This window comes from Alteromonas sp. K632G, assembly GCF_017653625.1.
GTDB classification, from domain to species: domain Bacteria; phylum Pseudomonadota; class Gammaproteobacteria; order Enterobacterales; family Alteromonadaceae; genus Alteromonas; species Alteromonas naphthalenivorans.
Genome location: NZ_JAGGDM010000019.1, coordinates 1 through 115,343, shown reverse-complemented (window position 1 = coordinate 115,343; position 115,343 = coordinate 1). Strand labels below are relative to the sequence as shown.

At 43.9% G+C, this 115,343-nt stretch carries 94 protein-coding genes and 1 pseudogene; 42 read left to right on the top strand and 53 right to left on the bottom strand.

Annotation, left to right across the window (positions count from 1 at the left end; genetic code table 11):
* Positions 1–59: 59 nt before the first annotated feature.
* From J5X92_RS17310 to J5X92_RS17295, 4 genes are read left to right on the top strand one after another with little or no spacing between them, the layout of a single operon-like run.
* A complete protein-coding gene (locus tag J5X92_RS17310; RefSeq protein ID WP_013782641.1) occupies positions 60–596 on the top strand; it encodes a hypothetical protein in 537 nt (178 codons plus the stop codon).
* 6 nt (positions 597–602) lie between these two features.
* The gene (locus J5X92_RS17305) at positions 603–2,375 is read left to right on the top strand and encodes an OmpA family protein (protein ID WP_126872814.1); all 1,773 of its coding nucleotides are present in this window, start codon (positions 603–605) and stop codon (positions 2,373–2,375) included.
* Positions 2,372–2,857, top strand: a complete 486-nt coding sequence (locus tag J5X92_RS17300) for a Rab family GTPase (protein ID WP_126872815.1) — start codon at positions 2,372–2,374, stop codon at positions 2,855–2,857. Before J5X92_RS17305 ends, J5X92_RS17300 begins: the two co-directional genes overlap by 4 nt.
* 9 nt (positions 2,858–2,866) lie before the next feature.
* Complete coding sequence (locus J5X92_RS17295) at positions 2,867–4,972, top strand: bifunctional diguanylate cyclase/phosphodiesterase (RefSeq protein WP_208806186.1); 2,106 nt, start codon at positions 2,867–2,869, stop codon at positions 4,970–4,972.
* 62 nt (positions 4,973–5,034) lie between these two features.
* On the opposite strand, the gene fghA is transcribed toward J5X92_RS17295, so the two are convergent.
* Positions 5,035–5,877, bottom strand: coding sequence for an S-formylglutathione hydrolase (gene fghA / locus J5X92_RS17290; RefSeq protein ID WP_208806185.1), 843 nt, complete (start codon positions 5,875–5,877; stop codon positions 5,035–5,037).
* A gap of 124 nt (positions 5,878–6,001) precedes the next feature.
* Here fghA and J5X92_RS17285 point away from each other — a divergent pair, with 124 nt between their 5' ends.
* Genes J5X92_RS17285 through J5X92_RS17275 form a run of 3 tightly spaced genes read left to right on the top strand, consistent with a single transcriptional unit; the run spans position 6,002 to position 9,095 of the window.
* Positions 6,002–6,916, top strand: a complete 915-nt coding sequence (locus J5X92_RS17285) for an acyltransferase (protein ID WP_208806184.1) — start codon at positions 6,002–6,004, stop codon at positions 6,914–6,916.
* Positions 6,913–7,806, top strand: coding sequence for an acyltransferase (locus tag J5X92_RS17280; RefSeq protein ID WP_208806183.1), 894 nt, complete (start codon positions 6,913–6,915; stop codon positions 7,804–7,806). Before J5X92_RS17285 ends, J5X92_RS17280 begins: the two co-directional genes overlap by 4 nt.
* Positions 7,807–7,808: 2 nt before the next feature.
* Positions 7,809–9,095: a mechanosensitive ion channel domain-containing protein gene (locus J5X92_RS17275; RefSeq protein ID WP_208806182.1), complete on the top strand. Its 1,287-nt coding sequence runs from the start codon at positions 7,809–7,811 to the stop codon at positions 9,093–9,095.
* A 78-nt stretch (positions 9,096–9,173) separates the two neighbouring features.
* Here the strand turns inward: J5X92_RS17275 and J5X92_RS17270 are convergent, their stop codons facing one another.
* Positions 9,174–9,365, bottom strand: coding sequence for a hypothetical protein (locus J5X92_RS17270; RefSeq protein WP_013782633.1), 192 nt, complete (start codon positions 9,363–9,365; stop codon positions 9,174–9,176).
* 360 nt (positions 9,366–9,725) lie between these two features.
* Between J5X92_RS17270 and J5X92_RS17265 the strand changes: the two genes are divergently transcribed.
* Together J5X92_RS17265 and J5X92_RS17260 are read left to right on the top strand one after the other, a co-directional pair.
* A complete protein-coding gene (locus J5X92_RS17265; protein ID WP_208806181.1) occupies positions 9,726–10,526 on the top strand; it encodes a DUF2884 family protein in 801 nt (266 codons plus the stop codon).
* A 302-nt stretch (positions 10,527–10,828) separates the two neighbouring features.
* Positions 10,829–11,674, top strand: a complete 846-nt coding sequence (locus J5X92_RS17260) for an NAD-dependent epimerase/dehydratase family protein (RefSeq protein ID WP_208806180.1) — start codon at positions 10,829–10,831, stop codon at positions 11,672–11,674.
* 154 nt (positions 11,675–11,828) lie between these two features.
* Here J5X92_RS17260 and J5X92_RS17255 read toward each other — a convergent pair whose 3' ends face one another.
* The 3 genes and pseudogenes from J5X92_RS17255 to J5X92_RS17245 form a co-directional block, all read right to left on the bottom strand.
* The gene (locus J5X92_RS17255; RefSeq protein ID WP_013782630.1) at positions 11,829–13,250 is read right to left on the bottom strand and encodes a sodium-dependent transporter; all 1,422 of its coding nucleotides are present in this window, start codon (positions 13,248–13,250) and stop codon (positions 11,829–11,831) included.
* A 207-nt stretch (positions 13,251–13,457) separates the two neighbouring features.
* Positions 13,458–14,267, bottom strand: coding sequence for an SDR family NAD(P)-dependent oxidoreductase (locus J5X92_RS17250; protein ID WP_208806179.1), 810 nt, complete (start codon positions 14,265–14,267; stop codon positions 13,458–13,460).
* 94 nt (positions 14,268–14,361) lie between these two features.
* Positions 14,362–14,754, bottom strand: a pseudogene (locus J5X92_RS17245) (DUF393 domain-containing protein); the annotation flags it as partial.
* A gap of 199 nt (positions 14,755–14,953) precedes the next feature.
* Here J5X92_RS17245 and msrA point away from each other — a divergent pair.
* The gene (gene msrA / locus J5X92_RS17240) at positions 14,954–15,499 is read left to right on the top strand and encodes a peptide-methionine (S)-S-oxide reductase MsrA (RefSeq protein ID WP_126872826.1); all 546 of its coding nucleotides are present in this window, start codon (positions 14,954–14,956) and stop codon (positions 15,497–15,499) included.
* Between the two features lie 188 nt (positions 15,500–15,687).
* On the opposite strand, the gene J5X92_RS17235 is transcribed toward msrA, so the two are convergent.
* Positions 15,688–16,836, bottom strand: a complete 1,149-nt coding sequence (locus tag J5X92_RS17235; RefSeq protein ID WP_126872827.1) for a hypothetical protein — start codon at positions 16,834–16,836, stop codon at positions 15,688–15,690.
* Between the two features lie 367 nt (positions 16,837–17,203).
* On the opposite strand from J5X92_RS17235, the gene J5X92_RS17230 reads away from it, so the two are divergent.
* From J5X92_RS17230 to J5X92_RS17210, 5 genes are all read left to right on the top strand, one after another.
* Complete coding sequence (locus J5X92_RS17230) at positions 17,204–19,060, top strand: peptide methionine sulfoxide reductase (protein ID WP_013782624.1); 1,857 nt, start codon at positions 17,204–17,206, stop codon at positions 19,058–19,060.
* A 21-nt stretch (positions 19,061–19,081) separates the two neighbouring features.
* Positions 19,082–19,621, top strand: a complete 540-nt coding sequence (fldB, locus tag J5X92_RS17225) for a flavodoxin FldB (protein ID WP_013782623.1) — start codon at positions 19,082–19,084, stop codon at positions 19,619–19,621.
* A gap of 2 nt (positions 19,622–19,623) precedes the next feature.
* Positions 19,624–20,409 carry a CLCA_X family protein gene (locus J5X92_RS17220; protein WP_126872828.1) on the top strand — a complete coding sequence of 262 codons (786 nt, stop codon included), beginning with the start codon at positions 19,624–19,626 and terminating at the stop codon, positions 20,407–20,409.
* A gap of 140 nt (positions 20,410–20,549) precedes the next feature.
* Complete coding sequence (locus J5X92_RS17215) at positions 20,550–20,957, top strand: biopolymer transporter ExbD (protein WP_057789357.1); 408 nt, start codon at positions 20,550–20,552, stop codon at positions 20,955–20,957.
* A 171-nt stretch (positions 20,958–21,128) separates the two neighbouring features.
* Positions 21,129–22,481 (top strand): choice-of-anchor A family protein, encoded by a 1,353-nt coding sequence (locus J5X92_RS17210; protein WP_244360974.1) that lies wholly within the window; start codon positions 21,129–21,131, stop codon positions 22,479–22,481.
* Here J5X92_RS17210 and J5X92_RS17205 read toward each other — a convergent pair.
* The 8 genes from J5X92_RS17205 to J5X92_RS17170 form a co-directional block, all read right to left on the bottom strand.
* Positions 22,464–25,031 carry a cellulose synthase subunit BcsC-related outer membrane protein gene (locus J5X92_RS17205; RefSeq protein WP_126872829.1) on the bottom strand — a complete coding sequence of 856 codons (2,568 nt, stop codon included), beginning with the start codon at positions 25,029–25,031 and terminating at the stop codon, positions 22,464–22,466. The genes J5X92_RS17210 and J5X92_RS17205 overlap by 18 nt on opposite strands.
* Complete coding sequence (locus J5X92_RS17200; protein ID WP_126872830.1) at positions 25,031–26,089, bottom strand: glycosyl hydrolase family 8; 1,059 nt, start codon at positions 26,087–26,089, stop codon at positions 25,031–25,033. Before J5X92_RS17200 ends, J5X92_RS17205 begins: the two co-directional genes overlap by 1 nt.
* Positions 26,083–28,356, bottom strand: a complete 2,274-nt coding sequence (locus J5X92_RS17195) for a cellulose biosynthesis cyclic di-GMP-binding regulatory protein BcsB (RefSeq protein WP_126872831.1) — start codon at positions 28,354–28,356, stop codon at positions 26,083–26,085. Before J5X92_RS17195 ends, J5X92_RS17200 begins: the two co-directional genes overlap by 7 nt.
* Positions 28,357–28,358: 2 nt before the next feature.
* Positions 28,359–30,575 carry a UDP-forming cellulose synthase catalytic subunit gene (gene bcsA / locus J5X92_RS17190; protein WP_126872832.1) on the bottom strand — a complete coding sequence of 739 codons (2,217 nt, stop codon included), beginning with the start codon at positions 30,573–30,575 and terminating at the stop codon, positions 28,359–28,361.
* Positions 30,556–31,059, bottom strand: a complete 504-nt coding sequence (locus J5X92_RS17185) for a hypothetical protein (protein WP_126872833.1) — start codon at positions 31,057–31,059, stop codon at positions 30,556–30,558. Before J5X92_RS17185 ends, bcsA begins: the two co-directional genes overlap by 20 nt.
* 201 nt (positions 31,060–31,260) lie before the next feature.
* On the bottom strand, positions 31,261–31,767 hold the full coding sequence (locus J5X92_RS17180; protein WP_126872834.1) for a YgjV family protein: 507 nt from the start codon (positions 31,765–31,767) through the stop codon (positions 31,261–31,263).
* A 15-nt stretch (positions 31,768–31,782) separates the two neighbouring features.
* Entirely contained in the window at positions 31,783–32,499 is a 717-nt protein-coding gene (locus J5X92_RS17175) for a methyltransferase (protein ID WP_126872835.1), read from the bottom strand.
* 53 nt (positions 32,500–32,552) lie between these two features.
* Complete coding sequence (locus J5X92_RS17170; protein WP_126872836.1) at positions 32,553–33,173, bottom strand: NAD(P)H-binding protein; 621 nt, start codon at positions 33,171–33,173, stop codon at positions 32,553–32,555.
* Between the two features lie 72 nt (positions 33,174–33,245).
* Between J5X92_RS17170 and J5X92_RS17165 the strand changes: the two genes are divergently transcribed.
* Entirely contained in the window at positions 33,246–35,453 is a 2,208-nt protein-coding gene (locus J5X92_RS17165; RefSeq protein ID WP_208806178.1) for a S9 family peptidase, read from the top strand.
* 137 nt (positions 35,454–35,590) lie between these two features.
* Here J5X92_RS17165 and J5X92_RS17160 read toward each other — a convergent pair whose 3' ends face one another.
* Both J5X92_RS17160 and J5X92_RS17155 read right to left on the bottom strand, forming a co-directional pair.
* Positions 35,591–35,965, bottom strand: coding sequence for a PH domain-containing protein (locus tag J5X92_RS17160; RefSeq protein ID WP_013782610.1), 375 nt, complete (start codon positions 35,963–35,965; stop codon positions 35,591–35,593).
* Between the two features lie 9 nt (positions 35,966–35,974).
* A complete protein-coding gene (locus tag J5X92_RS17155; RefSeq protein ID WP_126872838.1) occupies positions 35,975–38,947 on the bottom strand; it encodes a bifunctional diguanylate cyclase/phosphodiesterase in 2,973 nt (990 codons plus the stop codon).
* Between the two features lie 157 nt (positions 38,948–39,104).
* Between J5X92_RS17155 and J5X92_RS17150 the strand changes: the two genes are divergently transcribed.
* The 3 genes from J5X92_RS17150 to J5X92_RS17140 are packed head-to-tail and all read left to right on the top strand — an operon-like array spanning position 39,105 to position 42,520.
* A complete protein-coding gene (locus tag J5X92_RS17150) occupies positions 39,105–40,118 on the top strand; it encodes a serine/threonine dehydratase (protein ID WP_126872839.1) in 1,014 nt (337 codons plus the stop codon).
* Between the two features lie 2 nt (positions 40,119–40,120).
* Complete coding sequence (locus tag J5X92_RS17145; protein ID WP_126872840.1) at positions 40,121–41,857, top strand: amidohydrolase; 1,737 nt, start codon at positions 40,121–40,123, stop codon at positions 41,855–41,857.
* Between the two features lie 21 nt (positions 41,858–41,878).
* Positions 41,879–42,520, top strand: coding sequence for an MBL fold metallo-hydrolase (locus tag J5X92_RS17140; protein WP_126872841.1), 642 nt, complete (start codon positions 41,879–41,881; stop codon positions 42,518–42,520).
* A 145-nt stretch (positions 42,521–42,665) separates the two neighbouring features.
* On the opposite strand, the gene J5X92_RS17135 is transcribed toward J5X92_RS17140, so the two are convergent.
* Entirely contained in the window at positions 42,666–43,181 is a 516-nt protein-coding gene (locus tag J5X92_RS17135; RefSeq protein WP_013782605.1) for a lactoylglutathione lyase family protein, read from the bottom strand.
* Between the two features lie 99 nt (positions 43,182–43,280).
* On the opposite strand from J5X92_RS17135, the gene J5X92_RS17130 reads away from it, so the two are divergent.
* Complete coding sequence (locus J5X92_RS17130) at positions 43,281–44,219, top strand: LysR family transcriptional regulator (RefSeq protein WP_126872842.1); 939 nt, start codon at positions 43,281–43,283, stop codon at positions 44,217–44,219.
* A 34-nt stretch (positions 44,220–44,253) separates the two neighbouring features.
* Here J5X92_RS17130 and J5X92_RS17125 read toward each other — a convergent pair whose 3' ends face one another.
* From J5X92_RS17125 to J5X92_RS17115, 3 genes are all read right to left on the bottom strand, one after another.
* Complete coding sequence (locus J5X92_RS17125) at positions 44,254–45,087, bottom strand: class II glutamine amidotransferase (RefSeq protein ID WP_126872843.1); 834 nt, start codon at positions 45,085–45,087, stop codon at positions 44,254–44,256.
* 91 nt (positions 45,088–45,178) lie between these two features.
* Complete coding sequence (locus J5X92_RS17120) at positions 45,179–46,306, bottom strand: DUF917 domain-containing protein (protein ID WP_126872844.1); 1,128 nt, start codon at positions 46,304–46,306, stop codon at positions 45,179–45,181.
* Positions 46,303–47,658 carry a cytosine permease gene (locus J5X92_RS17115; protein ID WP_208806177.1) on the bottom strand — a complete coding sequence of 452 codons (1,356 nt, stop codon included), beginning with the start codon at positions 47,656–47,658 and terminating at the stop codon, positions 46,303–46,305. Before J5X92_RS17115 ends, J5X92_RS17120 begins: the two co-directional genes overlap by 4 nt.
* A 387-nt stretch (positions 47,659–48,045) precedes the next feature.
* Between J5X92_RS17115 and J5X92_RS17110 the strand changes: the two genes are divergently transcribed.
* The gene (locus J5X92_RS17110) at positions 48,046–48,579 is read left to right on the top strand and encodes an Lrp/AsnC family transcriptional regulator (protein ID WP_208806176.1); all 534 of its coding nucleotides are present in this window, start codon (positions 48,046–48,048) and stop codon (positions 48,577–48,579) included.
* On the opposite strand, the gene J5X92_RS17105 is transcribed toward J5X92_RS17110, so the two are convergent.
* Positions 48,568–49,239: a Crp/Fnr family transcriptional regulator gene (locus J5X92_RS17105; RefSeq protein ID WP_208806175.1), complete on the bottom strand. Its 672-nt coding sequence runs from the start codon at positions 49,237–49,239 to the stop codon at positions 48,568–48,570. The genes J5X92_RS17110 and J5X92_RS17105 overlap by 12 nt on opposite strands.
* Before the next feature lie 78 nt (positions 49,240–49,317).
* Between J5X92_RS17105 and J5X92_RS17100 the strand changes: the two genes are divergently transcribed.
* The gene (locus J5X92_RS17100) at positions 49,318–50,244 is read left to right on the top strand and encodes a sterol desaturase family protein (protein WP_208806174.1); all 927 of its coding nucleotides are present in this window, start codon (positions 49,318–49,320) and stop codon (positions 50,242–50,244) included.
* A 97-nt stretch (positions 50,245–50,341) separates the two neighbouring features.
* On the opposite strand, the gene J5X92_RS17095 is transcribed toward J5X92_RS17100, so the two are convergent.
* The 13 genes from J5X92_RS17095 to J5X92_RS17035 form a co-directional block, all read right to left on the bottom strand.
* Positions 50,342–51,217: an MBL fold metallo-hydrolase gene (locus J5X92_RS17095; protein WP_208806173.1), complete on the bottom strand. Its 876-nt coding sequence runs from the start codon at positions 51,215–51,217 to the stop codon at positions 50,342–50,344.
* 65 nt (positions 51,218–51,282) lie between these two features.
* Positions 51,283–51,546, bottom strand: a complete 264-nt coding sequence (locus J5X92_RS17090) for a DUF1653 domain-containing protein (protein WP_208806172.1) — start codon at positions 51,544–51,546, stop codon at positions 51,283–51,285.
* A 225-nt stretch (positions 51,547–51,771) separates the two neighbouring features.
* Entirely contained in the window at positions 51,772–52,845 is a 1,074-nt protein-coding gene (gene dinB / locus J5X92_RS17085) for a DNA polymerase IV (RefSeq protein WP_208806171.1), read from the bottom strand.
* 346 nt (positions 52,846–53,191) lie between these two features.
* Positions 53,192–53,425, bottom strand: coding sequence for a (Na+)-NQR maturation NqrM (nqrM, locus tag J5X92_RS17080; RefSeq protein WP_126872852.1), 234 nt, complete (start codon positions 53,423–53,425; stop codon positions 53,192–53,194).
* 10 nt (positions 53,426–53,435) lie between these two features.
* Positions 53,436–54,467 carry an FAD:protein FMN transferase gene (locus J5X92_RS17075; protein WP_126872853.1) on the bottom strand — a complete coding sequence of 344 codons (1,032 nt, stop codon included), beginning with the start codon at positions 54,465–54,467 and terminating at the stop codon, positions 53,436–53,438.
* Positions 54,468–54,533: 66 nt separating this feature from the next.
* A complete protein-coding gene (gene nqrF / locus J5X92_RS17070; RefSeq protein WP_126872854.1) occupies positions 54,534–55,766 on the bottom strand; it encodes an NADH:ubiquinone reductase (Na(+)-transporting) subunit F in 1,233 nt (410 codons plus the stop codon).
* A gap of 20 nt (positions 55,767–55,786) precedes the next feature.
* Positions 55,787–56,395 carry an NADH:ubiquinone reductase (Na(+)-transporting) subunit E gene (nqrE, locus tag J5X92_RS17065; protein ID WP_013782594.1) on the bottom strand — a complete coding sequence of 203 codons (609 nt, stop codon included), beginning with the start codon at positions 56,393–56,395 and terminating at the stop codon, positions 55,787–55,789.
* Between the two features lie 3 nt (positions 56,396–56,398).
* The gene (locus tag J5X92_RS17060) at positions 56,399–57,031 is read right to left on the bottom strand and encodes an NADH:ubiquinone reductase (Na(+)-transporting) subunit D (protein WP_126872855.1); all 633 of its coding nucleotides are present in this window, start codon (positions 57,029–57,031) and stop codon (positions 56,399–56,401) included.
* Between the two features lie 10 nt (positions 57,032–57,041).
* Positions 57,042–57,806: a Na(+)-translocating NADH-quinone reductase subunit C gene (locus J5X92_RS17055; RefSeq protein ID WP_126872856.1), complete on the bottom strand. Its 765-nt coding sequence runs from the start codon at positions 57,804–57,806 to the stop codon at positions 57,042–57,044.
* The gene (locus J5X92_RS17050) at positions 57,796–58,998 is read right to left on the bottom strand and encodes an NADH:ubiquinone reductase (Na(+)-transporting) subunit B (RefSeq protein WP_126872857.1); all 1,203 of its coding nucleotides are present in this window, start codon (positions 58,996–58,998) and stop codon (positions 57,796–57,798) included. Before J5X92_RS17050 ends, J5X92_RS17055 begins: the two co-directional genes overlap by 11 nt.
* A gap of 2 nt (positions 58,999–59,000) precedes the next feature.
* Complete coding sequence (locus J5X92_RS17045) at positions 59,001–60,341, bottom strand: Na(+)-translocating NADH-quinone reductase subunit A (protein ID WP_013782590.1); 1,341 nt, start codon at positions 60,339–60,341, stop codon at positions 59,001–59,003.
* Positions 60,342–60,816: 475 nt separating this feature from the next.
* On the bottom strand, positions 60,817–61,995 hold the full coding sequence (gene fabV, locus J5X92_RS17040; protein ID WP_013782589.1) for an enoyl-ACP reductase FabV: 1,179 nt from the start codon (positions 61,993–61,995) through the stop codon (positions 60,817–60,819).
* Between the two features lie 414 nt (positions 61,996–62,409).
* Positions 62,410–63,030, bottom strand: coding sequence for an FKBP-type peptidyl-prolyl cis-trans isomerase (locus tag J5X92_RS17035; RefSeq protein ID WP_013782588.1), 621 nt, complete (start codon positions 63,028–63,030; stop codon positions 62,410–62,412).
* 233 nt (positions 63,031–63,263) lie between these two features.
* Between J5X92_RS17035 and ppc the strand changes: the two genes are divergently transcribed.
* The gene (gene ppc, locus J5X92_RS17030; RefSeq protein WP_208806170.1) at positions 63,264–65,885 is read left to right on the top strand and encodes a phosphoenolpyruvate carboxylase; all 2,622 of its coding nucleotides are present in this window, start codon (positions 63,264–63,266) and stop codon (positions 65,883–65,885) included.
* 105 nt (positions 65,886–65,990) lie between these two features.
* Here the strand turns inward: ppc and katG are convergent, their stop codons facing one another.
* Positions 65,991–68,180, bottom strand: a complete 2,190-nt coding sequence (gene katG / locus J5X92_RS17025; protein ID WP_208806169.1) for a catalase/peroxidase HPI — start codon at positions 68,178–68,180, stop codon at positions 65,991–65,993.
* Between the two features lie 336 nt (positions 68,181–68,516).
* On the opposite strand from katG, the gene J5X92_RS17020 reads away from it, so the two are divergent.
* Positions 68,517–69,317, top strand: coding sequence for a hypothetical protein (locus J5X92_RS17020; RefSeq protein ID WP_013782585.1), 801 nt, complete (start codon positions 68,517–68,519; stop codon positions 69,315–69,317).
* A 434-nt stretch (positions 69,318–69,751) separates the two neighbouring features.
* Here the strand turns inward: J5X92_RS17020 and mdh are convergent, their stop codons facing one another.
* A complete protein-coding gene (mdh, locus tag J5X92_RS17015) occupies positions 69,752–70,690 on the bottom strand; it encodes a malate dehydrogenase (protein WP_013782584.1) in 939 nt (312 codons plus the stop codon).
* A gap of 239 nt (positions 70,691–70,929) precedes the next feature.
* On the opposite strand from mdh, the gene argR reads away from it, so the two are divergent.
* The 3 genes from argR (at position 70,930) to J5X92_RS17000 (ending at position 74,758) form a co-directional block, all read left to right on the top strand.
* On the top strand, positions 70,930–71,394 hold the full coding sequence (argR, locus tag J5X92_RS17010) for a transcriptional regulator ArgR (protein WP_013782583.1): 465 nt from the start codon (positions 70,930–70,932) through the stop codon (positions 71,392–71,394).
* Between the two features lie 764 nt (positions 71,395–72,158).
* Positions 72,159–73,592 (top strand): TonB-dependent receptor plug domain-containing protein, encoded by a 1,434-nt coding sequence (locus tag J5X92_RS17005; protein WP_126872861.1) that lies wholly within the window; start codon positions 72,159–72,161, stop codon positions 73,590–73,592.
* Positions 73,589–74,758: a TonB-dependent receptor gene (locus tag J5X92_RS17000; protein ID WP_126872862.1), complete on the top strand. Its 1,170-nt coding sequence runs from the start codon at positions 73,589–73,591 to the stop codon at positions 74,756–74,758. Before J5X92_RS17005 ends, J5X92_RS17000 begins: the two co-directional genes overlap by 4 nt.
* A 176-nt stretch (positions 74,759–74,934) precedes the next feature.
* Here J5X92_RS17000 and J5X92_RS16995 read toward each other — a convergent pair whose 3' ends face one another.
* Both J5X92_RS16995 and J5X92_RS16990 read right to left on the bottom strand, forming a co-directional pair.
* The gene (locus tag J5X92_RS16995) at positions 74,935–75,618 is read right to left on the bottom strand and encodes a type 1 glutamine amidotransferase domain-containing protein (RefSeq protein ID WP_013782581.1); all 684 of its coding nucleotides are present in this window, start codon (positions 75,616–75,618) and stop codon (positions 74,935–74,937) included.
* A gap of 181 nt (positions 75,619–75,799) precedes the next feature.
* Entirely contained in the window at positions 75,800–78,820 is a 3,021-nt protein-coding gene (locus J5X92_RS16990) for a TonB-dependent receptor (protein ID WP_208806168.1), read from the bottom strand.
* 444 nt (positions 78,821–79,264) lie between these two features.
* Here J5X92_RS16990 and J5X92_RS16985 point away from each other — a divergent pair, with 444 nt between their 5' ends.
* From J5X92_RS16985 to J5X92_RS16965, 5 genes are all read left to right on the top strand, one after another.
* A complete protein-coding gene (locus J5X92_RS16985) occupies positions 79,265–80,125 on the top strand; it encodes a PhnD/SsuA/transferrin family substrate-binding protein (RefSeq protein ID WP_232370691.1) in 861 nt (286 codons plus the stop codon).
* Positions 80,118–81,065 carry a hypothetical protein gene (locus J5X92_RS16980; RefSeq protein WP_208806166.1) on the top strand — a complete coding sequence of 316 codons (948 nt, stop codon included), beginning with the start codon at positions 80,118–80,120 and terminating at the stop codon, positions 81,063–81,065. Before J5X92_RS16985 ends, J5X92_RS16980 begins: the two co-directional genes overlap by 8 nt.
* Positions 81,066–81,253: 188 nt before the next feature.
* Positions 81,254–81,877 carry a uridine kinase gene (gene udk, locus J5X92_RS16975; RefSeq protein ID WP_126872864.1) on the top strand — a complete coding sequence of 208 codons (624 nt, stop codon included), beginning with the start codon at positions 81,254–81,256 and terminating at the stop codon, positions 81,875–81,877.
* A gap of 12 nt (positions 81,878–81,889) precedes the next feature.
* On the top strand, positions 81,890–83,101 hold the full coding sequence (locus J5X92_RS16970) for a NupC/NupG family nucleoside CNT transporter (protein WP_013782576.1): 1,212 nt from the start codon (positions 81,890–81,892) through the stop codon (positions 83,099–83,101).
* Positions 83,102–83,285: 184 nt separating this feature from the next.
* Complete coding sequence (locus J5X92_RS16965; RefSeq protein WP_013782575.1) at positions 83,286–84,125, top strand: 2OG-Fe(II) oxygenase family protein; 840 nt, start codon at positions 83,286–83,288, stop codon at positions 84,123–84,125.
* 124 nt (positions 84,126–84,249) lie between these two features.
* Here J5X92_RS16965 and J5X92_RS16960 read toward each other — a convergent pair whose 3' ends face one another.
* The gene (locus J5X92_RS16960; RefSeq protein ID WP_013782574.1) at positions 84,250–85,419 is read right to left on the bottom strand and encodes a tetratricopeptide repeat protein; all 1,170 of its coding nucleotides are present in this window, start codon (positions 85,417–85,419) and stop codon (positions 84,250–84,252) included.
* Between the two features lie 188 nt (positions 85,420–85,607).
* On the opposite strand from J5X92_RS16960, the gene J5X92_RS16955 reads away from it, so the two are divergent.
* The 3 genes from J5X92_RS16955 to J5X92_RS16945 all read left to right on the top strand — a co-directional run bounded on the left by J5X92_RS16955 (position 85,608) and on the right by J5X92_RS16945 (position 87,757).
* Positions 85,608–86,114 carry a fasciclin domain-containing protein gene (locus tag J5X92_RS16955; RefSeq protein WP_013782573.1) on the top strand — a complete coding sequence of 169 codons (507 nt, stop codon included), beginning with the start codon at positions 85,608–85,610 and terminating at the stop codon, positions 86,112–86,114.
* A gap of 146 nt (positions 86,115–86,260) precedes the next feature.
* A complete protein-coding gene (locus J5X92_RS16950) occupies positions 86,261–86,677 on the top strand; it encodes an MAPEG family protein (RefSeq protein WP_208806165.1) in 417 nt (138 codons plus the stop codon).
* A gap of 120 nt (positions 86,678–86,797) precedes the next feature.
* A complete protein-coding gene (locus tag J5X92_RS16945; RefSeq protein ID WP_126872867.1) occupies positions 86,798–87,757 on the top strand; it encodes a diguanylate cyclase in 960 nt (319 codons plus the stop codon).
* Between the two features lie 33 nt (positions 87,758–87,790).
* On the opposite strand, the gene J5X92_RS16940 is transcribed toward J5X92_RS16945, so the two are convergent.
* The 4 genes from J5X92_RS16940 to J5X92_RS16925 all read right to left on the bottom strand — a co-directional run bounded on the left by J5X92_RS16940 (position 87,791) and on the right by J5X92_RS16925 (position 92,412).
* Positions 87,791–88,474: a 3'-5' exonuclease gene (locus tag J5X92_RS16940; RefSeq protein ID WP_013782570.1), complete on the bottom strand. Its 684-nt coding sequence runs from the start codon at positions 88,472–88,474 to the stop codon at positions 87,791–87,793.
* 2 nt (positions 88,475–88,476) lie between these two features.
* Positions 88,477–90,306 carry a DUF294 nucleotidyltransferase-like domain-containing protein gene (locus J5X92_RS16935; protein WP_208806164.1) on the bottom strand — a complete coding sequence of 610 codons (1,830 nt, stop codon included), beginning with the start codon at positions 90,304–90,306 and terminating at the stop codon, positions 88,477–88,479.
* A 128-nt stretch (positions 90,307–90,434) separates the two neighbouring features.
* Positions 90,435–92,141, bottom strand: coding sequence for a sodium:solute symporter family protein (locus J5X92_RS16930; protein ID WP_126872869.1), 1,707 nt, complete (start codon positions 92,139–92,141; stop codon positions 90,435–90,437).
* A gap of 4 nt (positions 92,142–92,145) precedes the next feature.
* On the bottom strand, positions 92,146–92,412 hold the full coding sequence (locus tag J5X92_RS16925) for a DUF4212 domain-containing protein (protein ID WP_013782567.1): 267 nt from the start codon (positions 92,410–92,412) through the stop codon (positions 92,146–92,148).
* A gap of 257 nt (positions 92,413–92,669) precedes the next feature.
* Between J5X92_RS16925 and J5X92_RS16920 the strand changes: the two genes are divergently transcribed.
* Positions 92,670–96,122: a PAS domain-containing hybrid sensor histidine kinase/response regulator gene (locus tag J5X92_RS16920; protein WP_208806163.1), complete on the top strand. Its 3,453-nt coding sequence runs from the start codon at positions 92,670–92,672 to the stop codon at positions 96,120–96,122.
* Here the strand turns inward: J5X92_RS16920 and J5X92_RS16915 are convergent.
* Positions 96,119–96,757, bottom strand: a complete 639-nt coding sequence (locus tag J5X92_RS16915) for a mechanosensitive ion channel family protein (protein ID WP_126872871.1) — start codon at positions 96,755–96,757, stop codon at positions 96,119–96,121. The genes J5X92_RS16920 and J5X92_RS16915 overlap by 4 nt on opposite strands.
* Before the next feature lie 231 nt (positions 96,758–96,988).
* On the opposite strand from J5X92_RS16915, the gene rimK reads away from it, so the two are divergent.
* From rimK to J5X92_RS16895, 4 genes are read left to right on the top strand one after another with little or no spacing between them, the layout of a single operon-like run.
* Positions 96,989–97,894 (top strand): 30S ribosomal protein S6--L-glutamate ligase, encoded by a 906-nt coding sequence (gene rimK / locus J5X92_RS16910; RefSeq protein ID WP_013782564.1) that lies wholly within the window; start codon positions 96,989–96,991, stop codon positions 97,892–97,894.
* A complete protein-coding gene (locus J5X92_RS16905) occupies positions 97,895–98,923 on the top strand; it encodes a succinylglutamate desuccinylase/aspartoacylase family protein (protein ID WP_185864167.1) in 1,029 nt (342 codons plus the stop codon).
* A 14-nt stretch (positions 98,924–98,937) separates the two neighbouring features.
* Complete coding sequence (locus J5X92_RS16900; RefSeq protein ID WP_057795882.1) at positions 98,938–99,372, top strand: RimK/LysX family protein; 435 nt, start codon at positions 98,938–98,940, stop codon at positions 99,370–99,372.
* 23 nt (positions 99,373–99,395) lie between these two features.
* A complete protein-coding gene (locus J5X92_RS16895) occupies positions 99,396–100,367 on the top strand; it encodes an amino acid ABC transporter substrate-binding protein (RefSeq protein ID WP_244360971.1) in 972 nt (323 codons plus the stop codon).
* On the opposite strand, the gene J5X92_RS16890 is transcribed toward J5X92_RS16895, so the two are convergent.
* Together J5X92_RS16890 and acs are read right to left on the bottom strand one after the other, a co-directional pair.
* A complete protein-coding gene (locus J5X92_RS16890) occupies positions 100,351–101,004 on the bottom strand; it encodes a response regulator transcription factor (RefSeq protein ID WP_013782560.1) in 654 nt (217 codons plus the stop codon). The two genes, J5X92_RS16895 and J5X92_RS16890, sit on opposite strands and share 17 nt — an antisense overlap.
* Before the next feature lie 11 nt (positions 101,005–101,015).
* Positions 101,016–102,965 (bottom strand): acetate--CoA ligase, encoded by a 1,950-nt coding sequence (gene acs, locus J5X92_RS16885; RefSeq protein ID WP_208806161.1) that lies wholly within the window; start codon positions 102,963–102,965, stop codon positions 101,016–101,018.
* Positions 102,966–103,218: 253 nt separating this feature from the next.
* Here acs and J5X92_RS16880 point away from each other — a divergent pair, with 253 nt between their 5' ends.
* Positions 103,219–104,385, top strand: coding sequence for a DcaP family trimeric outer membrane transporter (locus J5X92_RS16880; protein ID WP_126872874.1), 1,167 nt, complete (start codon positions 103,219–103,221; stop codon positions 104,383–104,385).
* Positions 104,386–104,541: 156 nt separating this feature from the next.
* Positions 104,542–106,542: an alpha-amylase family protein gene (locus J5X92_RS16875; RefSeq protein WP_126872875.1), complete on the top strand. Its 2,001-nt coding sequence runs from the start codon at positions 104,542–104,544 to the stop codon at positions 106,540–106,542.
* Between the two features lie 97 nt (positions 106,543–106,639).
* Here the strand turns inward: J5X92_RS16875 and J5X92_RS16870 are convergent, their stop codons facing one another.
* From J5X92_RS16870 to J5X92_RS16840, 7 genes are all read right to left on the bottom strand, one after another.
* Complete coding sequence (locus J5X92_RS16870; protein ID WP_126872876.1) at positions 106,640–107,791, bottom strand: Na/Pi symporter; 1,152 nt, start codon at positions 107,789–107,791, stop codon at positions 106,640–106,642.
* Between the two features lie 218 nt (positions 107,792–108,009).
* The gene (locus J5X92_RS16865) at positions 108,010–109,062 is read right to left on the bottom strand and encodes an aldo/keto reductase (RefSeq protein ID WP_063456778.1); all 1,053 of its coding nucleotides are present in this window, start codon (positions 109,060–109,062) and stop codon (positions 108,010–108,012) included.
* An 18-nt stretch (positions 109,063–109,080) separates the two neighbouring features.
* On the bottom strand, positions 109,081–110,124 hold the full coding sequence (locus J5X92_RS16860; RefSeq protein WP_244360968.1) for a chemotaxis protein: 1,044 nt from the start codon (positions 110,122–110,124) through the stop codon (positions 109,081–109,083).
* Between the two features lie 290 nt (positions 110,125–110,414).
* Entirely contained in the window at positions 110,415–110,981 is a 567-nt protein-coding gene (locus tag J5X92_RS16855) for an ankyrin repeat domain-containing protein (RefSeq protein ID WP_208806159.1), read from the bottom strand.
* Positions 110,982–111,130: 149 nt separating this feature from the next.
* Positions 111,131–112,693: a catalase gene (locus tag J5X92_RS16850; RefSeq protein ID WP_126872883.1), complete on the bottom strand. Its 1,563-nt coding sequence runs from the start codon at positions 112,691–112,693 to the stop codon at positions 111,131–111,133.
* A 49-nt stretch (positions 112,694–112,742) separates the two neighbouring features.
* Complete coding sequence (locus J5X92_RS16845; RefSeq protein WP_159533405.1) at positions 112,743–112,895, bottom strand: hypothetical protein; 153 nt, start codon at positions 112,893–112,895, stop codon at positions 112,743–112,745.
* A 381-nt stretch (positions 112,896–113,276) separates the two neighbouring features.
* Positions 113,277–114,644: an alkaline phosphatase PhoX gene (locus tag J5X92_RS16840; RefSeq protein ID WP_208806158.1), complete on the bottom strand. Its 1,368-nt coding sequence runs from the start codon at positions 114,642–114,644 to the stop codon at positions 113,277–113,279.
* Positions 114,645–115,343 lie beyond the last annotated feature (699 nt).

The window sequence follows — 115,343 nt, the reverse complement described above, 5'->3', positions numbered from 1 at the left end:
CCCAGTTCAGAGGTTTGATGTGAACGCAGTTATGTTTATGCCCAAGGGAGATTTTTTGCATGGCAAATAAACCATCTAAAAATGTGGAAGCCGAACCCGACGATTCGCAAGCGGGTAACGAGCTTACTCAGTTAAGAGAGATACTTTTTGGTCAAACTAATCGAGCATTCAAGGCAGATTTGGCCAGCTTAGAATCTCGCATAAATGACAACTTTGCTACGTTGAATAATCAGCTAGAAGTTCAGTTTAACGACATTAGAAAGCTCATCGATAACCAAGTTCAAGATTTGTCACATCGACTTGAAGGGGCGAATAGCTCGAACAGTAATGTTCAAAATCAGCTTCAAGCCACCACTGATAAACTGCAATCAGAACTTGAAATAGCCGAAACCTCTGCCAAGAATGATAACGATGCCCTAGAAGCACATGTGGTCAAAGAACTAGATTCCTTAGAGAATGTATTTAGTAAACGTCATCAAGAGCTACTCGAGCGTCTGCAGCAGGTTACAAGTGAACTATCAGAAACGAAAACTGATAGAAAGACGCTGGCGAACTTGCTTTCCACCATGGCTTCGAACTTAGCAACTGACCAGTAGCTGTAAATGGAAGACAACGAGCTTTCTCCTGAATCGAAGGATAATTCTCTTGATCAAATCAGAGCATTAATACTTGGCCAGGATGACAAATATGTTCAAGAAATAGTAAAACGCAATGCCAAAGAAGTGGTAGGCGGTATTGTTTCTGAAGCATTACACGAAAGGGAAAGCAAAGACGGCTCGGTGAATAAAGTGCTGGTGCCGCTGGTTGAAAAGTCACTGCATCGTTCAATTGAAGCAAACAGCGATAAAATCGTAGGCACGTTATACCCCCTTGTCGGCACCTTGGTTCGTAAAGCAGTATCGTCATTCTTAGTCGATTTCGTAGAAAGAACCAACGCACTTATCGAAAACAGCCTTAGCCCTAAAAGTGTTTCGTGGCGTTTTAAAGCGTGGCAATCTGGTATTAGATATTCTGATTACGTCGCATCTCAAGTCTATCAATACCAAGTTCAGCAGCTTTTTGTCATTCATCGAGAAACCGGTACGCTGCTGCATACTATTTCCTCTGATCCTGAGCGTAGTAAAGACGCTGATCTTATTTCATCAATGCTGGTTGCCATTAATGATTTTGTTGCTGATGCATTTCAGTCGCAAGAGAATGAAGCCGAAAACGAATTAGGTGAAATCAAAACCGGTGATTTCACACTGCTTATAAAAATAGGGCCGCAGGCCATTTTAGTTGCCGCAGTTGTTGGCAGTGTTCCGCCAGATATTAGAAGTCGATTGCAGCAAGCACTAGAAGAATTCCATCAGTTTTATCAGGTTCCATTGCAAGAGTATCAAGGCGACAGCGCGCCTTTTGCGGGTTGTGAAACCTTACTGAACGACTGTTTAATTAGCGCGAAGAAAGGTGAAGCGAAAGGTAAGAAAAAAAGACTTATTGGTGGTGTTGTTATCGGCATCGTACTGCTGCTTTTAGCTTATCTTGCATTTTTACGAATAGATTTATCGATACTACAAAGCATGATAAGAGATTTACCTCCTCCAGCTGGTATAGTGCTTACTGACACAGCCGTAAAAGATGGCAAGGTGCAAGTGCGCGTACTACGCGATCCTCATATGCAATCATCCCTTGCGTGGTTAGAAAGCCAAGAAATCAACACCAGCAAAGTGACTATTTACGAAGAGCCCTTTGTGTCGCTGCAAAAAAATGTCGTTATCGACAAAGTATCATCCTTGATGGCAACAACGAATAACGCTCTCACCGCCATTTATAGTGAAAATGATGTATTGTTTCTGAGCGGTGAGATGACGATTGATGCATTACGTTCATTCACACGTGATCTTCGAGCAATACCTGGTATTTCTCAGTTAAAACCTGATCTTTCTGGTATTGATATTGTCGATGGGGTACGTGCAAATACAGAAGAACTTAATACTGCGGTTATAAATGACCTTGTGGCAAGAATTTCTTCAACACATTTACCGTTTGCAATTGCACAAGAGAACCTAGATTCTGAGCAATTAGAAGTAATAGAACAATTAGGTCAAGAGTTGTTCCAGTTGCAGCTACTCGCGAAGCAGCTTAATCTGTCAGTTGCGGTCTTTATTTTGGGTGCAAGTGATAATTCAGGTAGCTCTGCACGCAATCTTGCCTTAAGCAAATTAAGAGCTAACAACGTGAAAGAAGCGCTGCTACCCATGAAGGTTGACCCTAGCATTCTTTTTCCAATAGGGCTTGGCCAGTTATCTTTAAGTGAGGGTTCAATGGGACGAACTGTATTTATGAATGTTTTGCTATCTGACTCGCAGACTTCAGAGGTCGACGCACAGTGATTCAAAAAAAGGTATGCATCTTAGGCCCTACCGGTGTTGGTAAAACGAGCCTTGTTAAACAGTTCGTCGAAAGTATTTTCTCTGAAAAATATAAAACGACAATCGGTGTTAAAATCGATAAAAAACAAGTTAACAAAGATGGCCGAGGTGTGCAGTTGCTACTGTGGGATCTTGAAGGTATTGATAGATATTGCGGGTTCAACCCACGCTATTTGCGAGGCGCAAGTGCCTATATCATCGTGGTCGATCAAACTCGCTCTCAGTCATTATTAGAAGGTATAGAAATCCTCGAGATGGCTAGGGAACACTACCCTGATATTCCGGCTTTCTTCGTGGTCAATAAAACCGACCTCCCTTCAAGCTGGCACTGGAGCGAAGAAGAGCTTGATTCCTATGCGAAGAAGTTTACATCACTGACTAAAACCAGTGCGAAGACAGGCGAAAATGTTGAAGAACTCTTCAGTACAATTGCGTTTTGGTAGGAGTTACATATGGATATACATCTTCTTAATGCGCTAGGGATTACAGACTGCGCTATATTTAAGAGTACAACGAGCCTTCTGTGTCTTACACCTGATGTTTCGTGGCTTCATAAAATCGTCTCTCTGGACGATGACGATAAGATTAGGCCAGATGCATTCTCTTCCATTTTTCTAAACGATTTTATGACTGACGCCAATGAGATTTGGCGAAGTGACAACATTAATACCCTATCTTCAGGTTTTTGGACTGAAGAAAACAAGAATCAAGTACTCCGTTTAGAAGCCCTCGCGATTAATAGCGGCAAAGGCGAACACTTCTTAGTGATAAAGAATGTAGAAAGCCAATACGAAGAAAAGCAAAAAACACTTCAAGCCGCCAGAGAGCTACTTTTAAGCCATCACGAAATTGTAGGTCAGCACGAATACATACGTCAGCGTCTAGATAAAACACTCCTTAAAAACAAAAATTACGAAAAGTTAGTTCCCCCCATAAAACAAGCTATCTACCACTTAGAAACTGGCGTTGTTATTTTAGATAAAAACCGTGAAACTGTACTAGATAATAAGTCCGCTCGACTGCTCCTTTCCTGTAGCCGAGCAAGTAACAGTTCTGACAGGCTTGAACACCTGCTTGAAGATGTCAGCGTGCCAGACACCTTCCTTCCAACGCTCATTGAAAAGCGTGCAGCATGGCAAGGGGAGCTCTATTGGCAGCCCTCGGAAAATTATGAAGTATGGTTACAGGTAACCATTCACCCCGTTATTCAAGATAGTGAACTCACCCACTGGGTATATCTTCTCACCGATATCAGTCACATTCGAAATAAAGAAGAAAGCGTACTCTCTGCTACGGGCATGGACTCATTGACCAAAATTGCAAACCGTAATTTTTTCAATAGCTATGTTCAGAAGTTGGTTCAAGAGGACGTTAAATTTGCTCTGTTTATTATAGATATACGAGAGTTTAAGAAGATTAACGAAAAGCTTGGTTATCATTCAGGGGATGAAATACTCAAGTCTTTTGCATCAAGATTGCAAGGTTTTGTTGGCAATAGTGGGTTTATCGCCAGAATGGGAAGCAACGAATTTTCCATAGTAAAACGCACCGATACCTTCAGTGGCGTCAACACTTTAGATTATGCGCAGGATATGAAGAAGAAGTTGGTGAACACCTATACTTCGCTGCATGGCGCTGAATCAAACCTTGGGATTAATATTGGCATCGCCGGTTATCCTCAACACGGAGAGCAAGGGAATATACTTTTGCGTCATGCAGATATCGCCCTCCAAATTGCGAAGTTTCAAGGTAAAAACGTTATTCTTGAATATAGTGAAATGCTGCAACGCCAACATAAGAGTATGTCTGAGTTGGAAAGCAAACTTCGCACTGCCATTCAAAACAATCAATTAGCGCTTTTCTTACAACCTATCGTTGATTTACAAACCGGTAAAATTGTTAAATGTGAAGCATTAGCGCGCTGGAAGACAGAAGACGGAAGCTACATCCCACCGGATGTTTTTATTCCACTTGCAGAACGTACAGAGCTAATATTCCCATTAGGTGAATGGTTGGTAGAAGAAGCTTGTAATGCTATTGATAAGCTTACAGAGGCTAATTTAGACATTCGCTTAGCGATTAATATCTCAGGCCGACAAGTCACCGATCTTGTGCTGCTTCATCAAATACAATCGTCTTTAAAGCGCCGAGCCATCGACCCAAGACATTTATCGATAGAACTCACCGAGAGTGTGTTCATAGACAGTTTAGATACGGTGTCTGTGTTGCTGAACGAACTTAGAGCCATGGGTATTACTATATCAATTGATGACTTTGGAACGGGGTTTAGCTCTTTGGTTTACCTTAAAAAACTGCCTATTGATGAACTCAAAATAGACCGTTCGTTTGTGAGCGATTTAGAAGAAAATACTGACGATCAGGCTATTATTCAAGCTATCTTGGGCTTGGCCAAAAATTTAAATATTAGCATTATCGCTGAGGGTGTTGAGACGCAAGAGCAGCAGACGTTTTTGGTAGACAACGCCTGTACTTATGCCCAAGGTTATTACTTTGACAGACCTATGTCGATTAGTGACTTCGTAGAAAAACTGCGTTAGAAAACTGCGTATAAGATTTGGTCAGGCAGCTAACTAACGCATTTTATAAGGTACGCTGGCACTTAAATTAGGCCTAAATGCCCAGCGTGAAACTCTAAGTGGTCTTCAATAAACGACGCGATAAAGAAGTAACTATGATCGTATCCTTCATGCATATTCAGCGTTAATTGCGTATCTGATTGCTGAGCGGCTTGCACCAGTGCCAGTGGTTTTAATTGCTCAGACAGAAACTCATCGCTATTACCCTGCTCAACCAATAATGGAATGGCGTGGTTCTTACTAGCAATAATCTTTGCAGCATCATATTCATCCCATGCTGATTGCTCATCTCCTAAATACTGACTCAATGCTTTTTGGCCCCATGGGCAATCAGAAGGGTTCGACACTGGACTAAAAGCAGAAACAGATACATAGCGATTTGGATTACGTAAACCAGCAACAAGTGCGCCATGTCCACCCATTGAGTGACCGCTAATTGCGCGCTCCTTTGTCACGGGGAAATGTTGTTCAACAACGCTAGGCAACTCTTCGGTGACATAGCTATACATCTGATAATGCGCTTTCCATGGCGTTTGTGTGGCATCAACATAAAAGCCAGCTCCCAGCCCAAAATCATATGCGCCGTTTTCGTCATCAGGAACACCTTCACCTCGCGGGCTGGTATCTGGCGCAACAATTGCCATTCCAAGTTCTGCGGCTAACTTCATCGCCCCCGCTTTTTGCATAAAGTTTTGGTCGTTACAGGTAAGCCCTGAAAGCCAGTATAAAACTGGTACTGGTTTCTCAGCGGAGGCAAACGGTGGTAGGTAGATTGCAAATGTCATACTGCAATTGGTGCTCTTTGCATCGTGACTGTAGCGTAAATGCCTACCGCCAAACGCACGATTTTCACTAATAAGCTCCATAATGACTCCTGTACACTAATAAATTTAGAAAAATAACCACTTTGCTGTAGCAAACAGTAAAGGGTCTATCGGATTTTAAATCAAGTTCGTTTACACTAAGTGCCTAATTTTTGAGGTAAGTACGATGATAAGAGGCCTAATGCATCACCTGATTGGCACCATTTCAGTGATTTTTTATTTTTTAAATACGGTTTTATGGGCAACGCCCATCATTATTTTGTCTTTTTTCAAACTTATACCGCTTGCGCCTTGGAGACGATTTATATCGTATATCTTGGACGCGTGCGCAACCGCATGGATTACGATTAACAATCTTAATCAGCGAGTGAGTAGTAGAACAAAGTGGGATGTTACCGGCCTTGATCAACTTACCCGCAATGACTGGTACTTAGTCATTGCCAACCATCAATCTTGGGTCGATATCTTAGTTTTACAACGCGTATTCAACCGTAAAATCCCATTTTTAAAGTTCTTTCTTAAAAAAGAACTGATTTACGTCCCTATCTTAGGCCTAACCTGGTGGGCCCTTGATTTTCCTTTTATGCGTCGATACTCAAAATCTTTCTTGGCCAAGCACCCGCATTTAAAAGGTAAAGACATGGAAACTACCCGCAAAGCATGCGAAAAGTTTCAAACCAAGCCGGTAAGTATCATGAATTTTGTGGAAGGCACCCGCTTTACCCAAGAAAAACATGACCGACAGAACTCACCATTTAGCCACCTGCTTAAGCCTAAAGCGGGCGGCGTAGCGTTTGTTCTTTCTGCCATGGGGTCTCAGTTACACAAGCTCATTGACGTAACGATTGATTACCCTAGCGGCGTTCCCTCATTTTGGGATTTCGTCAGCGGCAAAGTACGTGATATTCGCGTGAGTATTAAAGTAACCCCCATCACGGATATTACCGAAAATGGCTACTTTAATGATAATTACTTTGACGACCCGCAGGTAAGAAGCCAATTTCAGCGTTGGTTAAATAGCCGCTGGCAAGATAAAAACGACCAATTAGAATCGATTAACGCAACTCAGAAGCCACTATGATCCGTACCTTGTTTTCCCCTGTAACTTTCGTTGTTCACACTGCGCTTCAAATAGCTAACCTTGCGCTGTGGGGAGGGCTGATCATCTTGTTCGGCGTGGTTAAACTAATACTCCCTTCAGGTAAAGTTACCGAGGCGTGGAATAGCGTCATGCACGCTTGCTTGTTTAGTTTTGGCCGCGTTAGCGTATTGCTTATTCGCCTCTTCAATAACGTAAACATTGAGTGTTCGGTTCATGGCGAATTGTCGAAAGATAGATGGTATTTAATTATCGCCAATCATCTTAGTTACCTTGATATTGTGTTACTAATTGAATTTGCCACTCATCGCATACCGGCTCCAAAATTCTTTCTTAAAAAAGAGTTAATTTGGCTTCCATTTGTAGGGCTAGGAGCTTGGGCCTTAGATATGCCGTTTATGCACAGATACACCAAGGCCTACTTAGAAAAGTACCCTGAGAAAAAGGGTAAAGATCTAGAGACAACACGAGCATCATGTGAAAAATTTCGTACGGTGCCCACCACTGTTATTAATTTTGTTGAAGGCACCCGCTTTACCACACAAAAACACCATCAGAAACGAAGCCCTTATAAAACCTTACTTCCACCTAAAGCGGGGGGCGTATCTTTTACATTGGCTGCAATGGGTGAATTATTTACTAATGTGCTCGATATTTCATTGTTGTATCCAGACAATAAGCGCCATCCAATGATGGCCATGCTAAGTGGTACTATGACCAAAATCATAATCGATGTTAATGTGATGCCTGTGCCCGCGCTTCAGCAACACTCTACGTTGAGTGAACCTGAGTTTCGCACCACTTTTCAAGATTGGCTAAATGCCATGTGGAAAAATAAAGATAGCCGTATCAAACGTCTTTTGGAGTCGTAATTGTGGAAGTAAGCTCAACTGTACGTGATAACTTCATGCATCTAGTGAAGGATTTTTTTCCATCACTGACCATGCACGACCCGCTATATAATGCGCTAGCGTTAGGCACCATATTGACGATAGCGATTGTTATTTACGTCTTTGCAAGATTGATTGTTCGCCCTGAAATAGCAAGATGGGTATCAAAAACCACCAACATTTGGGATAACGCATTGCAAGAGCATGGCTTCTTCCGCCGCCTGATGCACTTATTCCCAGCCCTTTTTATATTTCTTGCCACTCCTGTACTTATTGAAGAAGCTTCAGTGCTGTATGGCTTATTAATAAAAAGTGCGTTGTTGTACATGCTCTACAGTGGGCTTTTGGGTATTTACGCCATTTTGAGTACGGTGGAAGATGTTTACAACGCCTCTGCGCTGTCTAAACGTGCACCTATTACTGGCTTTATTCAAGTCACCAAACTCGGTTTTGCCATTCTTACCATTTTGTTCAGCATCTCGTTAATTGTTGATAAAAGCCCCTTACTCTTGGTGTCTGGCTTAACCGCTATTGCCGCAGTTCTGTTACTCATTTTTCGCGATACCATATTAGGTTTTGTGGCAGGTATTCAAATTGCTGCTAACCGCATGTTTAACACTGGTGATTGGATCACCATGCAGAAATACGAAGTAGATGGTGAAATTAAAGAAATAGGTTTAACCAACGTAAAAGTGCAGAACTGGGATAAAACCATTTCAACGCTGCCTACCTACAATTTGACCACCGAAGCGGTTAAAAACTGGCGAGGCATGCAAGAATCTGGTGGACGCAGGATAAAGCGCTCTGTGTATATCGATGTTCATTCTATTAAATTATGTGACAACGAGATGTTAGAGCGCTTCTCTAAAATTCGTTATATCAGCGAGTATATCGAGAAGAAAACTAATGAACTGCGCGCTTACCACAGAGACTATTCTATAGATGAGTCTGATTTATTAAATAGCCGCAAGCTAACCAACATCGGTACCTTCAGAGCTTATCTAGAATCCTATCTGCGCAAACACCCAAGTGTGAACCAAGAAATGACCTTGATGGTGCGCCAACTGCCCCCTAACGAAATTGGCCTGCCGCTAGAGCTATATTGTTTTAGCATTGAAAAAGATTGGGTGAAATATGAAAAGGTTCAAGCGGATATTTTTGACCATGTAATGGCCATGCTATCTTTGTTTGACCTAGTTGCATACCAGCGTGATGGCCACTTGGGGTATTTATCCAGTGCCATGGAAATAAGCCAAAGCGAACAAGACTAGCGCTTGCTGTGACGACAAATTATAGATGCTAGACATAAAAAAACCGGCCTAAGCCGGTTTTTTTATGAAAATCATTACTTAAGCCAACGCATAACCCATTAGCAAGCAAACCACTAACCCAGACACACCGAAGAAACCATACTCGATTTTTTCCTGCATGCCTTTTGCGCCAGTTTCAGCTGTCATGAAACCCATTACGATGCTGCTAAGCCCCAGAGTGAAGGCAATTAGCGCAACACCAAATACAATTGCGTTAATCCAATCAGTCATTCTCTAAACCCTTTAATTTTTCTGACGTTATTATGCATGAAATCAATCTAGATGAACATGCCTCAAAAAGCATTAAATACGAGTAATGTGCTCTTTTTCTTACCACTTTGATCTTAGTCAAAAATGCCAAATAGTTAAGCTAATTGCTAAATTATGGTGAATAGTTAGTGCCACCGCCTATCTGAATAATCATAAGACACTGAAATTAAAAGAATTATTGAAATGGCACTGAGGTTGCAACACTTAGGTTACAACACCTAGGTTACAACTGAGCTTGTAATAGCAGGTTATAAAAACAGCGTGAGCGCATTGCGCTAAACGGTCTTCGCGACAGCATCATGGTTAATAGGATTTCAGAAAATGAAAATTAAACAATTATTTCCACTTGCCTTAGTAACTTCATCTTTACTTAGCGTGCCAGCGTTTGCTTTTGAGACTAGCTGCGATATCGAATTGGATGGCCATCTTCAATATTACCAAGGCCTAATTACTGTCGACATGCAAAATGGTTCTACCATGTCGATAGATGACACCTACCATTTAGTGATTAACGGTGAGAGTGTGTCGTTGAACAACGAACAGCAACAATGGGTCAATACCTATTACGACCGTATCGATACTGCTATCCCCATGACCCTTAATATCGCAAGTGAAGGGTTAGAGATTGCGAGTGTTGCCGTTTCTGAAGTATTTGGTGAACTGCTTGGCGGCGACAATGAACTTACTGAAGACTTTGATACGATGTTTACATCGCTTAACGAAAAGTTGGCAACGTCTTTTTATGATGACAATGGCAATATCAAAGTGGATACAGCTAAGTTTGACGAGCCAGGCTTTTTCGACGAAAGCTGGGAAGACGAATTTGAAGCGCAATTCGAGTCGCTCATAACTGAATCAATGGGCCGTATTTTGATTGCTGTGGGCACCCAAATGCTATGGAACGGCGGCGATATGGAAGCCTTCGAGGAAAAAATGGAACGCTTTGGTGAGACTATTGAACACCGTGTTGAATCACAGGCCGCAGCACTTGAAGAAAAAGGCGATGCCCTGTGTGAAGTGTTGCAAGAAGCTAATTATGCCGAAAACAAAATGCAAGCCAGCATTCCTGGGTTAGGTGGCTTAGACTTAATCGATATGCGCAGTGGCGAAATGAAAATGTAATTGTGGTTCTATTGGTGTAATGACTTCCCAAACTGCATTCAAACCACATTTAATTTACGTTTAATAACCTTACAACGCTAGCTTTCCCGCTAGCGTTTTTTGTTTTTGACTAATGCCATTCTAATCGATTTTCTCCCTTATCAATTAGCACATCGCGCTTTGCATCTTATTCCCAGATAAGGTGTACCTAACAACCAGCATTTGTGTGCTCGCATTTACCCCATAGACCAATCCGTTTTGCGCCTTACCGCGTATTTTTGATACTTTTACTCTCACGCCCCATCATCATCTAAGAAGACGTTATGAATAATAAGCTAGTTATCTGCGGTTACGGTTGGCTTGGTCGCTACTTGGGCAAAGCCATGTCAGCTACCCATACTATTATTGCCACCACACGAAGCAAAGAAAAAGCGTTGAAGATAAGCGACAAGCACATTAAAGGCTTGGTTTTTAATTTGGGTGACGACACTATCACGCTATGTGATGAACTTAGCGATGCAACACTGGTACTAAACATTCCACCTGGCCGTCGTAATACCCAGTTAGATGATTTCACCGATAACATGCTTACCCTTATTGATAATGCAGTGGCGGCTAGAGTAGCCCGTATTATTTTCATTAGTACCACCTCGGTATACGGCGATAATAGAACTGATGTGTTAAATGAACACGCCAGCACTCAACCTGAAACCGCATCGGCAAAAGCGCATGTAGCCATAGAGCAGCACTTGTTAGATTTAAAAACGAATGACAAGGTAGACGTTAAGATAGTTCGCCTTGCTGGGTTAACCGGCCCAGATCGTCATCCGGTAAATTCGTTAAGTGGCAGAAGCCTGAATGCGGGCAATAAACGAATTAACTTAGTGCATGTTAATGATGTTGTTGCCGCGTTAAAGACACTGATTTTCGCAGATAGTAGTAAGAACAACTCTAGCAAAACCGATAGCACAGATTTATATCATCTGTGTAGTTTGCAGCATCCCAAAAGAGGCGATTACTATACCCAGGCGGCACAGAAAAAAGGGATTGCTGCTCCCACATTTAGTGACTCAGATTTAGCCCCCACGGGCAAGGTGATTGATGCAAAAGCGAGTTGGGCTTTACTGGGAATACTTCCCGACTATGCCAACCCTGATGACATGATTTAGTGAGATAGAATGTTGTAACACGATGACGTTACACGCATAGGATAATAAACAGATAAGGCGCTCATATTTGAGCGCCTTATTATTAATATACGTTTTACTTCAACTTGCCTAGTGCAACTACCAATCGAGAACAACGACTAGCTGAGAACAACCACTAGCCAAACAGGCTGAAGCCGAAGTATTTAACCGCCACGGTATTGATGAAAATAACTAACAAGATGGCAGGGATAAACGTTTTAAGCGATACATCGACATACTTTTCAAACCATCCACCACGATAGCCCGAACTCCCCTCTTCAAGGGATGCATTGAAGTTTGCACTTTTCCAACGATAGATAACGAAGATACAAATCAAGAAGCCGTTTAATGGCAAAATGGTCTCGTAAAATACGTCAATAATAACGTCGAACAGCGACTTATCTACACCTGCATAGCTGGCGAACTGCGTAAGTGCATCAACTTTACCAAATGACAAAGTACACAGTACCGCTAGCACAAGCATCACGCTACCAAGTGATGCTAATGCCCACTTTCTGCTTACCCCTTTCTCGTCCATTAGCGCCGCTACTGGCACTTCAAAAATAGACACTAAAGACGTGATGGCAGCAAAGAACACTAATAAGAAGAACAGGCTTGCCACGATAGACGCCCCCACATACCCAATAGAGCTTTGCAGCGCTAAAAATATATTAGGTAGATAGGTGAAAATCATACTCACCGATGACTCACTAAGTTCATCAGGATTAATATCAGGGTTGAATGAGAATATCGCAGGCAGAATCATTAAGCCTGCCGTGAAGGCCACTGCGGTATCTGTTATTGCCACTAGTTTTGCCGACGTAGGTACATCCGCTCTCTTGTCGATATAACTGCCGTAGGTAATCAAAATCCCCATACCTAGCGAGAGGGAGAAAAACGCTTGTGCGAGCGCACCATTCACCACACTTGCTGTCAGCTTTGAGAAGTCAGGAATGATATAAAACTTCACCCCTGCCATAGCATTCTCGCGGGTGAGTACGAACACCACTAAGCCAATTAGCATAACAAAAAGGGCTGGCATCAGCAGCTTAGCTGCTTTTTCAATCCCCTCTTTAACACCGCCTTGCAGAATGAGATAAACCACACCAACAACCACGGCCATATAAGCGAAAATAGACGACGAATTAATAAATAACCCAAAGGTATCTGGGTTAGCTAAGGTGTCTAAATTACCGCTAACGGTTTCAAAAAGATAACCGAAAATCCACACCGTAATCACCATGTAGAACACGGCAATCATAAATGGCGTAGCAATGGCTAACCAACCGGCGATTTTCCACTTTGCTGAATTGCCACTGATTGCGCTGTACGCGCCAAGTGGATCCTTTTTGGCATGACGCCCCACTGACATTTCCGCTAACATCACAGGTAAGCAAATAGCGAATACAAAAATGGCATACATTAATAAGAATGCACCACCGCCATTTTTTGCCGCGCCAACAGGAAAGCCCACTAGGTTACCAATACCTACTGCCGACCCTGCCGCTGCTAGAATAAAACCTATGCGCGATCCGAACTGTTCTCTGGCCCCGCTCATATCCCTTCCTCTTGTTGAGTTTATTTTTATGTTTTCTGGGATGGCGATAACTTATGATTATTTCATCGTGCTAATGGCGTCGACTACGTCGTATTGCTCGCCTTTTTTAAGCGAGTCAAAACACTGCACCATTCCCTAAAATGCATGGTAACAGCAGTGTAATAAAAAGTCTTGATATTGGGCTTACAGAAAGCGGCAATTGGCGTATCACCAAGTTACCACTTTACCGTCCCAGTCAATGAAGTGACAGCTTTCGTCATAGTTTGAATTGCGATAAGCGCTTAGTGTCGACAAGTGAGTAAGCAGTTGATTAGCGGTAAATTCCGGTGTGAACAGTTTTTTTGCTTTTACGTTTTTCTGAAACGGCGCTGATAAACCAGTATCGACAGTACCTGGGTGATAACACACTAAAAGTGGTTCTTTAAGCCGCCGTGTGTATTCTACCGCGGCTGTTTTTACCAACATATTAAGCGCGGCTTTTGAAGCTCGGTATCCATACCAGCCCCCCAGTTTGTTATCAGAAATGCTGCCCACCCGCGCACTAATACAGACAATTAACGGGTTTTCTTTCACCATCACAGTCACTAAGTACTTCATCCATAAAGCAGGCAGCGTACTGTTGACGGCAAAGTAAGTTGCTAACGCTTTTTCACTTATGTCTTCAAGCCGTTTTTCTGGGCGAAGCCCCAGCGTTTCATTGTGAAGTACGCCGGTCGCGACAATCGCTAACTTCACTCGTGTACCTTGCGCTTGAAGGTCTTTAACAAACGCCTCTATACTGCGTTCATTGTGTTCCGGCAAGCTAATCGCCGTCACATTATCAGTCCAAGTGGCGTCTTTATAACCACTGCGGCTAAGCGCGATTACCTTATTGGGATTCTCACCTTCATCCGGCTCAGCGCTTGCCAATAGATGAACCAGTGCCTTCCCTATTCCGCCCGACGCCCCTATCACGAGAGACACCGTATTAGCGCTTTGCTCAGCCGTATTTTGCTCAGTTTTGGGGTTATCTGCCACTGTCGCCACCTTTGCCTTTTGTGCTTTCGATATTCTTAATATGTTCCGCCCCAGCGGTGCTTTTAGTAAGCGCAGCATTCGCATCACTGGGTGATTCTTGCTGAATGTCACCAGGTACACATCGGTCACAAGTACGCTTTTTACCGGTCAATAAATACGAAATGGTATAACGGTGTTTAGCGAATTTGAGGTAACACCAATCGGCAATAATACGAATACCAGGCCAGCGCAGGGGGGCGTATAGCCAACCTACACCTACAGCTTTCCACGCCTGATGGGTTACATCTAGTCCGGTAATAAGTGTGCCATCGGGTAATAACCCGTGAATTCTAGCATTGAGTGCATGCCAATCTAATTCAGGGTACTGCGCAGCAAACTCTTGTGTTTGAATATCAACAAGGGTTAATGCACCTTGCTTATCCCGTTTTTGTAAATGGCGCATTTCTGTTTTGCACAACGGGCAGTAGCCATCGTAAAAAATTATCAATGTAGTCACCTCTGACTTGGCGGTAGCTTTCTGTGTGTTCTGTCTTTCTGTGTTCTGCACTCTCTATGTTCTGGTCTTTCTATGTTCTGGTCTTTTTATTTATTATGCTTTTATACGCTAAAAAAATGCACTTGGATGACTTGAGTTTAACCGCGCTCACACCCACACTGATGTCATACGTTTTTTCTGAGGTAACACAATGGCAAATTTACAAGTAGCCACCCTAGCTGGCGGGTGTTTTTGGTGTATAGAGTCAGCATTTAATACTGTTGAAGGTGTTGAAAAGGCAGTATCTGGGTATGCAGGCGGCGAAGATGCCTCACCAACCTATGAATCGGTTTGTGGTGGCGGTACTGGTCACGCTGAAGTGGTTCAGGTGACTTATGATGCAGATAACATCAGTTATCGAGAGGTATTAGAGATTTTCTTTGCACTGCACGATCCTACGCAATTGAACCGTCAAGGTAATGATGTGGGCACACAATACCGTAGTGCGGTTTTCTATCATGACGATGCGCAAAAAGACGCTGCAGAAGCCATAATAAAAGAAATCACTACGGAAGAGATTTGGCCTGATCCGGTTGTCACCGAAGTTGTGCCAATTGATAACTACCATCAGGCTGAAGACTACCATCAGGATTACTTTAAAAATAATCCGCAGAACCAATACTGTTCTATGGTAGTCGCACCCAAACTAGCGAAGTTTAAAAAGACATTTGCTTCACGTCTACGTAAGCAAGCATAAAAAGCCTTAATTAAGGCTTGAAGACCCTAACAAAAAAATGCGGTTGCAGCGTAATATCTGCAACCGCATTTTTTATCTCTGTAAATAGCCAGTGCTTTGAATCTCTGGGTTTTTGCCGTTTATTGCTTCTGAAACATAGCGATTTAGAAACCCGGGTTTCTGAAACAGAATATTGTTAAAGCCTAGAGCTACTGAAACCATGCGTCATTTAAAGGCACTGAGAACAACAAAGGTGCCATGGCTTCGTAACGTGGTGTCTCTGCTTCACATTTGATGTTCTTCAAGTAGTTTACTTTCCACGGATCGTTTATTAGCCACAAAGTATCTTCTACCACAACCAGTCCTTCAATTGAGGCGTTATCCATTACATATTCGCCACACTCATTATCTGCACTCACATTAAACTGCATGGAGATACGCTTCGTTTCTACCTTACCAGCAACATCAATAACCCAAACCTCGTTATCATTTCGGGCTGCGGCCAATAAAAAACGATTACCGCTATCAGCAGCATTATAAAGTGCTAAGCCATTTATGGGGTGGCTACCCGTTTCAAACATAGGTAACGACAAATCAGGTTCATCTACCACAGCGAAATCCGCACTTTGCCAAAAGTCATCCGCTATGTTTAACGAGAAAATTCGCGGCTGCCCCGCTTTATCTTTTTCTAGGCCTAAGTATAAGGTGCCATCTTTTGCCATGGCCATGCCCTCAATACCGTCGTTAGGGAAGTTACCCACTTCAAATTCAGTAGGAAACTGCAAAGGACGAACATAGGTCATTGTCACAGTGTTGTCTTCATCACGCTCTAAACGAACCAATAAGGTGGGATAATCGGTAGAGCCCGTATTTTGATATTTCTTTTCACAGCGGGTAGAGAGTGTGCCTGTGCGGGTAGCATCTTCGGTTACAGTGTAAATCACATTCGGATTACGAGGATCGCTAGCAAGCGCTTCTAAATCTGGCGCATTGGTTAAATAGTCACTAAAACAACTTCGGCGCACGCGTGTAGCTAGCTTAAATGCATTGCTTGATGTGGTCAGTGTCGCCGTGTCTTTATCAATAAAGTGCAGTTTTCTTTGCTGCTCGAACGCGGCACTACCATCTGCAATGGTGACTAATTGACCATTAATTTCAATTAGCCCCGAGGTTTGAGGGTCTTGTATTACGTCGCTGGTGTCGGTTGATATCCAGCGCCCAACAGAGGTTAAAACTGAACTGGTTGTGGCACTAGGCGCTTCTTCGTCAAATGCGGCATCTTTGTTATCGCTGCAGCCTGCCACAACACCACTTAACGCTACGACAATAAACGCGGCAACCGGCCAATTATTCAACATGTTTTTCATTTCCTTCAACGTTAAGATGCCCCTATCACTCACGCCTAGCAAAACCTGCAAGCACCAGCACGCTTATAAAAAACCGCTAGCAACAAATCAGCCCGACAACGTGTTCACAGCCTATAATTCTATTGGCTACCCCATCTACGATACCGCCTGCACTTTGACCTACATTTTGACCTACATCGTAAATAGTCAGACAAAGGCAAATTTATGGGCGAAAACCGTCACGAGTAAAGCCCATTAGGGTAAAAAATGTAAGCGAGTATATCTACCATACCGTTTAAAGCCAAAAAAGAGTAAGGTACATTTTTCTTCTTGTTGCTTTTGGTAGGAGCATATTATTTCTGAGCAGTATATTCCTGCGGTGATTGCGGGCCCAATCGTTAGGCGAGTCACACAAAGTGCGTGTCATGTTTGGTTGGTAACACCTGAAGCTAATGCGCCAGCATTTGCACTAACACAGCATGGTGCAACGCTTAAAGCAGAGGTGACAGGCACCTGCGTACAAGTCGGTAAGCACGCCTTCATTCATTTATTATCTGCCACTGTTGATGAAAGCTTTACCGCCAATGTACCCATTTACTACCAACTCACCTTTACAGCGACTGAATGCCAAGAAAAGTGGCAACAAGAGCAAGCAGACTTACTTTATGCTAATCAAACTGCATTAAGCTTTTGCTGGACAAATAAACCAGAAACCCTATTGCATGGCTCATGTCGAAAGCCTCATTTTGATGGTGATGATGCCCTTGCTCAAGTTGATAATCTACTCGATAGCGCTATTACATCAAACAGCCCTCGCCCTGATGTGCTTATGATGACAGGCGATCAGGTATACACCGATGATGTAGCCGGCCCTACTTTGCAAGCCATTCACCAAGTCATTGCATTACTTGGGCTTTTTGAAGAGCCCCTTGATGGCGCGGTATTAGACAACTCGTCAGAGCTCCCTACTCACCCTCATGGTTTTTATGAACGTGAGCAGTTACTACCACAAACACAAACGAATACCGCTCTTTCATCACTCTTCTTTGGTGCCAAAAGAAAACCTATTTTCACCTCGGTGAATGCGCAAAATCACTTAATAAGCTGCGCCGAAGTAATGGCCATGTATTTCTTAGTGTGGTCGCCTGCCCTGTGGCGCAATGTGACTTTTCAAGTAAATGACATAGCCACGCAACACAAAGACACCTTTGAAAAAGAACAAAATGCCATTGAAGGATTTGTGAAAACGTTGCCCAAAGTCCGCCGTGCACTGGCGCATATTCCCGTTTACATGATTTTTGACGATCACGATGTTACCGACGACTGGAACTTAACCCGCGGTTGGGAACAAGAAGTTTATGGACACCCTTTTTCTAAACGTATGATTGGTAACGCCCTAACCGGTTACCTACTTTGCCAAGGATGGGGCAATGCGCCGCAAAAATGCACGCCGTTAATGGCTAAAGCCAGTGAAACCTTTACCGAAAATGGCATGGTCAAGCAAGATGAACTCATTGACCAATTGTTAGACTTTGAACATTGGAATTACCGCTTAGACACCACGCCCCCTATTGAGGTACTCGATACCCGAACGCGACGTTGGCGCTCTGAATCGAGTATGAAAAAGCCGTCAGGCTTGATGGACTGGGAAGCCTTATGCGACTTTCAGCATAACATTATTGGAAAGGAAGCGGTGATAGTGGTGTCGGCCGCCCCTATTTACGGGGTGAAGTTTATTGAAGCCATCCAAAAGACTTTCACCTTCTTTGGCAAAGCACTTACTGTGGATGCCGAGAACTGGATGGCGCACAAAGGCACGGCGAATGTTATGTTGAATATTTTTCGACATTACAAAACGCCCCCTGAATTTATTATTCTGTCAGGTGATGTTCACTACTCGTTTGTATACGATGTACGATTACGTTTTCAGCGTAATAGCCCTCACATTACCCAATTTACCTGTAGCGGATTAAAGAATGCGTTTCCCGAAGGCTTAATTCGCTGGTTAGATAGGCTTAACCGTGTTTTCTACGGGCCAAAATCTGTGCTTAACGTGTTCACAAGGCGCAGAAATATGTCGGTTACCGCCAGAGAACCATCATCAGGATACGGTGAGCTCTATAACGGCTGCGCCATCGGTATATTACAAATTTCACAAAATAGTACAGTTGTTGGCTGCAAAGCTTTGTTGAGCAACGGTAAAGAGGTAGAATTCCCGCCCATAAAAGATGATTAGTGTGTACGGAAAGAGGTTTTCATGAGTGATAATGCCCTGTCGATTGGCTTATTCTACGGTTCAACAACCTGTTATACGGAAATGGCAGCGGAAAAAATTCAGGCACAATTAAATAGCTTGTTCGATGAAAACATTGTAGATGTTCACAACATTAAAGATGTGAGCTTAGGCAGGACCGCCGACTACGACGTCATTATCTTTGGCATTTCTACCTGGGACTTTGGTGAACTGCAAGAAGACTGGGAATCTCATTGGGAAGAAGCTCACCAGCTTAATTTGGAAGGTAAAACCGTAGCCTTGTATGGCATGGGCGACCAACTTGGTTACGCTGATTGGTTTCAAGATGCCTTGGGTATGCTGCACGATGCTATCGCCCCTTCCAACTGCACTATCATTGGTTATTGGCCCAATGAGGGTTATGAGTTCACAGCGTCTAAAGCGTTAACTGAAGACAAGTCACACTTTTTAGGGCTCTCACTAGACGACGAAAACCAGTACGACAAATCAGAAGAACGTATTGCTGCATGGTGTGAACAACTGCTTATATCGTTAGCGGGTTAGCTGTGACCCAAGGGCGCATACATCAAGACTTCTATCGCAATGGACCTAGCCATAGGGATGGTGCCGATGTCACTTTTCAAGATATTCGCAAACTGTTTAATTTTTCGAGTATCACCATTGGAAAATGGGTAACGGCTGATGAACAACAAATAGCGGCTAACCTTTTCTTCGACGCCTTGTATGATCTGGCCACCATTTTAAACGTTAACGAACAAGTGCTGTCCTTAAACGGCACATTGTCGTTAGCCTTTGGTAGTGGCGGTCAAAAAGGCGCTAGCGCCCATTATAATAGTGCACGAAGACAGCTCGCACTGGCTAAGAATGCCGGTGCAGGCGCATTAGCTCATGAGTGGTTTCATGCGTTTGATCATTATATTGCGCCCAAAATGTTTGCCGACGTGGGCCCTGGTAGCTTCGCTTCGCAAGCTTGGCTAGATAATGTTCCACTAAATCCCCATCCGCTCAATGAAAAACTGAGTAATTGCTTCTCTTCGTTGTTTTTAGACAACAATAATCGGCCTAACGATTATTTTGTACGATCTGTAGAGGCGGATCGCGCATTAAAAATCTATTACTATGCGATGCCCCAAGAAATGGCCGCCAGAGCCTTTGAGGCCTGCGTTCAAGACCATACGATCAAAAACGCATTCTTAGTTCAAGGAACAAAAAGATCAACAGAGGCTAGACTTGGCATTTATCCTCATGGTAATTTGCGTATAGCGCTCAATGAGTCGTTGATGTTGTATTTTTACCAATTAGGCGTCGCCATTTCCCACAAACAATCATAAGTTTGTTGTTTTACGATGGAAACTGAGCAATTTTTCAGCAACAAGTGTTAACGAGCACGCTGTTTTGTACAAAACCCTGTTTATTTTTGTTACAGGCAGTATACTAATGTGCTCGAACGTAACAGAAAAAAGAAGACGAGATGAAAAGAAAAAAGCATACCTCGGCCGAAGACGAGGCTCAGATTGATATGACCCCCATGTTGGACATCGTGTTCATCATGTTGATTTTCTTCATCGTAACGACCTCGTTCGTGAAAGAAAAAGGGTTAGATACAAACCGCCCAGAAGACAATCAGTCTAAAAATGATCAGCCTTCTAAAGCCCTATCTATTCGTATAGCTGCTGATGGCACTATCATGATGGGTGGCCGTGAAGTTGATATCCGCCGTGTTGTTGCAAACACGCAAACTTATTTAGCGGAAAACAACACTGATTCAGCAGCTATCCAAGCTGATGAAGATACTGAACACGGTACAGTGGTAGAAGTAATGAACCAGGTTAAAGTAGCTGGTATCGCTAAAGTGTCGGTACTGGTTAAGAAAGGCTAGTTCTTTCGAAAGTTTTAAAAAGCCGCCTCTAGGGCGGCTTTTTCGTATCTATCCCTATACGAAAGTATCTCTTGTGGTAATGCGCACATTTTGTTCTGATCGTACCATTCGGTGTGCCTGGAAATCCATGTTGAAAATTGATTCCAGTTGCTGATTTCACTGGAGCAAAATATGTCAACTATGCGTAAACACACAATTTCAACGAAACTCGCCAGTTCCCTAGGCGCGCTAACCCTGGCGGTTAGTGCACAAGGTATTGTTCATGCCACTCAAATTACCTTAAGAGAAGCCTTCGACTACAATGCATTCATCTTCGAAGACTATACCGGTTACTACTCCGATGTAGAGGGTAGCCTTGCTGTTGGCGGTAACCTAGTTGTAAACGATTTTGATGTAGGCCTGCAACTTTCCCCAGATTTAACCACAAGCTCATTGTTTGTGGGTGGCGATATCGCCTATACGAACGGAAAAATTCGTAACGGCCAAACCACCGTTAGCGGCAATATTGTGGCTAACAGTGTTGAGTTTGAAGGCGCCGTTAATGCAGCTGACAACGCCACTATTACCGAAAGTACGGTATTAAGCGGCGATGTTAATGCGGGGGGTGTTTTTACCTCAGCTAATGCACAAGTCAATGACGGCGATATCAATGCAGGCAGTGTACAGCTAACCAATACTAGCGTAGAAAACGGCAATATTAGTTCGGTTGGTAGTGTTGCTCTAGTTAGCTCTGAAGTGACCGATGGCAGCATTACTGCCGGTGGCACGGTTGTCCTTGATCTGAACTCTACAGCCAGTGACGGCATCATTGCAGACGCTGTAACACCTGCATCGATAGATAATATCGACTTTGACGCTATAGAATCTGAAATCAAAGCGCAGTCGTTAGCATTCGCTGACATGACAGCAAACGGCAGTACAACTTTTTATTGCCAAGGCGATACAAGCTGTGCAGATAGCACTAACGTAGACGGTATCGTGTTCTCTGGTGATGACAGCATCAATATTTATGACATCGATGCCGACTGGTTATCTGTGGCGAACAAGAGTATTACGTACGACTTCTCAACCATTAGCTATAACATCATTAACGTAACAGGTGATGCGGTTGACTTGTTTAATACCGGTTTTTTCAATACTGCGTTTGCTGGACAGTATCAAGATAACGACCAAAATGCGAATTACCGTCACGACGGTACTTATACCAATAACATTCTATTTAACTTTGTTGACGCCACCAGCGTGACTATTCAGTCCATAGGGGTTAAAGGAAGCATATTAGCGCCTTATGCCGATATTGCTTTTTACAACGGCCATGTTGACGGGAACCTTATTGCGAGTAGCGTATTTACCCCAGAGGTTTATCTAACCAATGATAATGGCGTTGAATATTTAGCTCCCACAGGGCAAGTAAACAACTATAGTTTCGGCGTAACGCAAGTATCTGCACCGGGCTCAATACTGCTTATGCTTCCCGCTTTCGCGGTAGTGTTCATTCGCAATAAGCTAAAGCGCAAAACCTGATAACCGTGGTGACGAGCGCATTAGCTCGTCACTGGTTACGCCCTCGCCTTTTCCTGGTCGCCAACGTATTTGCATCCCCGCCTCAAAAGCCTGATATTCCACCGCAAAGGCTTTACCTACGTAGCCCGCTACTATCCAATGGTTAGACAATCTATATTGGCCTTCAAACATCATATTACCACTTAAGCCAGTACTACGATTATAAGGCAGATGTAAGCTTGATAGCGGGTTGCTGCTATCACTCGCTGTTAATAGGGGAAACCGAGGATCGCTAGGCTCTGCTAATCTAGACAGTCCTAATGAGGTGCTTAACTTAAATTGCCAACGGTGCGCTTCCATCGTCAGCAGTTCAGAATAACCGCCAATACTTACCATATAATTTGGGCTGAAATACCCACCATGCCCGTAAGTAAAACCGCTTAGATTTTCATCGTACCCTAAATAACTGAAAAAAGGTCCTACGCGCCAGTAATCCAACCTAGGCGATATTTGTGGCGCAAGGTTATAGTTTACATCCGTACGAAGAGATAAATAGTTATTATCGGCAACCCCATCGCCGCTTAAACTAGCCCACGTCAATGTACCCGCTATCGACCACTGCGGTTTGAAGCTGTGTGCAGCTAACACCGAAACGCCGTCGGCTATAACATAGCCCCAACGTTCGGTCTGTTCGCTATTAAAAGTACCGGACTGGCTCAATAGACTATCGGTTTTAGGTAAATGAAATAGCGTTGTCGCCAACGTGACTTCAGGTAAAAACCACGTTGCTGAAAGTTGCCCTGTTAGTTCTGCGTCAACAGGCTGGTCGAATAATTCATACTCTAGGTTAGCGTAAAAATTAAAAGCGCTTTGTTGATACATGACTTCAGCGCGCAGCCCTTTATCTTCAAAACCAGAAATGCCTGCAAAATCATCTGAAGCTTGCCCATCAGCAAACCAACTGTTTGTTGCAGGCTTACCGCTATACAATTGTTGATAATCTAGCGCAACTTGCCATTGCCAACTGTCTACCATGCCGCCAACGCCGATATAGCTAGTGAATACATCAAAATTGCCCAGCCCTTCATCACCGCTTCGAGATCGCGTCGTCAAACCCGCCACCACGGTATAAGCATCTTTAGTTTGCGCTGTTGTCGCTCTAGCATCATCAAGATTATAAGATAAGATAAATTGCTTTCTTGGCCATGCACTGGCGGCGTCTTGTTGCTTTAGAATGAGTGCAACCGAAGGGTATTTTTCAGCTAATGCAGCACGCCCCTCGTCATTTTCTAACCCTATAAGCGCATTGGCGATATCGATGTTACTCGCCTCACCTGCAGTTCGTTGTGATGCAAGCGTTGCGGAAAAAGCATCTCTGGCAATTTGCGCATTTTCATCGTTAAGACGATTGCTTGCTTGTAACGCACTCCACCCCAACAGTGCTTGTTCATCACCGCTTAAACGCCGAATATTTCGTAATGCTAATCCAGCATCCACACTTCGCTGAAATTGCTCGTTGTTGTAATGTTCGGCCTGTTCGGAAGCTAAAAAGTCAGCACAGCGAGTGAGGAATTTTTGCGAGCTTGCTTGTTCACATGCGTAAGAGCCCGCCTGGGCATTTTTCCCCTGCCCTCGCAGACTCAGCCACACCCCTTCATGATTTTCTAACAGTTCAAATAAATCATAAGCAGCGTGATAGCGCTCGGCGTCATAGCGTTTCCAAGCCTCTCCCAATAGCGTTTCACTCACCTGCTCAGCATCTCCCCCTAACAACATCGACTTGAGCTGCGCTGCGCTCTCTCTGGTAATACTGGCTTTGGTAATGCTGTCATCTTTATTGTTAGTATTAGCGCTGTTGCTCAAGAGTTGCTGAATTCGCGCATTCACAATGGCACGCTTACCATCAACTACGCCTTTTTTCTGCACTACGGTTTCATGTAAGGCTTCTGCGCGCTCGAAATGATGCTGAGCATCGCTGAGCATGCCTTTGTCTAGAGCAGCCCACCCCAATAACATGTGATAATCGTAACGTGCTAGGCTGTCAGCTAACATTGATAACTGGTTAAGCTCACGTGCGCTAATAAGCACACGTTGCGCTGATGTTTTTTGCGCAAATTTTTGAAGTGGGGCGTCTTTCGCCACCGTGTTTTGCGAAGGCGCATTTGATGTTGCCGGATGCGCCGCAGCCTGATTTGAAACAGACTGTTCTAAAGCTTTCTGATTTGTAACAACATCAGAGGACTTGGAAGGATTGTTTAATTGATACAATGCTGTTTCAACGTCGCTAGGTACTACCCATTGCGGAAACGCACTTTTAAGCCTTCCTAATTCTCGGTTTGCCAGTTGTGTTTGCTTTTGGTTGATGTGATACCACAACCCCGTAACATCAGGTTTGCCATATTCGGCTACTTGTAGCGGTTTATCTTGCTGCTCTTTATACGTAGTAGAGACTTCTGCGCTAACTTGGGCGCTGACTTGGGCGCCGCCTAACAACGAGCCCACAATACCGGCCGATAGCACCGCTAAAAAAAATGTTGTGGGGCGCTTTTTGCAATAAAATTGTGATGACATTAAGACTTGGCATCCATAACAGCAACCATAGAGAGCAAGGTTAAACTCGCCGAATAATAATCCATATTTCTGTCAATCGCTGGAAGTGACAGTGGACTACCATCAATAATATGTTTTACCGCAGACTCGACGGCTTTCATCCCTGGTGTCATCGCATATTCAGCTATTTCATTTGTGAGTAAATTGACGGTAGCCGGTGTATTTTCTATGTCCCACCAGCGTTCAAAATCAGAATAAAATGCGGCATCATCTATACCTGCCCACGCAAGGTGAAGGGGTATACGACAGGCATTAAAACCATATTCCTGAGACACAGTATTGGTTAAAGACAAGGCTCCTTCGTTCACTCTTAACCAGTCTGGGGGCAGTTTGTGTTTAGAAAAACGTGCTTTGTAAATAAGCGCAGTGCCACTGCGGTGTAATGCTTTCCAGCGTAGTGCCCGAGACGAAACCTCAGTAATCGCATCAATGGCGGGAAACACCCAATAAGACAAATTAAGTTGTATGTCCTCATCATTACTCTCATCACTCTTAAAACCGAACTCTCCTGGCAATAGCACTAGGAACGCTTCGGTTTCAATAAACAACTTTTCTTCGATAGCCGTTATGATGACTTGGGCATCATGCCGATAGCTTTTGTCTCCCCACTTATCAGCAGCACGCAGAAGTGCCCAAGCAATAAGTAGGTCGCCATCTGAGGCGTTATTTGGGTCGTCTATACATTGCTTATTTTTACTTTCACAGGGGCGGTAGCGCCAATGAAATAGCTTATCGTCCCGCTGAAGTACAGTGTGAGTCCACATCCATATACTATCAAAAGCGGTTCTGTCGTTAGCAGCAACCGCGAACAATAGACCGTACCCTTGCCCCTCACTATGAGATACATCGCCATTACCCGTATCGATGATACGACCATTGTCGATAAACAAGGCTTTATAGGCTTGAAACGCTTCTTGTATTTCACGCTCTTCAGGGTTGCTACATGACGCCAATATACCTAGCAGCCCAAACAGGCCTACGAGTCGAATGAACCGCCAGCCCCTACCGCCGTCTACCATGAATCTTGTGCTCTTTTGTTTCGGCGTCGCAGCAACAAGTAAATCAATAAGCTTACGAAGAATACTAATACCATGAAGGTGACTAACCAATACCAAGGGTTGTTAGACAACCACAAGCGAAGAGTGAGTAAAACATCATCCGGTTCACCCATTTCATATTTATCGTTAACCTGCATAACCAACAAGGGTGATTCGTTGTCATTCCAAACAAAGAAGTCGCCTGCCATTTGTCCCCATAGAGATAAACTAATCAGGTCATCCACTCTCGCGGCCAATTTTTCAGGTGTTTGTGCAACCAATAAAAATAGGGTGTCGGAATTCGTGCCGTTGGGGTGGCGCTGCGCGACAAACACCGCATTATCGCCCAAATCACTTTCCTGTACTGTAGTGCCTTCGGTAAGCATTTGGCGGTAAGATTTATCGTTGCTGAAATCTCTCACACGGTTGTACAACATATTTTGTGCGCGGTAGGGCCAACGCTTGGTATTCCCAATGGCAGTGACAAAACTATCTTGTTCAAGATTATTTAGTGTTTCAGGGCTTCCTAATACAATTAATGATCCCTTATTTTCATATGCGTCTTTAGTGATTGATAGATTCAGCAGAGGAATTTTTGCAACTTGAGCAAGCTTGCCAGCAAGGGTCAATGCACTGTTTAAATAGTCGTTAGACGGTATAAATATTTGGCTTTTAGGCGCTGAATTAAAACGTGCTAACGGATAGCCAGTATCACCAAATAAACCTAGATCAGGCTGAACGGCTACATGGCCTGCTTGAGGAAGGTGTATGCTAGAGCTGTTGTTAAATTGGAACAATAAATGAGAGCTTTGCACATCGTTACACGCAAGCCCTGCAACAGGCGGGCGCATAGTAATGATAAAGCTAACACTGTTCGTTCCACCTTTAAAAAATCGTGCTGGGATCTTCAGCTGATAATCCCTAAAAGATTCACCATTCACATCGCCAAGATACAAGCCGTGAACGAGTTCACCGTTCACATTTACGTTCATTGAAGAGCCCGGCCCAATGCCCGCCCCATAGCCAAAATCGAGAAGGAATTCTACGCTGGCATTTTCAGGTACAAAGAAATCAGCGGGTAGCGTTAATGATACATTTTTCTCAAAGCGCCCTTCATCCACAAATTGATCGCTAGATACCCCAATATCGCTAAAGGTGTAACTTTCACCGGGTTGCAATGCAGCAGTTTGTTGCAACGCTACTGCATCCATTTGCGTTTGAGAGCGCACGATAGTACGAGCACCAGGGTTGAGCGCATCGTCCATTACCGACAAGGCTTTTGCTGCATCAAAAACCTCATCGTTATTATTTCCGCTAACAATAAGTCGGTATGATGCTGGCACCCAAGTTTTATCGACAGCGACAAATGCTTCGGTGCGTTGCACTTTTAAGAAGGGGCCGTTAATTTCATTGACAACCGCATCAGATAATACCGGAGACAATGCCTGCTTATTCCCAACCAGAATATGGACCTCCCGCGTTTTGCCTTCAGCTAAATACCATGCCGTTTTTTCATACGCGCCTATTCTATTTTCACTCCAAAACTCCTCATCTTGTTGAGTAACTTTAGGTAAAACATACCCCTGTGGAATGGGCGTATGCATGATGCTAAGAGGTTGATATTGGTTTCTAAGGGCTAACGCTTGAGCCACTAACGGCAACGTTTTTTCGATAATCTCGCTATCGGCATCCTCAGCAGTAAGTAATTGAACACTGCGTTGCCCGCCTATACCTGCACTAAAAAATCCCGATAAATCTTTAATACCAAAATTATCCACGTCAATATCAGCATCTACTGTAAGCGAAGAAGTATAAAGGTTCACCTCGCTCCATAATTCCGGAGCGCTACCGTTTACGCATTGCATGGCGTAGTGCTGGCTAACTGCCAAGGTTAAATTATTAAACCCCTCGCGCCAAAGCTGGGAAGGAATATCAATGGTTGAGATAATAGTGGGTTGGTTTGGGGAGTAAGCTATTTGCCCAATGGTGGCATTGTTAAATCGCACATACATTTGTGAACGTTTCTCAACGAGCGCCTGTGAACTCACAATTTCTATTCTAAGAGAGGCTTTCGATATATCACTAATAGCACTTAGCGGTATTGCGATATCCACGCTACTAGATTTCCCTTCTAATCGGGCAATACTGTCACCAGCATAAAAATCACTAAGTCGAAAAGTGTGTGTTTCAGCCATGATGCTTACAGAGAAAAACAAGCTAAACATCAGTAAGAAGTAAGGTTTTATCATTATTATTCCTTCAATACCCCAGAACGCATTTTAATTCGTAGAAGCAGCTTTTTTAGTAAGAAAAACAAATGAGCAAATATAGGGCCTAGTCCTACATTTAGAACATGTCGCATACCAAACCAATATGAAATCGGGCGAGTTCGGCGTCGTTGAAACGATTGCCAACGTCTACTGTCACATAAACAATAGGCCACAACGTTATTTCGTTCCACATCACTTTGTGGATTGAAGGTTGCACGTAACGTCTTCTTATCGCTATCAAATTCGACGACTTTCATATTTAAATCTACATTAGATTTTAGCGCTTCTGCCCAAGAAGTTAATACCACATTAGATGGAATTATCGATAAATCCCCCCTAATTTGTACCTTTACCCCGCTAGAAGACAAGTCGTTTAGCTCTCCTACCCAAGCTTGCCCTTCGTGCGTTCTAATCACCACGTTATCGGTGGCGGGTAGTCGTGATTGGCTTCTCAGTTGTTTACGCTCAAGCAATACACTCATAGCGCTGAACAAAAGCAATAAATTGAAACCATTCCATAGCAGCACAACGAGCGTGAGCTCTCGGGTAAGCGGTTCATTAATGAATTTATAAATGCCGATGATCATGGCAAACGAAAGCAATGCGGTTATCCAGTAGAACACGTTAGAAAGTGGCGAAACAAAGTTCTTATCTAAACTCTCCCCTTTCGGGGTAACCACAAATGAGGGCGCGCGAGGTTTTAAAAATACCTTGATGAGCGCCATCAGTGTGAATGCGCACTGTAAAATTTCGTATAACTCAGAAACCAGCGGCCATCGGGTTCGCCCAAATAGCATGGTAGAAATCATGTAGGTTGCAATAACATGGGGCATGGTAAAAGCCAGAATTTCCATCATTGAGGCATGGTAAACCTGTAGTCCAAACACCAAATAAGCAAGCGGCATAAGCAGAAAGACAACCCGTGCGAAGGGAAACAGCCAAAACATTATAGAACTCATGTAGCCAACGCGTTGATACCAAGACAATCCCTTCGCGTTATAGGGTTTTTTCAGCAATAATATTTGGGTCATTCCCTGTGCCCAGCGCATCCGTTGCTGTATGAAAGCATCAAAGGTTTCTGGCGCTAATCCACTTACCATCGGGCGGTCAACATACACTGACTCATAGCCCATTTTATGTAAGTCTAAGGCAGTCTCTGCATCCTCTGTAATAGACTCTCCCGAGATCCCCCCAACTAACTCTAAATGTGCCCTGCGCATTAACGCAGCCGACCCACAAAAAAACGAACTAGACCAGTAATCTAAGCCTTTTTGAATAGTGCCGTAAAACATGTCGTTTTCAGAAGGCATACGGGTAAACGCCGAGAAATAGTTTCGCTCAACGGGGTCTGGGTTCGCCATAAAGTGAGGGGTTTGTACCAAAAACACTTTTTCTTTCTTAACCATCCAAGGCACAGTTCGGCTTAAAAAGTCGCTAGTGGGCACGTGGTCTGCATCTAAAATAACAATGAGCTCACCCGAAGTATTATTAATGGCGCTGTTAACATTACCTGCTTTTGCGTAAAGGTTCTGCGCTCGTGTATGGTAGGTTACACCCAGCCTTTCACAAAGCGCCTTCAGCTCTGCGCGGCGCTCCACGGCTAGTTGCGCTTTCTTTGCATCTGTTTGATTTATTTTTTCGTCGGTACCGCCGTCATCCAAAAGATGAATACTGACTTTGTCAGCAGGATAATCCATCACTTTGGCTGCTCGAATAGTGATTTCTAAAATATCTTGTGATTCGTTGTACGTGGGGATCATGACATCGACAGTGGGCAACTGCGTTCTATCTATATCATCAAGAGAAAGCTGGGGGCGACTAAGTGGGAACACATTGACAATACACCCCAGAATTGAAGTAATTCCAGCATAAATTTCAGCTAAAAAAAGAAGCCATATGGCAATAAATGAAAATACATCAGTGGCAGAAAGAGTATATAAGCCCCGCCAGAATAAATAGCGCAAGGTTATAGCGACGCCGAGTACCAGTGCGAGTGTTCTAAAGAAATATTGAAACCGTTGTGCGAAATTGGCTTCACGGCTACATATTGAGATGATAACCAAAACAATGGAAGAAGAGACCAGTTGACCTGCTGCGTCCATAGGGGCTAGAAGCAATAATCCTAGGAGCGTGGATGCAATAAGCAGGGCAATTAAAAGATAACGAGTGTGGTGCTTGTTAGTTAACGAATTGCCCAAGGTTACTATCCATAATATTAACGTGAGTCACGTTAGCATAGCTCGCTCTATTGATTAACGTAACCTTACCGTCTGCAATTTCGAGCTCGTGGTTACTCTGGTAAAACATTCGAGAAATGCTGTCGCGCGTTTTCTGGCTACTACGACCCAATAAGAACCAAGCAGGGTACGTTGCCACGCCCAAAGCCATTACCACTACCATACTTAAAAACACGAAAGGGGTAAGAATAGGAGCCATGTACAAAGAGAAAAATAATGCTCCCATACAGGCTAAGGTAATAACCCCTGTCACTTTACGCAGTCGTTTAATTTTTAACAACTTTTTTTCTGCGCTAACATATAAGTTAAGACGTTTTTTCCACAGCTGTTCAGTCTCTTCTTTAGACTGACCACCAATCAGCTTCGCACAGGGCTCGGCTGCTTCATCAATATGACTATCGGCAAGCGATGTCACTCGATGAGCGTGCAAGTTCACTACATTCATAAAATACACCACTTCTCAGACTACGGAAGAGTTTACAAATACTCTTGCAAGGTAAAAATCTGAGGCCTGATACCCTCAGATGATTCTTTATACCCATTGAAGTGGTGTGATTAAATTCAACTTTGGCTTATTAGCATAAAGTAGAAAGCATAAAGCAATGTTTTAAAAGGCTTTTTAAAAACCTCGCGCAGCCACTTTAGACTAATGGTTTACCTTCTTTTTATCACTAATCATCTTTGTCACAATACTAAATAAGTTACTGATATTAAAAACGGTACCAAAAATACTGCCTACTGAGAGGGCGTACATAAGCCCTAGTGTTTCTGCGAGCAAAAAATATCGTCTGATTTTGCCTGTTTCACGTAAGACAATTGAGCCTATCGTAAAAATGAGAGATGACGCATAGGCGATAAAAACATTCCAGTCATGGTGCAGAATAAACCACTCATACAGCAAGAATAGGATATTGGCGGCCACGAAGATAAACAGAACCCATCGACTACGATTTTTAATAGCAATGAAATTACGTAACCCCGCTAAGCATGTACCCACGCCGGCAGCCATGGCATCAAGCATAAAGAAGTGCACGCTTAAGCTCAGCAAAGCAAAGGCAGAGATAAACAAATAGCGCTCAACTCTATTTTGTCTATAACCTATAAAATTGAGTACGACGGCAATAGCACCGAACGCTTCAGCTACAATCAACATGTCTTACTACCTGCGTTAAAAACGTAAATAAAAATCGCGGCAAAGCGCTTTAAAATGACTTGAGTAATCTCCGGTTTCATCTCTAATTACCAGATTCTCAATGACGCTTTTTTTGTGTTGTTTACTCATACAAAATACCGTCACATAAGGGGAGTGTTGGTCATTGTGCTGCACTTTTAATATACGATTTGTGGCTAAGCCTATTTCAGCAGCTAAGTCTGTAATTTCGCTCTCCCGAGTAAAAGGATAAAGGCAATAGAACTCACCCGTACTGGTAAGGTGCTCAATGACAAATGAAAATAGATGCGCTGGAGTAAGTGAAACCGTTTGCCTAGCCTGTTCTCTAGTGTCACTTTGCGAATTGTAGGCATGACTATGGCCTTTTACCTGCTCGAAATAGGGCGGATTAGACACGATAAAATCGAAAGTGTTATCCGCTGCTAAGTCGGACAACTTGGTGTGCTGCACCGTTATTTTTGTTGGCCAGGGCGAAGCCCCTACGTTTGCGCTTGCTTGCAGTGCTGCGCCTTCGTCGATATCGATAGCGGTGATTTTTGCCGATGCTAAAGACTGTTGCGCCATCATTAGCGCGAGAATGCCCGTGCCAGTGCCTATATCAAGAATATGCGCACTTTGATTAGGCTTAGCCCAACTACCTAAAATCATACTGTCGGTATTTACCTTCATGGCACAATTGGTTTGATTAACAACAAATTGCTTGCAGCGAAACATGGTGGTTCTCTTTATGTTTTTGTTTGTGTTTTCTAGAACGTGATGCTCTAACGCTACCACTTTTGCCTTGTCATCATGTTTCTTGCTACATCGGCAGCATGCACTGGGCGGTATTTTTTCAACGGCCCTTGCATCAGCATTTTCCAAGCAGGTGCAGTTTTTTGTGCCACATCTTCAAGAGTGCGAGATTCGCTTCGCGCACCTAATAACAGTGAGGGACGTACTGCTGCCGCATGTGGAAGCTGAGGCATGCGCATTATCGCGTTTTCCAACTCGCCTTTCACCCGTAAATAAAAGTTACTGCTTTTCGCATCAGCCCCAACCGACGAGATCCATACAAAACTGCCAGTTCGCTGTGCTCGAGTCAGTTGAGCGGCAATATGCACGTATTCAAAATCAACCCGTCTAAACGCCGATTTAGAGCCGGCTTGCTTAAGTGTGGTACCTAAACAGCAATACACGTGATCGACACCAAAATACCCTTGGTAGTCTTGCAGGTTATCAAAATCGATAACCACGGGTTTCAACCTTTTATACGGATCGCCGAATTGATTAGACTGCAGCGGCTTTCTTACCAAACAGGTCACTTCGCTATAGCGACGGTCCTGTAAAAGTATATTTACCAACGTTCGTCCCACTAATCCGGTCGCTCCTAGCACCATTGCGGTTTTCATACTTAGTACCTTGTATCCTAAGACAGTTTCTCTACAATCAACTATTCGACAGTTAAAAATATGCAGATAAAAATGAAAAAAGCCTTTTTAATAGGAGCCGCTATGCTCTCTACCGCTGTACAGGCCGCACCGCTCGATATTGAGCGTATTTTCGCTTCTCCTTCCCTTGATGGCAATGCGCCTCGTGCACTTAAAGTTTCTCCTGATGGAGAAAGAGTTACGTTTCTAAAAGGAAAACAGACCGATTATGAACGTCTCGATTTATGGGAATACCATATAGACAGTGGCGAAACCCGCCTTCTATTTGACTCTAATGACCTTCAAAGTGGCGAAGAAGTGTTAAGCGACGAAGAGAAAGCCCGTCGCGAACGTATGCGCTTATCTGGCTCGGGCATTGTAAGCTATCAGTGGTCTGCAGACGGAAAAGCGCTTCTTTTCCCGCTAGGTGGCGACGTGTATTACCACAAGCTCGGCGAAAAAGGGGCAAAGCAACTTCTTGATACCGACGTATTCGAGACTGATATTAAGCTTTCTCCTAAAGGAAATTACATTTCTTTCATTCGCGACCAAAACTTGTTTGTAAAACATATTGAGTCGGGCAAAGAAACCGCCATCACAAAAGAAGGCGGCGGTAACATTAAATTTGGTATGGCCGAATTCGTTGCTCAAGAAGAAATGGGCAGAATGACTGGTTACTGGTGGTCACCTGATGAAAGCTTTATTGCATTTACCAAAGTAGATGAAAGCCCTGTAGATGTCATTTCTCGTTCAGAAATTTATGCCAACGACATTAAAACCATTGAACAAAAATACCCAAAAGCAGGCACCAACAATGTACTTGTTGAGCTTGCTATTCAAAACATCAATAACGGTGCACGTAGATGGGTAGACTTAGGCGAAGACAAAGACATATACCTTGCCCGCGGTAAATGGATGCCTAACAGTGAAACCTTTACCTACCAATGGCAAACTCGCGACCAACAGACTCTTGAGCTGCGAGCGTATAACGTTCCAACAGAAAAGCAGGAAGTGTTGTTAAGCGAAACCAGTAACACATGGGTTAACTTACATAACGATTTATACTTTTTGTCTGACTCAGACCAGTTTATTTGGGCCTCTGAGCGAGATGGCTTCAAGCACCTTTACCTTTACGAGAACAACGGCAAGTTAGTACGTCAGTTAACTCAAGGCGATTGGGTAGTTGATAACATTGAAGCGGTTGATGCCAAGAGCAATCGAATTTACTTCGCGGGCCGTAAAGATACACCGCTTGAAAGCCACGCCTATTCGGTATCCTTAAACGGTGGCGATATTTCACGTATTACCAACGAAGGCGCTTATCACAGTGTGTCGTTCAGTAAAGATGCCTCCATTTTTATCGACCGTTTCTCTACCATTAACTCACCTGCCCAAGTGAGTTTAAATGATGCTTCTGGCAAGCGTATTACATGGCTTGAAGAAAATAAGGTTGAAGAAGGCCACCCGCTATATCCCTACATGGACACGTGGACTAAACCTGAATTTGGCGACATTACCACCAAAGACGGCGCCATCTTAAAGTACCGTATTTACAAACCTGAAAACCTTGAGAAGAAACACCCTGTTATTGTGTATCTTTACGGTGGCCCACACGCGCAAGTTGTGACGAATAGCTGGGCAGGTAATCGTGGGTTACTGATGCAGCATTGGGTAGATAAAGGCTATGTGGTGTTTACCCTTGATAACAGAGGCTCTAACTACCGTGGAAAGGCATTTGAAGATCCTATCTACAAGAAAATGGGCTTTGTCGAAGTTGACGACCAAGTGGCTGGTGTTGAGTTCTTGCGAACCCTACCTTATGTCGATGCTAAGCGTATTGGTGTTCATGGCCACAGTTATGGCGGTTACATGACGCTAATGACCATGTTTAAAGCGGGCGACTACTTCCAAGCAGGTGTGTCTGGTGCTCCAGTTACCGACTGGCGCTTGTACGATACGCATTACACCGAACGCTATATGGGCAACCCTAAAACCGATGATGATGCATACACAGCCTCTTCCGTCTTCCCTTACGCGAAAGACTTAAAAGGTGACTTACTTATTTATCATGGAATGGCTGATGATAACGTGTTGTTTACTCACTCTACTATGCTATACAAACACCTTCAAGATTTGGCAATTCCATTTGAAACCATGGATTACCCAGGTAAGAAGCACAGCATTCGTGGTAAGCAAACGGGTATTCACTTGTACAAAACCATTACTAACTTCTTCGACAGAAATTTAACGCCTGAGCAATAAGGTGTTTAATTTTAGGCGTTGAGAAAAACGGTAAATAAAAAAACGGCGGGGCTTTTAAAAGCACCGCCGTTTTTATTTATACTTCACTTTCACTATTTCAAACCGCTGTGAAACACCAGCCGTTCATAAATATAGAATTAAGCAAACATCTGATTGGCAAGATTCTTTTGTACATCTTGCGCAGATGCTTTACTTAACTCAATTTCAATAGCGTCACTTTTACCTGATAACCATATTTTTAGTTCTGCATCGGTATCGAAGTGACCTGCCGTTTCTACCACAAACTGGGTAATCGACTTATAAGGAATAGAATGGTAATTAACCTTTCTGCCCGTTAGTCCTTGCTTATCAATAAGAATTAAACGCTTATTAGTAAATACGCTTAAATCTCTTACTAGTTTAAATGCTGCGGTGACGGTTTCATTTTCTGCCAATATGGGGGAAAGTTCTTCATTTACCGCTTCAGCACTGGTTTCACTAGCGTTACCTAGCAAGGTGTCAAATAAGCCCATTTTATTCTCCTAAACAGACACGAGTTTTGTAAGCCACTGTACACGATGAGCAAGGGGCTTAGGCTTGTCTAAGGCAAAACCTTGACCATAGTCTACCTGTAATGCCTTTAGTACATTTGCCGTTGCGGTATCTACCACAAACTCCGCCACCGTTTGCTTACCCATACTGTGAGCAATGTTATTTATCGCGGTAACTGTAGCATGATCAATCGGATCGTGAACAATATTTCGAACGAAGGACCCGTCAATCTTGACGTAATCAACATCCAAGTTTTTAAGGTAAGTGAACGACGACATACCCGCACCAAAATCGTCAAGCGCAAAGCTACATCCTATTTCCCGAAGAGTAGAAATAAAGTGTTTAGCCGCACTTAAGTTAGTCACTGCTGTGGTTTCTGTGATTTCAAAGCAAATTTTTTCTAACGGTACTGAGGTGCCTTGAAGCCGCTGGGTAATTTTCATTAAGGTGATTTCATCACCAAGGGTAATTCCTGACAAATTTATCGCCACTTTAGCCACATTGTCTACATGCAGCGGATTAGCCTCTAATGTCTTTAATGTATTGTCTACTACCCAGTAGTCTACTTTGTTCATCAAGCCATGACGCTCGGCAAGGGGAATAAATAAACCTGGACTAATAAGTGTGCCATCACTTCCGGTTAACCGTAGCAAAATTTCATAGTGTTCAAGGCCGCGGTTATCGTCTTCAGTTATGCCATTAAGCGGCATAATGGCTTGGCTATATAATTCAAATCCATCGAACTGCAGCGCTTTGTGCAGGGTGTGTAATACGTCATTTTCGCTGCTATCCATGCCTAGCTGAGCATCTTGAGCGTGATAGACAAAGTATCTATTTCTTCCTAAATGCTTGGCCTTATAGCACGCATTATCAGCAGCCTTAATAAGTTCTGCCGCATTATGCTCTTGAGGATTTATTTCAATGACACCAATGCTCGCCCCAACGAAAAATAACTTATCTTCATACATAAACCGGTATGTAGAGATAGCCTTTAACAGCTTATCGAGCTTAATCTTTACCTTATCGAGAGGCTGTTCGTGATAAATAATACAAAACTCATCGCCACCTATTCGGGCAAGTAAATCTTTGTCGCTAATGTGCTGCCGAAATATAGTAGACACTTCTTGAAGTAACTTATCGCCAGCGGGGTGACCACAGCTGTCGTTCACCAACTTAAACCTGTCCATGTCAATAAAGCACATTACGCCAGGGTTAGTAGTATCAGCCGAGATGAGTGAAGGGTATATGGCAGTGACGTTATCTCGGTCTATTTCTGCGTTAATAGCAGGTATATTAGCCGCATTGGCCTCTAAAATTTCACGTAGTTGCTTATCGAAAGCATAGCGGTTGAGTAGACCCGTTAATTGGTCGTGGTTAGCTTGATACGCCACTTCAGCTTGTAACTCTTGCTCTTTTGTCACATCTCTAGCTATACCTTCTACCGCAATAAGCGCTCCAGATTCATCTAATATAGGGGTATCTGAAAACTCTAGCACCAACTCTGTACTATCAGAACTGCAGTAGTGAACCAGATAAGGCGCAGGTTTTACCCCCTGCCCCGATTTCATTCGTATATCGAAAGTCTCATCAGGTATTTTCCTTACCAGTCGAGACTCTTTTTCGATGAAATAATCTGGGGTAAACCCTAAAATAGTGCTAATTCCAGCACTCACATAGATAAACTTATGGTCAGCGGTTTTGGTATAAACGAAGTGCCTGTGCATGCCATCTACCAGCCTACGATAACGCTCTTCACTCTGCTTGAGCGCTTGCTGAGCTTTGAATCTTTCTGTGACATCTCTTGCGGTTAAAGCAATGTTATCCCCTGCTTTAACCACTTGTACCTTCAGCCATTCAGGCGCAACCTTGCCTCCCTCGATAGAGATATACTCTTCAAAGGGCGTGTTGTTTGTTGCCACCTTCTTGATACAGTTGAACAGTTCGGCTTTACCTAGAAACGCTAACTGGTCTTTCAGTGTTTTAGCGCCTAACTCTGAGCATGCTCCACGAAATAGAAAGCGACTATAGCGATTCGCTTCAACTAACTCATAATCACTGCCGGTAGGCCGATAAATAACTAACGCATCTAATGAGGCCTCACTTGCCGTAAGGTAGCGCTTTTGACTAATCGATAGGCGCACCGCACCTTTCATTTGCTTATGAAAAATCCAGCTGGCCAATGCCGACATGAAAAGCCCTATTACCGCAACTAATACACCAGCACTATAACGCCCCACTTCGGTCTGCATAGACAGCGAAAACTGACGACCTATAAATGAGAAAGGCTCAGTAGTAATAACGGTTCCATCATTAACCAACTCCCCATTGCTAAACAGGGTGTGCCCCGAGTCTCGAAGCGCAAAATTAAACTGAGGACCTTCTAGCTCGCCTAGCATAACGCCCAAAATAGTTTGCGCATCAAAGCCCGCCAATAAGTACCCGTGATTAAGTTCTTGAGGGCTAATAGAGCGTCCAACAACAATATGGTAGTGACCCGTTGCTGACGAATGTACCAATGTGCTCGCCAACGATTCAGCCAGAGCGGGAATAGTTAGCCCTACCGACGCGAGTGGCTGACCGATAAGTTCGTTCGATAAGCGGGTTTTCATTCCATGGGAGGGCGTAGCAACCCATTGAATAACGCCGTTTTGATCAGCAAATGTTAGCGAACTATAGCCGCGCTGCATCCCCATCAACGACATTGCTTGCGCATTAAACCAATCTACCTGGTTGGGCGCAAAGGTTGGCCAGTTACGCATTAAATTGTGAACGGCTTGGATGCGTTCGGTAGAGAATACTTCCAAGCTAATTTTTACCTGTTCCGCAACTGACTGGGCTTTTGAAATCCGCACCCGTTTGTCTTCTTTGTCGAGATAGACACCCGCTGAGACAAAAAGTATGGAAAGAAACACGAACAGCACTAAGGGGAGTCCGTAAATTCGGTGGGTAACTCTTGATTGCATTACAATTACCTCTCATTCGAGAGGCTGGGACTATAAACCGCGAATATGAATATTTTATGAATTAGCCTTTTTGTATTTAAATGGTAGGGTATACCTTTACTTATTGATGACTACGTTTAAATAAACGTGTTTCTAATGCAGATACAAGGCGTTACTCATGCACCCTAGTGAAACGGAACTGTCCTACTCGGCCATAACTCAAGCGTATGACAGAATTAAAAATCACGTAAAGCGCACACCCATTATGGAGTCGAGCCTGTTAAATAAGTGGATGGGACATCGCATTCTGTTTAAAGCCGAATGCTTGCAAACTATAGGGGCGTTTAAGCTGCGTGGTGCAATGAATTTCTTATCGCACTTAGATGAACGTGGTGAACTGCCTAAAAAAGTGGTGGCAAATAGTTCAGGCAATCACGCCCAAGCCGTGTCTTATGCGGCCGCAAAATATGGCATTCCTGCGACTATTTTTGCTAGTGAAACCATTTCTCCTATTAAAGCAGCGGCCACTGAAAGTTATGGGGCAACACTTAAGTTGTTCCCCACCCGCCAAGAAGCAGATATCGCCGTGGCCAATGCAGCCGAAGAAGAAGGGACTGTGTGGATCCCACCTTTCAACCATCCAGACATAGTAGCAGGTCAAGGCACCGCGGCCATGGAAGCCCTCGAAGATACAGGAAAGGTAGATGCTATCTTTGCCCCTTGTGGCGGTGGCGGCTTGTTATCAGGCACATTGCTTGCGGCCCGTGCGTTACAACCCGATGCGTTAGTGATTGGGGCTGAACCACTGGCTGCCAACGATGCATCTCAGTCATTGCAGCAAGGCGAAATAGTTGCGCTTGATGCTCCGCCGGTAACCCTTGCCGACGGCGCAGCAACGCCCTCAGTTGGCAATGTGACCTTTCCGCTATTACAAGCGCTTGATGATTTTTACGAGGTAGACGAATTACAAATAGCTTATTGGACGCAATGGCTACAGCACCTATTAAAACTTCATATAGAGCCCACCTGTGCCATGAGTATGGCAGCAGTTGCGGCATGGGCTGCTAACACGCCACCAGGGCAGACCGCTTTGGTTATGCTATCTGGCGGCAATATAAGCCAAGCCTCTATGGCCGAAATTTGGCAGCGCGACTTTTTACTACAACCCCCTATTATTAACATGGAAGAATAAGCATGCCAAAAATGCACGTTAATACGACAGAAAGAGTAAGTGGAGTTACCCCTAATCAAAGTAACAACCGCACCATAAAACGTTTCATTCTTAAATTCAGTGGCGCACTTGCTATAGCCACACTATCGGGTGTCGCGTGTGCAGCAACACTTTTTACCAACGTAAAAGGTTACACGCTGAATGATGATACTAAGTTAGTATCGTTCACATCGATTCTTATCGACGAAGGCAAAGTGCTTTCTCTCGATATAAAACCAGATGAGAGCACTGCTCAAACGTTAAATATTACCAACACCATTGATGGTAAGGGCCGCGTAATGTTGCCGGGGCTTATAGATGCGCACGGGCATTTATTGGGCTTAGGTGCCAACCTACTTGAAGTTGATTTACGTGAAAGTACCAGTGCTGCCAATGCCGCTGATAACGTAGCAAAATATGCACTAGCAAATAGCACGCAACCATGGATTACTGGCCGAGGGTGGAACCAAGAATTATGGTCTGATAGAGCCTTTCCCACCAGTGCTGATTTAGATAAAAAAGTGTCCGACCGGCCGGTATGGCTAACTCGTGTAGATGGCCATGCGGGTTGGGCTAATACCAAAACCCTCACCTTGGCGGGTATTACCAAAGACACCCCCACGCCAGTTGGCGGTGAAATTGTAAAAGATGCCAACGGCGAGCCGACTGGGGTATTGATTGACAATGCCATGGCATTAGTCGAACCCTATTTACCAACACAGAGCAATGCGGTTTACAAACGCCAACTCGATGCTGCAGGTAAGCACTTACTATCAAATGGTATTACGTCGATGCATGATGCGGGCGTCGGCCGTGGTGTGTACGACTTCTATATTAAACAAGCAGTTCAAGCTGAATTACCCATTCGAATATACGCCATGATAAGCGCCACTGACCCTGACTTAAGTAAACTACTTGGAAAAGGGCCAATACGGGACGCTAACGATTATTTGTACATTCGTTCAGTCAAAGCTTACGGTGACGGTGCCCTTGGCAGTAGAGGCGCAGCCTTATTAGCTCCCTACTCTGACGCTCCCCACCAGCATGGTTTATTACTCACTCAGCCTGAGGACATGACGCCGTTATTTACATCGGTCATCGGTGCCGGGTTTCAATTGAATTACCACGCTATTGGCGACAAAGCGAATCATGTTGCGCTTAATGAATTTGAAAAAACATTTGCTGCTATTGGCGGTAGTGAATTACGTAACCGAATAGAACATGCGCAAGTTATCGCGCCTGAAGATCTCGCTCGTTTTGCCGAGTTAGATGTATTGCCATCCATGCAACCAACACATGCCACCAGCGATAAAAATATGGCTGAAGATCGTATCGGAAAAGACAGAATGGAAGGTGCTTATGCGTGGCAAACTTTACTTGAATCAGGCATTCCTTTGCCATTAGGCTCAGATTTTCCTGTCGAATTGGCAAACCCATTTTATGGTTTGCACGCTGCGGTAACCCGTCAAGACAGAGACAATCAACCGGTGAAAGGCTGGTATGCACACGAAGCGCTTACTATTGAGCAAGCCTTTAAAGGCTTTACATTAGATGCCGCTTACGCGGGACATATGGAAGATACACTTGGCACCCTTACACCGGGCAAATGGGCTGATTTTATTCTGGTTGATCAAGATATCTTCACCATTGATAAAAAAGATATTTGGAAAACCCAAGTGCATGCTACCTACATAGCAGGCAAAAAAGTGTTTTCGAAATAGCCGTTGTTGGGAGGCAGCACATTGGAAATTGTTATTATACCGGTTACGCCATTTGCTCAAAACTGTTCGCTTATTTGGGACGCAGGTAGTAAACAGGGGGCATTTGTTGACCCTGGCGGAGATATACAGAAACTTATCGGCGCGGCGTCGGATAATCAGGTCACTATTGAAAAAATCATTCTTACCCACGGTCATTTAGACCATGTAGGTGGCACCGTCGAACTGGCTAAGCATTACGATGTGCCGATAATAGGGCCACATCTGGGGGACAAGTTTTGGCTAGATGCCCTTATGCAGCAAAGCCAAATGTTTGGCTTTCCACCTGCCACGCCCTTTGTGCCTAACCAATGGTTAAATGACAAAGATACCATTTCAGTTGGCGAGCTAACGCTTGAGGTATTGCACTGTCCGGGACATACCCCTGGCCATGTGGTTCTGGTGGAGCGAACGAGTAACAAGGTTATTGTAGGTGATGTGATTTTTGCAGGTTCGATTGGGCGCACTGATTTCCCTCAGGGAAATCATCAACAGCTACTCGATTCAATAAACGCGAATATTTTAACGCTGCCTGACGATATGGTGATTTACCCTGGTCATGGCCCTACTACCACGGTAGCAAAAGAAAAAGCCAGCAACCCTTATGTTGCGGGGCAATGGGGTTAAGTGCTTATAGAAGTGCCAATAGGGTAGCTTTCCCGTCCATTAAAAAAGGCGAGTAATCCACTCGCCTCTTACTATTATCAATGTCTAACGTTATAGACATTGATGCCTGCTTCCTTTCCTATTGCCTTTACCTATTACTCTTTACCTATTGGTAAGCACCGCTGGCGTAATGAAGTTCATAGCTGTGGCTATAGATTTCTAGAATGTTGCCAAACGGGTCTTCCATGTAAATCATGCGGTAAGGCTTTTCGCCTGGGTAGTAGTAACGCGGGGCTTTCATGCGTTTCTTACCACCCGCTTCTACAATTTTCTCTGCCAAGCCTTCAACATCAGGATCTTGAACACAGAAATGGAACACGCCAGTTTTCCAGTATTCGAAGTTATTTTCAGGGTTTTCCTGATTTTTAAATTCGAAGATTTCTACACCCACACGGTCGCCCGTTGAAAGGTGCGCAATACGGAACTTATCCCAACCTGCACCAAATACGTCGGTACACATCTCGCCAATTGCTGAATCATCTTCAACAATCTCAGTGGGCTTCATAATTAAGTACCAGCCTAGTACTTCAGTATAAAATTTAACTGCGGCATCAAGGTCTGGAACCGAAATACCAATGTGTGAAAACGTACGTGGATAAGGGGTGTTAACTGCTTCAGTCATCTTTATCTCCTCGATGTAAAGTATGCACGTATATTAACTAGACAAAGCAAACACTAGAAATTATGATTAATTCTTAAATCCATAATTTAAATTTATACCATGCTAAATCCACAGTGGCTTGATACGTTCAAAGTGCTAGTAGAAACGGGGAATTTTACCCGTACCGCAGAACAACGATTTATGACGCAGCCCGGTGTGAGCCAACACATAAAAAAGTTGGAAGAAGCCTGTGGCTGTGAGTTAGTCATTCGCCTAGGTAAAGGTGTAGAGCTAACTGAACAAGGTCAACGAGTTTACGACTATGCGCAAAGCTTGAGTAAGCATGAACAGGCACTCATAGAAAGCTTAAAGTTTGATGCGCCCTACGAAGGAAAGTGTGTAATTGGTTGCTCGGGTGCGTTGGCTCAGCGTTTGTACCCTGTACTTGTTGAGCTACAGGTTGCCCATCCGAGTTTGAGTATACATTTAGAAGTTGCGCCCAACCGAACCATCCTCAATAGCATTCACGCGTCTACTCTAGAATTAGGCATCGTCACGCAACAACCTGATGAAGAGATGTTTTCGTCTGAAAAAATCGGTAGCGAATCTTTGGGGCTTATATTGCCCAAAGGTGCTCTTGGTAATTTAAGTACGAATAGTGCTGATAATACTGCAAGTAGCCAAGAAAAAGACATTGCCGATATCTTGCTATCGCTTGGGTTAATTAACCACCCCGACGCCATGCACTATCTAAAACTTTACTTTAGCCACTCGGGCGAGCAGGCCCTAATGCAATTAGATCCTAGTCGGTTGCCAAAGCGTGGTTACATTAATCAGCTGTCTCAAATTTTATTACCCGTAAGCAAAGGGCTGGGCTTTACCGTACTGCCCATTAAAGTACTTGATAGCTTTACCAACGCCACTGAAAGTTTAACGATATACCCCGCCACAAACGATGTTGCCGAACCTCTTTACTTTGTGAAAACGCCCCACCGTTCGTTGCCACTACGCTATCAAAAAATTCAGTCGTTGATTGTACAAGCGCTTGAAAGCAGTTAAGTCAGCAAAAAGCGATGTTAGCTCAACTTGCTTGTTACGCGCTCAATTCAGGGCTCGGGCTTGTCATGGCCACTTCAGATTTGTGTACAGGAACATCCACTTTACCGCTGGCAATCACCTCGCCCTGCTGCCATAGCTTCCATTCACCACGCTCGTAAATATCCCATTGTTCGTCATGAGTTAGTGGCGCAGTGGCAATGATACTCACCACATCGTTGGGTGTGGTTTCTGCAGCAAAATCAATCTCTACCTCCACGTCGCTGAGGCAAGCTGGGCCAAACGGGGCACGGCGGGTAATGCTCGCCATTTTGGTGCTACAAAATGAAAACAACCAGTCGCCATTGCTTAATAAACAATTGAATACGCCCTGCTCTGCGTAGCCTTTTGCGATATCCACCAGTGTATCGGCCAATTGTTGCGGCATCGCATCACGAGGCAAGTTCTCGCGCACCTGATTCATTAAGTCGCAGAACATGGCTTCGCTGTCGGTATCCCCAACGGCTTCATACATGCCTTCACGAGGTACAAAGTTAGGCAGCTGCCCATTGTGGGCAAACACCCAATACTTACCCCACATTTCACGGGTGAAAGGGTGGGTGTTAGCAAGGTTTATATTGCCTACATTAGCTTGGCGAATATGACAAATAGCCGTTTCGCTTTTAATCGGCAGGTGAGATACAAACTCTGCAATTTGAGACGTAGCACAGGGCTCTGGATCGTGAAAAAGGCGAATGCCCTTGCCTTCATAAAATGCCATGCCCCAGCCATCTTTGTGCGGGCCTGTCTCGCCACCACGTCGGGTGAGGCCAGTAAAGCTAAAACACAAATCAGTTGGCGTATTGGCACTCATGCCAAGCAGTTCACACACGATGTACCCTTTTTTAGAACGTTAATAATAACAGGCTTGAGCATAAACAAGCTTGGCGCGCTAAGCAACGCGCAATACGTCTAATTTACACCTATTTATTGTGTCTGTTTTGCAAGCTAGCTGGGCGATAAGGCGCATCTACACCAACATACGCTGGACCAAAGGTAGCTAAGCCCTTTGGGGTTAAAAATGCATCAGGCGCAGGCAAAATAATAACCGCTAACGATTGGCCAATTTCATAATGCGGATTGGTCACTGGCTCACCAGTATTCTCATCAATTACACAAATGAGATCTGGAATAGTCACATCCACTTCACCATCGTAGTAGCTGATTAGGTTTTCGTTCTTAACTCCTAACTTGTAGGTATGTCCTGCGTCATTCCCTTCATCATCGTCTGCGCCAGCTAAATCAACGGTTCCGACAGAAAAGCCACCTATGGTATCAAATTCAAAGGCTGTCACTTTGCCTCTAAAGGCAACAAAGCCATTGCCAACATCTGCAATCACTTTGGCAATATCCGCACCTTCCTCTTTGGCTGCCGATACCGCTTTACCTAGCGCCCACGCTTTTGAAATAGTTCCACCAATAAGGGCATGCCGAATGTCTTTTACTGGCATAGCGTGGTCGATAGCCGCTATGTCGTTGGCGCTAACTTGGCAAAGTGCACGCATAACATGCTCGGCTCTTTGGTCATCATGCAACCCTTCACACACGAAGGTTTCGCAAAAGCTGTTGGCGGCAATAACAGGCGCGGCATCCAGTCCGTTTAGATAATAGGTTGAGTGGGTTATTTCAGGTACAGCCCGCCCAGCGGGATCACCGTCAATCACCACGCCACCATTTAACGCTGCGGTATAAAATGCCACAGCTGTATTAGAACCGCCCATTTCACAGCATACCGTGCCATAAAACTTTCTATCAAAATAAGACTCTATGCGGCTATACGCGGCGCATATAGCTGGCTCAGCATTTCTGGGTAAGGCTTTGTATTCGTCGGCCTCTTTGGCCGTTAAATCGAGGGCGCCGAGCAAATAAGGCGTGCAAATCCATTCATCGTCGGGGGCTTCATCTAGTCCTACAAGCCGAAGTGGTAATCCCTTCTCTATCACTTCGTTAATTAATGCTAGGCCTTCACTCATTTCACCACCGCCCCCGGTGCCTAGCACAGTACAGCCTAGCAAAATGTCTTTCATATCTTGAAAGCTTAGTTCTTTCATAGGTTTTCTCTTTCGGTGGTGTCTTTGGTTGCGGTTGCGGGTGCAGTGCTATCGGTACTGTTCTTTACGGCGCTCTTATTAGTAAGAACTCGCATTGCGCGGGTTAAAATAAGGTAGCTGGCTAACGAAATAATTAAGGCGTCTATGGCTTCAATAGGGGTGATAAAAAGCCCTGTTTCAGCGCTGGTAAAGCTAAACAGGATACCGGTTATCCACGCGGCTATGGCGCAAATGTTAAACGCAGGAATAAAGTCACCCGCCCGGTACACAGCTTGTCGTCGAAGAATAAAAAAATCAGCGCAGTAGATAGCCGCAACAGGGGTAAACATGATAGACAAAGAGAAAAGGAATTCAGAAAAACTATCAAGCAAATTAAGTGATGACGCCACGGCTCCCATCACACCCATCGCAATAATCAGTAATTTTTGTTTGCCACCATTAATGACTGCCGCAGCCCCCAATGAGGCACTGTATAAATTCAGTACATTGGTGAGCCAGCTGGAACAAATAAGCAATACAAAGGCGGCTAGCCCCAGCCCAACCTTTACCATCAGGGCAAGAATATCGTCACTACCGAATACATTTGCGGCTAACGAAGCAGCAATGTAGACAAACGTGCTTAATAGAAAAAAGGGAATGAAAGACGCCGACCATGCATCTCGTTTTGTTCGACAAAAGCGGGCTAAGTCGGGCAGCAACACGATAGACACAATAAAGCTTCCTACCACCGCCGACACCGCCGTACCAAACCCCATCGTGGGCTCGACGGACGCCAAGCCACCTGAGGTCTCTATCGCCATCGCGCTTTTTATTAATAGGAATAGCGTAACCATTCCCATAATAGGTACCAGCCAAGTGGATAATTTTTCCATGCGCTGAAAGCCGTACAAGGTAGTAACAACAATGACAGCACTAACGCCCCACTCGATAGCACTGGTGTTAAAAGTAATACCCAAGTAATCGACCAGTAAACCGTTGGTGGCTAGCGCGAATAAGTCAAGATTAACGCCGTACCAGCCTAATAATGATAGTACGAAACAAAAAGACACAAGCTTTGCGCCCCATACCCCAAACACATGGCGTATGGTTAAAAACGATGTTAGCCGGTTAGCATGCCCTACCAGCGCGGTAACCGTACCAAAGAAAGCTAAAATTAATCCACCTACCAGAAAAGCAGCAATACTTTCCCAAAAGCCCAAAGCTTCGCCTATTTCTATCCCCGTGATCAGCCCAGGAACCGCAAAAGCCAACGCCCCGTTTATCATACCTACCGCGACGCCACTTGTTTGCGCACTTTCAGGCACAGGCTCCAGGGCGTAGTCATTAGTATCTGTTGTATTTTCAGACGTCATATTTTTGTTATCCCTGTTAAGGTCGACAAATTGCGAAATGACTAACGCATTCCAGCAATTATCGTTTGAATTTATTCACTGACGTAAAAATAACGCATACATTTAGCGCGATAAAAGTCGCTATACACGCCCAATTTTAATTCCCAATACTATTGTGCAAACTTTCCACAAAATAATATTTTGTTAATTAATAAATTTTGATAGTCTGACTAGCGAATTTAACGCTTATTACGAACTTATTGCCATTTTAAAAAATATTATTTCACGCTAGCAAGATACTTTATCTTCTATCTGACTCCTATGAAGACCCCAGCAGAAAAGCTTTTCAGCGCGAAAGACAGTCCTATATGTAGCGATACATGAATTTAAGCTAACAGAAACTACCTTATGAAAAAGATTATTCATTTAGACAGCTACAACCAAAAGATATTGGCCATATTGCATTTGCAAGCAGACCTCACCAACGTGGAATTAGCGGGCCGAGTTAACCTTTCCCCTAGCGCCTGCTTTCAGCGAGTAAAAGCATTAAAAGAAGCTGGCTACTTTCGCACCTTTCACGCTGACGTGAATATTGAAGCCATGTGCGAACATGTTTTCGCTTATGTTGAATTTACCTTGCATGACAATAGTGCCCCTTTTAAACGGCGCTTCATTGCTGCTATTCGAGAAATACCAGAGTTCATGGATTGCATGCAGATTACAGGAAAAGTGGATTATGTGTCGTTCAGTTGTTTTGCGAATATCGCCAAACTAAATGATGCCTGTACATCGCTGAGCGACAGAGAAGACCTTGGTATTAAGCGCATTGAAAATCGAATTATTCTATCAAGAGAAAAATTCTTTTTGGGCTATCCGCTGGCGCAATTAAAATGGTTGGATAAAGCAGAAATTTCTATGGGTGAATCTGCATCAGACAGGTAGCAAAGACGTATTATCGTTAAGCCACTCAGACATTGCAGCCTCATCAACGATCTCTACTTTTCCATACTGCTTACGAATTAGTGAAAGCGATACTAATTTATTCAGGGCCTTATGCGCGGTTAGCACAGTTACGCCTAATCGCTCAGCATAATCGCTTTGCCTAAGCCTTACAGCAGTAGTGTGCTGAGCCGCACTGGTTTGATAAATTAATTTCGCCAACTGTACATGAGTAGGTAAGCGTAAAATATCATCTAACCGCTCTAGGGTAGCGTGAAGCTTTATGGCAAGATTCCGCGTTAAAAATACGCCAACTTCAGGATGCGCAACCTCAAGTTTCCGAAAGCGGCTTTCATTAATTTGCAGCACATTGCAGTCGGACATTGCTTGCGCATGATGGGTTCTGGCCAACGAAGCATATAGGGTGAATTCGCCAAAGGTGTCGCCCCGCTCCATTACTGTGGTGAGTTGATAGTTACCGTCCACGCCATAATTGCCCACCTTCACTTGCCCAGCCAATACGATGGACAGCCCAGGTTTTAAATCCCCGCGATTGTGGATCATAGCGCCATTTTCGTATTCAGTTGGCGTACCAAATTGATTGCATAACGTAAGTAGTGACTCTTCCATTACAACCTGATTGAGTGCTTTTACATACGACACTTTTTCACCAAATCTATAGTTCTATATATTTACCATGTTAATGGGGTGTTAACTTTACTGCAATAAGTGGAGGTAATTATGAACTATCAAATTGCGATCATCGGAATTTTTCTATTATTTGCGTTACTGGAAGCAAAGCAAGGTAAGCTTTTTAAGAAAAGCGCAGAAGTAAGCGATGATGGAAAAGTCGAACTCATTGGCACTCTCGTACTATTTGTCGTTACGCAGCCATTAGTGCTGTTTAGCGCAGGTGCATTGATGCTGTTAGTTGTACCTCAGTATCAAGGAGCATTAAGCAACTCATCTATTTTTCTTCATATTGCATTGCTACTAATATTTGATGACATGATGCAGTATTGGTGGCACCGCCTGTCTCACTCCACACGTTTCCTATACAACCTGCACCGTGCCCATCACAACGGCAAGTACATGAGCGTGCGCATTATCTATCGCAATAACGTGTTCTATTACTTGTTGATGCCATCGCTGTGGTTTTCAGGCGCGCTCATCTATTTAGGGTTAGGCTGGACCTATGCGTTCTATCTTGTGGTTAAGCTAAGTGTGATTACCGGTGCGCATGCCGAATGGAAATGGGACAGATTTTTGTACCAAACACCGTTTCTTAACAAGCTTGCTTGGATTCTTGAAAGGACTATGTCCACGCCATCTACTCACAGTGCCCATCATGGCTTAAAAGCGGATGATGGCGTAACTAACTATAAAGGTAATTACGGAAATCTATTATTTTTCTGGGACGTGTTGTTTGGAACGGCCAAAATTACGCGAAAATACCCAGCTCAATATGGTATTGAAGGGATGTTTTACGCTAATTGGGTAGAGCAACTTGTATGGCCGCTATACAAAACGCCGCGAAAACCTAAATCGGCTAACAACTCAGCTGAGGAAACGACTAACAAGCCGTCATCTAGCCCTAAGGGCAAAGCAGATTCCGAGGGAGTATTGATATCAGAGCCTACGGTGAATAAACCTGACCCAGCCATATGAAAAGGGGCTGATGTAGGAGCAGTATCACAACTGCTCCTTACGGTTTTTAGTTGTGCTTACTCGGGAGCTTTGGGTAGATGCTCACTTACAGGCCTGCTTAAGCTTCTTCGTAAAGTGTTGCAATCCACTTCTCTTCAGAGATGAAGCTCCATGCCCACTTGTCCCATTTACTATCGAGCCCTGCTTCAGTAATTGCTTCAAGGCTCATGTCTTTTGCTTTCTGCGCTTTTACAAAGGCAAAAGTTTCTTCAATCATGGCAAGAAAGGTAGTGTATTCAGCTTTGTTACTAAGTTCTCCATGACCAGGAATGAGCACAGTATCGTCATTTATTTTAGCCAACACTTGTTTGACTGATTCTATGTAGCCTTTAACACTACCGCCAGAATTTAAGTCGATGAATGGGAATAACCCATTAAAGAATAAATCACCCGTGTGCATGATATCCGGCTGTTCAAACCATACTATGCTATCGCCATCGGTGTGCCCTGACTCAAGGTGCATAATGTGAATGGTTTCACCGTTAAAATGTAACTTAATGCCGTTTTCATAAGTGATAGCTGGTAGCGCATCTGGCGATACTTTTTCATCGTTGGCTAATCTAACGCGCACATTATCGTGGGCTAGAATAGTCGCGCCTTTGTGGCTGTGGAAAAATGCATTTGAGCCCGTATGGTCGTCGTGGTAATGGGTGTTGATCACATACTTGGGCTTATCGCTACCGAGCTCGCCAAGTGCCGTCGCAATTTTTTCAGCTAAAGGGGCGAATTGATCGTCAATAATTAGAATGCCATCGTCACCCGCAGAAACGCCGATATTACCGCCCATCCCCGTCAACATATGCACTGAGCCTTTAAGTGCTGTTGCCTCTATTTCAACCTTTTCGAAACGGTCTTGCGAAAAAGCGGCTGGAATGAAGGTGGTCGATACTAAACTTGCAGCAAGTAGAAAACTTCGGGTAAATTTGTGCGTCATTAGGGTTCCCTTAAAGAGTGCTTATTATTGGATAGATTTAAATACACTATGACCTAGTTTGTGGTTCAGATCATTTTTTCATCGTGTGGGATCTCACCAATATAAGCAAATCGAGGGACAGACTTACCTTCTACCACCACCTCTTCTTGAAACATACTTAATGGGCGTACCCACAGGGCTTTTTCGCCATAACATGGGCGATATACCACTAGGGAAGACTCGTCTTCTGAATGTGTCGCCACTTCGTAAACGTCGTAATCACTGCCTTTATAATGGCGGTATCGACCTGGGGTTTTGAGCTCTTGGGCTTTAGGTTCTGGGGTAGTCATGATAGCTCCTGCTTTTCACTTTTTTGTTAATTTGAATACGGTAGAATTCGGGCTCTGTTCATAAAGCGTCTGATAAGGTTGCTCAACTTTGGAGTTATTCACTTATCTACTCGGCTATCTACTCATCTAGGTACTCATCTATCTACTCATCTAGGTACTCATCTATCTACTCATCTAGGTACTCACCTATCTCGCACTTTACAACTCACCTTTCTAATCACCTATCTACTCACCCTCTAGGGGTAAAGGGAGTTGATGTATGGTTTGTGCCTCACCAAGACCAATGTGCAGACCAACTAAGCGTATACCACGGCCTTTAGCGCGCTCGTAAGCTTCTTGTAGTAGGGTATCAAAGTAATGCGCATTTAACGAAGGGCATCGATGCTCAACCGTGGTTAGCTGGAAGTCTTGAAATTTAAGTTTCACCCCTTGAGTGCGAATACGAACAGGTTTGCCTGTGCGCTTTTCATGCGCCTGTATGCGTTCCTGAAGCTTTTCTAGTAAGTGAGGCATAAAGTCGCGACATTCTTCTAATGAGTGAATATCGTTGCTTAGCGTGCGCTCTACGCCTATAGACTTACGCTCTCTTGATACTGATAGTTCTCGATCATCAATACCATGTGCACGCTCCCATAATACCGCGCCAAATTTACCTAATTCTTTTTGTATGCGCTCAAACGGGTAACTGCGCACATCGTTACAGGTGGCTAAGCCTAATCGTTGTAGCTTTTGCATTGTCACCTTACCGACCCCTGGAATTTTTTTAAGAGGCATGGCCCTTACAAAACTATCTAATTTATCAGGGGTAATGACGCAAATACCATTCGGCTTATTTTCATCGCTGGCCACTTTTGCTACGAACTTACAGGGCGCTACACCTGCCGATGCGGTTAACCCCAGCTCTGACTCTATTCGACTTCTAATTTCTTCTGCTATTAACGTAGCACTGCCACCGCAATATTGGCTATTAGTGACATCGAGGTAAGCTTCATCTAACGAAAGAGGTTCGATCAAATCGGTATAGTCGGCAAATATTTCGCGAATTCTTTGGGACTCTTTTACGTAAGCCTCCATGCGCCCTTTCACTAAGGTAAGGTTCGGGCAAAGCTTAAATGCGTAAGCGGTAGCCATGGCGGAACGAACACCATATTTACGGGCAGGATAATTACAGGTAGAAATAACCCCTCGATGTTGGGAGCTTCCACCAATGGCAATTGGGATATTACGTAACGCAGGGTTGTCACGCATTTCAACCGCAGCATAAAAGCAGTCCATATCTACATGGATGATTTTTCGCATGTTGTATGCTCCCAAACTGCCCCTAAGCCGCCCCTAAGTGGCTAGCTCTAGTATACAAGCCTTTAAAAAAAGGCTGTATGTAAAAACAGTATTCTAGAACATATCAGTAACGCTTACCACTATATACGATGATAGTAAGTAACTACTTTGCGCTAACTATGAATGAACGGGCAAAATAGGCGTATCGTTTTAGATAAAAAAAGCGCGGTAAGCTTACCGCCTATCGCGCTTTTATCTATGAACGGTTATTACAGTGTAGTGAATTTCAACATCTTGCAAGTCCTTGGTATGAAAGGCTCTATTTATTAGCGCCCACTGACATCACCAGGTTAACTACACCATCAGATTAAAGGATCTGATTCTGTTTCCATTCATTCAATTTCTTTTCTCTCGCTTCTTCTTTTTCCATACGAGACTTTTTGCGGTCGCAAGGCTCTGGGCAATCACATGCTTTCGCGATACCTAATGCGCCTAATCCACCGCAACTACCTGAGATAGTTTTGCGCTGCACCACGTAGCCAACAGCCATGGCGAGTACCATAGTGAGGAAGAAACCGAATGCTAAAATAAACGTAGACATAGCCTACTCCTTAATTATTTACTTCTACCAGTTTATCAAATTCTGGCGTGGCATACTCTTCAAATCCGTCTGCCGTGCGACGAATGAGGAATACAGCAAGTTGTTCTTGCTCTGCAAGGTCGATTGCACGTTGCCACCCCATAACATTGAACGCTGTGGCTAAGCCATCAGCAATCATTGAAGATGGGTTTACTACCGTAACCGATACCAAATCATGGGTTATCGGCGAGCCGGTATTCGGATCAATCAAATGAGAGTAGCGTTTACCGTCTTCTTCGTAATAGTTACGGTAATCGCCCGAAGTCGCTATAGCATTAGTACCAATAGACACCACTTTTTGGACCGCGCGTTCTGTCGTAACCGGCTTTTCAATCGCAATTAGCCATTCACTGCCATCGCCGCGTTCGCCTTTAACCCGCATTTCACCGCCAATCTCTACAAGGTAATGTTGTAAGTGATGAGCATCTAAAATCGCTGCCACTTCATCAACACCATAACCTTTAGCAATCGTTGATAAATCAACGTAAAGCATAGGATTTGCCTTCATAAGACCGGTTGGCGTTGTAGATAATTTCTCATAGCCTACATAATCTCGTACTGCATCGATATCGGCTTGGGTTGGCACTTTTTCAGGGCGTTTATTCGGACCGAACCCCCACAAATTGACCAAGGGGCCTACCGTAACATCTAGCACGCCGTCACTCAAACGAGCCAACCGGAGTGCTTCGTTAACTACCGTTAGTGTCTCTTTAGACACCTCGAAGTTATCAGAATAACGATATTGGTTAAATCGAGATAACTCAGATGTTGTGTCGTAGGTAGACATCAATTTATTAATATTAACTAGCTTTGCATCAATCTCTTCCTGCAAGCCTTCAACTTCTTTTTCACCTTCCGCAAGCACATACTTAACATTATAAGTCGTGCCCATGGTTTGGCCTTGCAGATGCGCTACTGCAAGCGGTTTGTCGCTGCAACTTGCTATCATTAGAATACTGATAGCGATAATAGCTAACGCTATACGTGCAAAAAATCGAATCACGTTTATGGTCCTTTAACTAAACAAAAAGGGGGCTCTCGCCCCCTTTCTTACCTAATGGATTTCGGATTAACCACCGAAGTCATCAAGCATTATATTTTCGTCTTCAACACCTAGTTCTTTCAACATGTTGATAACGGCTGCGTTCATCATAGGTGGTCCACACATGTAGAACTCACAATCTTCTGGCGCAGGGTGGTCTTTCAAATAGTTCTCAAGAAGAACTTGGTGAATGAACCCAGTATAACCTTCCCAGTTGTCCTCAGGCTGAGGATCTGAAAGGGCTACATGCCATTTGAAGTTATCGTTTTCTGCAGCTAACTCATCGAAGTCTTCTGTATAGAACATTTCACGAAGTGAACGTGCACCGTACCAGAAGCTCATCTTACGATCTGTTTTTAAGCGACGAAGTTGGTCGAAGATATGAGAACGCATTGGCGCCATACCAGCTCCACCACCGACGAATACCATTTCGTTTTCAGTTTCTTTTGCAAAGAATTCACCGAATGGACCAGAAATAGTGGCTTTGTCGCCTTCTTTAAGGCTCCAGATGTACGATGACATTTTACCAGCAGGTAGACTTAGGTTATTAGGTGGCGGCGTAGCAATACGCACGTTCAACATAATAATGCCTTCTTCTTCTGGGTAGTTAGCCATTGAGTAAGCACGAATAGTTTCTTCATCTACCTTAGATTCGATATCGAAGAAACCAAAGCGTTCCCAATCACCACGATACTCATCAGGGATTTCAAACTCTTTGTACTTAACATGATGCGCAGGGGCTTCAATTTGAATGTAACCACCAGCACGGAAAGGTACGCTTTCACCGTTAGGAATTTGAAGCTTAAGTTCTTTGATGAAGGTGGCTTTGTTGTCGTTAGAAATAACTTCACAATCCCACTTTTTAACACCAAATACTGACTCTTCAAGTTCGATTTCCATGTCTTGCTTAATCGCAACCTGACATGACAAACGACAGCCTTCACGGGCTTCACCTTTAGTGATGTGATCAAGTTCAGTTGGAAGAATTTCACCACCACCTGAATGCACGTCTACACGGCACTGGCCACATGAACCACCGCCACCACATGCTGAAGATACGAAGTATCCTGCATCTGCTAGTGCGCCAAGAAGCTTGCCGCCTGGCTCAGTTTTAATTGCTTTGTCTGGGTCGCCATTAATGGTGATAGTTACATCACCGCTAGGTACCAGCTTCGACTTAGCAAACATGATGATAAATACTAGCGCCAATACAATGGCAATAAACATGCCGACGCCTAGGAAAATTTCTACTTGATTCATTTATATGCTCCCGAGCTCGATTACAGCTGAATACCAGTGAATGACTGGAAGCCAAGTGCCATAAGACCCGCAATCATGAACACAGAGCCCAGACCACGAATACCATCAGGCATATCGGCATATTTAAGCTTTTCACGTACAGCGGCCAAAAGCACAATTGCGATTGCCCAACCCATACCACTTCCTACGCCGTAAACGACACTTTCGGTCAAGTTGTATTCACGTTGTACCGCGAATGCCACACCACCGAAGATAGCGCAGTTAACCGTAATTAGCGGAAGGAAAATACCAAGCGCGTTATAAAGCGCAGGGAAAAACTTATCTAAGCTCATTTCCAAAATTTGAACCAATGCCGCGATAACGCCGATAAAGGTTAAGAAATTCAGGAAGCTTAAATCTGCATCAGGGAAACCAGCCCACGCTAGTGCACCTGGTGCAAGGATGTTCACATAAATGATTTGGTTAACCGGTACAGAAATACCCAGTACTACGATTACCGCAACACCAAGACCCATAGCAGTTTTAACTTTCTTCGATACCGCCAAGAAGGTACACATACCTAAGAAAAGTGATAACGCCATGTTCTCAACAAAAATTGAGCGAACAAATAACGACAAATAATGTTCCATGACTTACTCCTTAGGCTCTACTTGCTCGGGACGAAGGGTACGGATAACCCAAATCATACCGCCGATTAAGAAGAATGAGCTAAATGGTAGGATTAACAAACCATTACCCTGATACCAACCACCGTTTTGAACTAGTGGAAGAATTTCGAAGTTCAGAATAGTACCGAAACCGAATAGCTCTTTAATTGTACCAATAACAATAAGTACAAATGAGTAACCTAAACCGTTACCAATACCATCTAAAAAGCTCATCAGAGGTGGGCTCTTCATTGCATAGGCTTCAGCACGACCCATTACGATACAGTTAGTAATAATCAAACCAACGAATACCGACAGCTGCTTCGAAATTTCGTACGAATAAGCCTTCAATATTTGGTCAACTACGATTACCAACGACGCGATGATAGTCATTTGGATGATAATACGAACGCTTGATGGTATCTGGTTACGAATCATTGAAATAAACAAGTTCGAAAACGCTACAACCGTGGTTAGCGCTAAAGACATTACCAAGGCTGTTTCTAGCTTAGTGGTAATAGCCAGTGCTGAACAAATACCCAGAACCTGTAAGGCGATAGGGTTGTTGTCCATAATTGGCCCAAAGAGGGCCTTTTTCATTTCTTTAGTATCTGCCATGAGACTCCCCTTATGAACGCCATGCCTGAGTCTTCAGGAACTGGCCGAAGCCTTGCTCGCCTACCCAGTATTGAATCGTGTTTTCAACACCTTTACTGGTTAGGGTAGCACCTGAAAGCGCATCAATAGTGTGTGGATTGCTTGGGTTTGCATTTTTAACTACGCGGATAGCCACTTCGCCATCTTCAAATAGTTTCTTTCCATCCCATTTGTCCTGCCACGCTGGGTTTTGCACTTCGCCACCAAGTCCTGGTGTTTCTTTTTGTTGATAGTAAATCAACTCACGAACTGTTTCGCCATCGGCGTCAAGGGCAAGAAAACCGTACATAAGATCCCACAAACCACTACCGTGAACGGGTAAGATAATGCGAGATACATCGCCAGCTTCGTCACGTACCAAATAAACACTGGCAACATTAGGGCGACGTTGGAAGCCAACGTTGCTGCTAGTCACTTTTGTGCTGTACTCAGTTTGCTTAGCGGCTTTATACATATCGTAATCTGGTTCTGGTGCTTCTACAAACTCACCGCTTTCCAAATCAACATAGCGAGATTCAATCTTTTCGCTATATGTACTTTCGATTGTTTTACCTGTCATGCCTGCTTCGTAAAGCCCTGCTGCGTTCAAAATGTTGCTCTTTTTATCAAGCGACGCATTAGTTTGTTGTAATGAGCGCAAGCCTACAGCTGCGCCAGATACAACAATTGAACACACAAGACAAACGGCAACTACAACGCCAATCGTTTTTCCTAAAGATTCTTTTTTAGCCGACACGAGCTACCCTCCGCTTGATATTACTTTGTGCGACGAAATAGTCGAACAGTGGCGCCCAAAGGTTGGCAAAAAGAATGGCCAACATTACACCTTCTGGGAAGGCTGGGTTTAGCACACGTACAAGTACTGTCATAAAGCCGATGAAAATACCGTATGCCCACTTACCTTGGTTGGTAAACGATGCAGACACAGGGTCTGTGGCCATAAAGAACATACCAAAGGCAAGACCACCAATAACAAAGTGCCAATGTGCAGGCATAGCAAACATGTAGTTGGTATCACTACCAATCATATTCAGCAAGGTGGCAAACACGGCTACCCCAATTGCTACACCAGCAACAATTCGCCAGCTTGCAATACGCATGTACATAATGAACAAGCCACCAATTAAGATAGCTAATGCAGAAACTTCACCCGCAGAACCTGCGATAGTTCCGAAGAAGCTGTCAAACCAAAGGTCCATATTAGCGTAATCAAGTGCGCCTGAAGCCGCTTGGCTTAATGATGTTGCACCTGAGTACCCATCAGCAGCAACCCAAACTTGGTCACCAGAGATTTGTGCAGGATAGGCGAAGTATAAGAACGCACGACCAGACAATGCAGGGTTAAGGAAGTTACGGCCAGTTCCGCCGAAGACTTCTTTAGCGATAACCACACCAAAGGTAATACCTAATGCAACCTGCCAAAGCGGGATAGTTGCTGGTAACGTTAATGCGAAAAGTACCGAGGTTACGAAGAAACCTTCGTTAACTTCGTGCTTACGTACAGAAGCAAATAGTACTTCCCAGAAGCCACCAACAATAAAGGTAACTGCATAGATAGGTAACCAGAAGCAGGCACCATAGAAGAATAGCCCTAACAAACCTGAGTTTGCTAAGTCTCCACCTAAGGCAGTGAATAACCCTGCTTGCCATGTGTCAGGCAGTGTACCGGCACCAGCGGCAATAGCTTCTTGCGCTTGGAAACCAATGTTATACATACCGAAGAACATTGCTGGGAATGTTGCTAACCACACCAAAATCATGATGCGTTTAAGGTCGATGCTGTCACGCACGTGCGTGTTAGCTTTATTTACTTTACCAGGAGTGTAGAAAATTGTTGCCGCTGCTTCATACAGTGCATACCATTTTTCGTGCTTTCCACCTGGCTCAAAATTTGGTTCAATCTTTTCTAAATACGCTTTTAAACCCATGACTAACCCTCTTTCTCAATCGTGGTCAAACAGTCGCGTAAAATCGGGCCGTAGTTGTATTTGCCAGGGCATACATAGGTACACAATGCCAAATCTTCTTCGTCCAACTCTAAACAACCCAATGTCTGAGCACTGTCACAATCACCAGAAATCAGATCTCTAAGCAAAAGCGTAGGGATGATATCTAGGGGCATAACGCGTTCGTAATTACCAATTGGCACCATAGAGCGCTCAGAGCCATTGGTTGTTGTTGTCATATCAAACTTCTTGCTGCCACCTAAGTGACCAAGATAAGCGCGCGTGACGGAATGCTTGTCTGAACCAGGCGTGATCCAACCAAGGAATTTCTTCTCGCGACCTTCTTTAAGCAGTGATACTTGGGTGTGGAAACGACCTAGGAAGCCGTGAACACCTTGTGCGGTTACGCCGTTTAATACAGAACCTGAAACCACACGTACGTCACCGTCTTGTTGTTCGTTTGCTAGCAACTCTTCTAAATCAGCACCGATAGTGGTACGAACTAGACGAGGATTTTTAGCAGATGGACCACCAATAGCAATAACACGACGGGCATCTAGCTCACCCGTAGTAAGCAACGCGCCAAAGGCCATTACATCTTGGTAGCTAATGTGCCAAACCGTTTTATTCAAACCAGCAGAATCCAAATAATGGATATGTGTACCTGCTAAGCCGGCTGGGTGTGGTCCTCCGAATTCTTCTACGTCTACTGCGGCATCGCCAGTGGCTACTGATGAGCCTGGAGCTTTACAAACGTAAACTTTGCCGCCACTTAACTGCGTTAACGCTTTTAAGCCGTTTACGAAGTCATCGTTGCGCTCAGCAATAATCACCGCTGGGTCCGCGGCTAGCGGATTGGTGTCCATTGCTGTAACAAAGATTGAATTTGGTACCGAGTCAAGGGCTGGAGATTTGCTAAATGGACGCGTACGTAACGCTGTCCACATACCTGACTCAACTAGGATTGATTGGAGTTGCTCCCGCTCAGTACTCGCGATTTTGTCTGCAGCAATTTTATCAAAGCTAACAGCATCACTGCCATTAACCTTAACCACTACTGATTGCAATACACGCCTTGCACCACGGTTTACCTCTACCACTTCACCCGCAGCTGGAGCAGTGAACTTAACGCCAGGATTCTTTTTGTCTTCAAAAAGCATCTGGCCTTTTTTCACTACATCGCCAACTTGGACGTGCATGGTAGGACGCATACCCACATATTCTTCTCCCAGAATGGCAACGCGTGAAACAGCAGACCCTTCAGCGATCTCCTGCTTCGGCGCTCCCTCTATTGGGAGGTCGAGACCTTTCTTGATTTTTATCATATGTAATCGCACTACTCTAATAGAAATACTCTTTTGCATGACCGCAGACAATCCTGCTTATCAGCATGCAAAAGCGTACTATTGTTAAGGTGTAGAACACCTTTAATATTTAGATTGACGGAATTTACTTACTGTTACGGTCAGCCTGTTATGAAGCCGTAACTTACATTCCAAATGTATAAGCGACGTTATACGCCTTTTCTTTTATAGACCAACAGTGAAAATTTACACTTATTTTTGTTGTTGTATTACTGCAATTAACGCTGTTGTTGAGTAGAAGTAGAATAGACCCCTACTTAATTTCGGGATTTTAGCATTAACCGAGCGGTTTGTGCCACGCAAATCATAGATAAAGAGCAACTTTTCTATAATTTAATGTAAACCCCATTTACGTTTAAGTGGTAAGTAAACAACGAAAAAGCCGTCTATTCGACGGCTCTACTCAATATTAGGCTTATTTAAGTATAGTAAACCTCTACCATTTCACGAGCGGGTCAATATCCTGTTCGTAATCAACACCTTCAACATCAAAACCAAACAGTTTTAAGAATTCGTGGTGATAACCAGCGTAATCGCTTAGTTCATGAAAGTTCTCTTGGGTCACTTTGTCCCACAAGGCTTGAATTTTAGCTTGCGTAACGTCATTGGTTTCAATGCCGTCCATGCGATAGCGGTTTGCCTCATCTAATGTGGGTGTATCACCAAATAGGCAAGTTGAGAACAACCCATGTATTTGTTCAATACAGCCCTCATGGGTCCCGTCGCGCTTCATCACTTCCTGCATTAACGAGATATAAAGCGGCATAACCGGAATGGCAGAACTGGCTTGTGTGACCAAGGCTTTCAACGAACTTACATTCGCTTCAACGAGTAATTCGGTATTTTTGCCAATGATAGCCGCGGCAGCTCTGTCTAAGTCTTCTTTTGCTTTTCCGATGGTCGCTTGACCATAGATGGGCCACGTTAGTGCTTTGCCGATATAGGTGTACGCCGTGGTCTTGCAACCTTCAGCAAGTACGCCAGCCTCTGCTAGATGATCCATCCAGCGCTCCCAATCTTCTCCGCCCATGACTTTAATGGTGTTTAAGATTTCGTCGTCATTTGCCGCCTCTAGCGTAACATCATGCACTTTATCTTTGTCGGTATCGTACGTTTTGGTGGTGTACTCACGCCCCACAGGTTTAAGCGTAGATTTATAGACCACGCCCGTATCTGGATCGGTTCTGCGCGGTGATGCCAAGCTATAAATCACAAGGTCGACCTTGCCCATATTGGCTTTAATCTTATCGATTGTTTGCGCTTTAATTTCATCTGAAAACGCATCACCGTTAATAGTTTCAGCATAAAGCCCTTTTTTAGCTGCCTGCTGATGGAAGGCTGCAGTATTGTACCAACCTGCTGTGCCAGTTTTACGTTCTGAAGGCGCTTTTTCGAAGCAAACGCCAAGGGTTTTTGCACCATAACCAAATGCAGAAGTAATACGCGATGCCAATCCGTAACCGGTTGAGCTACCAATCACTAGCACGTTTTTAGGGCCATCACCTAAGTTGCCTTTCTCTTCAATATAGGCAATTTGTTGTTCTACTGACTTTGCACAACCCACAGGATGTGCGTTTGTGCAGATAAAGCCTCTCACTTTAGGCTTGATAACCATAATCATTTTCCTTTTTTATGCGTGCGCCTATTGTAAACGTGCAAGGGCTTATAACAACTCGGAGCAGATGACACTAACTAAGCACCGAACACCCTATTCATCAAAAAGATACACATGTACAAACGGGTAGCGAAGTTCGAAAGCGGTTTTTAAAGTCTATATCGAAAGAATATCTTGGAACGCTATGTAATGTATACGAAAACAAAAATGATGAGCGACTATTGCGCTAGAAGCAAATGAAAAAGCGAGAGTTCAAACTATATTACGAACTGAAAATAAGTAAGGCAGAGACAGGAAAAGGCAGAGACAGGAAAGTGAAGTATGAAATGTGGCGTTAAATATAAAGTGGAACGAATCATGACTACACATGAATAAAAAGGTGAGCCCCCACAAGAGCTCACCTTTTTGAGTGAATTAACCTAAGATATCAAGTAATTCAACATCAAAAATTAACGTGCTGTAAGGTGCGATTGCTGCACCAGCACCTTGCTCACCGTACGCAAGATCGTGTGGTACGTATAAACGCAGCTTAGCACCAACTTTCATAAGCTGTAGTGCTTCAGTCCAGCCTCTGATCACGCCGCCAACTGGGAATTCAGCCGGTTGACCACGATCGTAAGAGCTGTCAAAAACGTCACCTGAAGTAAGTGTGCCGTGGTAATGAACACGAACCGTGCTATCTGCAGTTGGCGTTTCGCCATCGCCTTCAGCCAATACTTCGTATTGTAAGCCAGACTCAGTCACTTGAACTTCTTCACGCTTTGCGTTTTCTTCAAGGAACTTAACGCCTTCTTCGATAACCGCCTTGCTTGCTTCTTCTTTCTCAGCTTGCATACGCTTATGGATTTCGCCGAATGCATCACGTAGTGCGTCGTTATCAACCTGCGGAGCTTGACCCGCGAAAGCATCTTTTAAACCTGCCACTACTGCGTCAATCGCCATACCTTCGAAAGGATTAGATTGCAATTGTTGACCCATTTGAAAACCAATGCCGTAACTTGCTTGGGTTTCTACTGTGTTGAATGTATCAGTCACAAGAACTCCTGAAATTAAATTACAAATGCAGTACAAATTTCAAACAAACCGCGTTTCACGAATATGTTTCTGCATTTTCCGGTGCCAGAGTGTAGCACACCAGAATTTATCTTGCTTTGAGCATTAAATAGATAGGTGCAAATGGAACGATTTATTGTAAATTATAACGCAAAGTGGTTTTACAACTTGTTAAGTACTTAGTATGGTGAAGGCCATATAATTGGGAGGATAGCATGCACACTCATTACGATGCTGAACTAAAAGATACAGTTAGATACCTTGGCAAAACGCTAGGTGAAACCATCAAAAACCAATTAGGCCAAGAATGGCTTGATCGCATTGAGAAGATTCGAAAAGACGGCCGAGCGTCTTATCAGGGCGACACGAATTGCAGTGACGAACTGAAAGAAACTTTCAAAACGATGACCGACAGCGACTTGCTGACGGTGGGTCGTGCTTTCGCACAGTTTCTAAATCTAGGAAATATTGCTGAGCAGGAATATAACAGCGCAATGAACGTTGACGCGTCTATTGATGCACTGTTTAAGCATCTAGACAAAGCCGAACTCACGGCTGATAAAGTGCAAGAAGCTGTGGGCAAGTTAAACATCGATTTAGTGTTAACGGCCCACCCGACTGAAGTAACCCGTCGTACTCTTATTCATAAACACAAAGAACTAGCAGACTGCTTGCAAGAGGTTCATCAAGAATCGCTAACTGGCGCAGACAGAAGTAAAGTTGAAACCCGTGTTGCTGATTTAATTAGTCAGGCTTGGCATACAGAAGAAATTCGCTCTGTACGCCCTACCCCTGTAGATGAAGCTCGCTGGGGATTTTCAGTTATTGAAAACTCACTGTGGGAAGCCGTTCCTGATTTCTTGCGCGAGCTAGATGGCCGCCTACAGGAAGATTACAGTGTGTCGCTTCCGCTAGATGCTTCGCCGGTACAATTTAGTTCTTGGATGGGCGGTGACCGCGACGGTAACCCATTTGTAACCTCAAAAGTTACCGAGCAAGTACTATTGTTAGCGCGTAAACGTGCCGCGAAACTTTTCGCATTAGATTTAGACCGCTTGCAAGTTGAGTTGTCTATGTACGACTGCAATGACGCATTGCGCGAAAAAGTAGGTGATGCGAACGAACCTTACCGCGCTCTACTTCGCCCCTTGCTTGACCGTTTTATCGCTACCCGAGATGGTATTGCTAGTTATTTAGCAGGTAAAAACCCAGATACGTCTAACTGGATTGAAAGCAACGACGAACTGTTAGAAGCACTATTGCTTTGCCACCAGTCACTTATAGACTGCGGTATGGACGTAGTCGCTAAAGGCTTATTGCTAGATTCCATTCGCCGTGCACATGTGTTCGGTATCCACTTACTTCGCTTAGATGTGCGCCAAGATTCAGAACGTCACGCCGATGTATTTAGCGAACTGACCCGTTACCTTGGCCTGGGTGATTACTCTCAGTGGAGCGAAGAAGATAAACAAGCCTTCTTGCTACGTGAACTTGGCTCGAAACGCCCGCTATTCCCTGCACAATGGGGCGCATCTGACGATGTGAAGGAAGTACTTGAGACATGTAAAGTCATTGCTAAACATAGTAAACACGGCTTTGGTATTTACATTATTTCGATGGCAAGTGAGCCATCAGACGTACTTGCGGTTCAATTGCTGCTTAAAGAAAGCGGTGTTGATTGGCCGATGCCTGTAGCACCTTTATTTGAAACGCTAGACGATTTAAACAACTCGCCAAGTGTTATGCGCAAATTGCTTTCTATCGACTGGTATCGTGGCTATGTGAAAGGCCGTCAGTTCGTGATGATTGGTTATTCAGATTCAGCCAAAGATGCCGGCGCGCTAGCGGCAGGTTGGGCTCAGTATCAATCTCAAGAGGCATTGGTGGCTATTGCCGAAGAATTTAATTGTTCGCTTACTTTATTCCACGGCCGTGGCGGTACAATTGGCCGAGGCGGCTTACCTGCCCACGCAGCGATTTACTCGCAGCCTCCTGGCTCATTGGAAGGTGGATTCCGCGTTACTGAACAGGGCGAAACTATTCGTTATAAGTTTGGTATGCCTAAACTGGCTAAACGTAGCTTGGGCATTTATGCCAGCGCGATAATCGAAGCTATGTTGTTCCCACCCCCGGCACCAAAGGAAGAGTGGCGTGAGTTGATCTCTACTATGGCGGGTCAAGGGCGTGACAACTACCGTGCTACTGTGCGTCATGACGAAGATTTTGTACCCTACTTCCGCGTGGCGACACCTGAACAAGAGCTTGGTAAGTTACCGCTAGGCAGCCGACCTTCTAAGCGTAAACCACAAGGTGGTATTGAAAGTCTTCGTGCAATCCCTTGGATATTTGCATGGGCGCAAACGCGCTTAGTCTTGCCGTCATGGTTGGGTGTAATGCGCGCTATCGATAGCGTGAAGAATGCCGAAAATGAAAAAGTCGTGAACGAAATGTTCGCTGAATGGCCTTTCTATCGTTCACGCCTTTCGATGCTGGACATGGTATTCCATAAAGCGGACCCGCGTATCAGTGAAGCCTACGATGAGCGCTTGGTACCAGAAGAGCTTAAGCATTTTGGAGCAGCTCTTCGAGAGGAACTCAAAGAGAGTATTGCTTCATTGCTTGAACTCACTGGCGAAAACGACATCATGAAAGCTGACCCGTTAGGGAAAGAATCGATGGAAATTCGTGCTGCGTATTTGCAGCCGCTTCATTATTTGCAAATCGAGTTGTTAGATCGAATTCGTAAAGCGGGTGATGATGTACATAATCCTGATTTGGAGCGCGCCATGATGGTAACTATTACTGGTATCGCGACCGGCATGCGTAATACAGGTTAATACTTATCTTAATAGGTACATAATCATGCTATTTGATTAAATAGCACAAATAAAAAAGCCCGCTTAAAGCGGGCTTTTTAGTGAGATTACATTACAAACTAATTATTAAGCCTGTAATTCAAAGCGATCGGCATTCATCACTTTAGTCCAAGCACTAACAAAGTCTTTAACGAACTTCTCTTTATTATCGTCTTGCGCATAAACCTCAGCGTAAGAACGTAATATAGAGTTCGAACCGAAGACCAAGTCAACACGAGTTGCCGAAAACGCTTGTTCGCCAGAAGCTCTGTCTACGATACCGTAAGTACTTCTACTCGTCGGTTTCCATGTGTACTTCATATCGGTGATATTCACAAAGAAATCGTTTGTAAGTGAGCCTATACTATCGGTGAAAACACCGTGACTTGTACCTTCGTAGTTAGTGCCTATGACACGCATACCACCTATCAGCACTGTCATTTCTGCCGCCGTCAACCCTAAAAGCTGGGCCTTATCTAACAGCAACTCTTCAGGCTTAACCACATAATCTTTAGGCAAGTAGTTTCTAAAACCATCTGCCTTAGGCTCTAGTGGTTCAAATGAATCAGCATCGGTCATTTCGTCGGTAGCGTCTCCGCGTCCAGCAGTGAACGGAACATCTACACTGAAACCAACTGCTTCAATCGCTTTTTCTACACCTACATTACCGGCCAATACGATGGTATCAGCTAGACTAGCACCGGCAGACTCTGCAAGGGGTTTTAATACCGACAACGCCTTAGCTAGTTTTTCCGGTTCGTTCGCTTCCCAGTCTTTCTGAGGCGCTAACTGAATGCGAGCACCATTTGCACCACCACGTAAATCTGAACCACGGAAGGTTCTAGCACTGTCCCATGCAGTCGATACCATTTCGCTTACGGTAAGGTCCGACGCAGCGATACTGGCTTTCAATGCATCCACATCGTAGGACGTACTACCTGCAGGTACAGGATCTTGCCAAATTAACGTTTCTTCAGGTACTTCCGGCCCGATGTAACGAACTTTAGGCCCTAAATCTCTGTGGGTTAACTTAAACCACGCTTTAGCAAATACTTCACTGAAGTAGTCTGGGTTGTTGTAAAACTTCTCAGAAATCTCACGGTAGATTGGGTCCATTTTCATGGCCATATCTGCATCAGTCATAATAGGGTTATAACGTTTTGATGGGTCTTCAACATCAACAGGCTTGTGTTCCTCTTTAATGTCGATAGGTTCCCATTGCTCTGCGCCCGCTGGTGATTTTTTCAATTCCCAGTCGTAGTTAAGTAGCAATTCGAAGTAACCGTTATCCCATTGTGTTGGATGAGTTGTCCACGCTCCTTCAATGCCGCTTGAAACTGTATCACGGCCGATACTACGAGTTTCGTGGTTCATCCAGCCTAGACCTTGCTCAACAATATCAGCACCTTCAGGATCTGGCCCTAAACGCTCTGCGCTGCCGTTACCATGGCACTTTCCGACAGTGTGTCCACCAGCAGCTAGCGCAACGGTTTCTTCGTCGTTCATGGCCATACGGGCAAAAGTTTCTCTTACATGAAGCGCTGTTTTAAGCGGATCAGGTTTACCATTCACCCCTTCAGGGTTAACGTATATAAGCCCCATTTGCACTGCCGCTAATGGATTTTCCATTGTGTCTGGGGTTTCAACGTCGTCGTAACGCTCATCGCTAGGAGCTAGCCATTCTTTCTCAGCGCCCCAGTAAGTGTCCTTTTCAGGATGCCAAATGTCTTCCCGACCAAACGCAAAGCCGTAAGTCTTAAGCCCCATGCTTTCATAAGCAACGGTACCAGCAAATACTAGAAGATCAGCCCAGCTAAGCTTGTTGCCATATTTCTTCTTGATTGGCCACAATAAGCGGCGCGCTTTATCAAGGTTAACGTTATCCGGCCATGAATTTAGCGGCGCAAAACGTTGGTTACCCGTAGATGCTCCACCACGACCATCTGCAATACGATAAGAACCTGCGGCGTGCCACGACATTCTGATCATTAGGCCACCATAGTGTCCCCAATCGGCCGGCCACCAAGACTGAGAGTCAGTCATCAGCGCTATCATGTCTTTTTTCAATTCATCGAAATCAAGTGACTTTACGGCTTCGCGATAATCAAAGTCGTCGCCCATCGGATTTGTTTTGGTATCGTGCTGATGCAAAATATCTAGATTTAGTGCTTCAGGCCACCAATCCATATTAGTGCTGCCGGTCGCTGTAAGGCCACCGTGCATAACGGGACACTTTCTTTCTGAATCATTTACATCGCCTAGCTTTGCATTACTCATTTACTGTACCTCTTCGGTGTTCGACAAAGGATTTCATCAATTAAAACTATTAATTGGTATAGCTTTATTCTAATTATTCGGTTGTAGTTAAGACAGTCAGTTTTTTAGATGTGGACGAATAGGTTTAACGATTAGAAAAAATTAAACCTTACGTCGAGAAAACAAGGCCTTATAAATCTATCCGTCAACTCGCTCATGCAGAATTAACTAAAGAAAGCGTAGACAATGATTATGAATTTTCTAGGACTTTTGTCTCTTTTTTTTGTAAAACTTTCCTGACATATCGTAGGATAAACAATCGAATTTAGAGTTAATCCCTAAGAAAGGAAGTCTCACTTGTACAGACTATTTATAAGCTTGCTCCTTGCCTTTTACTTTGCGCTAATGCCCGTAACAGCGCAATCAGAGCCGCTTACTTTGCCCCCAGGGCTGTGGGAAGGCGTGAGTGAGTCTAACTATAATTATAAATTACTCCAGATAAATGAAAACGGGGAACACTTCCTGTTTGAAGCAGGTATAGGCAATGCGTTTCGCCATATCCGACGCCTACCCTTTGATAATGACCATATTGAATGCAATACGCTAAATTGCGAAATAACACTTCCTTCTTATGAAGATGGATATGTTAAACATTTAATTTTATCTCCCTACATAGACACCGGTTACCAAGTATTAGAATCGACTACCAATAAAAACAATAAGCCTATCTTAAGTAGTACCTATCAGTTGGATAAGCAGAAGAAACAATCTTCCGTGCGCAACTTTATCGATATGTACCGAGGTTCAATAGAAGCGTTAGCTAACACAGCTACTGACGATATATTTGGCTTGTGGGTAGGCATTATGCGTATTAGTGGTAAAAATGAACTCATAAGTATTGAGATTTACCCGAACAAAGAAGGCCGCTTAGTGCGATTTATAAATGGTAGCAGCTATACCAATCAGACTAGCTTTAACCCTGAAGATATTCTCAAAGAGGGAAGCGTTTATACCGTTAAAACATCACATCCCACTTTTGCCAACTCACTGTTATTTACCATTCGGTCGTCGAATGTATTAAACGGCTATGCTTATTCAGTTTATAAAAACAGACCACTAGAAAGTATGACGTTTACCCTCTATAGAATTCACAACTAAGCGCCATACTGCGCCCCAAGTAGAATAGCGGCGTACACATGGGTATGAAATCAGTGTCGATTTCGTTTTGAAATTAGATTGTAGCCCATCCCTTGCCAAGGATGCAGTAGCGGAGCCTACAGGGAAGTATTTACGGCTGGTTGTTATCCGGCATGGCTATTTAGGAAGTAGCTATTTATTAGGCCGAGCTGTTCTGCAGAGGCCACAAACAAAACCGCAGGATTAGTAAGGTCGTAACAAACTGTCAGCAGCATGGATGCTGTCTTACAAAAAGAATTTTTTACTGAGTGCGATGAGTAGGTGTTGGTAGGTATACGGTTTGAAATTAAATAGTAGCCCCTCCACCGCATGGATGCGGTGGCGGAGCCTACATGGATGTATTTACGGCGTGGCTACGATTTGATTTCAAATCGGATGCCGAGCCTAATACATCCTTAGCCAGTTACGAAATCTACGCCTAGCTTGATGTCGCCACGAAGGCCTTCAAGCATGTCGTTTTTCGCTTTTTCTTCAAATTCGCTTAGCTCGCCGTATGGCAAGATTTCTTCAACACCGTTTGCGCCAAGGCGAACAGGGTGAGCGAAGAATGCAGCATCGTCGCTGTCGTCAGTTTGAACGTAAGTGTATTCAACCACGTTCTCACCTTGCATTGCTGCAACCAATGATAAGCAGAAACGTGCAGCTGCTTGACCCATAGATAGGGTTGCAGAACCGCCGCCAGCTTTAGCTTCAACAACTTCAGTACCTGCATTTTGGATACGAGTCGTTAGGCTTGAAACTTCATCATCAGAGAACTCAACACCTTCAACTTGCGAAAGCAAAGGAAGGATAGTTGTGCCTGAGTGACCACCGATTACCGGTACGTGTACAGAAGCAACGTCTACGTCTTTAAGCTCAGCAACGAAAGTCTCAGCGCGAATTACGTCAAGGGTAGTAACACCGAACAATTTGTTCTTGTTATAAACACCTTTCGCTTTAAGCGTTTCAGCAGCAATTGCCACTGTTGTGTTAACTGGGTTAGTAATAATACCAACACAAGCATCTGGACAATTGTCAGCAACACCTTCAATAAGGTTCTTAACAATACCAGCATTAATGTTGAACAAGTCTGAACGATCCATGCCCGGCTTACGCGGAACACCAGCAGGAATAAGAACAACGTCTGTACCTGTTAATGCACCAGCTAGGTCATCTTTACCGTGACCGGTTACTTTTACTGCAGTTGGGATGTGGCTCAAATCAACAGCTACACCAGGAACAACTGGCGCTACATCGTAAAGCGCTAGCTCAGAACCAGCTGGCAATTGTGTTTTTAACAACAAAGACAGCGCTTGGCCAATACCACCGGCAGCACCTAACACGGCTACTTTCATACCATTTCTCCTATGGGATTACTCACGTATTTAAACGGAACGTCACACTAATGCAACGCGGGGGAAAACTCAATCATCTGATGGTCTTAATACGGCCATTTAAGGCATTTTTACGTTGATATTCACTATCATGCATGATTATGCAATTAAATTGCGCAAAGGTCACCTGTAAGGCACAATATATGATAAATCGTTAATGACCATTTAACTTATTACCGCTAACTACTGTGCAGGACGCTATGGCCAACGCAAAACAAGAGCAACTGATTAAAGCCTTTAAAGAAATTTTAAAAGCGGAAAGCTATGGATCCCAGGGTGAAATAGTGGATGCCCTTAAAACTCAAGGTCATGACAATATTAGTCAATCTAAAATTTCCCGCATGCTAAGTAAGTTTGGCGCGGTACGTACCCGCAATGCCCGTGGCGATATGGTGTACTGCCTGCCGCCTGAACTGGGTATGCCTACCGCTAAAAGCCCGTTAAAGCAACTTGTTCTCGACATTGTGCATAATAATGTGATGGTGATTATTCGCACCAGCCCAGGTGCAGCGCAACTCATTGCACGCTTGCTTGACTCATTAAGCAAAAAAGATGGTGTACTTGGCACCATAGCCGGCGACGACACTATTTTTATCGCCCCTGCCGACGTGACACTTATTGAAGAGTTACGACAACGTGTGGAAGACCTATTCGAGAATGTCTAAGGCACAGCCTTAATTTTTGAGCAAAAAAAACCGCCATCACAAGATGGCGGTAAAGAATTTGTACCAGGGAGATACAAAACAACTTGGTAGCTGTGTATTTAAATTATCACAGACTCAGAAAAGAGTAAGAAAAGAAAAGTAAAGAATTTGAAAACTAGAAATTAATTATAAAATCCATCCTTAGATAAAAACAGCAACATTTAAACTCAACCTTTAAAATTAAATAATATCACCACCACTAAAAACATCCTATTATTCACCAACGTATAAATTCTAAAACCCACAAAAATACCATTGTCATTAATTGTAATTACAGTAACTTTCTTCCACTTTTCAATCTGTACTGAAACGCCCTCACCCACTTTTACTTCAAGCCAGATTTAACTATACTGAATTTGCGCAAAACCTGCGCCTTTTCTGCGCTAAACCCACAAAATTCATACACAATATCTACACACTATTTACCCCCTCACATTACTTCTTCATTTCTATTTTAATTAATATACAGCGTTACCTTTAAATAAATATTAAGAGAGAAAAAAGTAATATTTATTTTACCAATGTATAGAACCGTAAAGGTTTCATCGCTCTGCGTATAAATAAAGTAAATTAGGTCTAAATAGAACAAATTATACACTTTGTAAATTGCCAAATAGCACGACGAAGTGCTTAATTCTCCCGACAGAAAACATCTGCTCAAAATAAAAACTAATAAACGTCTATGTAATTACAAATTGTAATCACCTTCGACAAGGGGAATTAAAATGTTTGACACAAATAAACTCAGCACTGCGGTGAAGCGCGGACTATTACTGGCGGGTTCCGCTAGCCTGTTTGCCGCACCAATGGCCCTCGCACAATCAGATGACGAAAATTCAGCTGAACCTGTAGAAAAAATCCAAGTTACTGGCTCTCGTATTAAACGAGTGGATTTAGAGTCAGTATCTCCCGTTACGGTTATTACTGCTGAATCTATCGCGTTATCTGGTGATACATCGGTTGCCCTAGTATTACGTAACTCTTCGATTAACACTTTCGGTTCATTTCGCGGACAATCTGGCTACGGCAGCGGCGCATCTGCGTCAAGTGAAGTAAATTTACGTGGTCTGGGGGCTGGCGCTACTTTGGTACTAATGGACGGTCGTCGTCTACCAGGTTTAGGATACGATGGTGGTTCATCTTCTGATATGTCGATGATCCCGATGTCGATTGTTGAGCGCATTGAAATTCTTCGCGATGGCGCATCGGCCATTTACGGGTCAGATGCCGTTGCAGGCGTAATTAATATTATTACCAAGAAACAGTTCGATGGCGTTAATGTAGGCTACAGCTTTGAAGATCCAGGAGCAGATGGCGGGAACTCAAGCAAATATAACTTTTCAGCCGGCGTAACCAATGACAAAGGTAGTATCGTTTTCATTGCGGAGCATGAAAACACTCAAGAAGTCAGCGATGTAGCGGTTTCAGGCGAAAATGCACTAGATAGCTATTCAACCTACAGCCCTGTTGCCAATTTCTATGATACAGATACTAGTTCGTATCTTTATAACGAAGATTTGTGTGGCGATGTGGCTGACACATCGATTGAATCTGATCGTTGTGGTTATTACTACGGTAATACCACTTGGCTTTATGGCGCGTCTGAGAAAAACTCTTTAATGACTAAAATCGAGTACGAGTTAGCAGAGAACTTGCAACTTATTACTCGTTTCTCTGCACTACAGACATCTACAGACACTCGTTATGCTGCTACCCCAGTATCTACATCTTCGCTGACCATCGATGCGGATAACGCAATGAACCCTTATGGTCAAGATGGCTCTGTTTACTTCCGAACGTCTAGTTTGGGAACACGAGACACCACCACAGAAAAAACCACCTTTGAAATGGTGACAGGCCTTGAAGGCTATACCGACATTGGTGGCAATGAGTGGGATTGGCAAGTTTATTACCAACGCACGTCTGCAAAAGAAGAGGTATTCAATTACAACTTAGTTAACGACACAGTTGTACAAGATTTAATTGATACTGAACAGTTGGATTTATTTAATGTTCAAGGTTTAAGTACCGACGACTGGTCTGCTTATAACGCTGAGCTATTGGCTAGCGCTGATCACACTGGCACCTACCAGTCTACACAGATGCGTGACATTATTGACGGCAGCATTTCTGGCGAAGTTTCTCGAATAACTTCATGACAGTGAGTGCTGTTTTCGGCGCTGAGTACTCTTACCTTGATTTTGAGCAGATATCTGACCCTGAATCGGGCTTGGGTATTATTTCAGGCGGTTCGGGCGGTGACGACGTGTATGCGACTCGTGAGCGACAGTCTTACTATACTGAGTTTGCTATCGAACTACCCCATGAAGTGGAAGTATCTGCTGCACTTCGTTACGACGGGTACGAGCTTGAAGGGGATACAGGCGAAAGTATTTCAACCTCTGAGTTCTCAGATACCGTACCTAAGCTAGGTATCAGCTGGCGCCCAACTGAGTCACTTTTACTTCGTGCTAGCTGGGGAGAAGCTTTCCGTACACCAACAATGAGTGAAATGTTCGCGACCATCTCTTACGGCTTCCCAAGCGCATACGATACCTATTACTGCGATACACTAGATAACCCTGGTAGCGACGATAGTTACTGCTCATCAGGTCAGCAACACCTAACCTATTACGGCGGTAACCCAGACCTTAGCCCAGAAAACTCTGAGTCGCTTACGCTTGGTGTGGTTTACGATGTCACTGATGATTTATCACTCGAAGTGTCTTACTACCAATATGATTACGAAAATAAAATCGAAGATATCGACGTAGATGACCTAATTGCTGCTGACTTAGATGGTACGTCTAGCAGTATCGTTCGTGATAGCGATGGTAAAATTACATCGATTACCTCTGGTTACACAAACTACTCAGAAGTGAAGACCAACGGTTTTGATATTACCGCGAACTACGATCTGGCCACTGAAATTGGTGATTTTGGTGTCAACCTTGAATACTCCCATGTATTTAGTTACGAAGAAGAAGGTACTGAGTGGGCAGGTGAATTGTTCTATCCTGATAATCGCGCTAACTTGACGGTAGATTGGACCGACGGCGATAAATGGACGGCATCTTGGAGAACGCTATTCATCGGTGCCAACGGTGAAACCTATTACGATTACTATGATTACGCCGACAATTATTTTAAACATAATGTGACGGTTTCATATCATGTGAACGATAATGTGAAGGTTTCTGCCGGAATTGCGAATATTACCGATGAATTTGAAGAGTACGCACCTGGGGAATGGCGCGGATATGATGACTCTTTGTATGATCCACTAGGACGTACAATGAGTTTTAATGTTCAAGCTAGCTTCTAACATTTAACTTATAAAAAACGCCGCATTTCCTGTGTTCTATCTCTAATCTGTTTGAGATAGAACACAGTCAGCGGCGTTTTCTTATTTTCGTAATCATTAACGCTTTATAAACCCGTTATACCAGCTGTCAATTAGACAACACGGGCTAAGTGAGTAGTGTAAGTGCTTGAAGTACCCTACGAAAGTACCTTAATAAGCGCTTCAGCCGCGGGGCCTGATGATGCTGGATTCTGTCCGGTTACCAACAGACCGTCAACACACACTTTAACGCCAAAGTCGTCGGTACTTTCATACTTACCGCCCTTACTGATAAGCGCGTCTTCCACTAAATAAGGCACTACGTCGGTTAACCCCATTGCGTCTTCTTCACTATTTGAAAAGCCAGTAACGGTTTTGCCGTTAATAAAAAATTCACCATCGGCGCGTTTTACTTCTTTAAGTACGATAGGAGCATGGCAAACGGCGCCTACAGGCTTCTGAGCTTTCACCATATCTTCAATTAGCATTGTGGAGTGAGTATTGTCAGATAAGTCCCATAACGGACCGTGGCCGCCCGGATAGAACACGGCATCAAATTCATCTGCACGAACATCTTCCAACACAATAGTTGAAGACATTGCGCTTCTTGCAACCTCATCTTTTGTGTAACGGATAGCATCGTCGGTCATGGCATCATCTGCCAAGCTGTTTGGGTCGATTGGCACTTGGCCGCCCATAGGTGAAGCTAAGGTGATGGTATACCCCGCATCTTTGAACGCATAGTAGGGTGAAGCGAACTCTTCCAGCCACATTCCTGTTTTCTTGCCTGTATCACCTAACAATTCATGTGAGGTCATTACCATTAATATATGTTTAGACATAAGTTCTCCATGTGAACAATTCATTTAGTTATTCGTTCGTATGGCGGCAATAGTTAGATCAGAAAAAGAAAGTCGATGCGATGAGAAACATAAAGAGAAGTTGATTTGCAAGATAAAAAAAATGCCACTTCCAAAATTGGAAAGTGGCATTTAACACTACAACTGGTTTTTAAACTGTTGCTTAGAAGCGGTAGTCAATACCTACACGCATTTCCCAAAGTGATGCATCACCCTGACGACTTTCAGGAGATGATGTACCTAGCGCAGCAGTATTGAAGTTAACTTCTTCCAAAATACCCCATTCATCGTTGATGAAGTTGGTGAAGTTATTCATAACGAAGTAAACCTGAGCAGAGTGATCTTCACGGAACGCAGGAATATTTTGTCTAACTGCGATATCCATTTTGAACCACCAAGGGCTAGTTTCATCATTACGCTCTGCGCCAATCGGTAATACGTTGTTACCTTCAAGATACGGCGTGTAGCCATATACAGAGTTACCGCTGATGGTGTAACTAAACGGACGACCAGACTGCGCTACTGCATAAGCAGAGAAGATAGTGCTGTAACCGTCGATAAGTTCAGTTGTGTAACGAAGGTCAGCAGTAAAACGGTGCTCGATATTCCAATCAGACACTGAAGATACTTCTTCGTTAATGTCAGTAAATGCTCTGTACTGGAAGTTAGAGAACGCGACTGAACTCGTCATTGGTTGTACATCTTCAGCGTGGCTGTAGTTATAACCACCGGTGAAAGTAAAACCGTTGTCCCAAGACTTGTTCATGGTCGCTGTTAGTGAGTAAGACACTGAATCTTCATCAGAGTTGGTCAGTTCAAGTGAACCGTAACCTACTGAATCATAATCAGGGTAACCTTCATCAGTTGTACCTACACGCTCAAGACCCACATATTTAATCATGGCTTGTTTCTGCGTCACACTTAAAAGAAAATCTAAGTTGAATACGTAGTCTTCATCATTGATGTGAGTCATACCCGCAGAGATTTTCCATTCGCGAGGCATTACGAAGCCTGGATCTAGGTTGTTACTTTCAAAGTTACTACCTGCACCAGAAGACATTTCTTCGTCTAAATCAGAAGGTACTGAGTAACCAGGGCCAGCTGTTACGCCGTCTTCTGTATTAACCCATGTAATGCTGCCGTCGAATAAGTCAGCGTATTCACCATCAACTTCACCACCAACAACGTTCGTATTTTGATAGTTGTTTGTCATCCATACGTTCGGGTTACCGCCTGAGAATAAGCCAACACCACCACGTAATTCAGTTGAGTCACTTACCGTGTAGTTAAGGCCAACACGTGGTTGTAGTAAGCTAAGACCGTCTAGGTTAGCTGTGTTGTCATAACCGTTTCCAGCTACGAAATCAGCGTTTCCAACAGGCTCATCTGAGGTTGTGATCCAGTCATAACGTAAACCCGCAACCACTTTCAAATCATCAGTAAGATAGAACTCATCTTGTGCGTAAGTAGAGTGTGACGTGTAACCCCACTCAGCAGCACGGTCTAATAGCTCGCCAGAATAAGCATAACCGTATTCGATTTCTGCATTAGTTCCGTTAGTGAAATCTTCTAAGCTTTCAAAAGTAATAGAGGTTTCAGAGTGCTGAACGAAAAGGTTGTAGATATCTAGTTTGTCGCTCTCGTAACCGAAAGTTAACGCATGGCCGTTGTCGAAGTAATAGTTACCACGGAACATTAGGCTTAACGCTTCGTAATCAAGCTCATTCGCTTGACGACTGTCATCAGAGCCTAAGAAAACGGTTAAGTCGTCATCAGAAGTATCTGTATCATTACCTAGCTCAATTTTGATTTCGCCGAAATCGTTGCCGCCTGGAGTGCCGTCACCGTACATAGAACGCTGAAGGTTATCTAGCTCGATAGATGAAACGCGAATTTCAGTCGAGAATTTGTCTGTCCAGTCTGAGTAAAGTACACCAACAAATGATTGTAGCTCTGCGCCACGCTCATAGATGTGACTAGATAGTTCAAACTCATCTGCGTCGCCGTCAGATTCTGAGAAGTTGTTACCATCGTTATAGTTGTACGTGAACGCAAAACGGTGATTTTCGTTGATGTTCCAGTCTAACTTAACAAGAAGCTTTTCATCTTCATTAGGCATGCTTAGAGGAGTTGTGCCGGCATCAAAGTTATATAGTGACTGAGATACAGACTGAATTTGTTCAAGCTGGGCTTGTGTAAGCGCTACTTCATTAATTGCGCCAGAACCGATAGCACCACGGTCAAATGTGTTTGCGCCTTCAAGTTTTTCGTAAGCTGCAAAAATAAATAGCTTATCTTTAATCAGCGGTGCACCCACTGTGAAGCCGTAACGTTTTTCAGTGTAACTTCCAAGGTTGATATCATCACCTTCAAGAGAGTCACCACGTAGGCTGTCGCTACCATAATCGTAGAACGCAGAACCGTGAACTTCGTTGGTACCTGTTTTACTTACCGCACTGATGTTACACGCAGAGAAACCGCCGTAGATTACATCAAAAGGAGCAATTTCTACTGATACACCTTCGATAGCGTCAAAAGAGAAAGGCATTCTTTCTGTAGGGTAACCGTTCGAGTTAAGACCGAAAAGGTCATTCATGCGAACGCCATCAACAGTTAAGCTGTTAAAACGCGGGCTTTTACCAACACACTGGATACCACCGCTACCGCCTTCATTTACGTAGATACGCGGGTCAATACGAACGATGTCAGTGATATCACGGTTAATTGCAGGCGCTTGTTGAAGTGTTGCCAAATCAAAGTTTGCTGAAGGGCCAGTTTGACCGAACGCTAAGCTACCTACTTGAGAAGCCGTTACTACGATATTTTCGTAATCAGCTGCAGATTCAAGTGTTCTTTGGATAGTTGCTGCTTCACCAAGCTCTAGGTAAATATCGCTGATCGTTTGATCTGCAAATTCATCTGAGTCGATTTCAACAGTGTAAGGACCACCTACACGTAAACCGCGAAGGTTAAATGTACCAGCACTATTTACTGTGACTGATTTAACCGCACCAGTTGGTACGTGAGTGACTTTAACTACGGTTCCAACAGCAGGGTTGCCGTTTGGACCGACGATTTGGCCATTCATATCTGAAGACGTTACTTGAGCCATTGCAGTCGTGGTTAGACCCACTGTTAATGCAACTGCTGCAGCAACGCGGCTGAGCTTAGCTGATGAGTACATGTGTGTTTCCCTTTTTGTTTAAAATTCTTTTTTTAGCGCAGAGGGAATTTATTCCCCTCTACGACCTCTGATATTGACTAAAAGACTTCTTTAAGTGGATGAAATTGTTATAGACCTTCGTGTCATATTTATTACAGTTTTGTATATTTCGTCAATTCTGCGTCAATTCCGTGACGTGATTTCATCTCATTTTTTGCACCACACACCTGACCATTTGGTCAAGTTATTTTACTTATCAAAACCAAGGTCGTCTGACTTGTTCTTGTGGTTTCTATTGATGACATATCATGGACTAATAAACAGCGTTTAACAAAATTCAGTCTGATTTGTAAAAAACACTTATTTTTCATGATTATAACCAATTAAAATAAATTTACCTATTGCAATAAATAACCTTAGCTGATGAAATTAGCACATAAATCACTAACTCATTTGGTTATTTTTTTGCCAAAAGTCAGAATTATTGCTACCGGAAGGTGGTTCATACTCCTTATTGCCGCACTTGTTTGCGGTAGCGCTGGCTATTTTTCAAAGAAAATAGAATTTATTCCTGTGCCTCCTCAAACTGGTCGAACTTTAACCTGCCAAACCGAGTTACAAAATAATTTAGATACCTTTTCAGTGTATGTCACAGATGGGTCTATCGCGAATATGGCGTTAGAACGTTTATGCGACAACAAAATCATCAAAAGGCAATTTGGCCAAGTCAGGGTCATCGTCGGGCAAAGTGACTATGATACCTTTCGATATATAAACCACGGAGTGGTCGATTTAGCGCTAATTAAACGTAATGTAGTAGATGCTTTCGGTGCAGATCAAATTTATGGTTTAACCCTAATAGCCTCGCACCCCAATTACAGCGCTTTCTTTATATCTCAGCGTGAAAAACCCCTGCTTGAAAAAGAGTACTTACTTGGCAAGCGAATTGGCCTGCTCGATTACCCTTCCAGCCGCTCAGGGCACATAGTTCCAAAAACCATACTTCAAAACCTTGGGTTAACTGAGAATAACGTGAACATTGTGTACTTCAATTCCCACAAAGATTTGCGCAGAGCATTGCTTGCTGGTGAAGTTGATATTATTTCATCGTACTGGGCCGAGGAAGATGCGCAAATTTTGTCCAAGAACTATGCAACGCCTCTATTAAAAAGTGTTAGCGGCATGCAATGGTTTTTGAAGATGCAAATGCAAAACACTGATTTACTCTGCGCCATGCAGTCTGTAGTGAAAGACATCGCCGACTCTCATGCACGTCCCTATTACAAAACCCTAGTTCTCGTGAATGGATGTAGTGAAGATGAGTAATATGATGTCAACTGTTCGCCCGTTTACCCTAATTTGTGCACTTATACTCTTTGCGGTACTTCAAATCATCAGTACGTTTGGCCAGGTTATAGGTATTCAGTTAGCTCGTCATAATGCGAAAGACAACGTAGAAAGAAGAGTAATATTGGACAGCGCGTTTCTTGATGTTGGGAATGCAACATTAAATACCCCCGTAAATACTTATGCGGTGGGTCGCTATATCGAAACTATTAACGAAGATTTAGCCGCTGACAATTATCCGATTAGAGTCGCCTCAATACAAGGCGTGAATGCTGATGTAACCTATCCCGAATATAGCTTATCCCATACTTTTGTATTCGAAAACGCAGAGCAAAAAATTACGCTAATCATGCAATCGCTCCCTATGTATCAAAACCTTAAGTTTAGTTGGTGGGCTTTAATAATATCAGTATTGCTTGCACCTGCGTTTGCTATCCCTAGACAGCGAAAAACCAAGCATGTTGTCAGTGAAGAATTAGTTGTCCCTCCTAAGCCCAAACTTGTTATTAATTTGCGCGATAAGACGTTAGGCAATAGCGTAAATGACACCGTTGTTATATTGCAAAACAAGCCTCTTTGCTTTTATACAGCGCTCGTTAAATATTGCACAGAGAACCCAGAACACCCTCTTCCCCCACATAAAGATGTTCCTATTGAACTTATTGCGCTTGCGAATAAAGCCTTTGCACGATTGATTGAGTTAGGGCACACAAAACGTAAAAGGCCAGACTTTAACGCTAACTTAGATAAAACGTTAAGCGAAATCAGAGCATCACTTGATGAGGTATTTACCTTGTACCCTGAGGAAAAAGAACGCTATTACCCTCCACGTGCCCAAGGTGAAGGTTCTCGTTCAAAACAGCATTCTTATGCGCTTACCCATTTATCCCCTGACGATGTAGAAATTATCGGAAACTAGCTATTTTTTAATCAATTATGACAGTGACATGAAAATAAATTTAGGAATGAAAACGCACTCAAATTAAGCGAATGTTATTGATTCGGCTAGCAAATAGCGATCCATTTGACCAATTGGTATGAATATAACATTGATTCGTAGAGGCTAAACGCGTATCTTTGCTCCAATAAAATCAGCTTTCTAGAATTATGCAATCGCCTTTAATTATTGCCATTTCTGGAGCTTCAGGCTCTGGAAAGTCACTGTTTACCGAAAATTTGTTTAACGGCTTCTCTGCTCAAGGAAGGCCTGTGCAAGTGCTTCGCGAAGATCACTATTATCGCGCTCAAGACCACTTGCCCATGGAAGCACGAGAAAAAAACAACTACGACCACCCCAATGCATTTGAGCATGAATTGCTTAAAGCGCATTTGCAGGCACTGCGAGAAGGTCAGCCTATTGACTATCCTCATTACTGCTTTAAAACGCATACTCGCCTGCCTGACACAGAACGTTTGAACCCGGCGCCAGTCATTATTCTTGAAGGAATTATGCTGCTTGCTCGTGCAGATCTTCTGCCACTTTATGACGTTAAAATCTTTGTCGATACCCCACTCGATATTTGTCTTATGCGCCGCATGATACGAGATATTAAAGAGCGTGGGCGCACTATCGAGTCAGTAGCCAAACAGTACGAAGAGACTGTAAAACCGATGTATCACCAATTTATCGAGCCAAGCCGGTTCACTGCTGATGTAGTAGTTACACAAGGTGGTAAAAACCAAATTGCTCTAGATGTGATCAAATCTCACATACAGCAAGCGCTTCTATAAAGGATTGATATTATGGTGGGTTTACTGGGCATTGCAGTCCTTTTAGGTATTGCATTCGCGCTTTCGTCGGCAAAACGCAGCATTAGTTTTCGTACTGTCGGTGGCGCCTTTGCTATGCAAGCTTTAATCGGCGCATTTGTTCTGTATTCTGAGCTAGGCAAAGAAGTTCTGTTAGCAGCAACAGGGTTTGTTGCTAACATCATTGCCTACAGTCAAGATGGAATTGACTTTCTCTTTGGTCCTATTGGCGATAAATCCATTGCATTTATATTCGCCTTTAATGTGTTGCCCGTTATCGTTTTCTTTTCATCACTTATTGCTGTGCTATATCACTTAAAAGTGATGGGCTTAATTATTAAAGTGATTGGTGGCTTCCTTCAAAAGGTATTGAGAACTAGTCGTCCTGAATCTATGTCAGCGGCAGCAAACATATTTGTAGGGCAGACCGAAGCCCCATTAGTCGTTCGCCCTTTCATACCTCATATGACGCGTTCTGAGCTATTTGCCGTGATGGTAGGTGGCCTAGCCTCTATTGCAGGTTCAGTCATGGCGGGTTATGCGGGTATGGGCGTAGATTTAAAATACTTACTCGCAGCAAGCTTTATGGCAGCGCCTGGCGGTATGTTGATGGCAAAAATCATCTTGCCAGAAACCGAAGAACCTAAAGACGGCTTAAGCGAAATAGATTCGGAAGACACTGGCTACGCCAACGTCTTTGATGCGGCTGCTAGCGGTGCAGCATCTGGGATGACACTCGCATTAAATGTGGGCGCTATGCTACTTGCCTTCATCGCCCTAATTGCCATGTTCAACGGCTTAGTGGGTTGGACAGGTGGGTTGTTAGGGTATGAAAATGTTACCTTTGAAGGGATCATGGGTTACATACTTCAACCCTTAGCATGGGCAATTGGTGTTCCGTGGGAAGAAGCGCAGATAGCAGGAAGCTTTATCGGTCAGAAAATGGTAGTTAACGAATTTGTGGCTTACCTTAACTACCTTGAGCACCAACCCAACCTGTCTGAATCAACGCAAGCTATTGTCACTTTTGCACTTTGCGGTTTTGCGAACTTGTCCTCTATTGCTATTTTGATGGGTGGTATTGGTGCTATGGCACCTACTCGCCGAAAAGAAATTGCTCAGTTGGGCCTTAAAGCAGTTATTGCAGCAACGTTATCAAACTTGATGAGCGCAGCGCTCGCAGGCATTTACTTAACACTTGGCTAAACGACAAGGTTAATTACTAGATTAATTTTTAGGCTAAGATTTCGCCCAAATGTAGACTAAATGGTCTACATTGATTACATTAGGCATCTTAGATGAGGTTGATTGATTTAAGTCAACTACCACAGCTTTTTTGGCGGCCCGTCTACCTTTATAATGCCGCAATCAAAATAAACGGGATAATGTTATGCAATTAGTTGCTGTTGATTACACGGCGGAAAACGCCCAAGAAGAATTCGTTAAGTCACTACGAGAGACGGGCTTTGGGGTATTGAAAAACCACCCAATTCAACAGTCACTCGTGCAAGGCATATACGATAGCTGGCAAGGATTTTTCGATAGCGAAGAAAAAAATGACTACCTTTACAACAAAGGTAAGCAAGATGGATTCTTCCCTCAAAGTGTTTCAGAGGTAGCTAAAGGCTTCACGAAAAAAGATATTAAAGAGTACTTCCATTACTACCCATGGGGACAATGTCCTGACGAACTTCGTCCGTTGCTGTCGCAGTACTATTCAGAAGCTAACACGCTTGCTTCTGAACTATTAGGCTGGATTGAGAAACATTCTCCAGAAGAAGTCAGCAATAAGTACAGCCAACCGTTAGGCGACATGATCAAAGATTCAGATCAGACGCTACTACGTGTACTTCACTATCCACCATTAAGTGGCGAAGAAGAAGTAGATGCTATTCGCGCAGCGGCTCACGAAGATATTAATCTTATTACTATTCTTCCTGCTTCTAACGAGCCAGGGTTACAAGTAAAAGCGCAAGATGGCAGTTGGTTAGACGTACCTTGCGATTTTGGTAGCCTGATTGTGAATATCGGCGATATGCTTCAAGAAGCTTCAGGTCACTACTTCCCATCAACGACACACCGTGTTGTGAATCCAGATGGCGCAGACATGACCAAGTCGCGTATTTCATTGCCACTATTCTTACACCCTCGTCCGGATGTAAAGCTTTCAGAACGTCATACTGCGGGTACTTACCTGCAAGAGCGTTTGAAAGAGCTAGGTGTTATCTAAAGAGCGCTATTCTCTTAAAAAAAAGCCACGTTTTAACGTGGCTTTTTTGTTGGTGTAATTTATTGATACGCTCGCCGCATTTACGTGGTCACTACTCATTTTGTAAGTAGTTAGTCGTTATTAATTAGTAGTTCAGAGCAATCGTGGAAAGCTTACTCATGTACCGGTTCTCATCTTGTGAATTGGGTGCAAGTTGAATTGCGCGTTTGATGTAACGCTCAGCGTTACTGATATCTCCTATCTCGTAATACACTTTAGCCAACCCAAAAAACACTTCGTGTCTGGTATTATCTAAGCGAAGCGCGCGTTGGAAATGTTCCAATGCATCTGCTAACTCCCCTTCGTCCAAAGCTTGCTCCCCAAGAATGAAATGATAAAAAGGATTTTCTTTTCGTTGCGCTTCTACCTTTGCTTTAATTTGTGCTGATTTATCAAATAACCCTTGGTGGTAATACAAAATAGACAAGTTGTCCCACGCGGTCAGATTGTTCTCATCTAGATTTAACGCAAACTGATAACTTTGCTCTGCGGCTTCAAATGCGTCGACCATACGGTAAAGCACACCTAAATTGACCCAACTTTGTTGTAACTCTGGCGATAATACTGCAGCAGCCCTAAAGTAGCTGTATGCCCGCGTATAACTGTTGGCAATTAGCGCATCGGCGCCTTTGTTGTTATAGAACATAGACAGCACGAGGCGCTTGGTAACCGGCACCCGTGGAAAGTGCGTTCTGATCATTTGTGGGTCAAAATCAACATCTGCACTACTTGGTCCGATGTTGGTCACTAATGGATCTTTCGGGACATTGATAGTTAAGTTTACGTGACCATTTAAAAAGCTGAAGCCGTCACGCCTTGTCCAATACTCGGGTATATCTACTTCATAGAATGTGGCATCGTAGCCTGCGTGCTGAGCCATAGCGTAAGTCATGATAGACAAAGAAAGGCAGTTGGCAGAACGATTATAAAACGTCTCACTGGCAACCGAGTTCGCATTGCTGCGGTACAATAGTCCCATTTCAGAATGGTCAAAGATTGACGAGATCAGACCTTTTACGTTGGTTGTTTTTCCTCCCGACTCAAAAACAGCCTCATCGACAAATAACTGAGCATCTTCTTCTAGTGCAAATACCTCCTCTTCCGTTTCAATTGGAAAAGACGCATAACTTGGAAATAGATGGTCGTGTAATGCAGGATAAGGATTCTTGGCAACAACGGGCGTAGTGCTAGCACAACCTAGCATAGCTGAACCGATAAAAACGAGTAGTGCAGTAATAAGATGTCGAAGTAACATAATGCAGCCCTCCCCTATTAACACCTTGGCGAAGTATAGCGCAGCACCCAATAATTTAACATTATTTTTACATATTCATATCTTCCTACTTTTCCCATTACGTAAACTTAATCATCCAAATTGAGGTGGTAGCGTAACAACCTGCGCAACATCATTTAATTTTCTATCTCAATTTAAGGAAAAATTTTATGCGTAAGTTAATCCCATTGGTAATGATGAGTTTGATGAGTCTTTCTGCTTTTGCTGGCCATCATATGGAGTCCGAGAAAACTGATATTGTTGATACTGCTGCTAGTCAAGAAACATTCTCAACATTGGTGACTGCTGTAAAAGCCGCCGACCTAGTAGACACACTAAAAGGTGACGGTCCTTTCACTGTATTCGCTCCTACCAACAAAGCCTTCTCTAAATTACCTGAAGGTACCGTAGAGATGTTATTGAAGCCTGAAAATAAGGCGCTATTAACACAAGTACTTACTTACCATGTAGTATCCGGCAAAGTCATGGCGGAAGATGTTATGTCACTGACCAGTGCAACTACTGTTGAAGGCAGTGATGTGAAGGTGGTTACCGCCATGGGCAAAGTGATGATTGACGATGCAACAGTAACGAAAGCTGATGTAAAAACATCAAATGGTGTGATTCACGTTATCGACACTGTACTGCTTCCTGCTGAAGTTAAAAAAGCGTTATAGTCCATTCATAGTAAGTAGCGGGTTTCCGCTACTTCCCCCCTTCCATGTAAGACACTCCGTGCAAACTCATTAGCACTGATATTTTTTGTAATCCAGAACCTTCTTCTAGCCCGTATACCAATTAACTAGCTTACAAGGATGAAGTCATGTTCATTATTTACACTTACACTATCGCAGGGCTTGCGGTAATCATTTTAACGGTATTAGTTCAAAATATCGTTGCTGCAGTAGCGCATCGCAAACAGTCGTCTTATGTACCAGGAAAAGTCGCAGAAGACTTAAGTCATGACAGTTTTGTATTTAGAAGCCATAGAACGTTTCACAACTCACTTGAGAACGTAAACCAGTTTATTATTCCAGCCATACTTTGCATGTTTGTTGGTGTTACCCCTCTCTATCTGGCTATCTTAGTTTGGGTGTATGGCTTATGTAGAATTGTTCATATGGCATTATATTATGCGATGGCGACTGAGCGTAATCCAAGTCCGAGAACCTATTTTTATATGATAGGGCTGGTAACTAACCTAATACTGTACGTGCTTCTTTTTATATCGTTAATCTAAATGAGTGAAAATGTTAATTATTAAACTTATGTTTAATGCATTTTTTTCACTCGCCGCGTTACTCTGAGTATAAGGTTTACAAATAGTTGGAAACAGCTGCATTGTAGGTAAAGGACTAACATGTTTATTGAGCAAGTAAATAAACGAACATTATCAGACTGCCATTTATTAATTGTAGATGATCAAGCAAGCTCTCGAATAATTTTAGAAGGGCTTCTTGATGAGTTTGTTAGTTGTACATCTGTTTCTTCCGGTGCAGCAGCGCTTGCTTACTGTGAAGAAAATACGCCTGATCTTATCTTGATGGATGTTTATATGCCAGACATGGATGGCCATCAAGTTGCAAAAGCCTTGCGTGAAAACCCGAGCAAGTCTGATATTCCAATTATCTTCGTTACCGCAACAACATCTGACGAAGCCCAATCAAAATGCTGGAATTCTGGCTGTGTTGATTTTGTGACCAAACCTATTAATGCATGCACGTTACAAAATCGCGTGAAAGCGCACCTCAATCATAAGCTCAAAAATGATCTGTTAGAAAATCTCATTTATATCGATAGGCTAACAGGCGCCTATAATAGACATTATTTAGAAGACTACCTTCCGCGCTTGATGAAAGATGGCAAGCGGAGTCATAACCCTCTTTCTCTTGTACTTTTCGATGTTGATTACTTTAAGCGGTTCAACGACCGATATGGGCATATGGAAGGCGATAGCTGCTTATGGAGGCTTAGCAAGGCAATTAACGATAGCTTGTTGCGTCCTATGGACAAATTAGTTCGTGTGGGCGGTGAAGAGTTTTTAGTTATTCTACCTAGCACTGATAAAAAAGGCGCAAAATTAGTCGCCAATCGACTTTTGGAAACCGTGTTTAATTTAAACATTCCCCACGCTGATTCAAACCTTGCAAGAGTGACAATTAGCGCTGGGGTAGCAACTAAAAATCCAGACGACAACAAAACCATCGACTTCACTATGCTGCAAGCTGATAAAAGCCTCTATGCTGCAAAAGGGCAAGGTAGAAACTGTGTCGTAAGTAGCGTGGAAAAGGCTCACAATGTTATGGAGCCGGAAATTTAAGTGGTATGGTAATGCTTAGTTTAGGGTAATTTATTAAGGCTTAACCACCCCAAGTGTTTTCTTACCAAGCGCTTTAGTATGTGATAAGTCTGCCAAGCAACTTTGTTGTGTTAGCCCTAATGACGCTAACTGTGCATAACATAGGAGTAGCGCTGCCATGGCATCTTCTAAGGCATTATGTTGAGGCACCGCCGGTAAACCAGCTCGTAGTAAGCATGCACCTAGGGATGCACTATTTGAGGGAACGACTTCGTGCTCTTTTTTCAATTCATACAAAGCAAGTTGTAAAGTGTCGATGTAATAAACCTCTTGTGCCGGTAAATTTAATCGCCTAAATACCGCATCTAGCACCGCCAAATCTAAATTCGCATTATGGATAACTAAAACCTTCGAGGGTAACTGTGCGGTAAATTTAGTCAGCACATCTTCTATTTTCTCGCCCTTTGCAATATTATCCTGAATAAGTCCATGGATAACGGGGCTTTGCCCTAAAGACGCCTTGGTTTTCACAACGCTATAAGCGCTAGTTTCTAGAGCAATGCTACTATTACGCCCACATACCCAGCCAAAAGAGGTAATTTCTGACTCATTGGCGTTTAAGGAGGTCAGCTCTAAATCAATCGACATAAGGGTAGTGTCTTGTAAGGTCGCGTTTTTGAACCTATCGAATGATGATGGACCGCGCCCAGATAACCAGTTACTTAGCCATTGCAACATACCTATGCCATGCCACCGGAAAAATTTATGATAATTGCTTTTTGGGCTCTTTCGATAGCTTGAAACGATGCCTTTAGTTGATGCTTTTCTATAGAAGATAAAGACGACACTGACACACTATTATCTGCCACGTTATGCTGAAGTTGGTGCCGCCAGCGTAATCGATTTAAAAATATCCAAATATCCCGCAAATTCGCTGCATCTTTGGTAGAAAGCTCAGAATTTTCGGGCAACAGAGATAGCCTTGCGAGAGTGCCAGGTACTGATATCCCTCCTGCTAGGGCATAAATACGCGCAATATTGTTGATCAGTGCCACCGCACGTACTTTTAAATCGATCGTATCTTTCAGCTTCCCTCCCTTCTCATAAGTAAATTTTTGAAACATAGAAAGAGGTACAGAGACTTCATTTGCATGACGGGACAATGCCGCAAGAAATAAACTTTGTTTAAGCAGGGGCATTCTTTGACGTTGTAGCGTTTTAAACAAGCCCACATCACCCGCGGCGCAGCGTGCATCAAGAAAGATATTAAAGTGCATAATGGCATCTTTGGTAGGCGCATTTACCCATTTCCGCGCTTGTTCAACCGCTTGCTCTAACGTTAACCTCAGCTCGGGATTACTCGCCATAATATTGCCACTGCATAGCTTAATACCACATTTTGCTAATCCCTTGCAGACATAGTCAGCCATGGCGGCAAAGTAATCGGCTTGTGCTTGCGTGGGCAATTTAGCTAATAGCAACGCGTTGTCTTGATCCGATCCCATTGTCTGATCCTCTCTCGCTTGTGAGCCATAGACTAGCCACGAAAACATCATGCCGGCTTTACCATGTTCTTGCTGAAAGAAGCCAATGAGTTTTCGCGTCATAATATCAGTGGCCTGAGATAGCACTTTACCTGCAATATCATAATCGCCTGCGTGTTTAGCATGTGCAGAAAAGTAGTGTGGAAGCTGCCACGCTAAACGCGTTAATTCGTACAAATTGCTCGCTTTCGACAGTTCGCCAATAATAAATAGAACGCTGCCTCGTTGATGGCGAACAATATCACTGGCCGTCACCATACCCACGGGTTCATGACTGTCTTTATCTAAAATAGGCAGATGATGAATGTTTTTTTCGGTCATTAACGCCATGGCGTCAAATAACGTTAGGTTACTGGCAACATTCGCTGGCGACGAGGTCATAACACTGCTAACAGGGTTCGTCAGCGCAACACCGGCGGCAACCACTCGGGAACGTAAATCTCTATCGGTAACGATACCCACTAGCTGCCCTGCTTCAGTAATGAGAAGAGACGACACACGGTTATCGGTCATCAGTTGAGCCGCTTGTTGAATGGGCGTATTTACATCGGTGCCAATGGGTGCTTTTTCTGTTAAATCACAAAGTGGTTTGTACAACCACATAGATTTTGACTCTGTTATAGCCTGATTTTGTAGTGCATCATGTCGCAATCCATTAAAAAAAGTATTAATGCTATCGAAACGAAGAAGCGCTTTAAATGGTGCTTCATCAAAGCTGTACACTAGACCTGGGCTCTCTACCGTCACCGACATTGGATAGTCTCTACCATCCAAAACACGCTGGAAGCCAAAGTAGTCCCCTTCACTAACATAACGGGGGGCGTCTTGCTCGGTACTTACCGAAAACTGGCCGCTTTGAATGAGATAAATTCGGCGAGATTGTCCAACTAAGGTCTTTAGGTTTTCTTTTGTTACGTAAAGCAATTCTGCCGAGGTAAGTAAATCAGTTAATGAATCCACATCAAGCGTATCAAAGGGCGCAGATGCAGCAACAAAATCTGCGACTTGCTGGGCAATAGCTGTCATACACAATGCTCCTGAAACGATAAAAACCAACCCGCTTTTAGAGTTTCCTCTTTGAACGGGTTGGCTTAATAAAGGCTCAGTTAATTACTGAGCGTCAGCTTCTTGTTTTAACAATTAACTTCTAGCCGTTAGTGTGCAGATGCCTCGCCCGCCCCTTTCGGATAGCGAATGCTTTCTACTAACTCTTGAATTTCTTCCGGCGCCTCATCGGTAAACTTAAACACGATAAAAGCAACAAGGAAGTTAACTATCATACCTAACGTACCTATGCCCTCTGGCGAAATACCAAACCACCAGTTTTCAGGTACATTTGCCGCAGGATTAACAAACTTGAAGTAAATGATATAGGCAGCAGTGAACGCAATACCTGCAATCATGCCTGCAATAGCGCCTTTATCATTCATACGTTTGCTAAAGATACCCATAATAATGGCAGGGAAGAAACTGGATGCCGCCAGACCGAACGCGAAGGCGACCACCTGCGCCACAAAGCCCGGTGGATTAATCCCAAAGTAACCTGCAATAACAATGGCTACCCCTGCGGCCAGTCGCGCATAAAAGAGCTCAGACTTATCGGTTATATTGGGCGCAAAGTTACGCTTCAACAAATCATGAGACACCGATGTAGAGATAACAAGCAGTAAGCCTGCGGAAGTAGACAGTGCTGCAGCTACGCCACCAGCGGCCACTAATGCAATGACCCATGCTGGTAAATTTGCTATCTCAGGGTTAGCTAATACCATGATGTCACGGTCAACTTTCATTTCGTTGCGCTCATCACCAGAGTAAAACATCACCCCATCACCGTTCTTATCGTTGAACTCGATAAGCCCAGTTTGCTCCCAGTTTTTAATCCACGACGGTGCTTGCTCGTAACTTGTACCAGTTAGTTCAGGCCCGTTAATGGTTTCAATCATATTTACGCGAGCAAAAGCTGCAAGAGACGGTGCCGTAGTGTAAAGAATAGCAATAAATGCTAATGCATAACCTGCCGACTTACGCGCATCATGTACTTTCGGTACAGTGAAGAAGCGAACGATAACGTGAGGCAATCCAGCTGTACCTACCATCAATGCAAAAGTAATAAAGAACACATCGATGGTACTCTTCGAGCCGGAGGTATATTCATGAAATCCGAGCTCCACCGACAGACTGTCGAGTTTCTGCAGTATATGCATCCCCGACCCATCTGCGAGCGTGGCGCCGAACCCCGTTTGTGGAAGAATGTGGCCAGTTACCATGATAGAGATAAATACCGCAGGCACAATATAAGCAAAAATCATTACGCAAAACTGCGCAACTTGAGTATAGGTAATGCCTTTCATGCCACCAAGTACCGTGTAGAAAAACACGATAACCATGCCAATAACTACACCCGTCACGATATCGACTTCTAAGAAACGACTAAATACTACGCCTACGCCTCGCATTTGCCCTGCCACATAGGTAAAGCAAACAAAGATCGCACAGAAAACTGCAACGGTTCTCGCGGTTTGGGAGTAGTAGCGGTCGCCAATAAAATCCGGTACAGTAAATTTACCGAATTTACGTAGGTAGGGTGCTAGACACAAGGCAAGCAATACATAGCCTCCAGTCCATCCCATTAGGTAAACTGCGCCGTCGTATCCCATAAAGGAAATAAGGCCGGCCATTGAAATAAATGATGCTGCCGACATCCAGTCTGCAGCGGTAGCCATACCGTTTAGCACGGGAGGCACACCGCCACCAGCAACGTAGAAGTCGTTAGTAGAACCCGCTCTAGCCCATACAGCTATGGCGATATATAGCGCAAATGTTGCGCCTACAATAATAAATGTTAGTAGTTGAACGTCCATGGTATTACTCCTCGTTTACGCCATAACGTTTATCCATCGCCTTCATCTTTGACATATAAACAAAAATTAGAGCGACGAATACATAAATGGAACCTTGTTGCGCAAACCAGAAACCCAGTTTAAATCCAAAAAAGTGGATATTGTCTAGCACATCGACAAACAAAATGCCGGCGCCAAACGACACCGCAAACCAAACGATTAAAAGCTTGGCAAGGAGAGACAAGTTCTCCTTCCAATATGCTTTTTTGTCGTCATCATTTCTAAATGCCATTGTTCCGTCCTCATGTCAGGTTAATCAATTGTTTTATTTTTACATTTTCCTAACGCCCAGCTTTGCTAACATTATTGCCAAGCTTTTTCATTTAGACCGAACAGGCCTCAGAGCGGCAAAAGTCAAGCACTTAGGAGCACGATGTATACTCTAGACCTCACTATTCAAATTCAAAATGAGACCATGGTCGTAGGTAGACCATGGTCGAAATGATTATAATGCACACAGACTTGTTAACTTTAAGTTAAAGGGAATTCATGACGTTCGGTTGGGTTACGCTTGCGGTACTGTATCTATTTTTGCTTTTTTCTTTGGCGAGTTGGGGCGATAAGAACTCGCCCCGTGCCCGCGCGTTAACCTCGCATCCAGCCATCTACTCGCTGGCACTGGCCATATATTGCACGGCGTGGACATTTTTCGGCATGGTGGGACAAGCCAGTCGCGACACATGGATTTACCTACCCATTATGTTAGGGCCAATATTGGTCTATGTGCTTGGGTATCGATTTATTTATAAGCTAACTCTGGTGAGTAAAAAGCAACATATCACCACAATTTCTGACTTTATCGCGTCGCGTTATGGGAAGCGTCAAACCGTCGCTCTGCTAGTGACCGTTATCGCACTGTTGGCTACCATTCCCTATATTGCGTTGCAGTTAAAAGCGATTGGCTCTACTTTTCAGTTGTTAACCCAGCAGCCTAATAGTAATTTTATCGTGATTGCTGCCACCACGTTTATTGCTGTATTTGCGATCTATTTTGGCACTAAACATGCCGATGTAACTGAGTACCGCCGAGGGTTAATGCTCGCTATCGCCTTTGAATCTACGATTAAGTTACTGGCGTTGGTGTTAGTGGCTTTTGTGGGCTACAGCGCGTGGCGACAAACCGAAACAGGCCCTTTTCTTGAAACCTTTGTGAATACAGCCGCACTCTCTCAATTTAGCTCGTTCAACTTTATCGCTCAAACCATCATGGCCGCGGCTGCCATTGTATGTCTACCTCGCCAATTTCATGTGGCGGTCATTGATAACCTGAGCCTTTCACACTTAAAAACGGCCCGTTGGTTGTTCCCACTTTATCTCGCGATAATTTCTGCGGTTATTCCCATTATAGCTATTGCGGGTAAAGCTATTTTTGCCGGCGCCAGCGTTGAGCCAGACTCCTATGTACTGTCACTCGCCATGTTCTCGGGCTCGGCCTTGCTACAAGTTATTGTATTTGTGGGCGGATTATCTGCTGCTACTGCAATGATAATTGTGGCAACCCTAACCTTAAGCACCATGCTAACCAATGACGTGATATTGCCCCGCTATTTAGCATTTCGAGGAAATTCTGCGCAAAAAAGAGATTTCTCTGCGCAGATACGCCTTATCCGACGCGTTGTTATTGCTTTCATTTTACTTATGGCATTTTTATATCATCAACAAATGACCAGTAGCCGCTCGCTACACTCAATTGGGCTTATTGCGTTTTCATTAGTCATCCAGTTGATGCCGGCGATCCTCGGTGGATTATATTGGAAACGTGCCCATGCCCATGGTGTTTACGCAGGCTTGTTAGTGGGAATAATACTTTGGGTACTGTGGTTGGTATTTCCGCTCGTAGGAAAACAAACCTCGCAATTTGCCAACAACGAACTTATCAGCCAAGGCGCGATGATAAGCCTTGGCGCTAATACCGTGATGTATATTATTTTCTCTTGGTTCGCCCCGCACCGGCTCATCGACAGAATTCAAGCCGAGGCCTTTGTGTCTCCTGCTGTGGTTAAAAATAGTGTGATTAAAGGTCCTAATAGCAATGTGACGGTATCTGACCTCACCACGCTACTATCAACCTTCATGGGTACAGGTCGATGCGAACAGCTTATTGAGCAATATCAGCATCACAATAGTTGCACGCTGAACCACCAAGCTTCTCCCGATGAAGACTTTCTTGCGTTTTGTGAGCGTGCGCTAGGCGGTGTTATAGGTGCATCCAGCGCCAAAGTGTTATTAGACAGCGCACTGCGTGGCAAGAAAATGGACTTCACGGAAGTGATTAACTTTTTCGATGACACCACGCAAGCTATGCAATTTAATATGACTGCGCTTTTGACCTCGCTGGAGAACATGGATCAAGGCATTAGCGTAGTCGATAAACATTTAAATTTAGTGGCTTGGAATAAGCGATACGCAGCGCTATACACCTACCCTGAAGATTTTCTTGCTGTAGGCATACCCATAGAGAAACTTATCCGCTTCAATGCTTCACAAGGAGAATTTGGCAAACTGGACGTAGAAGCGGAAGTAGAAAAGCGCCTAGAACACTTGCGCTCTGGTACCCCGCACCGATTTAAACGGCAGCGAAAAGATGGCCGCGTAATAGAAATGGTAGGCAATCCCCTACCTGGCGGAGGCTTTGTAACCAGTTTTAATGACATCACCGATCATATTGAGATTCAACAAGCCCTTGAAGAATCAAACATCGACTTAGAAGCCAGAATTAAGCGGCGAACCGAAGAGGTGCATACTATTAACGCCGAGCTACGCCTTGAAATAGAGCGGCGCTCTGGTGCAGAAACTGAACTTATACGGGCTAGAAAGGCGGCTGAAGATGCGAATGCCAGTAAAACTCGCTTCCTGGCACTTGCCAGCCATGATGTACTTCAGCCTCTTAATGCCGCCAAGTTATATATCTCGGCACTAGAGGAACAAGAACTATCGAATGGTGTGCATGAAATCATTCAAAAGCTGCATCACTCCGTGACCTCAAGTGAAGCCCTTATCGGTACGCTTTTAGATATTTCACGCCTTGACCAAGGTGAAATGAAACCAGACATTGAGCCCGTGGATGTGCAGGCTCTTCTCAGCCCGCTTATTGACGATATAAGAATGCGGGCACGGGAAAAAGGCCTTTCACTGCGGGTATGGATTAAACCACTTTGGGTAATGGCCGACAAGACTTACTTATATCGAATTATGCAAAACCTGCTGTCAAATGCAGTGAAATACACCCAAAGCGGCAAAGTTGTATTGGTTATAAAACCCGTAGGGTCAGTCGTTTCTTTTCGTGTTTACGACACGGGTATCGGCATTTCGGAAGATAAAAAAGATAACATCTTTAGTGATTTCTATCGCATTAATCAAAGTGCAGAGCACGGTATTGGTCTAGGGCTAGGCGTTGTTCGTAGATTAAGCCAGCAGTTGGGTAGCGATATAACCGTATCCTCGTCACTTCAAAAAGGTAGCTGCTTTACCTTTACGCTGCCAAAAGCTCAACCTGGCTCTTCAATAAGTACGACAGCCAAGCCTAAAAACACAACTTTCACTGGATTGCAGGTACTTTGCGTAGATGATCAAAGGGAGAACTTAGATGCCATGCAAACGCTGCTAGCTCGCTGGGGCGTTAAGGTGATGTTGGCGGGGTCTTGGGATGAAGCGCTTGCCCTGATTGAGCAAACATCACCTCAGATATTATTGATGGACTATCAATTAAGCCACGATGAAACGCAAAACGGCTTAGCCTTAATAGATAAAATTAGATACCAGCTTGATGCCATATTACCCGCTGCGCTTATCACAGCCACGCCGGATGAAGATTTAGTGGTTAAGTGTAAGGATCAAGGGGTTAACTATTTATCTAAGCCGCTAAAACCCGCAAAACTTAGGGCACTATTACAAAGTATGACTCGCCATATTCGCGAGTCACACTATACCGATAGCGACTAAATTTGGGGGGCGCTTTTCACCTGGCTCTTTTTCGTCGGTTTATCGGATTGTTCTTCCGTTTTAGTCGCTGCCGTTGTTGGGGTTACTTTACCCATGGTGCCCCACGCTGATTTAGGATTTATAAGCACAGGACGAGTTAAAATTAGGTTATTGGGGTACATGAGGGTTTCGCGCTCAGAAGTAACCAGCCGAGTACTAAATGGCCCTAAGTCGGCAATATAGCCCTCTATAAAATTATCGCCATCGAGGATACGAATAAAATTTCCTCGGCGATACGCAACGTTCGTCAACAGTATGAAATAAGCGGTAATATTGCTTATCAGTGACCAACTGGCGAAAAGCGCTACCCCTGTTACCGTGATAATAGAGGTTGATAATACCAATAGACCTGAGAAGTCGATTCCCCACGCTAGAAGCAGCAAGGCTAACGATACGGTCGCCACAATAACTCGTGCGGCAAATAACCCCTTAATTGCGCTGGTAGACTTTAATTTGGTTTTCTCAATATTGGTTTCAAGTTTGGGAAGAATTTTTCGTGAAGCCGCCAAATAAAACAGTAAAACCAACCCACTCCAAATAAGGTTTGATTGGTAGCTCGTAAGCCAAACCAATACCTCTTGCCACCACTGCACCATAGTAAAAAACTCATTATATCCTCATGTTACCCCATGCTATCGCGTAACGTTTTTGAGTTCATCCAGATATTACTGTCGCCACCACAATAATAATTCGTAAGACCATTAATAAAAGGTGCTTTATGATGCGCGCCAATTCGCTGCAGTCCGACTAAACTGGCTATGCACCCAAAAAGGTGCTAATGATTAAGCAGCACTTTTTTGAAAATTTATAACAACAGGCAATTTACAATGCGCATAGCGATTTTATCTCGGAATTCTCGTCTCTATTCAACCTCTCGTTTAGTAGAAGCAGGTCGTGCTCGCGGTCATGAAGTAGATGTTATTGATACCATGCATTGCTATATGGACATCACCAGTTCTCGTCCATCGGTGCGCTACAAAGGTAAAAGACTTCCTTATTACGATGCGGTTATTCCTCGCATTGGCGCTTCTGTTACCTTTTACGGTACTTCGGTTGTACGCCAATTCGAAATGATGGGCACCTATAGTGTTAATGAGTCTGTGGCGATAAGCCGCTCTAGAGACAAGTTACGTTCTCTACAACTGTTATCACGTAAAGGCATTGGCATGCCGCGAACTGGCTTTGCTCACCACCCTGATAAGATAGAAGACGTGATAAAAACTGTGGGCGGCGCGCCAGTGGTCATTAAACTACTTGAAGGTACTCAAGGTATTGGTGTGGTATTAGCCGACACCCATAAAGCGGCTGAATCAATTATTGAAGCCTTCATGGGGTTAAATGCCAGTATCCTAGTGCAAGAGTTTATTAAAGAGGCCGGTGGCTCTGATATTCGGTGCTTCGTAGTAGGCGGTAAAGTGGTTGCCGCAATGAAACGACAAGCGGCACCGGGTGAGTTTCGCTCTAACCTTCATAGAGGCGGTCAAGCCAGCTTGGTAAGACTAAGCCCAGCTGAACGCAAAACTGCCGTAGACGCTGCTAAAACGATGGGTTTGAACTGCTGTGGCGTAGATATTTTGCGTTCAAATAATGGGCCTGTAGTGATGGAAGTAAACTCTTCACCAGGCTTAGAAGGCATTGAAAAAGCCACTAATAAAGATGTGGCCGGTATGATCATTGAATTTATTGAAAAAAGTGCAGAGCCGCACAAAACCAAAACACGAGGTAAAGGCTAAGTGGCAGTGGATAATTTAGTCATTGGTGGGCAGAGTATCGCGCCAGGCGAATCAGTGAAAATTGAGCTGGAGATGCCCCCGTTATACACCGCGACAAACATGAGCATTCCCGTGTATGTTACCCGTGGTAAACGCCCTGGCCCTACCATGTTTGTTAGCGCCGCTATCCATGGTGATGAACTCAATGGTATCGAAATTGTAGGCAGACTCATTCGCTCACGGGCCATTGAACGGTTAAGAGGTACCCTAATCGCGGTGCCTATGGTGAACGTGTACGGGGTGTTAAACCAGTCTCGCTATTTGCCTGACCGTCGCGATCTCAACCGCAGCTTTCCTGGCAGTAAAAAAGGCTCGTTGGCCGGTCGACTCGCCAACTTGTTCTTAAAGGAAATTGTGCAAAAGTGCGATGTAGGCATAGACCTGCATACCGGTGCAATCCATCGCAGTAATTTACCGCAAATTCGCGCTGACTTAGACGATCCCGAAGTACTTGAGATGGCCAAAGCATTTGGTGTACCTGTGTTGCTAAATGCTGAGCTACGTGAAGGTTCATTACGTGAAACCGCCAGTGAAAGTGGTGTTAAAATTTTGCTTTACGAAGCAGGTCAGGCCTTAAGGTACGATGAATTCTCCATTCGCGCAGGGCTTCGCGGTATCATTAATACTATGCGCCATTTGGGCATGTTGAATAAGAGTCGTAGTAAGGGGCACAGTATTGAGCGATTTATTGCCCGTCAGAGTGGCTGGATACGCGCTACAGAAAGTGGCTTTGTTACTCATTTAGCCCAGTTGGGCGATCACGTGAACAAAGGGGATAAACTGGCGACCATAGCTGATCCGTTCGGTGGATATTTGGCCAGTATTGAAAGCCCCGCTGAGGGGGTAGTGGTAGGTAAACAAAACATACCTCTGACGCAAGAAGGAGAAGCGGTCTATCACATTGCCTATTTCTCACAACCCGATACAGTGGCAGAGCATGTAGAGTTATTGCAAGACAACCTGCTACCAGGTGAAACGGATAATACTTGATTGAAGGCGAACACATGAAAAATAAAAAAATAGTGGGTGCGGTGGAATTATGTGACCTTCCCGCATTTACCATCACTGATTTAAATGTTCGGGTTGATACCGGCGCAGCAACCTCTTCATTGCATGTAGATAATATTGAAGAGTTTGAGGTAGACGATGAATTATGGATTCGCTTCGATATTCATCCTGATATTCATAATGTTGATAGAGTGGTTAGAAGAGAAGTAAAAGTTGAAGCAAAAAAGCGTGTCAAAAGCTCAACGGCCACAAGAGAGAAGCGTTATGTGATAGTAACGCCTATAATAATGGATAGTGTGCAATGGGATATTCAATTAACCCTAACCGACCGCTCTGAAATGACGTATCTTATGTTACTTGGCAGAGAGGCCATGAGCGGCCATTTTTTGGTTGATCCTGAGCACGACTTTTTACTTACAGGGAAGGATTGATAGTCGATACAATGATAGGACATATGATCAGTCGAATATTACTCTCGTCAGCTTTTATACTACTAAGTGGCTTATTCACTTCACTAGGTTTAGCTGGCGAGGTCACTGACTCACCTAGCCTAGAAAAGAACACTAAAGCAGCATTGCCTCATAGAATACTGCGCCTTCCTAATGTTCATCCTGGTCGAGATCCCGTTTACGCATACGCCAAAACCCTACTTTCAAAAGCACTGGAAGTGACAGAAGATAAGTATGGCACCTTTGAGTTGCACGTCAGTAAACAGGAAATTGCGCAAGAGCGCCAATTAAGAAGTTTAGAACACGACATGTTAGATGTAACGTGGAGCGTGTCTTCTATCGACAGAGAAAAACAACATCGAGCAATACGTATTCCTATCATGGGCGGATTTTTTGGCAAGCGTATTATGCTTATTCGCGCCGATGATAATCGCTTCGATAACCCATTAACACTTCAGAGCCTTAAATCAATGCGGGCGGTGCAAGGCTACGACTGGCCTGACACCCGTATTTTTCGTTACAATGAAATTCCCGTGCTTGAAACCACTTATCAAGCCTCTTTTCGAATTGTGGCTGAAGGCTTTGCCGATATGTTTCCACGCAGTGTGATGGAAATAATACACGAATTAGATAAGCAACCTGACAGCACATTAAAAATTGAGCCTCATTTGCTGGTGTCTTACAACAGTCCTTTGTTTTACTTCGTTGCATCAGATCAGGAAGCCCTAGCTAACCGAATCAGTGAAGGCCTTACTATCTTGCTAGAATCTGGAGAATTTCAGGCATTCTTAAAAGCGCAGCCCGTTTACCAAGAAAGCATGACATTGATGCGTGGACGTACTGTGATTGAAATTGAGAACCCTTTGTTAAGCGAACAAAGTAAGGTAGCGCTTAAGCATTATCTTACTTATTTTGAACCCGATTTCCTTGTTGAACCGGTTGAAGTGCCGCTAGAAAAGACTAATGATCACTTGTAGCGGGCGGCTCTAGCTCTAGTTGAGATGCAATTAAAACCGCTTGAGTACGATTATTTATGCCAAGCTTTTTGAAAATCGCGGTTACGTGGGCTTTTACCGTAGCTTCGGCAATATCCAAATTATAACCAATTTGCTTGTTGAGTAACCCATCTCGCATAAAGCACAGTACTTTGTATTGTGAAGGCGTTAGTGAAGCAACATTATCGGCAAGTTCAGAAAACTCCTCATCAATCTCATCGACACTATCGCTTAAATTAGGTGGCAACCATACGTCCCCATCTAATATGGCTTGTACCGCGTTAGCAATATCACCCGAGCTGGCAGTTTTGGGGATAAATCCGAGCGCCCCGGCACTCATGATTTTTGATATAAGTTGGGTATCTTCCGTGCCAGACACTACTGCTACAGGTACGTCAGGAAACAGTTTACGAATGTGAATTAACCCGAAAAGGTCGTTGCTGCCCGGCATATGTAAATCAAGCAGCAAAAGGTCGATATCCTCGCGATTGAGAATATCGACTGTCGATGTTAAATCACCAGCTTCTGATAGCGTCAGTGCTGGTAAAGACAATGACAAAGCGCCTCTTAAGGCATCCCGATACAACGGATGATCATCGGCAATTAACAGGGTTGTCATTGCATTATCCTTTATGATTTATTTAATCGCTCCTCAATGAGTGTATCAACAACTGACGGATCCGCCAATGTAGATATATCACCAAGTTGCTCATGTTCGTTCGCCGCAATTTTACGCAAAATACGGCGCATAATTTTACCTGAACGGGTTTTAGGTAAGCCAGCCGACCATTGTATTTTATCAGGTGTCGCAATGGGGCTAAGCTCTTGTCTCACCCAGTTTTTAAGCTCTGTGGTTAGCGCATCATCAACGGCAACACCGTCAATTGGAGTAACGTAGACGTAAATGCCCTGCCCTTTAATATCATGAGGGAAGCCCACTACAGCCGCTTCAGCTACTTTTGGATGCGCCACTAGTGCGCTCTCAATTTCAGCAGTACCTAAACGGTGACCGGATACATTTAACACATCATCGACGCGCCCTGTAATCCAGTAATAACCATCTTCATCACGTCTTGCGCCATCACCGGTAAAGTATACACCTTTGTAAGCACTAAAGTAGGTACTGATAAAGCGTTGATGGTCGCCATATACAGTTCTAGCTTGGCTTGGCCAGCTATCCTTAATCACAAGGTTACCTTCGGCTGCGCCTTCAAGTTCGTTGCCTTCAGCATCGAAAAGCGCAGGTTGAATACCAAAGAATGGCCGCGTAGCAGAACCAGGCTTAAGTGCTGTAGCACCAGGTAATGGCGTTATCATATGGCCGCCAGTTTCAGTCTGCCACCACGTATCCATGATAGGACAACGGCTTTGACCAATTACACGGTGGTACCATTCCCACGCTTCAGGATTAATCGGTTCACCCACTGTACCGAGTAAACGTAACGAAGATAAGTCGCAACCTTCTGCTGGCTTATCACCATGCGCCATCAATGCACGAATAGCCGTTGGTGCCGTGTAAAGGCTGTTTACTTTGTATTTTTCTACTACTTGCGCAATACGACGCACGTCAGGATAAGTAGGTACGCCCTCAAAAAACACCTGAGAAGCGCCGTTGATCATAGGGCCGTAGACCATGTAGCTGTGTCCTGTGATCCAGCCTACATCGGCAGTACACCAGTAAATATCATTTTCTTGATAGTCAAAGGCGTATTTAAAGGTCATGGCGGTATAAAGCAAGTAACCACCGGTAGTATGTACTACGCCCTTGGGCGTGCCAGTTGAACCCGATGTATACAGGATAAACAGCGGGTCTTCCGCGTTCATCACTTCAGGCTCACACGTTGTGGCGCACTCAGCCACAAGCTCATCCCACCATACATCGTGACTTTCGTTCCACGCTACATCTTCACCTGTTACTTTCTTAACGATGACATGAGTAATGGATGGGCAAGCACCTTTCGACAAGGCCTTATCTACATTGGCTTTCAGAGGTACAGAGCGACCCGCTCGGCGGCCTTCATCTGCCGTAATAACCACCTTGGCATCGCTATCATTAATACGATCGGCAATCGCGTTCGGCGAGAAGCCCCCAAAAATAACAGAGTGAATAGCACCAATACGGGCGCACGCCAACATAGCGTATGCAGCATCGGGGACCATAGGCATATAGATAGCGACTCTGTCGCCTTTAGTTACGCCAAGGGATTTAAGTGCGTTAGCCAATTTACAGACTTCGTCGTGCACTTCTTGAAAAGTAATATCTTGACTGTCTTCAGGGGAGTCACCTTCCCAGTGAATAGCCACTTTATCTGCGTTGTCTGCTAGGTGGCGGTCGATACAGTTGTAACTGGCATTTAATTCGCCGTCTTCAAACCATTTTATGGAAACATCATTGTCACCAAAATGGGTGTTTTTCACTTTGGTCGGCTTTTTAAACCATTCAAGTAAGTTTGCATGTTCAGCCCAAAATGCTTCAGGGTGTGCTACAGAATTAGCATACATCTCAGCGTACTGAGCATCCGTTAAATGGGTGTTACTTTTAATCGCGTCAGGAACAGAAAAAATCTTACTGGCAGTCATAAAAAATTGCCTCCAATATCAATAATGTGAAATGCTTTCATATACTAAACACTGTAATGATTAGACTATAAAGTAAAAATGCGACTTTGGTCTTACGGTTTAGGGACTTTAGTCCTAGGAATTCGACTACTCACCAATTACGACTATAGTCGTATGCGACCATTAGCTTATTTCAATTTGCACCAAGGTCGGCAAATCTATAGAAGTTAACTTTGAATTTACATTTATTTAACCACACTTTAGGGCAAATATAATGAAAGCCATAATAAAAAACTCAGTGCTAGCCGTATCGTTAGCACTTGCAGCGTCTAACGTAACACTCGTTAGCGCCGCTGACTTAGGCGATACCAGCGTTAAATTCACCGGCTACATAAAAGCCGACGCGATGGTGAGCAACTACTCTGAGGGCACGCTAGGTTCCGGTAGTATTGGTCGAGATTTTTACATTCCCTCGCTAACGCCGGTTTCAGGCGGCGATGAAGGCACCCAATTTGATGCACATATTCGTCAATCTCGTTTTAGATTTAGCACCAACACGCCAACAGCGGAAGGTGACGAAATCAAAGGAGTATTAGAACTAGATTTTATCGTCACTAGCGGTGGTGATGAACGTATTAGTAACTCTTATACACCCCGTGTTCGCCACGCCTACATTCAGTATAAAGAATGGTTAGTGGGTCAAACATGGACCACATTTATGGATGTGGGTTCCCTACCAGAATCTCTTGATTTCATTGGTACGACAGACGGCATTACATTCGGTAGACAAGTCATGGTGCGATACACCAACGGCGGTTTACAATTGGCGTTAGAGAATCCTGAAACTACGGTAACACCCAACGGTGGTGGTAGCCGAATTGTGGCTGACGATAACGCCGTTCCTGACTTTGTCGCCGCCTACACCGCTAAACAAGACTGGGGCTACGTGAAAATAGCAGGTCTGGTACGTCAACTTTCATATGATGATGGCAGTGGTATTGACGCCGATGAAACCAGTTATGGTGTCGCCTTGTCAGGAAAATACAAGTTGTCGAGCGGCGATGATATTCGCTTTATGGTGAATACAGGTCAAGGGATGGGTAGATATTCCGCATTGAATGCCGCAAATGGCGCAGTCATCACCGCCGATGGCGATTTAGAGGCTATCGATTCAACGGGTTACGCTATTGCCTATCGTCACCTTTGGAACGACAGAATGCGAAGCAGCTTCATGTTTTCAGCATTAGATATTGATAACGACACTACTCTTACCGGCCTTAGCGTGACAGAAAGCAGCTACAGCGCACGTGCTAACTTACTGTATTCGCCTACCAAAGCCCTTACCTTTGGTGCAGAGTACGCGTTTGCACATCGCGAAATTGAAGAAGGTTTGGAAGGTGATATGAACCGTCTACAGGTTTCTGCGAAATACGCTTTCTAATCTGACACTTAGCAGTAATGACTACGGGCGCCTTTTTCGGCGCCCTTTTTATTCTTATCTACCTGCATACGTATTCACATTGTTTACATTTAATTTACATCCTAGTGTCTAATAAGTTTTCTCCATGTCGTTAAATAACACCACTAGGACACTATAATGATTAACCGTAAATTGTTGGCTTCCAGTGCAGTCGCCACCCTACTAGGCTGTGGTATAGCCTCCCCCATTGCGCATTCGCAGCCCTCCACATTTGTGCACTTATTCGAATGGGATTGGCAGGATATAGCAACTGAATGTGAAACCTATTTAAGCCAAAATGGTTTTGCCGCCGTGCAGGTTTCTCCGCCAAATGAGCATATTACTGTTCCTCAGTGGTGGGCACGCTACCAGCCTGTTAGCTACGATTTAGAAAGTCGCGGTGGATCTCGTGCAGACTTTATCAATATGGTGCAGCGTTGCAACGCTGTGGGTGTAGGTATCTACGTAGATGCAGTAATTAACCATATGGCCGCTGGGTCAGGCACGGGTACAAACGGGAGTACTTTTGGGAATAAAAATTATCCAATATATTCGCCGCAAGATTTCCATGACACTTGCTCGGTTGATGATTATGGTGACCGATGGCAAGTTCAAAACTGTGAACTAGTCGGTTTAGCCGATTTGAAAACCGAGTCTAGTTACGTACAAAGTACCCTAGCAAACTACCTTAATGATCTGGTAAATATTGGGGTAGCAGGTTTTAGACTAGATGCCTCCAAACATATGCCAGCGCTAGATATATCCAGCATAATCAATCAGGTCAACGGCTCCCCACTTGTGTTTCAAGAAGTTATAGATCAAGGCGGTGAGGCCATTGGCGCTGATGAATATTTCTCAAATGGCCTAGTCACAGAATTTAAATACTCAGTTGAAATTGGCAACGTATTTCGTAATGGCTCACTTGCTTGGCTAAGTAACTTCGGGGAAGCTTGGGGTTTTATGCCTAGCTATAAAGCCGTTGTTTTTGTTGATAACCATGATAATCAACGAGGCCATGGTGGAGGCGGCAATGTAATCACCTTTGAAGATGGACGTTTGTATGACCTAGCGAATGTCTTCATGCTGGCATGGCCATATGGTTACCCCAAAGTTATGTCAAGTTACGACTTCCACGGCGACACCGATGCAGGCGCCCCTTCAGTGTCCGTGCACAACAATGGAACACTTGAATGTTTTGGTGATAACTGGAAATGTGAACATCGTTGGTCGTATATTTCAGGCGGCGTTGATTTTAGAGACCACACTTCAGATAATTTCGCTGTAACCGACTGGTGGAGCAATGGCGGCAACCAAATCGCCTTCGGTCGAGCTAACAGTGGGTTTGTAGCAATCAATAAAGAAAGCTATGTCATGAGTACCACGCTAACCACCTCCATGGCACCAGGCCAATATTGCAATGTATTAACAGGTAACATTAATGCCGCCAAAACCCAATGTAGCGGAGATGTAGTTTCTGTTGAGGCCAATGGATCTGTTGCCGTAAACATTGCTTCATGGGAAGCCATTGCCATTCATCAAGGGGCAATGCTAACTACAGATGAAACCGATGCAGATTGGCAGCGCACTATTATTTTCGTCCAAGCCAGCACCGAAAGTGGGCAAGACATGTTTATTCGAGGCGGAATAGATCACGCTTATGCGGCATCTAATTTAGGACGCTCTTGTACAACGAGTAACTACGCGTGTGCCATTCCCATCATCCACAATAATATGCGCAATACCACAACGGCACCGTGGAAAGCCAACGACAATTACCTTGATTGGTACGGCGTTGAAGCTAGCCAGAGTAGTGAAGCACAAGGCAGCGCACTTGATTGGACTACAAATAATTGGCCCGCAACGTGGGGCGACTTGAAAACCGTGGCTAATGATGGCTTTGGAGAGACCCCGTTGAACGTTTGGGGAGACCATTATTGGATGCTAGATGTTCAAATGGATTGCAGTAAAACCGTAAACGGTTGGTTCGAACTAAAAGCGTATATTAAAAATGGACAAGGATGGGAAAGTGACGTAACACAGTCCGGTACGCCTTATGCCTCTAGCAACCATATGGCGCAATGTGGGAAGCGCAATATGTTTGTATTTGGGCAAAGTAGCGCCGACATAACAACGTTCTAGCACTCCACATTTTGAGGCTATAAACTTTAAAACGACATAAGGCAGGTGCAAAGTAAGTACCTGCCTTAGCTTACTGCTATAACAGCGGTGGAAATACCTACACTGATATAAAAATAATACCTAGCGGCATACAGAAAAATAACCCGCCAATATAAGCGACCCCGTAAAACTTTTTCTCGGCCACAATGACCGACAGCTTGTAAGACAAATCTAACGGAATGTCGCGTAACATAGGCGTACCGTAAATTAGCACCACACTAAAAACGTTATACAGTAGGTGTACCATGGCAATTTGTAACGCAACCCCTGCATTCACCCCCACCACACCCAGTGCTGCGATTAGCGCAGTAATACAAGTGCCAATATTCGCGCCAAGGGTAAACGGATAGATATCTTTTGCCTTTAAAATTCCACTACCTACTAAAGGAACCACCAGCGAGGTGGTGGTAGAGGAAGACTGCACTAACACTGTCATTAGCGCACCTGATGAAATTCCCGAAATAGGGCCCTTCCCGATACTTTTGTGCAAAATATCTTTTGCCTTACCCACCATGAGAGATTTCATAATTTTCCCCATGTAAGTAATTGAAGTAACAATAAGTCCAATACCAAGGATGATTTTGGCGATACCCGGATATACCGAAGGTAAACCGCTTACCATGCCTGTTACGATATTAAGCGCAGGTTGGGTTAGCGCCTTAATAGGGTTAAAACCATCAACCCCCATCGTGCCACCTGCATTTAGCATAGACACTACAAAGGCGCTGGTATGCTCTAGAATGCCAAACGCCATTTCAAGAGGCAGGAATATAAACACTGACATCACGTTAAAGAAATCGTGAATAGTGGCGGCGTTAAATGCTCGTTGAAATTCATCTTTTCTGGCGACATGCCCAAGGCTAACTAGTGTATTCGTGATACTGGTGCCAATGTTAGCTCCCATCATCATGGGCACGGCAATGGTGATAGGTAAACCACCCGCTACCATACCAACAATAATGGAAGTCACCGTACTTGAAGATTGAATGAGCGCGGTAGCTACCATGCCAATAATTAACCCCATAATGGGGTTACTAGCAAAAGTGAACAGCGTTTTAGCTTGATCGCCTGCGGCAAGTTTGAAGCCGCTTCCTATCATGCTAACGGCCAACAACATTAAATACACTAGGCCGATAAGCAGTAGCCAACGGCGCCAGTTACCATGCTGGGTTTCGGTTTCACAAACAAGAGGCGAATCTGATAGAGACATAGAAAATGACAGTCAATAAATAACAGTGGATTCATACTATGACGAAGTTGTGACAGATAAATGACCAAAGTCTAGAGTATAAAATCACCGCAATTTAAAACCTTACTGCAATTCTCGGGCAAGACAGTCTGTGTTTAAGGTTGGCACCAAGTCGTTATGACTTGGCCCTCAACATCAAAAACTCTTGCTCTAACGTTTGCACCTTTTATAGCTAATACCTAATATCCTAACGGGTGACGGCGAACCACCTCGCCTATTTGCTTCAGTGTGCTTTCATCAAGGTTAAGTGAAAACGCAGATAAGTTTTCAGCTAACTGATTGGTGGTAGTAGCGCCAATAATGGTAGAAGTAACACCTGGCACTTGTTTACACCATGCTAAAGCCAATTGCGACGGAGTAATCTTTGCTCGCTTGGCAATTTCAACATAACGAGCAGTGGCTTCACGAGCGGGCTCTTTGTCTCTGAATAACCCTTGGCGCTGAACCAGTGTCCATCTAGAATCTTTGGGTCTATCTCCGTTCATGTACTTACCACTTAGCATACCTGTAGCAAGCGGCGACCACGGTAGATAGGCAATGTTCTCAAGCGCGCACATTTCAATAAGGTACGGCCAATCTTTTAAATGCAGCAAACTGAATTCGTTTTGAATGGAGACCGGTAAAGGAATATTCATTTCTTTGCACAGCGTCAAAAACGTGTGGATACCCCAAGGGGTGTCATCAGATAGCCCCCAATGGCGAATTTTTCCAGCATCGAGCGCTTTTTTGATACCGGTTAAAATATCTCGCATGCCATCGATTTCTTGCTGTTTATCGATTTTTGTAGGGTTTGTGCGATCAGGCCAATGCTTTCCAAAATGCGGGGTAACGCGGTTTGGCCAATGTAACTGGTAGACATCAACGTAGTCGGTATTTAAACGGCTAAGCGAGTCATTCAGTGCCGTCTCAACGGCGCTGGCGGTAATAGGCCCGCCTTCTCTTATATAACTCAAGCCACTTCCGGCAACTTTTGTCATTATAACAAGCGAGTCACGTGATGATTGATTTCTTGCCAGCCAGTTACCTAAAATCCGTTCGGTATCGCCATAAGTTTTATCGTTCGGCGGTACAGGGTACATTTCGGCGGTATCGATGAAGTTCACACCATGCTCAATTGCCATGGCGAGTTGCTCATCGGCGTCTTGCTGAGTATTTTGAATGCCCCATGTCATGGTGCCAAGGCAAATATCCGATACCGATAAGTCGCTACCGCCTAATTTGTTAAATTGCATATCTACGTTCACCTACCTTCAACTTGTCTCTGGTTTTCTCTGCTTTTGTGCTAATTCTGCTTCCACAACAGCGAGTCGTTCTTCAATTGCTTGACGAGACTCTACCATTTCATTGGCAAGTTCAGCCAACGATTTGAACTCAGCAAAACCGAGTTTCCTCGGATCCATCCGCTGATATTGGCGCTTACACCGATAGAAGAACATAACGAAATTAGAGAAGGCCCGGTGAAACGTGGCAAAGCTCTTTACTAGAATTAAAATTAAAAGCACTGAGGTGAGCACCGCAATACTAATACTGTATATTTTTACTTTTTGCTCTTGGTTTTCAATAATAGGTTGTAAAGCTTTGTCAATTAACGTGAGCTGTTGCTCTACACTGTGAGCTTGTCGCCGAAAGCGCCCTGTCAAACCCTCATTATGAGTAAGACCTAGTGTTTGATGGGCTATAGCAAGCGCCCCCACGGCTTCTTTATACAAGCTAAGTAGTTCGTCTACCTGTTCAGATTTATCCGCGCTACGCGCTTGTGCCAGTAGCTCTATACTTTGAACCGCAAGGGTGGCGAAATAGTTATTATGGGTTAGTTGAAAATCGCGAATGGCCAGCCTTGCGCCGTCAAGTTGAATGAGCGCATTAGACCCAACATCAAAATACGACTGACTGAGCAATTCCCCCTCAGTCTCAATCATTTGCCCTAGCAAGCCAGATGTTGGGGTCAGCCCTATCTTGGTTTGTAGCGCAACGACTTGTTGGAAAAGTTGTTGGTATTCATCCAAACCTTCGGCTAAATTCCCTAACTGCGACATGGGCATATCATAATCGCTAATTAAAGGCGTAAGCTGATTAAGCCGAGTGCTAAAACTCTCAGAACGCTCGATAAATAACTGAAAGTACTCCTGCTGATGGCGCATCAGAAAGTCTTTTTCATGCCGGCGCATCTGCAACAAATCTTGCCCCATGCGAAGCAATAAGTCTCGCTGCTGATTTAATTCAATAAGCCGCTGCGTAAAATAATGCTGACTGACTACCAGCATGCCCATTCCAACAACACAAATCAGTGTCATGAGAACAAGCCTAGATTTTATAGAGTCAAATTTCATACAGTCCATTTCTCTTCATAATCCGGCACGAGTAAAACAAGGGTATCGTTAACCGCCGCGTCTTAAATATTAAAAATAGACTATGTAATCTCAATAGGCATGATAACTTTTTAAATAGAATCAAATTTTGATACAGCACTGCTTTAATAGCGATTTTATGCGGGGTAAATAGAGAGAGTAGCGGGAAAAGATGACAGTTTTTTAAAATCGCCATACTTCACCTTCTGTATAAAGTATGGCGTGTTACTAATGTATTATCGTTTTATCTCAGCGTTTTTTAACGACTTAGCCAAATTATAATTGCCTTGCGATAAGGCAATATCGGCCACTGAGTTACCTGCCAAGTCTTTGTGCTGCGGGTTAGCGCCTTGCTCAATTAACTCATTCACTAAAGACTGCCTATCGAACAAACTAGCGAACATAAGTGCCGTTTGACCTTGAGAGTTAGTTTCATCGATATTGCATTGTGCAAACATCAGTTTTCTAGCCACACTCAAATGCCCTTTGAAAATAGCACCCATTAGTGCGGTGTTACCTTTGTTATCTTCCTGGCAGGCATTGATATTTTCCTTGCCAAGTAAATAACGAACCGCATCGTTGTGACCATGGTAAGCCGCTAGAATAAGTGCGGTATAACCTTTTTCATCAGCTACGTTTCCATCAAGACCGGCCTGATAAAAGGCTTGAAGCAATTCAACGTTGCCCTCACGCGCGGCATCAAAATAGTGCGCTTTCAGCTCATCAATACTGGATTGCGCATGGCATAGACTCACGCTAAGCATTAAAGTAAAAACCAAAAGTGTGCGTTTAACGATGTGCATTGTGGGTCTCCTATGTCGTCTTTAATAATGATAAGTATGAGTAGTTGATATGAAAAAAGCTACAAGGTAAAACAGGTGGTTCAAACGAAGTCTTTGATAACTATAACTGCCCTACCTAAATAGGTAGGGCGAGTTGATAGTGGTGTTACTTATTGCATAAGGGCAGTTAAGCTTTCCGCTACTTTCTTCGCTTTAGCAGCGCGGGCTGCTTGCTCGTCCATTAGTGCTTTTGCTTCTGCACGTACTTGCGAGATAGAAACCTTAGCTAGCTTAGCAACGCCGGTACCGTATTCTTTATCAGCGTTGTACATGAATGCACTGATGATAACGCGAATCTCTTCTTCAGGTACCGATGCTAATGCACCACCCATGTTGTTGATTAAGTTCTTACGACCTTGTTTATCAAGGTTGCGGTAGAACTCACCCGCTTGTTTGAAGTTCTGTTCCTTGTAGAAAGGAATTTGCTGTGTCATACCTGCAAGCGGCTTGCTTGAGTAACGGTATGCTGGATCTTCATTCAAATCTAAGCGACGGCTAGGCTGATAGTTAACATCACGGTTAGTTGATGTAGTACGAAGCTGGCCATGTTGCTCGTGGTTGTTAATCTCAACATTTTTAGGCGCGTTTACCGGAATACGGTAAGCGTTAACACCTAAACGGTAGCGCTGGGTATCAGCATAAGAGAACAAACGACCTTGTAGCATTCTGTCTTCTGATGGCTCGATACCTGGAATTAGATTACTTGGTGCAAATGCAGCTTGCTCAGTTTCTTCAAAAAAGTTGTCAGGTACACGGTTTAACACCATGCGACCAATTTTGCGTGAAGCAACTAACTTCTCAGGCCAGATCTTTGTGGTATCTAACGGGTTGAAGTCAAAATCATCTAACTGCTCTGGCTCAAGTTCTTGCAAATACAAATCCCATGAAGCGGTTTCGCCTTTCTCACCGATGCGAGTGTAAACGTCAGTGGTGTGTGGCTGGAAATCCATACCTTGCTGTTTCATTGCTTCTTCAGCAGTGAAGTTCTTAATAGGTTGGTTCGCTTTCCACGTAAATTTCACGTATTTAACGTTGCCTTCATCATCAACAAATTTGAAAGCGTGAACACCTGAACCATCCATATTTAGGTAGCTTGCTGGCGTACCATAGTCAGAAAACAGCATGGTTAGAGTGTGCGTAGACTCTGGAACATGCGAGAAGAAGTCGAATACACGCTTAGCATCTTGCTTGTTAGTTACCGGAGACGGTTTAAATGCGTGAACCATATCTGGGAATTTAATTGCATCACGGATAAAGAACACAGGGAAGTTGTTACCTACTAAATCCCAGTTTCCTTGCTCAGTGTAAAACTTCACAGCGAAACCACGAGGATCACGAAGTGTTTCAGGCGAAAGGTGACCGTGTACTACTGATGAAAAGCGCACGAATACTTCGGTCTTTTTACCTTCACCTTGGAAAGGTGCAGCAACTGTATCTTCAGATAAGTCTTCGTAGTTTTCATAGTAACCATGAATACCTACACCACGGGCGTGAACTACACGCTCTGGAATACGCTCACGGTCAAACGCCGCTAGCTTCTCAATTAGGTGAGAATCTTGTAAAAGCACAGGGCCCCAAGGACCAGCAGTTTGCGAGTTTTGGTTATCTCCAACTGGTGCGCCATTTTGACGAGTAAGGGTATCCGCTTGAGCACTTAAGCCCATACTTAACATACCTACGGTTACACAACTTATTATACTTCGGGTAAACAATCGCTTCATTTTATGCTGCTCCTGAAAAACGAGTTTTATTGGTCGGGGTTTTCTGAGCGACACAAACTTGGTCGCCATAATAGTTATTTGCATAGTTGCAAACCGATTGTGCTGGTTTAGCAACGAATTTGTGCGGTGTAAGTTTTTTTAGAATTGTGCTCACAACAGCTCTCCTTGTTAGATGCGAGGATTATTACCGTTCTACGAAAACTATTAAAATGACATAAACTGATTAAGTTAATTGAATTTATAGATGTGACTAAAGAATAGAAAAATGATTGAGGTTTTCGATTGGCATTTTAGACTGGGTGAGCTTAGGAAAATTTGCGATTTGTTCGATAGTTTAATCAACAAGTCAATTTTTAACTTAACACCAAAAGGTTAGTATCTTTGATACTTATTTCAGAGTGACAACGATGGGAGATGAGAGAATACACAAAGGGGTTAAAGGCAGAAGCAAAGGTAGGAAGATAGACAGAAAGGTAATGTACTTCACATACATAAAGCACATTACCGATAATCAGTTACTTGAACATGGGGCTAGTTAAAGCGCCATCCAGGGGCCTGTAATGGCCAAGGTCTTACTGGGAGAGTACATATTCACGAACAATACACTACCGTCGTTAGTGAAGCACGCGCCAGCAAGTTCGGTTTGCGCGTGTAGTTTGGCAACGTTATAAATATCCCCCTCTGGTGTAACCCCGCGAAGGTGATTATCTACAATTTCAGTGTACTGATCTTCGCATACAATCAAATGGCCATTAGGGCTAACAGTCAGGTTATCGCCGAAGTTAAATAAGTTAGCGTCATCACTTTCAACGAATAATTGTAATCTGCCACCTGAAGCCTGAGAGTTTGAAGCAGAGTCGGCTTTAGCGCCTTGTGGCTGATAACGCATTATCTGACCTAATTGCTTAGCTCCGCCATTGGTGCAACAAAAATACAGCTCGTTGTTGCCCCAATGCAGCCCTTCACCTCGAGCAAACAACGTTGCGCCCGCCTTATAACCTTGAACACGCAAGTCATCATTAGGGCTTTCTGGCGTATGTAAATCGACCCAATCTACATTTAACCATTCCCCTAGATTCATACGCGCCTTATCCCAGTTACGAGAGTCGAACTGAGGCACACCTTTTATGCGTAAAGCCTGTAACTTACCGCCTTTATCCAGCTGGCCTTTAACACTAGGAATAAAGCGATAAAACAAACTATCGCCTCTGTCTTCCGTTAAATAAACAATACCCGTTTCTGGGTCGACACAAGCCGCTTCATGATTAAACCGCCCCATAGCCTTAAGCGGTTTAGCCTCTACTAACGTCTCAGCATCAGCAGGTACTTCAAAGATATAGCCATGCTCTTTCGAAATAACACCGTTAGGTTTATCGACCGATTCTTCGCATGTTAACCACGTTCCCCAAGGCGTAATACCGCCAGCACAGTTGCGAATAGTACCGACTAAGCTAACAAACTCTTTTTCAACAACCTTGGTATCGAGATTATAAACCAGCGTGGTGGTGCCTCCTGGCAGCGCGACACCATTTTCAAAATGATCATAAGCAAGCTCAGTAGTATGAGTTTGAATAGATTCAGGCTGGATAGATAGGTGAGCGGCCTGTAACTCGTGATTACGTACTAAGGCAACCTTATTGTTACCTAGCGAGAAACATCCCATGCCGTCAGCTCTATCGGGCACATTTAATCCATCGCTCATGGCATCACCCAGTTCAGAGATAACCTGGTAACTAAAACCCTGAGGTAAATCGAGAAGTTTCTTAGGATCAGGCACAAGCGGCCCATAGTCTTTGGTGGTTGGCGTTAACACTCCGGCATTCGCCTTACCCAACGCACTTGATGCCAACCCAGCAAATGCCAAGGTACCCGCCCCTTTAAAAAACTGCCTTCTATCAATCATTATTATCACTCTTTGTACTAATACTTACGCACCTGATTTACGTGTACCCGATTAAACCAAATACTGCCTGCATCTATCATTACACACTATTGTTACATTATAACGTTTGTTACCTTTTCTCTATGACAATTACCGATGTTTTTATAGAAGATAGCTACCCTAGTAACCCATTGCAGTTAAACCGGTCGATGATATTTAAAGAAAAGTACGACAAAGTTTACTTTTGTTGGTGAAAACACATGGCAATAGACCGAGAGATAAGGAATGGGTTCAGAGTGATATAACTAAAATGAGTCAGCTTTTGACTACACCTTAGGCTTCATATCAAACTTCTCATTGTGAAATAGAGTTTTGAGAGCTTTGTGCGCCTCGGAAACTCTCTACAGCATGGATGCTGTAGCGAAGGCCCCATGAATGGGTTTACGCAGTTTCCTTACCCTACCATAAACAGCCTGCTGTGTTGTCAGAGGCGGCAGTAGAAGCCCATGTGAAACCCTCAGCAGCATGGATGCTGCTGCGGAGGCTCCATGGATGGATTCACGCCGTGTTTCACATGGGCTTCTACTGGCGACTAAACCTACAGACACAAAAAAGGCGCTCAAATGAGCGCCTTTCTTTTATGCTTTGGTTTGCTTAGATTAAAGAATCTTAGCTACAACACCAGCACCTACAGTACGGCCACCTTCACGGATAGCGAAG

What these genes read in the sequence shown, in the direction of transcription:
- J5X92_RS17200 (WP_126872830.1), bottom strand. Translation starts at nt 26,089, where the DNA reads ATGGTAGACGGCGGTAGGGGCTGGCGGTTCATTCGACTCGTAGGCCTG.
- J5X92_RS16935 (WP_208806164.1), bottom strand. Translation starts at nt 90,306, where the DNA reads ATGACAGCTATTGCCCAGCAAGTCGCAGATTTTGTTGCTGCATCTGCG.
- J5X92_RS17255 (WP_013782630.1), bottom strand. Translation starts at nt 13,250, where the DNA reads ATGAGCGGGGCCAGAGAACAGTTCGGATCGCGCATAGGTTTTATTCTA.
- J5X92_RS17060 (WP_126872855.1), bottom strand. Translation starts at nt 57,031, where the DNA reads ATGGCAGATACTAAAGAAATGAAAAAGGCCCTCTTTGGGCCAATTATG.
- J5X92_RS17120 (WP_126872844.1), bottom strand. Translation starts at nt 46,306, where the DNA reads ATGAAAGAACTAAGCTTTCAAGATATGAAAGACATTTTGCTAGGCTGT.
- J5X92_RS17000 (WP_126872862.1), top strand. Translation starts at nt 73,589, where the DNA reads ATGACAGTGAGTGCTGTTTTCGGCGCTGAGTACTCTTACCTTGATTTT.
- J5X92_RS17150 (WP_126872839.1), top strand. Translation starts at nt 39,105, where the DNA reads ATGCACCCTAGTGAAACGGAACTGTCCTACTCGGCCATAACTCAAGCG.
- J5X92_RS17050 (WP_126872857.1), bottom strand. Translation starts at nt 58,998, where the DNA reads ATGGGTTTAAAAGCGTATTTAGAAAAGATTGAACCAAATTTTGAGCCA.
- J5X92_RS16900 (WP_057795882.1), top strand. Translation starts at nt 98,938, where the DNA reads ATGAAAAATAAAAAAATAGTGGGTGCGGTGGAATTATGTGACCTTCCC.
- J5X92_RS16970 (WP_013782576.1), top strand. Translation starts at nt 81,890, where the DNA reads ATGGTGGGTTTACTGGGCATTGCAGTCCTTTTAGGTATTGCATTCGCG.
- J5X92_RS17100 (WP_208806174.1), top strand. Translation starts at nt 49,318, where the DNA reads ATGAACTATCAAATTGCGATCATCGGAATTTTTCTATTATTTGCGTTA.
- J5X92_RS17165 (WP_208806178.1), top strand. Translation starts at nt 33,246, where the DNA reads ATGAAAAAAGCCTTTTTAATAGGAGCCGCTATGCTCTCTACCGCTGTA.
- J5X92_RS17110 (WP_208806176.1), top strand. Translation starts at nt 48,046, where the DNA reads ATGAAAAAGATTATTCATTTAGACAGCTACAACCAAAAGATATTGGCC.
- J5X92_RS16965 (WP_013782575.1), top strand. Translation starts at nt 83,286, where the DNA reads ATGCAATTAGTTGCTGTTGATTACACGGCGGAAAACGCCCAAGAAGAA.
- udk (WP_126872864.1), top strand. Translation starts at nt 81,254, where the DNA reads ATGCAATCGCCTTTAATTATTGCCATTTCTGGAGCTTCAGGCTCTGGA.
- J5X92_RS17285 (WP_208806184.1), top strand. Translation starts at nt 6,002, where the DNA reads ATGATAAGAGGCCTAATGCATCACCTGATTGGCACCATTTCAGTGATT.
- J5X92_RS16840 (WP_208806158.1), bottom strand. Translation starts at nt 114,644, where the DNA reads ATGATTGATAGAAGGCAGTTTTTTAAAGGGGCGGGTACCTTGGCATTT.
- dinB (WP_208806171.1), bottom strand. Translation starts at nt 52,845, where the DNA reads ATGCGAAAAATCATCCATGTAGATATGGACTGCTTTTATGCTGCGGTT.
- J5X92_RS17155 (WP_126872838.1), bottom strand. Translation starts at nt 38,947, where the DNA reads ATGCAATCAAGAGTTACCCACCGAATTTACGGACTCCCCTTAGTGCTG.
- J5X92_RS17135 (WP_013782605.1), bottom strand. Translation starts at nt 43,181, where the DNA reads ATGACTGAAGCAGTTAACACCCCTTATCCACGTACGTTTTCACACATT.
- J5X92_RS17095 (WP_208806173.1), bottom strand. Translation starts at nt 51,217, where the DNA reads ATGACGCACAAATTTACCCGAAGTTTTCTACTTGCTGCAAGTTTAGTA.
- nqrM (WP_126872852.1), bottom strand. Translation starts at nt 53,425, where the DNA reads ATGTCTACGTTTATTTTAGCATTCGGTTTCTTCCTCACTATGGTACTC.
- J5X92_RS16865 (WP_063456778.1), bottom strand. Translation starts at nt 109,062, where the DNA reads ATGCAATTTAACAAATTAGGCGGTAGCGACTTATCGGTATCGGATATT.
- J5X92_RS16880 (WP_126872874.1), top strand. Translation starts at nt 103,219, where the DNA reads ATGAAAGCCATAATAAAAAACTCAGTGCTAGCCGTATCGTTAGCACTT.
- J5X92_RS16875 (WP_126872875.1), top strand. Translation starts at nt 104,542, where the DNA reads ATGATTAACCGTAAATTGTTGGCTTCCAGTGCAGTCGCCACCCTACTA.
- J5X92_RS16860 (WP_244360968.1), bottom strand. Translation starts at nt 110,124, where the DNA reads ATGACACTGATTTGTGTTGTTGGAATGGGCATGCTGGTAGTCAGTCAG.
- J5X92_RS16895 (WP_244360971.1), top strand. Translation starts at nt 99,396, where the DNA reads ATGATCAGTCGAATATTACTCTCGTCAGCTTTTATACTACTAAGTGGC.
- J5X92_RS17145 (WP_126872840.1), top strand. Translation starts at nt 40,121, where the DNA reads ATGCCAAAAATGCACGTTAATACGACAGAAAGAGTAAGTGGAGTTACC.
- J5X92_RS17310 (WP_013782641.1), top strand. Translation starts at nt 60, where the DNA reads ATGGCAAATAAACCATCTAAAAATGTGGAAGCCGAACCCGACGATTCG.
- J5X92_RS16950 (WP_208806165.1), top strand. Translation starts at nt 86,261, where the DNA reads ATGTTCATTATTTACACTTACACTATCGCAGGGCTTGCGGTAATCATT.
- J5X92_RS17160 (WP_013782610.1), bottom strand. Translation starts at nt 35,965, where the DNA reads ATGGGCTTATTTGACACCTTGCTAGGTAACGCTAGTGAAACCAGTGCT.
- J5X92_RS17295 (WP_208806186.1), top strand. Translation starts at nt 2,867, where the DNA reads ATGGATATACATCTTCTTAATGCGCTAGGGATTACAGACTGCGCTATA.
- argR (WP_013782583.1), top strand. Translation starts at nt 70,930, where the DNA reads ATGGCCAACGCAAAACAAGAGCAACTGATTAAAGCCTTTAAAGAAATT.
- J5X92_RS17175 (WP_126872835.1), bottom strand. Translation starts at nt 32,499, where the DNA reads ATGTTTCGCTGCAAGCAATTTGTTGTTAATCAAACCAATTGTGCCATG.
- J5X92_RS17280 (WP_208806183.1), top strand. Translation starts at nt 6,913, where the DNA reads ATGATCCGTACCTTGTTTTCCCCTGTAACTTTCGTTGTTCACACTGCG.
- J5X92_RS17180 (WP_126872834.1), bottom strand. Translation starts at nt 31,767, where the DNA reads ATGTTGATTGTAGCTGAAGCGTTCGGTGCTATTGCCGTCGTACTCAAT.
- acs (WP_208806161.1), bottom strand. Translation starts at nt 102,965, where the DNA reads ATGACTGCCAGTAAGATTTTTTCTGTTCCTGACGCGATTAAAAGTAAC.
- rimK (WP_013782564.1), top strand. Translation starts at nt 96,989, where the DNA reads ATGCGCATAGCGATTTTATCTCGGAATTCTCGTCTCTATTCAACCTCT.
- J5X92_RS17260 (WP_208806180.1), top strand. Translation starts at nt 10,829, where the DNA reads ATGAATAATAAGCTAGTTATCTGCGGTTACGGTTGGCTTGGTCGCTAC.
- J5X92_RS17215 (WP_057789357.1), top strand. Translation starts at nt 20,550, where the DNA reads ATGAAAAGAAAAAAGCATACCTCGGCCGAAGACGAGGCTCAGATTGAT.
- J5X92_RS16890 (WP_013782560.1), bottom strand. Translation starts at nt 101,004, where the DNA reads ATGACAACCCTGTTAATTGCCGATGATCATCCGTTGTATCGGGATGCC.
- mdh (WP_013782584.1), bottom strand. Translation starts at nt 70,690, where the DNA reads ATGAAAGTAGCCGTGTTAGGTGCTGCCGGTGGTATTGGCCAAGCGCTG.
- fghA (WP_208806185.1), bottom strand. Translation starts at nt 5,877, where the DNA reads ATGGAGCTTATTAGTGAAAATCGTGCGTTTGGCGGTAGGCATTTACGC.
- nqrF (WP_126872854.1), bottom strand. Translation starts at nt 55,766, where the DNA reads ATGAATCAAGTAGAAATTTTCCTAGGCGTCGGCATGTTTATTGCCATT.
- J5X92_RS16930 (WP_126872869.1), bottom strand. Translation starts at nt 92,141, where the DNA reads ATGGACGTTCAACTACTAACATTTATTATTGTAGGCGCAACATTTGCG.
- J5X92_RS17045 (WP_013782590.1), bottom strand. Translation starts at nt 60,341, where the DNA reads ATGATAAAAATCAAGAAAGGTCTCGACCTCCCAATAGAGGGAGCGCCG.
- J5X92_RS16940 (WP_013782570.1), bottom strand. Translation starts at nt 88,474, where the DNA reads ATGTTGCAATGGCTAAGTAACTGGTTATCTGGGCGCGGTCCATCATCA.
- J5X92_RS16955 (WP_013782573.1), top strand. Translation starts at nt 85,608, where the DNA reads ATGCGTAAGTTAATCCCATTGGTAATGATGAGTTTGATGAGTCTTTCT.
- ppc (WP_208806170.1), top strand. Translation starts at nt 63,264, where the DNA reads ATGCACACTCATTACGATGCTGAACTAAAAGATACAGTTAGATACCTT.
- J5X92_RS16915 (WP_126872871.1), bottom strand. Translation starts at nt 96,757, where the DNA reads ATGGTGCAGTGGTGGCAAGAGGTATTGGTTTGGCTTACGAGCTACCAA.
- J5X92_RS17185 (WP_126872833.1), bottom strand. Translation starts at nt 31,059, where the DNA reads ATGAATGTAGTGAACTTGCACGCTCATCGAGTGACATCGCTTGCCGAT.
- fldB (WP_013782623.1), top strand. Translation starts at nt 19,082, where the DNA reads ATGAGTGATAATGCCCTGTCGATTGGCTTATTCTACGGTTCAACAACC.
- J5X92_RS16960 (WP_013782574.1), bottom strand. Translation starts at nt 85,419, where the DNA reads ATGTTACTTCGACATCTTATTACTGCACTACTCGTTTTTATCGGTTCA.
- J5X92_RS16990 (WP_208806168.1), bottom strand. Translation starts at nt 78,820, where the DNA reads ATGTACTCATCAGCTAAGCTCAGCCGCGTTGCTGCAGCAGTTGCATTA.
- J5X92_RS17130 (WP_126872842.1), top strand. Translation starts at nt 43,281, where the DNA reads ATGCTAAATCCACAGTGGCTTGATACGTTCAAAGTGCTAGTAGAAACG.
- J5X92_RS17205 (WP_126872829.1), bottom strand. Translation starts at nt 25,031, where the DNA reads ATGTCATCACAATTTTATTGCAAAAAGCGCCCCACAACATTTTTTTTA.
- J5X92_RS17090 (WP_208806172.1), bottom strand. Translation starts at nt 51,546, where the DNA reads ATGACTACCCCAGAACCTAAAGCCCAAGAGCTCAAAACCCCAGGTCGA.
- J5X92_RS17270 (WP_013782633.1), bottom strand. Translation starts at nt 9,365, where the DNA reads ATGACTGATTGGATTAACGCAATTGTATTTGGTGTTGCGCTAATTGCC.
- J5X92_RS17195 (WP_126872831.1), bottom strand. Translation starts at nt 28,356, where the DNA reads ATGATAAAACCTTACTTCTTACTGATGTTTAGCTTGTTTTTCTCTGTA.
- J5X92_RS16995 (WP_013782581.1), bottom strand. Translation starts at nt 75,618, where the DNA reads ATGTCTAAACATATATTAATGGTAATGACCTCACATGAATTGTTAGGT.
- J5X92_RS17265 (WP_208806181.1), top strand. Translation starts at nt 9,726, where the DNA reads ATGAAAATTAAACAATTATTTCCACTTGCCTTAGTAACTTCATCTTTA.
- J5X92_RS16850 (WP_126872883.1), bottom strand. Translation starts at nt 112,693, where the DNA reads ATGTTAAGTATGGGCTTAAGTGCTCAAGCGGATACCCTTACTCGTCAA.
- nqrE (WP_013782594.1), bottom strand. Translation starts at nt 56,395, where the DNA reads ATGGAACATTATTTGTCGTTATTTGTTCGCTCAATTTTTGTTGAGAAC.
- J5X92_RS16980 (WP_208806166.1), top strand. Translation starts at nt 80,118, where the DNA reads ATGAGTAATATGATGTCAACTGTTCGCCCGTTTACCCTAATTTGTGCA.
- J5X92_RS17115 (WP_208806177.1), bottom strand. Translation starts at nt 47,658, where the DNA reads ATGACGTCTGAAAATACAACAGATACTAATGACTACGCCCTGGAGCCT.
- J5X92_RS16920 (WP_208806163.1), top strand. Translation starts at nt 92,670, where the DNA reads ATGACGTTCGGTTGGGTTACGCTTGCGGTACTGTATCTATTTTTGCTT.
- katG (WP_208806169.1), bottom strand. Translation starts at nt 68,180, where the DNA reads ATGAGTAATGCAAAGCTAGGCGATGTAAATGATTCAGAAAGAAAGTGT.
- J5X92_RS17235 (WP_126872827.1), bottom strand. Translation starts at nt 16,836, where the DNA reads ATGTTGAATAATTGGCCGGTTGCCGCGTTTATTGTCGTAGCGTTAAGT.
- J5X92_RS17210 (WP_244360974.1), top strand. Translation starts at nt 21,129, where the DNA reads ATGTCAACTATGCGTAAACACACAATTTCAACGAAACTCGCCAGTTCC.
- J5X92_RS16855 (WP_208806159.1), bottom strand. Translation starts at nt 110,981, where the DNA reads ATGCACATCGTTAAACGCACACTTTTGGTTTTTACTTTAATGCTTAGC.
- J5X92_RS17305 (WP_126872814.1), top strand. Translation starts at nt 603, where the DNA reads ATGGAAGACAACGAGCTTTCTCCTGAATCGAAGGATAATTCTCTTGAT.
- J5X92_RS17005 (WP_126872861.1), top strand. Translation starts at nt 72,159, where the DNA reads ATGTTTGACACAAATAAACTCAGCACTGCGGTGAAGCGCGGACTATTA.
- msrA (WP_126872826.1), top strand. Translation starts at nt 14,954, where the DNA reads ATGGCAAATTTACAAGTAGCCACCCTAGCTGGCGGGTGTTTTTGGTGT.
- J5X92_RS17170 (WP_126872836.1), bottom strand. Translation starts at nt 33,173, where the DNA reads ATGAAAACCGCAATGGTGCTAGGAGCGACCGGATTAGTGGGACGAACG.
- J5X92_RS16925 (WP_013782567.1), bottom strand. Translation starts at nt 92,412, where the DNA reads ATGGCATTTAGAAATGATGACGACAAAAAAGCATATTGGAAGGAGAAC.
- fabV (WP_013782589.1), bottom strand. Translation starts at nt 61,995, where the DNA reads ATGGTTATCAAGCCTAAAGTGAGAGGCTTTATCTGCACAAACGCACAT.
- J5X92_RS16870 (WP_126872876.1), bottom strand. Translation starts at nt 107,791, where the DNA reads ATGTCTCTATCAGATTCGCCTCTTGTTTGTGAAACCGAAACCCAGCAT.
- J5X92_RS16945 (WP_126872867.1), top strand. Translation starts at nt 86,798, where the DNA reads ATGTTTATTGAGCAAGTAAATAAACGAACATTATCAGACTGCCATTTA.